The following is a 114,401-nucleotide window of genomic DNA, read 5'->3' as shown; positions in this document are numbered from 1 at the left end:
TGAGCCGGGTTTGCGAGCCCCACAGTCGCGAACGAAAGACGGCCTGGTGAGCGCGAGGAGTGAGCCGGGTTTGCGAGCCCCGCAGTCGCGAACGAAAGACGGCCTGGTGAGCGCGAGGAGTGAGCCGGGTTTGCGAGCCCCGCGGTCGCGAACGGAGGTGGCGGCGTGAGCGCGTTGACCGTACGTCAGGTTCGGCGTCGTTACCTCACGCTCTATGGTCTGCGCTGGCTGCCGACGGGTCTGATGATCCCCGTGATGATCCTGCTGATGCAGGAGCGCGGTCTGTCGCTGCCGCAGATCGGCCTGGTCGGCACGGCGCAGGGGCTGCTGGTGCTGGCGTTGGAGTTGCCCACTGGCGGGTTCGCCGACGCTCTCGGTCGTCGACCGGTGCTGCTCGCCGCCGGGGTGCTCAACCTTGTCTCCCTCGCGCTGTTCGCGGTGGCCGACTCGTTCGCGCTGTTCTTCGTGGTCTGGGCTCTGCAGGGCATCTACCGGGCGTTGGACAGCGGCCCGTTGGAGTCCTGGTACGTCGACGCCACCCTGGCCGCCGACCCGCAGGCCGAGTACGAGCGTGGCCTCGGCTACGCCGGCACCGTCATCGGCGGCGCCATCGGCGGAGGCGCGCTGCTCAGCGGTGGCCTCATCGCGCTCGGCCCGATCGGGCCGGTCAGCGCGCTCACGGTGCCCGTGTTGGCCGCCCTCGTGGCGCAGGTGGTGGCGCTCGTCGCGCTCGTGGTGCTGCTGGTCGAGGAGCGGCCGGCCACGGGGGTCGCGGCGCTGCGGGCCTCGGTGGTCCAGGCGCCCCGGATGATCGGTCAGGCCGTCGGGTTGCTGCGTCGTTCCCGGGTGTTGCTGGCGTTGGTGGCCGTCGAGCTGTTCTGGGGCTTCGGCATGGTCACCTTCGAGTCGCTGCTGCCGGTCCGGCTCGCCGAGGTGATCGGTGATCCGGAACGCGCCGCGGTGCTGCTGGGGCCGGCGAACTCGGCCGCCTGGCTCGCGTCGGCCGCCGGTGCGGCACTGACCCCACTGCTGCTGCGCTGGTTCGGCGCCGCTCCGGGTGCGGCCCTGCTGCGCGTCCTGCAGGGCGTGACCGTGGTCGGGATGGGGTTGTTCGCCGGGCCGGTCGGCGTGCTGGTGGCCTACCTGGCCTGCTACGCGGTGCACGGCGCGTCCAACCCGTTGCACAGTGGGCTGCTGCACCGGCAGGTCGACGGCCCGTACCGGACCAGCGTGCTCTCGCTGAACTCGATGATGGCGCAACCGGCCGGCGCGCTCGGCGGGGTGGTGCTCACCGCGCTCGCCGCCGCCACCAGCGTCGGCACCGCGATGGTGGTCGGCGCTGTGGTGTTGGCCGTCGCCGCCCCGCTCTACCTGCCCGCCTGGCTGGCCGGCCGTCGGGCCGCCCCGGCCGTCGAGCCGACCGCGGTCCCGGTGCCCGCCACCGACCGTTAGCGAAAACCCCTCGCCTGACCGGACGGCAGGCCGGTCAGGCGAGGCGGATCGAGCTGAGCGGGAGGGTGGAGGTGTAGCCGAGCCGACGGTAGAGCCGCGCCGCGCCGACGTTGTGCGTGTAGACGCCGAGCCCGACCAGGTCGTGACGTGCCAGCAGCGTCCGGGTCATCCCGGCGGTCAGGGACGCGCCGAGCCCTCGACCGCGTTGGTCGGGGGCGACGGTCAGGCCGGCCAGGAAGCCGATGTCACCCTGGCTGCGGTCCGCGCCGCACGCCACCAACCGGTTGCCGGCCCAGATGCCGTACCAGTCGACCACCCTTGGGTCGCCCGGCCGGGAGGTGCTGGTCGGGAACGATTCTTCGACAAGGGCCGCCAGCGCCGGCTGGTCGGCGGCGGTGAGGCGCACCACCGGCTGTTCGTCCGGCGGCGCCGGCGGCGCCGTGTCGGTCCAGTGGAAGTCCCAGTCGCTGTGCTCGGTCACCGCCAGCCGGTCGACCATCAGACCGCGATCGTGTCGGGGCAGGTGCAGGCGCTGTCCGGACTGGAACATCCCGTCGGCGGCCCGCGCGACGCAGATCTCCAGCACCGGTTCGGTCGGGCCGATCGCGCAGCCGGCCGGCCCGTGTTCCGGCGGCACCACCCACAGCACGGCACCATCACGCTGGTAGGCGCGCACCGGCCCGGCCCGGCCGAGCGCGTGCCGGGCGAACGGGTGGTGCCCGACGGCGGCCAGAACGGCGCTCCGGTCCTGGAGCACCTCGTCGTCGATGATCATGCGTTCAGCCTAGGAGTCGGGGGTCGAACGCCTCCGCCGGGCCGTCGCGGCGTAGCCACCTCCACGGTGGAGATTGGCGAGTCGACCGATTGGGTACATCACGCGCCGACCTACTGGGAACCCCCACCGGAGGAACGACATGCTCGCCATTCTCGCGGCCATCGTCTTTGGCTTCGCTCTCTTGCTTGACCTGCTCGGCACCGACTTCGGCGCGCCGGACCTGTTCAACTGGAACACCCTCGTACTCATCGGGCTGCTCCTGCTCTCGCTCTACCTGGCCGGCGTGGGCAGCGGCCCGCGCGGCGGTGGCGGCGGCCGCTGGTACCGGGGCCGTCGCCCCGGGCGTGGCTGACCGGAACCGATCACCGGTGGCGGGCCCGCGGCGCGATTCCGGCGTCGTGGGCCCGGCCCGGTACTGTCTTCGTGATGGAGTCCGACGCCCTCTTCTCCCTCGGTGAACCCGCCGGGTCGCGCAGCGCGCCCGACGGTCCCGCCGGTGTCGACGGCTTCACCGCGGTGGCCGACGATTCGCCCCTGCCCGTCCGGATGCGCCCGGTGACCCTCGACGAGCTCGTCGGGCAGGAGCATCTGCTCGCTCCCGGCGCACCCCTGCGGCAGCTGGTCTCCGGCGGGGCTCCGATGTCGGTGATCCTCTGGGGCCCGCCGGGCAGCGGCAAGACCACGATCGCGCACCTGGTGGCCGGGGCCACCGACCGCCGCTTCGTCGCCATGTCGGCGCTCTCCGCCGGCGTGAAGGACGTCCGGGCGGTGATCGAGGCGGCTCGCCGCCAGCGTCGCTCCGGTGGCCCGCAGACGGTGCTCTTCATCGACGAGGTGCACCGCTTCAGCAAGACCCAACAGGATTCGCTGCTGGCCGCCGTCGAGGACCGCACGGTCACCCTGCTGGCGGCGACCACCGAGAACCCGTACTTCTCGGTCATCTCCCCGCTGCTGTCGCGGTGCGTGCTGCTCACCCTGCAACCATTGGACGACGAGGCGGTGCGGGGCCTGCTGCGCCGCGCGGTCGCGGACAAGCGTGGCCTGGACGACGCGCTGGTCCTGACCACCGAGGCCGAGGATCACCTGGTCCGGTTGGCCGCCGGTGACGTCCGTAAGGCACTCACCGCCCTGGAGGCGGCGGCCGCCTCCGCGACGGCCCTCGGCGGCGGCCGGATCGACCTCGCCACCGCCGAGCAGGCCGTCGACGTGGCGGCGGTGCGCTACGACCGGGACGGCGACGCCCACTACGACGTGGTCAGCGCCTTCATCAAGAGCATGCGCGGCTCGGACGTGGACGCCGCGGTGCACTGGCTGGCCCGCATGCTGGTCGCCGGTGAGGACGCCCGGTTCATCGCCCGTCGTCTGGTCATCTTCGCCAGCGAGGACGTGGGCATGGCCGACCCCTCGGCGCTGAGCGTGGCGACCGCGGCGGCGCACGCGGTCGAGTACGTCGGGCTGCCCGAGGCGCAGCTCAACCTGGCCCAGGCGGTGATCCACCTGGCCACCGCGCCGAAGTCGAACTCGGCCACCACCGCCATCGGCGCCGCCATCGCCGACGTCCGGGCCGGTCGCGGTGGCCCGGTGCCGCGGGGGCTGCGCGACGCGCACTATGCCGGCGCCCGAGGGTTGGGCCACGGGACCGGCTACCGATACCCGCACGACGACCAGCGCGGCGTGGTCACCCAGCAGTACGTTCCGGACGACCTGGTGGGCACCGACTACTACCAGCCCAGCCCGCACGGCGCGGAGCGGTCGGTGGCCGGCAGGTTGCCGCTGCTGCGCCGGATCGTGCGTGGCCTGCCGGCTCCGGCCGCGCGCCCGCAGACGCCGACATCCGCGCCGTCCGTAACGGCGCAGACCGCGCCAGCGCTATCCCCGGGGGCCGCCCGTCCGACGACGGGCACGGATGCCCCCGGCACGATGCAGGACAGCGGCACCGACGCCGCAGGAGAGGGTCAACAGTGAGATCGCGTGGTGGGGACCGCCCGGACGAGGGCCCGGACGAGCGGCGCGATCCCCGCGCCAAGACCCGCCGTTGGGGTCGCGGCCGGGCGGCTGAGCCCGAGCCGGAGGAGCCGGTGGCCGGCGAGGAGTTCGGTTGGATCGACGATCTGCGCTCGGCCAAGCAGCAACGCACCGAGCTGGGCCCGGACGGCGCACCGGCGGAGCCGAACCGGCCCCGCGGGGGGATGCCGCCGGCAGACCCGGCGCCACCCACCCCGCGTACGGCGGGAGAGCCGGCCGGTGCGCGCGGCAGCGCGCCGGAGCCCTCGGCCCCGCCGGCTCCGCGTCAGAGTGAATCGGGCGGTGCCGCCGCCCGTCGGCCGGTCGACGGGCCCTGGCCCGGGGAGACGCCGCCGGCGGGTCGTCGCCCGGACAACCGGCCACCCGCGGCCCCTCCCGTACCCGGGCAGCCGCCGCGCCGCGGCGTTCAGCCGGTGCCCGGCGCCCGCGGTGCCGTACCACAGTCGCCGCCCCCCGCTCGCCCGGGCGGGGGTGACCCGGCCGGCCCTGCGGGGCCTCGTCCGGCACCCGACGCGCCCGGCGGCCTGGCCCGTCCGCGCGGTGCGGCCGCCCCTCCCGGCCCACCCGTGGGCCCACCGACCTCGGGCCCCCCGGCCGGTCGTCGCCCGGACGCCGCCGCTTCGCCGGCCCGCCGCCCGGACGCCGTTGTTCCGCCGGGCCGTCATCAGGACCCCGCCGCACCCGGCGGTCAACCCGACTCCATGCCGCGTCGGCCCGACGCCGGCCCGCCGGTCCGCCGACCCGGCCCGGAGCAACCGGTCGAACCCGGCCGTGCCCGGCCTCCCGCCGACGGCCCCCCGGCCGGTCGCCGCGCCGCCGGCTCGACACCCGATCCGCGGGCTGTCGGAGCACCCGCCGCCCCCGGCCCGGCCCGCTTCGACGGCGCGCCGGTTGGCGTCGTGCCGTCGGCAGCGGACGGCCCGCGGCCCGACCCCGCCATCGACCGTGACCCGCGTACGGCCCGGCGTCGTCCGGGCCCGGCCGACCCCGGAGCACCCGAACCCGCCGGGCGCGCGTCCGAGGGTCCCCGTCCGCCAGCCGGCGGGCGTCGCCGCGCCGCGGAACCCGACGAGCCGGTCGTGCCCCGCTCGGGTAACGCGCCAGCCGTGCCGCGCTCGGGTAACGCGCCAGCCGTGCCGCGCTCGGGCAACGCGTCGTCGGTGCCCGAGGCGACCGGCGCGCACAGTGGCGCCCTGCCCACCACCGGCCCCGCCGACGGCACCGGTCGCCGCCGGGTCGTCTCCGATGAAACGGAACGCCGAACGCCGCCCGGCGGCGAACCTCGGCCGGACCGGCCGGAGCGGCCAGCGGACTGGCTGCGCCAGGCCGGCCGCCTGCCACACACCGACCCCGGCCTGGCGGTGGTCAACCGTCGAGACGGCAGTCCGCCGGCCGGGAGTCGCCGCCCGGCGCCGCCCACCGGGCCGGTAGACCTGACCGACCAGGCGTCCGGTCGGCTCGCCGTGCCCGACCCGGCAGCGGAGCGCACCGCCGCCCGCCGGCCCGCCGGCCCGCCGGTCGACCCTGGCGCGGACGCGCCGCCCGGTCGTCGCGCCGCCCGGCCTGACGGGTCGGGATCCACCGGAGAGCAGCCCCTGACCTACCCCCCGCAGCCCGGTGACCGGCCCGCCCGTGGGCGGGGCGCCGCTGCGGTGCCCCCCACTCCGGACCCCACCGTTCGGCGCGGCCGTGCCGTGGCAGGGCCTGGCCCGGACGCACCGCCCGCCCCGGATCCGATCGGCCGACGACGGCGTGGACCGGCCGAGCCGGGCCCCGACGGTACGGCTGTCCCCGGTCGACCGGGGACAGCGGGCGACAACGGCGACGACCCCTACGCCGGCGGTCGACCCGGCGCAGGTCCCGCTGTTCGTGGCGCTGCCCGATCCGTCGCACCCGGGCGGGCCCGCCCCGTTCCGGGCGACGCGCCGGCGCCCGGCACCGGGCGACGTGGCGCTGACGGCCCACTGCGTCCCGGCCCGGGTGGCGATGCGGCACCCCCGGATGCGACCCGTCCGGATGGTCCGGCTCGTGGGGCCGTGCCGCCGGGTCCGGACGGTCCGCCGCGTACCCGTCCGGACGGTCCGGCCCGTGCCGCCGTGCCGCCGGGTGTCGACGGTCCGCCGCGCACCCGTCCGGACGGTCCGGCTCGTGCCGCTGTCCGCCCACCCGGTGGGCAACCGCCAGCCGACGACCGGACCGGTGAGCCCGGCCCGGCCCGTGGTGCGGTGCCGGCCGGACGACCACTGCCGGCCGACCGCGCCGCCGGCCGTGCCCTGCCGCCGAATCGGGAGCCCGGCCGTGCCGAGCCGAGCGGTGTCGCGCCCGTGCCGCCGTCCGGACGCGCCGGCGAGCCCGTCGGGGTGGCCCGCGCCGCCGCCGCGGTGCCCGCCGCGGCCGGTCCGGTGGACCGGCCGGAACCGGAGCCCGCCGACGGGCCGGCGCTGCGCTCGGCCGGTCAGGACGCGCCGGACGACGACGCCGCACCGGGTGCCCGTTCCGAGGAACGCCGGCAGACCCGGGAACGTCGTCGCCTGCGCGCGGCGGCGTTGGTGCTGGTCAGCGTCGTGCTGCTCGGCGCGGTTCCGCTCTTCTTCGGGCTCCGGACGCTGAGCCGTGACCCGGTCTTCGACAACCTGGACCAGCTCGGCGTGCCCGGCTGGGCGGCCGCGAAGACGGTCGACGACGTCAGCGGCAGCCGCTGGTGCCTGCTCGACTGCCGGCTGCGTGAGCGCACGGTGACCTCGGAGAAGGCGCCCAAGGAGACGGCACAGGTCTACGAGGACGCGCTGCGCCGGGACGGGTGGCAGCCGTGGAAGGTGACCCGCTGCCCAGAGCAGGAGACGAAGGGCAGCTACACCTGCTGGCGTCGCGACGAGTTGACCCTCGACCTGTGGGTACGCGAGCCGACCTGTGTGCCGCCGCCGGTGGACGGCGAGCCGGCGATCGTTCCGTCCGGCGACCCGTCGGCCGCTGCGACCGAGTGCACCGGCTCGTTGGTGTCGGTGAAGGTGCGCAATGCGATCGACGACGAGCGAACCAGGCCGCAGCCGACCACCGACCCGTCACTGACCGGTGAGGATCCGTTCCCGACGGTCAGTGCGGATCCGCTGGGTGAGCAGACACCCTCACCGTCCTGAGCCGGTCTCCATCACGGACGGTAGGGTCTGGGGCTGGCGGGCACGCCCGCTACCGGTGAGCGTCGACGGCTCGGCGGCCGGTACGGGTGGCATGGTTGTGCGTTCCGGGGACGTCGGGTCCTGCGGAACTCTGCTTGAGGAGGACAGGCGTGGGCGACATTGGAGCGATAGCGGCGCTGATCGCGGCATCCGCGTTCGCGGTGCTGGTGCTCATCCTGACGCTGCCCATCCTGCGGCTGCGGCACACGGTTGACGCCACCACCCGCATGATCAACGACCTGAACGACCGGACCGCACCGCTGCTCGGTGACGTGAATACCACGGTGAAGAACGTCAACACCGCGCTGGAGCAGGTGCAGATCTCGCTCGACGGCGTGAACCTCCAGCTGGCGAAGGTCGACACCATGACCAGCCACGCGCAGAACGTCACCGCCAACGTCGCGAACCTGGCCACCGTCGTCTCCGCCGCGGCCGCGAACCCCCTGGTCAAGGTGGCCGCCTTCGGCTACGGCGTGCGCAAGGCCGCCGCCGGCCGCCGGCATGCCGAGACCGAGCGCGAGGTGCGCGACACCATCAAGCAGCAGCGTCGGGCCGCGCGACGCGGCAACAGCTGACCGGCCCGGCGCACCAGGAGGTAGCGGGACATGAGGCGCTTGTTCTGGCTCGGCATCGGGGTGGCCGTCGGTGTGATCGTGGTCCGCAAGGCGACCCGGACCGCGCAGGCGTACACGCCGGCGGGCATCGCCAGCTCACTGACGGAATCCGCTGGCGGGCTCGTCGAGTCGCTGCGTAACTTCGTGGAGGACGTCCGGGTCGGGATGGCCGAACGCGAGCAGGAGATCCACCACGCGTTCGCCCAGGGCGAGGCGTTCGACGACAAGTTCGCCGACCTGCGGGAAGACCCGCGAATCGGCGATCGAGAAATCTTTCCGGAGGAACACGAGCGATGAAGACGGCGGAGATCAAGCGGCGGTACCTCGCGCATTTCGAGGCGAATGGGCACGCCGTGGTGCCGTCCGCTCCGCTGCCCGCCATCAGCGATCCGAACCTGCTGTTCGTCAACGCCGGCATGGTGCAGTTCGTGCCGTACTTCCTGGGTCAGCAGACGCCCGCGTACCAGCGGGCGGTGAGTGTGCAGAAGTGCATCCGTACCCCGGACATCGACGAGGTCGGCAAGACGAGCCGGCACGGCACGTTCTTCCAGATGAACGGCAACTTCTCCTTCGGTGACTACTTCAAGGCCGGTGCGATTCCGCTGGCGTGGGAGTTGTCCACGAAGCCGATCGCCGAGGGTGGTTACGGGCTCGATCCGGAGCGGATCTGGCCGACGATCTACCTCGACGACGACGAGGCGTACGAGATCTGGCGGTCGGTGGGTGTGCCGGCGGAGCGGATCGTGCGTCGGGGCAAGGCGGACAACTTCTGGTCGATGGGCATTCCCGGGCCGTGCGGTCCGTCGTCGGAGCTGTTCTACGACCGGGGCCCGGAGTACGGCCGCGAGGGCGGCCCGGCGGTCGACGAGGACCGGTACATGGAGTACTGGAACCTCGTGTTCATGCAGTTCGAGCGGGGGCCGGGCACCAACAAGGAGGACTACCCGATCCTGGGTGACCTGCCGGCGAAGAACATCGACACGGGCATGGGCCTGGAGCGGATGGCGTCGATCCTGCAGGGTGTCGACAACCTCTACGAGATCGACGAGGTCCGGCCGATCCTGGCCCGCGCGGCGGAGCTGACCGGTAAGCGCTACGGGGCGCACTCCGGGCACGTGGCGAGTGAGTCGCACCCGGACGACGTGCGGCTGCGGGTGATCGCGGACCACGTGCGCACGGCGTTGATGCTGATCGGTGACGGGGTCACCCCGTCGAACGAGGGCCGCGGGTACGTGCTGCGCCGGATCATGCGTCGGGCGATCCGGTCGATCCGGCTGCTGGGCTGGCAGGAGCGGGCGCTGCCCGAACTGCTGCCGGTGGCGCGGGACTGCATGGCCCCGTCGTACCCCGAGTTGGCGACCGACTTCGACCGGATCGCGGATTACGCGTACGCGGAGGAGGAGGCGTTCCTGTCCACGCTGCGGGCGGGGACGACGATCCTGGACACGGCGATCGCGGAGACCCGCACGGCGGGCGGCTCGGCGTTGTCCGGGGCGAAGGCGTTCCAGTTGCACGACACGTACGGTTTCCCGATCGACCTGACCCTGGAGATCGCCGCGGAGCAGGGCCTCAGCGTCGACGACGAGGGGTTCCGGCGGCTGATGGCCGATCAGCGCACCCGGGCGAAGGCCGACGCGCAGGCCCGCAAGACCGGCCACGTCGACCTGTCGGCGTACCGGTCGGTGCTCGACGCGGGTGGCCCCGTGACGTTCACCGGCTACGGCGAGGTGTCCCGCGAGTCGACGGTGCGGGCGCTGCTCGGCGCCGATGGCCCGCGTCAGGCGGCGACCGAGGGCGACACCATCGAGCTGGTCCTCGACACGACCCCGTTCTACGCCGAGGGCGGTGGTCAGCAGCCCGACCAGGGCATGATCACCGTTGGCGGCGGGCAGGTCGAGGTGCTCGACGTCCAGCAGCCGGTGCCCGGCCTGATCGTGCACCGCGCCCGGGTGATCCGGGGTGAGGTACGCGCCGGTGAGGCCGGCTTCGCCGAGATCGACACGACGCGGCGTCGGGCGATCTCCCGGTCGCACACCGCCACGCACCTGGTGCACCAGACCATGCGCAACTTCCTCGGAGAGTCGGCCACGCAGGCCGGGTCGCTGAACGCTCCGGGTCGGCTCCGGTTCGACTTCAACACCCCGACCGGGGTGTCGCCGAGCGTCCTGCGTGACGTGGAGCAGCAGGTCAACGAGGTGCTGCTGGCCGACCTGGAGGTGCACGCCTTCATCACCTCGTTGGAGGAGGCGCGGCGCATCGGCGCGATGGCGCTCTTCGGCGAGAAGTACGGCGAGGAGGTGCGGGTCGTCGAGGTGGGTGACTACGCCCGGGAGTTGTGCGGCGGCACGCACGTGGCCCGCTCGGCCCAACTCGGCCTCGTGAAGATCCTCTCCGAGTCGTCGATCGGCTCCGGTGTCCGCCGGGTGGAGGCGCTGGTCGGCATGGACGCCTTCGGCTTCCTGGCCAAGGAGCACCTGTTGGTCTCGCGGTTGGCCGAGCTGTACCGGGTGCCCAACGATCAGGTCGCCGACCGGGTGGAGCAGACCGTCACCCAGCTTCGGGACGCCGAGAAGGAGCTGGAGAAGCTGCGCGCCCAGTTGGTGCTGGGTGGCGCGGCGGCGCTCGCGGCGCAGGCCAAGGATGTGCGCGGGGTCGCGTACGTGGGCACCGAGGCGCCGGAGGGTGCGGCTGGTAACGATGTGCGCACCCTGGCCCAGGAGATTCGCGGCAAGATCGACCCGGCGCGGCCGGCGGTCGTCGCGGTGGCGGCGCGGTCGAACGGCAAGGCGTCCCTGGTGGTCGCGGTCAACGCGGCGGCGCGTAGCCGGGGCCTGGCCGCGTCGGATCTGGTGAAGGCGGCGTTCTCCGGGCGCGGCGGTGGCAGCCCCGATCTGGCCCAGGGCGGCGGTCTGCCTGCGGCCGAGGCGCCGAACCTGCTGCTCACCGTCGAGAAGGCGATCACCGAAGCGTGACGGATCATCACTGTGAGTCAGGGCGGGCCGATTGGTCCGCCCTGGTTCGTACCCGGCCGGTGGTGACCGTCGGTGGCTGAGTTGACGCGCGGTGTGCGGATCGGTGTGGATGTCGGTCAGGTGCGGGTGGGCGTGTCCCGCTCGGATCCGGACGGGATCTTGGCAACGCCGCTGGTCACGCTGGCCCGCGATCTCACAGCGGCGCCGGATGCGGTGCCGAGCGACCTCGCCGAGTTGGCCGCGTTGGTGGCCGAACATGAGGCGGTCGGGGTTGTCGTCGGTCTTCCGGTCAATCTCGCCGGCAAGCACGGTCCTGCGGCCGCCCATGTGAAGGCGTACGCTGACCGACTGGTCGATGTGATAGCGCCTGTCCCGGTAACGCTCACTGACGAGAGGATGTCGACCGTGGTCGCTTCTCGTAGGCTTGCCGAGCGTGGCGTCCGAGGTAAACGTCAACGTGCGGTTGTCGATCAGGCGGCCGCGGTGGAGATCCTGCAGAGCTGGCTGGACGCGCAGCGGAGGCGGACGTAATGATCGACGATCTGGATCTTGGGTTCGACGATGCGGAGCGGGGGGAGAAGGGTCGGCACCGGCGCGGCTTCCGCAAGCGCAAGAGCGGGTCCGGGGGCGGCCGGGGCAAGACCTTCCTGGCTCTGCTGATGGCCCTGCTCCTGTTGGGCGGCATCGGCGGTGGCGCGTTCTACGGCTTCGACCGTATCCAGAACTACTTCGTCACCCCCGACTACGACGGCAGCGGGGCCGGTGAGATCACCGTCGAGATCAAGGCCGGCGCGCTGCTCGCCGACATGGCCGACGCCCTCGTGGCGGCCGACGTGGTGAAGAGCCAGAAGGCGTTCATCGAGGCGGCCGAGGCCAACTCGCGCAGCAAGAACATCCAGCCGGGCACGTACAAGCTGCGCAAGCAGATGAGCGGCGCGAACGCGGTGACCGCGATGCTCGACCTGAAGAACAAGATCGTCAACGGGTTGACCATCCCCGAGGGCCGCACCAGCTTCAACATCTACAAGCTGCTCTCCGAGAAGACCAAGATCCCGGTCAAGAACTTCCAGGCCGCCGCGAAGGACCCGGAAGGGCTCGGCGTCCCGGACTGGTGGTACACGCGCGGCGACGGCAAGAAGAGCGTCAAGTCCATCGAGGGTTTCCTGTTCCCGGACACCTACGAGATCCCGCCGAAGTCCACCGCCGACAGCATCCTCAAGCTGATGGTGAACCGTTTCCTCTCGGTGACCGGTGAGATGAAGTTCGCCGACCGGGTGCAGGAGGAACGCAAGGTCAGCCCGTACGAGGCGCTGATCGTGGCATCGCTGGCGCAGGCCGAGGCGGGCAACAAGGACGACCTCGGGAAGGTCGCCCGGGTCGCCTACAACCGCGCGTACGGCGAGTTCCCGTGCAACTGCCTGGAGATGGACGTCACCGTCAACTACTACCTGGAGTCGATCGGCAAGCCGACCAAGTCGTCCAAGCAGATGACGGCGGCCGAGCTGGACGACCCGAAGAACCCGTACAACCGCAAGCTGCCGGGCATGATCCCCACCCCGATCAACAACCCGGGCAAGCAGGCCCTGGAAGGGGCGATGGACACGCCGACCGGCAAGTGGCTCTATTTCGTGGCCATCGACAGGGAAGGCCACTCGGAGTTCGCCGAGACGTACGAGCAGCACCGGCGCAACGAGAACAAGGCTCGGGAGGCCGGCATCATCTGACCGACCGGTTCACGCCGTAAAGGCTCCCTCCCCATTGCGCCCACAATTGTGGTCGCTGCCGGGAAGGGAGCCTTTACGCTTTTAGTTCTGACGTGCAATTACTGCGTCATTGTCAGTGACTGGTGCCGGTCCACGTGCCGGTGCGCGGGTTGAGGAACGTCCACACGCCGTTGCTGTTCTGCTTGCGCAGACCGAACGTGCGGTTGTAGCCGTAGTAGAAGTAACCGGTCTGGGTGCTCGTGTCGAACCCGGTGTTGCGGTTGACCGCGCCGTACGCCTTGCCCCAGGTCTGCGGCCCGACGGAGCCGTCGATGCCGATGTTCATCACGTCCTGCCAGGTCCTGGTCTTGGCAGCGGTGTTGGAGCCGAACTCCCCGTCGATGAAACTGGTGCCGACGGTGCCGCTCAGGTCGTCGGCCCAGATGATGGCCTGCCAGAGCCGCACGATGTTGCCGCCGCGCACGCAGGAGCTGGAATTGCACAGCTGGTGGTTGTCCGACCAGCTGCCCGCTGCGGCGTCCGCCCGCGCCGGTGCGGCGGCCATCAGCGAAAGGCTGAAAGCCGCAGCAATGGCGATGAGGGCGCGGAGAATGCTTTTGTTCAAGGTTTCCCCTTATTCGATCGGCGCTTGCCTCCTCGGGGATGCTTTCACCAACGTCGATGGGGGTCAAGTAATAACCCGGTCGTGCGGGGCGATCGGTGAGCCCGTTGCCTGGTGCCCGGGCGAGGGTGCTGGGTAGGGTCGATCCCGACGTGCGGCCGAGAGCGGGGAAGTGATGTCGACAGTGACCGGGCCATCGGCCGCGACCGGCGGTGACCGTGTCGACCCGTAGGGCCGCGGTGCTGGGCAAGCCGATCGCGCACTCCCTCTCCCCGGTGATCCACACCGCGGGTTACGTCGCCGCCGGGCTGACCGGGTGGTCGTACACCCGGATCGAGTGTGCGGCGGCGGAGCTGCCGGATCTGGTCGCCGGCCTGGGCCCGGAGTGGGCCGGGCTGTCGGTGACCATGCCGGGCAAGGAGGCGGCGCTCGCCGTGGCCGCCGCCGCGTCGCCGGTCGCCGCCGCCGTCGGCGCGGCCAACACGTTGGTACGCCGTCCGGACCGCTCCTGGTACGCGGACAACACCGACGTCGCCGGCATGGTGCGGGTGCTCACCGACGCCGGTGTGACGGCCGGTGCCGCGGTGACGGTGCTCGGCGCCGGCGGGACGGCCCGCGCCGCGCTCGCCGCTGCCGCTCAACTGGCCTGCTTGTCGGTGACGGTGGTGGCCCGCCGACCCGAGGCGGTCGACGAGTTGCGCCCGGTGGCGGACGCGGTGGGTGTCGCGCTGACGCCCGCTTCGTGGGCGGATGCGCCCCGGCGGCTGGGCACTGCCGACGTGGTCGTGTCCACGGTGCCGAAGGGGGTGGCCGACCCACTGGCCGCCATGGTGGCCTGGCGGTCGGGCGCGGTGGTCTTCGACGCGCTCTACGATCCGTGGCCGACGCCGTTGGCGACGGCCGCCGACGCGGCCGGTTGCCGGATCGTCTCCGGTCTGGATCTGCTGCTGGCTCAGGCGGTCGGGCAGTTCGAGCAGTTCACCGGCGTGACCGCGCCGACGGCGGCGATGGCCGCCGCGCTGACCGCCGCCCGCGCCGGCTGACGGCCCGGACAGGCAGCCCCGACGTCCCGGCGGCTGGTGGCTTCCCACGGATCCGTTGACTCCGCGCGTGCCACACGGGCAAGGTGTGGGGCGGGCTCCGGTCGCGCCTGTGGCGGTTTCTTAGCTGACGGTTAAGACGCGCTTACGGAAAACTGTCCTACCTGCCACATGTCCTGGTCATCGATACGCTGCTCACCGTTACGGACGCAGACACAGGGAGTTTCCTTGACCAGGCACGGACTGCACCGCATCACCCGGTTCCGCTCCGGGCCCCGGCGTAAGGCGATTGCCATCGGCGTGGTCGGCGGTTCGGTGGTGGCCGGCATCGTGGCGACGATGATGCCGCTGCTCGCCAGCGACGACCTGTCGATCCGGGCGGCGGCCGACACCACCGCCACCGCGGTGTCGCAGGACGGTGACAACGCGGCCAAGTCGACGCTGGCCACCTGCGCGGCACGCTGCGACGGCAACCCGCGCGGCGGCCGCGAGGCGGTCATCGAGTTCGCGGTGACCACCGTGCCGTCCACCGCGGTCAACATCCGGGCGACGCTGCGGGTGCACGCCTGGCAGCAGTTCGCCGCCACGGTGACGGCGCACGCCTCGCCGCTGAGCGCCCGCGAGTCGCGGCCGCCGCTGACGCCGGCCGGTGCCGCACTGGACAGCGTGACCAGCGTGTCCAAGGGCTTCAACGAGTGGGACGTCTCCAAACTGGTCACCGGCAACGGCACCTGGACGGTCTCGTTGGCGCAGAGCGGCCTGGAGAGCCGGATCTACTGGGCGTCGGTCGAGAACCGCAACCCGGACCTGCGACCCAGCCTGCTGATCAGTTACGACCTCGGGTCCCCACCGTCGCCGGTGACGCCCACCCGGCCGGCGCCGCCGCCGTCGCCGAGCGCGTCGCCGACCACCGCCGCGCCGAAGCCGTCGCCGACCATCGCGCCGACCCGGACGGCGACCCCGAGCGCCAGTGGCACCCTGCCGTCCGGCAAGTGTGGTTCCGTCTCGGACAAGCTCGTCCCGTCCTGTGGCGCCTGGTGGGGCATGTACTCGCCCGCCGGCGCGTCCGGCGGCTGGGACCACGGCAAGGCCGTCTCCGATGTGGAGGCTCAGGTCGGGCGCAAGTTCGACATCGTGCACCGCTACCACGACTTCTCCAACGCCGGCAGCAACGGCGCCTTCCCCGACATGTACGAGCAGCAGCAGATGCGCGAAGGCCGGTTGATGTTCTTCGCCTGGGAGTCCCGGGACTTCTCCGCCGGCACCACCCTGAAGTGGTCGGACGTCTACGGCGGCAAGCAGGACGGCACCATCGACGCGGTCGCGGGCCGGATCAAGGCCGCCGGTGTGCCGGTCTTTATCGGTTTCGACCACGAGCCGGAGGACGAGCCGAACAAGGGCAGCGACGCCGATTTCGTGCGGGCCTGGCGCTACGTCCACGAGCGGTTCGCCGACGCCGGCGCGACCAACGCGGTCTGGGTCTGGACGATGATGGGCTGGTCCGGGCACTACTCCCGGTACGCCGGCCTGTACCCGGGTGACCGGTACGTCGACTGGGTGGCGTACGACCCGTACAACTTCCACGTCTGCAACGGCAGCACGGTGTGGAAGAGCCCGAGCACGACGGTCGGTGGCTTCTACCGGTGGCTGGACGACAACGGCATCGGCGCGGGCAAGCCCCGGATGCTCGCCGAGTTCGGCACCAACTTCAACTCCGCCGACCTGGGCGCCAAGCAGCGCTGGTTCCAGGAGTTCCCGGCGGCGCTGAAGGAGCACCCGAAGATCAAGGCGGCCATCTACTTCAACTCGGCCGGCATGACCAGCCGCACGTCGACCTGCGACATGACGATGAACCACGACGCCGCGGCGGTGGCCGGTTTCGCGAAGGCCGGCCAGGACCCCTACCTGCGGCAACCCACCGGAGGTAACCGCTGACGTTCGAAACGGGCTGACCGGACGACGTTCGCCGGGGGTCGCGCAGCCGATCCTCCGGCGTTCTGTCGGCTTGCGGATTCATGCACCGCCCAATCGGCGGATTTTGTTTACCAGGCTGGACGAGGCACGCTACCTCGGGTTCTCATCCAATCTGGAGGCGCAGCGTGCCCAAACTCTCGCACTTGTGGCGTTTTGCAGGACGACGTCGTACTCGGGCGGGGATGGTCGCGTTGGCGATCATCGCCGCAGCTCTGGGCGTGCCCACGACCGCGTCGGCCGCGGTGGTGCCGGCCCCGGCCACGGCGACTCTGGTGTCGGCGAACCCCGCCGACGCGACCCCGCACGCCCGCGACGGTGAGACCCGTGCCTTCGCGCAGGTGGGCAACTCGGTCTTCGTCGGCGGCAGCTTCACCCAGCTCCGGCAGACCGCCAGTTCCGCGTGGGTGACGCAGCGCTACCTCTTCGCGTACGACCGGACCACCGGCACCATGTCGACCACCTTCCTGCCGGTGCTCGACGGCGCGGTCAACACCCTGCTCGCCGGCCCCGGCGGCACGCTGATCGTCGGCGGCGCCTTCAAGAACGTCAATGGCGTCTCCCGGAAGAACCTGGTGGCGCTCAACCCGTCCACCGGCGCGATCGTCGACAGCTGGGTCGGGCGCTCGGACGGCGGCACCGTCCGTGACCTGGCGCTGCACGGCAACTGGCTGTACGTGGCCGGCGCGTTCAACTGGCTCAACGGCACCGCGCACTCCGGGCTCGGCCGGCTCAACGCGACCACCGGCGCGATCGACCCGAGCTTCAGCATCGACGCCACCGTCGGGCGGCACGGCACCACGTCGTACGTCTGGACCATCGACGTCGCGCCCGACGGCGACACGCTCGTCGTCGGCGGTAACTTCACCCTCGTCAACGACCTGCCGCGCAACCAGATCGCGTTGGTGGACGTCTCCGCGACCCCCGCGCTGATCGACTGGAGCAGCGAGAAGTTCGTGGCGCCGTGCGCCTCGCCGACGACCTTCGTGCACTATGTGCAGGACGTGAAGTTCGGTGGCGACGGCAGCTGGTTCGTGATCGGCACCAACGGCGGCGCCGGCTGGCCGGCCGCGTACTGCGACGCCCTGGTGCGCTTCGAGACCGCCGCGCGGGGCAGCGGCCAGCTCGCCACCTGGGTCGACTACACCGGCAACGACACCATCACCTCGGTCGAGGTGGCGGACAACGTCATCTACCTGGGTGGGCACTTCCGTTGGCTGAACAACCCGAACGCCAGTGACAACGCGGGTTCGGGCGCGATCGACCGGCTCGGCATCGCCGCCGTCACTCCGGCGACCGGCATGCCGGTGAACTGGAACCCGCGCCGTAGCGGCAGCGCCTCGATGCCGTCGGGCACCAGCAACTGGGGTTCGTCGGTGCCGGTGCTCTGGCGCGGCTCGGACGGCCTCTACTTCGGGCACAACTCCGACGGCATGGGCGAGGAGTACCACGGCCGGCTCGGTATGTTCCCGCTCGCCGGCGGACGCACCTTCACCCCGAAGAACCCGCCGTCGGCCACCACCGGCAACCTCTACCTCGGCACCGCCTCCGGCACCCTGGCGAAGGTGCCGTTCAACGGCACCGAGCTGGGCACCGCGACCAGCGTCAGCCAGCCCGCGTACACGGCGGCCGGCGCGACGTGGCGGGTGGACGACCGGATCTACTGGTCGCACACGGTGGCCGGCACGCCCACCGGCAGTCGGATCGACATCTCGCTCTTCAACGGGGGCGCGATCGGCTCGCCGTGGGAGGCATCCGGCTACAACGACTGGTACAACCCGGCGTTGCTGACCGGTGCCTTCTTCCTCGACGGCCGGCTCTACTACACCCGTACCGGGGCGAACAACCTCTACTACCGCTACTTCGAGATCGACGGCAACTACCTGGGCGCCACCGAGTTCGCCCTGCCGACCACCGGTGTGACCTGGTCCACGGTGCGGGGGATGGCCTGGGTCGGCGGCCGGATCGTCTACGGCTCCACTGACGGCGCGCTGCGGAGCCTGCCGTTCGACCCGACGGCGGCGCCGAGCGCGGTGGTCAACGGCACCACGGCGACGGTCATCAGCAGCGCAACGCCCGAGTTGTCCTGGTCTACCCCATCGACATTCTTCTCCGTACAGTAAGGGTCAACCGTTCGTAACGGAGCATCGGTAGATTGTTCACGTTGGGCCGGTGGCGGGTACGCACCGCCGCCGGCCCGCGACGGTGGGGGAGGGTCGTTGCTCGGCGCCGGTGGCATCCGAACGAGACGCGCGGTGCGTCTGGTCTTCGCGGTCAAACGCGGCTGGTATCAGCTCCGTTACCGACGTTTGACGCTCGGTCGGGACGTGGAGATCCGCGGCCGCATCCGGCTGCGCCGCGGTGTGCGGGTGACCATCGGTGACCGCACCCGGTTGAACAAACTCGTCCGCTTCGCCGGCCCCGGCGAGGTACGCGTCGGCGCGGACTGTCTGCTCAACGCCACCTGGATCGGCACCTGGACGTCGGTGACCGTGGGGGACCGGTGCCTCCTGTCGGACTGCGAACTGCTCGACAACGACTTCCACAACCTGCCCCCCGAGCAGCGGCACGCGCCGCCCGGCCCGCTCACCCGTGCCCCGATCGTTCTCGAGGACAACGTCTGGGTCGGCGCGCACGCTCTGGTCCTGAAGGGCGTGCGGGTCGGCCGGGACAGCGTCGTCGGCGCGGCGACTGTGGTCCGCACGGACGTACCGCCCGGCGTCGTGGTCGTCGGCAATCCTCAACAGACGGTGAAGAAGTTCCATGACTGATGCAGCGCCCGCCCCCTGGACCACGGACGGCCCGTCCTCCGGCACCTCGCGTTCCGTGACACTGACCGACCTGCTGCGGGTGCCGATGCACCGGTTGCGGTTGGTCGGGGCGGTCGCCATGGTCGGTCTGCTCGCCGCGCTCGGCTACGTGCTGCTGGTGCCGGCGGCGCTGTCCGCGAGCGCGGTGGTCGCGGTCCGGCCGGTCGTGACAGACGCCTTCACCCCCAGCGGCGCGGGCGCCGACCGCGCGGTCAACATGAACGTGGAGAGCGGCATCGCCACCGGCACCGAGGTGGTGCAGCGCCTCGCCGAAACGGCCGGCGGCGACCCGCGTGACATCCGTAACGCGCTCGAGGTCGAGGTGCCCACCGGTGGGCAGATCCTGCGCTTCACCTACCAGGCGCGCGAGGCGCACCAGGCCGTGCAGAGCGCCAACAGGGCCGCCGAGGCGTACCTGAGCGTCCGCCGGAGCATGTACGAGCAGCAGCGCGCCGAGATGCTGCGCTCCTACGACGCCAGCATCACCAAGGTCGCCGCCCAGCAGACCGCTTTGCAGAAGCGGGCGAACACCGCCAAGGACACCGCCGCCGGTGACGCGTTGGTGGCCGAGCTGGCCGGGATCAACAACCAGCTCACCCAGCTCAACGCCGCCCGTACCGAGATCGCGGCGGTCGACGTCAACCCCGGATGGGTCACCCAGACCGCCGAGAAGGCGCTGGTCACCTCCGCCGGGCACCGGCCGCTCTACCTGGTCGCCGGCCTGCTCGGTGGCGCGCTGGTCGGCATCGTGCTGGCGTACCTCTGGGAGTCGACCGACCGGCGGGTCCGCTCGGTCGCCGACGGCCGGGAGGCCTCCGGCCTGCCGCTGCTCGGCACGGTGCGCCGGCCGGCGTTCCGGGGCAGCCCCCGGGCCGTCGACGCGGACATCCGGTACGTGGCGATGGCGGTCGCCGAGCGGGTCCGGCAGCCGGCCCGGGTGGCGCTGGTCACCGCCCGGGAGGACGCCACCGGGCTCACCGCCGGTCTCGCCGTGGCGCTGGCGGTGGACGGCCGGGAGGTCTTCGTCGCCGACGACAGCGGGCGGATCGAACGGCTACGAGCCAGCGTTCTCGCCGACCGGGGGCGGCTGCCCATCGACCCGTCCCGGCCGCTGGTGCCCAAGCCCCGGCCGGCCGGCAGCACACCGGCCGCCGCTGCCGCCACGGAGAGCACGCCGGCCCGTCGGCCCTCCCCGCACCCGCCCGGCGCCCGCCCGTCCACCGACCCCGACGCCACCCTGACGCTGCCGAGGGTGGCGTCCGCCCGCCCGGAGAACAGCCGCGTCGTCACTCCCGACGAGGTTGTCGTGGGTGTGGGCAGCGTCCGGTTCGGCACCTGGCGGCAGGGCGCGGACCACGGCCTGGTCCTGTTCAACGCCCCGCCGGCCGAATCCGACGAGCGTGGCGTGGCCGTGGCCCGGCAGGGCAGCGCGGTGGTGGTCGTGGAGCGTGACCGCACCCGGCAGGGCGACCTGCGGCGCCTGGTGGAGCGGCTGAGGGCCGCCGGGGTCACCCCGCTGGGCTTCGTGCTCACCAGAAACGGCCGGGCCTGAGCGTGTCGGTGACCCGCGCCCCGGCGACCGAACCACCACCCGGAGGCGCTCCGCGGGAGCCCGCGCCGGTGCCGCCGGCCGCGCCGCCGCTACTGCCGCTCTGGCCGCTGTCGATGATGTTCGGCCTGGTGCCGCTCTGGTGGCTGCTCGGCGCGTTCTACCTCGGCTGGCCGCTGCTGGGCGCGCTGCTGTTGGCGTTGCTGCTGACCCGGGGGCGCGTGCCGCTGCCGCCGGCGGTCGGCATCTGGCTGCTCTTCCTCGCCATCGTGGTGGTCAGCGCCACCCAGTTGTCGTCGCCCGCCTCGCTGCTCACGTTCGCCCTGCGGCTGGCCTTCTACCTGACCGCGCTGGTGGTCGGCGTCTACGTCTACGCTGCCGCCCGGGAACGCGCCAGCCTGGTGGCGGTGCTCACCCCGCTCTGCGCGTTCTGGTTCGGGCTGGTGGCGCTGGGCTGGCTCGGGGTGCTCGTGCCCCGGTTGGCCATGACGACCCCGATGGAGGTGCTGCTGCCCGGCGGGGTGGCCGGCACCCCGTTCATCCAGGACATGGTGCACCTCACCACCGCTGAATACAGCGCCCGTTCGCTCAACCCGATCTTTCGACCGGCCGCGCCGTTCGCGTACACCAACAACTACGGCAGCGCGTACGCGATGACCCTGCCCTGCGTGGTGGCCTTCGCGATGCTGCGCCGGCAGGGGCTGCTGCGCTGGGCGCTGCTGGCGTCGCTGCCGCTGTCGCTGGCGCCGGCGTTCCTCACCCTCAACCGGGCGATGTTCCTCAGCCTCGGCGCCGGGCTGGCGGTGCTCGGGGTGCGGGCCAGCCTGCGCGGCAACGTCCGGGTGGCCGCCTCCATCGTCGGGGTCGTGGTGATCGGTGGGTTGGCCACCCTGTTCATCCCGATCACCGAGCTGATCAGCAAGCGGGTCGACTCCAGCGACACGAACACCGACCGGCTCTCGCTCTACACCGAGGTGATCCGCCGGGTGCAGGAGTCGCCCTGGTTGGGTTACGGGGCTCCGGTGAACGTCGACACGGTGTCGGCGGCCGCGCCGATCGGCACCCAGGGGCAGTTGTGGATGGTGCTGTTCAGCCACGGCGTACCCGCGCTGATCTGCTTCCTGGCGTGGTTCGTCGCCGCGGCGGTGATCTGCGCGCGGGCGACGTCGGCGGCCGGGCAGTGGCTGGCGGTGGTGCCGGTGGTCTGCCTCGTGCAGGTCCCGTTCTACGGCATGGCGAACCAGAACCTGGCCGTCGCGTTCTTCGCCGTGGCCTTCGCGATGGCGCTGACCGAACGTGAACGGCTGATCCGGCCGTCCGGGCCGTCGCCGACGTCCGCGCGAACCGCGCCGGTGCCCGCGTGACCGCCGCGACCCGACCGTCGGCCGGTGCCGACGAGGGCCGGCCCACGCACACCCCGATCGAGGATCAGGCCGCTTCGCCCACCGGGGACACCGGCTCGGCCGAGACCCGCCGCAGCGCCCGTAGCGGAGTCGCGGGGTTGCTCGGCGCCGCCACCAGCGGCTTGTTCGGGTTCGTCCTGGCCGTCGTGATCACCCGGGGGTACGGCACGACCGGCTCGGGCGCGTTCTTCGCCGCGATCGGGGTCGTCACCGTGGCGACCGCGATCTGCACCCTCGGCGCGGAGACCGGCCTGATGTGGGCGCTGCCCCGGCGCACTGCGGGGGCACGCGGCGACGCGGCCCGGGTGCTCCCGGTGGCGCTGATCCCGCCGCTGCTGACCGCGCTCGTGGTCGCCGGCGCGGGTGTGCTCGCCGCCGACGCGCTCGCGCCCCGACTGCTCGGCGACTCCCTCACCAACGGCGAGGCGCTGCTCACCGCCACGTTCGCCGCGGTGCCGGTGGTGGTCGCGATGACCCTGCTGCTCGCCGCGCTGCGCTGCGTACGGCCCATCCGGGCGTACGTCGGGGTGCAGTTCCTGCTGCTGCCGGTCGCCCGCCCGGTGCTGGTCGGTGCCGCCGCCCTGGCCGGTGGTGGTCTGCTGGCCGGCATGACCGGCTGGTTGGTGCCGGCGGCGTTGGCGCTGCTGGCCTGTCTCACCCTGGTCGCCGGCCCGCTCGGGCTGGGCCGGGGTGCGGCGCTGCGACCGCACCGCGCCGACTGGTCCACGTTCTGGCGCTTCGCGCTGCCCCGGGCCGCCTCGGCGGCGATCGACGCCGGCAACATGTGGATCGGTGTGCTGCTCACCTCGGTGCTGGCCGGGCCGTCGGACGCCGGTGTCTTCGGCGCCGTCGGGCGGTACGTGCTGGCCGGTCAGTTGGCCATGCAGGGGCTGCGGGTGGCGGTGTCGCCGCAGCTGTCCCGGCTGCTCGGGCGGGGTGAGCGGGCCGCTGCGGCGGCCGTGCACCGGCAGTTGACCACCTGGGGCCTGGTGCTGTCCTGGCCGGTGTACCTGCTGCTGGCGGTCTTCGCGCTGGCCTTCCTTCAACTGTTCGGGCCGGAATTCACCGCCGGTGTGCCGGCGATGACGGTGCTCGCGCTGGCGATGCTGGTCAACACCGGAGTGGGCAACGTGCAGAGCCTGCTGCTGATGGGCGGGCGCAGCGGGCTGCACCTGGTCGCCACCGTCGCCGGGTTGACGGTGACCGTCTCGCTGGGCCTCTGGCTGATCCCCCGCTACGGCGCGACGGGCGCGGCCGTGGCCTGGGCGGCCGGCATCGCCACCGAGAACCTCACCGCCGCCGGGTTCGCCCGGTCGGTGGTTCGGGAGCCGCTGTTCGACGCCGCGATGGTGCGTGCCGCGGCGGCCACGATCGCCGGTGTGGGCCTGGCCGCCGGGGCCGGCGTGCTGGTGGGCGGTCGCGGCCTGCCCGGCCTCGCGGTGGCGTTGGCGGTGCTGCTGACCGGCTGCGTCGGCATGTTGACGTTGCCCCGGGTGCGCGCCGGCATCCGGGGGACCATGAGGCAGATCCGTGGAGGGGGCAACGCGGCCGCGGCCGCACCCACCTCGGCATCGACGAGAGGCAGGTGAGGTTCGTCGTGGTGTCCATCCGTGACCGGGTCAAGCAGTTGGTTCCGACCCAGGTGACCACCCGGGTGAAGGAGTCGCTCGTCGACTACGGCGTTCGCACCAGCGACCGCCGGCCGCTGCCGGACTTCCTGATCATCGGGACCAAACGGGGTGGCACCACCTCCCTGTGGAACTACCTCATCCAGCACCCGTTGGTGCCCCGGCTCTTCCCCGCGTGGAACACCAAGTCGGCGCACTACTTCGAGGAGCACTGGGGCCGCGGCGAAGCCTGGTACCGCTCGCACTTCCCGACCGAGCGGCAGCGCGAGGCCCTGGCCAAGCGGCACGGCGGGCCGGTCCGGGTCGGTGAGGCCGCCCCGCTGTACATGTTCCACCCGCTCGCCGCGCAGCGGGTCTCCGCGCTGATGCCGTCGGTGAAGCTCATCGTGCTGCTGCGGGACCCGGTGGAGCGGGCGTACTCGCACTGGAAGGAACGCCGCACCCACGGCATCGAACCCCTGGACTTCGCCGCCGCCCTCGCCGCCGAGCCGGAACGCACGGCGGGGGAGCGGGAACGGTTGATAGCCGAGCCGGAGTCGTTCAGCGAGCCGTACGACTGGTACACGTACCGGGCCCGGGGGCGTTACCTAGAGCACCTGGAGCCGTGGCTGGAGCGCTTCGACGCCGGGCAGATCCTCTTCCTGCCCAGCGAGGACCTGTACCGCGACTCGCGGGCGACCTACCGACGGACCCTGGACTTCCTCGGTCTGCCGGCGTACGACCTGCCCAACTTCAAGGTCTACAACGATCGGCGCTCGGCACCGCTGGAGCCGGACGTGCGCGCCGAGCTGACCGAGTACTACCGGCCGTACAACGACGCGTTGCGGCAACGGCTCGGGCTGGACCTCGACTGGGCGGACCGGGCGGCGTGACGACAGGAGTGGACCCGGCCACCGACCCGCGTTCGCGGGTGGACGGCCTGGGTTGGGTGAGCCGCGCGGTCTTCCCGGACGACCGGGTCGGCCTGACCGTGGCCGGTGTCCCGCCGGCCGGTCACCGGACGGTGGCCCGGTACGCGGTGGTGCCCTCGGTCGCCCGGGCCCGGTTCCTGGTGCCGTTGGGCGCGCCCCGGGCCGGGGCGGCGTCCCTGTTGGCCTACAACGCCCTGCGGCCACCGAAGGTGCGCGCGCTGCGGGCGGTGCTGGGTGGGCTGGCCCGGTTCGGTCGGGCGGGGCTCGCGCCCTTTCCCACGTTGACCGTCTCGGTGCCGGCCGGGGTGCCGGCCGCGGAGCTGCTGCTGAGCGAGCGGCTCTCCGCCGACCTGGGTGACACGCCGCTGCTGGCCGCGTTCGGGGTCCGCCCACCCGACCCGAACGGCAAGCCCACCCTGCAACTCTTCAGCGCCGACGGGCGGGCGCGCGGCTACGCGAAGATCGGTTGGAACGACGCGACCCGCGCGCTGGTCAGCGCGGAGGCGGCGGCGCTGCGGGCGCTCCGCGAGGTGGTCGGCGTCGCCGACCATCCGACGCCGCCGCGGCTGCTCACCGAGACGTCCTGGGCGGGTCAGGTGGTCGCGGTGATCGAACCGCTGCCTCCGGCGGTACGCGGGGTGCCGGTGGACGACCCGCCCCGGATCGCGGCGCTGCTCGCGGTCGCCCGGCGGGGTGGCCCGGCGGGCACACCTCGACCGCTGGTCGACTCGACCTTCCTGCGCCGGCTGGCCGATCAGGCCGGCCGGGCCGCCGCGACCGAGCCGGCCGGTGCGCGGGCGGTCGCCGCGGTCTCGGCGTTGGCCCGCCGGCACGGCGACACCAGCGTCGAGTTCGGTCACTGGCATGGTGACTGGGTGCCGTGGAACCTGGGCTGGCACGCCGGCCGGCTGGTCGCCTGGGACTGGGAGCACAGCGGGCCGGACGTGCCGGTCGGCTTCGACCTGGCGCACGACGCGTTCCAGCGGGCCCTCGTGCTGCGCGGGGAGCCGGCCGACGCCGCCGCCTCGGCCGTGGACGGACATTTGAGCCGGCACGGCGAGCGGCTCGGTCTCGACGCCGCGCAGCGCCGGCTCGTCGCCGACGCGTACCTGGTGGAGATGTGGTTGCGGACGTGGCGGCTGGCCGACGCGGGGGCGGGCTGGAACGCCGCTCTGCATCCCGCACTCCTGGACGTCATCGAGAAAAGACATAGCGGCTGATCTGGAGGAATCGCGGCGACGACGGTACGCCGCAGAGTGACGACATAATCGCAGGTGGTGATGACGATCGATGGACCTCGGACGTTCGGTGCACCGCACCGCCCGCTGTGGAGATCGCCATCTCGGCCGGTCGCGCTATTCAACGACCGGGAATCGTGTGATCTGCTTCTGCCTGGCGTGAACTGAAATTCCAAGCGAACTTGTGGGGAGTCGCGTGGACACGAACAACGACGACAGTGGGGCACCGGTGCTGCTGCTGGTCGGCTCCAGCGGTGGCCATCTGGCCCAACTACTGGCCCTGCGGCCCTGGTACGAACAGTGGCGACGCTGCTGGGTCACCTTCGACACCCCGGAGGCGGTGTCGCTGCTGGCCGGCGAGGACCTGGTGCCGGCGCACCACCCGACCACCCGCAACGTGCCGAACCTGCTGCGCAACGCGCTGCTGGCCTGGCGGGTGCTGCGGGCCCGGCGGGTCGCCGCCGTGGTCACCACCGGCGCCGGGGTCGCGGTGCCGTTCGTGGTGCTGGCCCGGCTGCGACGCATCCCGACCGTCTACATCGAGGTGTACGACCGGATCGACACCCCGACGTTGACCGCTCGGCTGTGCCGGCCGTTCCTGTCCGCGATGCTCGTGCAGTGGGACGAGCAGCGCCGGCAGTATCCCGAGGCGACAGTCGTCGGGACGCTGCTGTGACCGGGGAGACGGGCACCGCCCGGCGTTCGCAACCCCGCCCGGGCACCGAGGCGGCCCGCCTGCCGCGCCAGCGCGACAGCTCGGCGGTCGCCCAGCTCCGACTGCTGGTCGCGGTGGGCACCGACAAGCACCCCTTCGACCGGCTCGTCGACTGGTTGGCGCAGTGGCACGCGCAGGCCGCCGGCCCGATCGGGCTGACCATGCAGCACGGGCACACCACCGCGCCCCAGCTCAGCGGCGCGGTGCCGTTCCTCGGCCACGACGCGTTGCAACAGGCGATGATCGACGCGGATCTGGTGGTCTGCCACGGTGGCCCGGCGACCATCCTGGAGGCCCGCCGGCACGGCCACCTGCCCATCGTGGTGCCCCGCGACCCGGCTCGCGGTGAACACGTCGACAACCACCAGCTCCTCTTCGCCCGCCGGCTCGGCGCCGCCGGGCTGGTGGCGCTCTGCGAGACCCGGGAGGCCCTGCACGACGCGTTGGCCGCCGGGCTGGCCGACCCGTCCCGGTACGCGGTGGCCGCCGACCCGGAGGCACACGAGGCACGCCGGGCGGCGGTGGCCCGGGTCGGGCAGATCGTCGACGACCTGGTGGCCCGTTCGACCCCGCGCCCACCCCGGTGGCGGGCCTGGTCCCGGCCGCGCCCGGGTACGGAGGAGATTCGATGACCCAGCAGCCGACCGTCAGCGTCGTGGTGCCCACCCGGGACCGCCCCGAGCTGCTGCGGGCCGCGGTGCGCGCGATCCTGGCACAGGACCACCCGGCCCTGATCGAGGTCGTCGTGGTGTTCGACCAGTCCGCCCCGGACGAGTCGCTGACCGAGCTGGCGAGCGGCCCGGCCCGCGTGGTGCGGGTGATCGGCAACACCCGTACCCCCGGGTTGGCCGGTGCGCGCAACAGCGGCACCCTCGCCGCCGAGGGCGAGCTTGTCGCGTTCTGCGACGACGACGACGAGTGGCTGCCCGGCAAACTGGCCGCCCAGGTCGATGCCCTGGCCGGCGAGCCGGCCGCCGAGTTCGTCTGCTGCGGCATCCGGGTCAACTACGACGGGCACACCGTCGACCGGGTGCTCGACAAGGACCGGATCACCCTGGACGACCTGCTGCGCGATCGGATGACGGAGCTGCACCCGTCGACCTTTCTGATCCGCGCCAGCGCGCTACGCGACGGGTTCGGGCTGGTCGACGAGGAGATCCCGGGCAGCTACGCGGAGGACTACGAGTTCCTGCTGCGGGCCGCGCGCAGCGCGCCACTGATCAACCTGCGGACGCCGTCGGTGCTGGTCCGCTGGCACAAGCGCTCGTACTTCGCGCAGCGGTGGGACACCATCTCCGAGGCGTTGCAGTGGTTGCTCCAGCGCTACCCGGAGTTCGCCAGTCAACCGGCCGGCGAGGCCCGTGTCGCCGGGCAGATCGCGTTCGCCCAGGCCGCCTCCGGCGACCGCCGGGGCGCGCTGCGCTGGGCCCGGCGCACCCTGCGGAGCAACCCCCGCGAGCCACGCGCCTACCTGGCCCTCGCCGTCGCAGGTCGGGTGGTCCGGGCCGACGCGGTGCTGCGCACCCTGCACAAGCGCGGTCGGGGGATCTGAGCCAGCGTCGCCGCGCGTCGCGTCGCGTCGGCGGGTGCAGAGCAAAGGCCGTCCGGTGGTCGCCTTGCCTCGCGTCGCGTCGCGTTGGCGGGTGCAGAGCAAAGGCCGTCCGGTGGTCGCCTTGCCTCGCGTCGCGTCGCGTTGGCGGGTGCAGAGCAAAGGCCGTCCGGTGGTCGCGTCACTGGTTGTCGCGTGGGCGGGTGCAGAGCAAAGGACGTCCAGTTCAGCGGGCGGCGGCGTCCGCTGGGCGGGACGCCCCGGGGAGCGCGCCGTGTCGGTGGCCCGCCGTGACAGACTGACCGCTGTGTTGCGCTGGCTGACTGCAGGTGAATCGCACGGTCCCGCCCTCGTCGCGATGCTGGAGGGGGTGCCGGCCGGCATCGAGGTGACCACCACCGAGATCGCCGACGAACTGGCCCGTCGACGGCTGGGCTACGGGCGGGGTGCCCGTATGTCGTTCGAGCGGGACGAGGTCGAGCTACTCGGCGGCCTGCGGCACGGCGTGACCCTGGGCAGCCCGGTGGCGATCAGGGTCGGCAACTCCGAGTGGCCGAAGTGGCAGACCGTGATGGCCGCCGACCCGGTCGACCCCGACGAGCTGGCCCGGCAGGCCCGCAACGCCCCGCTGACCCGCCCCCGGCCGGGCCACGCCGACCTGGCCGGCATGCAGAAGTACGGCCACACCGACGCCCGGCCGATCCTGGAGCGCGCCAGCGCACGGGAGACCGCCGCCCGGGTGGCCGTCGGCACGGTGGCCAAGGCGCTGATCCGGCAGGCGCTCGGCATCGAGATCGTCTCGCACGTCGTCGAGCTGGGACCGGTGGCCGCGAAGCCCGGGCTGCGGCCCACGCCGTCCGACGCCGCGCGGATCGACGCCGACCCGCTGCGCTGCCTCGACCCGGAGGCCAGCGCCCTGATGGTCGCCGAGGTCGACGCCGCGAAGAAGGCCGCCGACACCCTCGGCGGCGTGGTCGAGGTGCTGGCGTACGGGGTGCCACCGGGGCTGGGCAGCCACGTGCAGTGGGACCGCAAGCTTGACGCCCGGCTGGCCACCGCGCTGATGTCCATTCAGGCGATCAAGGGCGTGGAGATCGGCGACGGCTGGCAGCAGGCCCGCTCCCGCGGCTCGGAGGCGCACGACGAGATCATTCCGTCGGCCACCGGCGTCCGGCGGGTCACCGATCGGGCCGGCGGGCTGGAGGGTGGCATCACCACCGGCGAGCCGCTGCGGGTCCGCGCCGCGATGAAGCCGATCTCCTCGCTGAACCGGGCCCTCTCCACGGTGGACGTCACCACCGGTGAGCCGGCCACCGCGATCAACCAGCGTTCCGACGTCTGTGCGGTGCCCGCTGCGGCGGTGGTCGCCGAGGCGATGGTGGCGCTGGTGCTGGCCGAGGCGGCCACCGAGAAGTTCGGCGGAGACTCGATCGCCGAGATCCGCCGCAACCTGGCCGGGTACCTCGACGCGCTGGTCATCCGCTGATGGCGCCGGTCGTCGTGCTGGTCGGTGCCCCCGGCTGCGGCAAGACCACGGTCGGCCGGGCGCTCGCCGCCACCCTCGGCGTGGAGTTCCGCGACACCGACACCGACATCGAGCAGATGGCCGGGAAGCCGATCCCGGAGATCTTCATCGACGAGGGTGAGGCGCACTTCCGTACTCTGGAACGGGCCGCCGTGGCCGCGGCGCTGGCCGGCGGCACCGGCGTGCTCGCGCTCGGTGGCGGCGCGGTGCTGGCCGAGGAGACCCGAGCGGCCCTGATCGGGCACCGGGTGGTGCACCTGTCGGTCGAGTTGCCCGACGCGGTCAAGCGGGTCGGGCTCGGTGCCGGCCGGCCGCTGCTGGCGATCAACCCGCGGGCCACCCTCAAGCACCTGCTGGACCAGCGTCGGCCGCTCTACGCCGAGGTCGCCACCGAGACGGTGGTCACCGACGGTCGAGCCCCGGCGCAGGTCGTCGCGGACGTCGCCGCCCTCCTCCCACGCTGACCCCAACCCCACCCCCACGCCCCTCGTCGCCCCCGCGCCGCCCCTCCTGCGCCGATCTTGCACTTGCTGCGGGGACGCAAGGGGCATTCACCGCATCTCGGCAACCGAAAGTGCAAGATCGGCGCAAGGAGGCCCGGGGTGGGCCGCGGAGGGCGGGGTCAGGTTCGGGCTATCAGGTCCAGGACGTCGGAGAGGGCCTTCGGCTCGCTGAGCATCGGCCAGTGGCCGGTGGGCAACTCGTGCAGTTGGCCGTCGGCCAGGCCGGTGAAGAACGGGTGCTCCTGTTGGATCATCTGACGCACCACACCGAGCGGGAAGGTGCTGGCGACCAGCGCGGTCGCGACGGGCTGCCCACCGGTGCGTCGGACCGGGTCGGTGGCGGCCCGCAGCGGGTGCGGGGTCGCCCGGGTACGCAGCAGCGCGAGCGTCGGCTCGTCCAGGCCGGCCAGGTTCGTCGGGTCGGCGGCCGGATCCCAGGCCGGCGGCGGCAGCAGGTGCCCGGTGCCGATCGCTTCGCGTAGCCGCTGCTGCTCCTCCGGCGGCAGCGTGTCGAACTGTGCCGTGCCATCCGGCAACGGCCCACTCTCCACGTAGACGACCCGGGCGATCCGGTCCGGGATGCGGTCCGCCGCCTGGGCGACCGGCATCCCGCCGCCGGAGTGCCCGACCAGCAGGACGTCGTGCAGGTCCTCGACCTCGATCAGTCGGACGATGTCGGTGGTGTGGGTGTCCAGGTTGACCTCCGGCCCGGCGAGGTGGTCGCGTTCGGCCACCCCGGTCAGCGTCATCGGATGGACCTCGTGCCCCTGCGACCGCAGCGCGGTGGTCACGTCCCGCCACGCCCAGGCACCCAACCAGAATCCCGGCACCAGCACGAATGTCGCCATCTGTGGCTCCTTCTCTCGGTTACCGACAGACCGTACGATCTATTCCGGACAGGATCCGCCCGGTTTGAAGGAGTGGCCCGTGTCACATCCCGCGGGGCGGGTGCTGACCCTGCTCGAACTGCTGCAGACCCGGCACCGGTCGACGGCCGCCGAACTCGCCGGCCACCTCGGGGTGGACGAGCGGACCGTGCGCCGGTACGCGGCCACCCTCGTCGAGCTGGGCATTCCCGTCACCGCCGACCGGGGCCGCCACGGCGGCTACCGGCTGCACCCCGGTTACAAGCTGCCGCCGCTGATGCTCACCGACGACGAGGCGGTGGCCGTGCTGCTCGGCCTCGTCGTCGCCGACCGGGTCGGGCTCGCCACCGAGCAGCCCGCCACCGCCGCCGCGCTGGCGAAGATCCGCCGGGTGTTGCCGGCCGCGCTCGCCGACCGGCTCGCCGCCGTCCAGGAGCACCTGGGCTTCACCCTGCGCCGTCCGGAGGCCGAGCGCGGGCCGGCGTCCGGCACCCTGCTCGCGCTGGCCTCGGCCGCCCGGCACCGGCAGCGGGTGGCGCTGGACTACCGCTCCTGGCGGGGCGAGCGGTCGCACCGCGAACTCGACCCGTACGGGCTCGTCTTCCACGCCGGCCGCTGGTATGTCACCGGCCACGACCACCGGCGCGGGGAGATCCGAACCTTCCGACTGGACCGGATCGGCGCGGTGACGCCCGGAGTGGCGACGTTCACGGTGCCCGACGGCTTCGAGGCGGTGGCCTGGGTGACCCGGTCGCTGGCCGGTGTGCCGTACCGGCACGAGGTGGAGGTCGTGCTGGAGACCGACCTGGTCGCCGCCCGCCGCCGCATCCCGCCCAGCGTGGCCGAGGTGACCGCCACCGCCGACGGGGTGCTGCTGCGGGCCCGAGCGGAGAGCCTGCCCGGGATGGCGGCGCTGCTCGCCGGGCTGGGCTGTCCGTTCACCGTGCGGCAGCCGGACGCGCTGCGCGCCGCGGTGGCCGAGCACGCCCGCCGGTTGGCGGACTGGGCCGCTCGGCCAGCAGGTGGACAGCCGCCCTCCCCGCGCCGCCCGCTGGACTAGGCTGCCGGCGATGGACGAGGTGACCCGAATTCCGGTCGGCGGCGAGCGGCCGTACGACGTCTTGGTGGGACGTGACCTGCTGGGCGCGCTGCCCGGCCTGCTGCCCGGCGCGACCCGGGTGGCGGTGTTGCACGCGCCTCCGCTCAAGGCCCTCGCGGACGCGCTGGGCGAGCGACTGCGCGCCGCCGGCGTCGAGCCACTGCCGATCGAGGTGCCCGACGCCGAGTCGGGAAAGCACATCGAGGTGGCCGCCGCCTGTTGGGACCGGCTCGGGGCGGCGGGCTTCACCCGTACCGACGCGGTGGTCGGGGTGGGCGGCGGCGCGGTGACCGACCTGGCCGGCTTCGTCGCGGCCTGCTGGTTGCGGGGAGTGCGCTGGGTGCCGGTGGCGACCTCGCTGCTGGGCATGGTGGATGCCGCGGTGGGCGGCAAGACGGGCATCAACACGGCTGCCGGCAAGAACCTGGTGGGCGCGTTCCACCCGCCGGTCGGGGTGTTGGCGGACCTGGCCACTCTGGACAGCCTGCCCGCGGTCGACCTGGTGGCCGGGTTGGCCGAGGTCGTCAAGTGCGGGTTCATCGCCGACCCGACGATCCTGGATCTCATCGAGAACGACCCGGAGGCCGCCACCGACCCCCGTGGCCCGGTGAGCCGGGAGCTGATCGAGCGGGCCATCCGGGTCAAGGCCGACGTGGTCGCCGGCGACCTGCGCGAGTCGGGCCTGCGAGAGGTGCTCAACTACGGTCACACCCTGGCCCACGCCATCGAGCAGAACGAGGGCTACCGCTGGCGGCACGGCCACGCCGTCGCCGTCGGCCTGGTGTACGCGGCCACCCTTGCCCGGCTCGCCGGGCGGTTGGACGCCCCGACCGCCGACCGGCACCGGGTCACGCTGAGCGCGCTGGGCCTGCCGGTGAGCTACCCGGCCGAGGCCTGGCCGAAGCTGTTGCCCACGATGCGGGTGGACAAGAAGGCCCGGGGCAGTCGACTGCGCTTCGTGGTGCTCGACGGGCTGGCCCGCCCGGCGATGTTGGAGGGCCCCGACGACGCGTTGCTGGAGGCCGCCTACCGGGAGGTGGCAACCCCGTGAGCGCGAGTGAGGCGGGCCGGCCAGCGCCGCAGACGCGAGCGACGGAGAAGGTCTACGTTCTGAACGGCCCGAACCTGGGCCGGCTGGGCACCCGCGAACCCGACGTGTACGGCGCGACCAGCTACGCGGACCTGGTGGCGCTCTGCGAGAGCACGGGTCGGGAGCTGGGGCTGGCGGTGACGGTCCGGCAGACCGACGCGGAGCACGAGCTGCTCGGCTGGCTGCACACGGCGGCCGACGAGGGCGCCGCGGTGGTGCTCAACCCGGCCGCCTGGTCGCACTACTCGTACGCGGTGCGGGACGCCTGCGCCATGCTGCGCGGGCCGCTGGTGGAGGTGCACATCTCCAACATCCACACCCGTGAGGAGTTCCGGCACCACTCGGTGGTCTCGGCGGTGGCGACCGGGGTGATCTGCGGTCTCGGGATCGACGGATATCGTCTGGCTCTGCACCATCTGGCCACCCGCTGAGGGCCCACCGACTGGGCGCTCCGAACGGGGGGCCGTCCGATTCGACGCAGCTTGTAGACTTGCCAGGTCTGTCCGCCAATTGATGATCAAGGCAGGAAATGGCCTCCACCAACGACCTCAAAAACGGCCTGGTACTCAACCTTGACGGCGAGCTCTGGGCCGTCGTCGAGTTCCAGCACGTCAAGCCCGGTAAGGGTGGTGCCTTCGTGCGCACCACGCTGAAGAACGTGCTGTCCGGGAAGGTGGTCGACAAGACCTTCAACGCGGGCACCAAGGTCGAAACCGCGACCGTTGACAAGCGCACGATGCAGTACCTGTACGCCGACGGTGAAGACTTCGTCTTCATGGATCTGGAGACCTTCGACCAGATCACCGTGCCCGGTGGCACCGTCGGTGAGGCAGCCAACTACCTGCTGCCCGAGGCGGAGGCGACCGTCGCCCAGCACGAGGGTGTGCCGCTCTACATCGAGCTGCCCACCAGCGTCGTGCTGGAGGTCACCTACACCGAGCCCGGCCTGCAGGGCGACCGTTCGACCGGCGGCACCAAGCCGGCGACCGTGGAGACCGGCGCCACCGTGCCGGTTCCGCTGTTCATCACCACCGGCGAGAAGATCAAGGTCGACACCCGCGACGGCCGTTACCTCGGCCGCGCCTGATGGCTGAGGGTTCCAAGCAGCAGATGCCGGCGCGCCGTAAGGCGCGCAAGCGGGCGCTGGATGTCCTCTACGAGGCCGACCTGCGGGACAAGCCGCCGGTGGAGGTGCTCGCCGGCTACGTGCAGCGGATCGAGCAGCCCCGGCCGGAGCATCTCGGCTACGCGGTGGGCCTGGTCGAGGGGGTTGCCGAGCACCTCAACCGGATCGACGAGCTGATCGCCAGCTACGCCGAGGGGTGGACGCTGGAGCGGATGCCGGTCGTCGACCGTAATCTGGCCCGGATCGCCGTCTACGAGTTGCTCTACGTCGACGAGATCGACGACGCGGTGGCGATCAGCGAGGCCGTCGAGCTGGCTCGGCAGATGTCGACGGACGATTCGCCGCGCTTCCTCAACGGGGTGCTCGGCCGGATCGCCGAGTACGCCACCCGCTGAGCGTCCGCACCGGACACCGCGAATCGGAAAGGGCCCGTGCCAACCGGCACGGGCCCTTTCGGTGGAGCGGCAGATCAGGTGGAGCGGCAGATCAGGAGGCGAAGAACGCCCGGGGGTCGGCCACCAGCACGCCGTGCTCGGTGAGCCGCTCGATCAGGCCCGACGGTGAGGCGTCGTAGACGATCGCGAGCGCCCGCAGGTCGTCGGCGCGGATGGAGAGCACCCGGCCGTTGTAGTCGCCGCGCTGCTGCTGGATGGCGCGGGCGTAGCGGGCGACGTAGGCCAGGTCCTCGGAGGCCTCGTCGTAGAGCCGCTCCAGGTCCAGGACAATCTTGCTGGTGGGCTCGTGACGGACGCCACTGCCGTCAGGCAGCAGCTCCGAGACGGGTACGCGGTAGAACTCGGCCAACTCGGCCAGACGGGATACCGTCACGGCCCGGTCGCCACGCTCGTAAGAGCCGACCACCACGGCCTTCCACCGCCCGTTCGACTTTTCCTCCACACCCTGCAGGGAGAGACCCTGCTGCTGGCGGATGGAGCGCAGGCGGGCGCCCAGCGACTTGGCGTATTCAGAGGGCATTCGGACACTCCCAGTGCTGCTCGGGGTTCTCCCGTCGATCGCTACGGAGCGTGACGGTACGGGGAATGCGACACGTGGTCAAGTGGTCGTGCCCCTACCGTTGCGGGCCGTCCGGGGAGTTTTCCCCTTTTCCGGTACCTGACCCGGTGGTCAGTGGCCGCCGGCCATCACCCCGGTGACCACTGGTAACGTGGCGGAAGCCCCGGCCCAGGTCCGCTGAGCGGTCCGGCCGGAGGTGCCCGACATCCTTTAACGACCCGTCCCGTGAGGCGGGGAAGGAGGTCCGCCGTGGCGTACCCACCGGCTGCCCGCTCGTCACCACCGCGACAACCCTCGGTGAAGGTGATCCTCGCCAGCGCCGACGTACAACGCGTGGTCGATCGCATCGCCCACCAGATCCTGGAGAAGACCCAGGGCGCCGCCAACACGGTGCTGCTCGGGATTCCCACCCGGGGCACCCCCCTCGCCCGGCGGCTCGCCGACCGGATCAGCACCTTCGAGGACGTCGCCGTCGGCGTCGGTGTGCTCGACATCACCCTGTACCGCGACGACCTCCGTCGGCACGCCACCCGCGCGGTGGGTCCGACCGAGCTGCCCCCCGGCGGGATCGACGGCAAGCGGGTCATCCTGGTCGACGACGTGCTCTTCTCCGGCCGCACCGTCCGGGCCGCGCTCGACGCGCTCAACGACGTGGGCCGCCCGGCCTCGGTCCAGCTCGCCGTCCTGGTCGACCGGGGCCACCGGGAGTTGCCGATCCGCGCCGACTACGTCGGCAAGAACATCCCGACCTCGCTCGCCGAGAGCGTCAAGGTGACGCTCGCCGAGATCGACGGGACGGACGAGGTCAAGCTGTACGGGGGAACCGCCTCATGATCAAGCACCTGCTCTCCGGCGGGGACCTGGACGCCGACACCGCCACCGAGATCCTGGACACCGCCGCCGAGATGGCCACCGTCGCCGGCCGGGAGATCAAGAAGCTTCCCGCGCTGCGCGGACGGACCGTGGTGAACCTCTTCTACGAGGACTCCACGCGTACCCGGATCTCCTTCGAGGCGGCGGCGAAGCGGCTCAGCGCCGACGTGATCAACTTTTCCGCGAAGGGATCCAGCGTCACCAAGGGTGAGAGCCTGAAGGACACCGCGTTGACCCTGCAGGCCATGGGCGCGGACGCCGTCGTCGTCCGACACCCCGCCTCCGGCGCGCCGCACCGCCTGGCCAACTGGGTGGACGGGTCGGTCGTCAACGCCGGCGACGGCACCCACGAGCACCCCACCCAGGCGCTGCTGGACGCGTACACCATGCGGGCCCGGCTGGGCCGACTCGCCGGCCTGTCGGTCGCGGTGGTCGGGGACGTGCTGCACTCCCGAGTGGCCCGCTCCAACGTGCTGCTGCTCTCCACCCTCGGCGCCAAGGTCACCCTGGTCGGTCCGCCGACCCTCATCCCGGTCGACATCGCGGGCGCCCTCGCGCCCGGCACCGACGTCTCCTACGACCTCGACTCCGTCCTGCCGAACGTGGACGTGGTGATGATGCTGCGCGTGCAGCGGGAGCGGATGAACGACTCCTACTTCCCCTCCGCGCGCGAGTACGCCCGCCGCTACGGCCTGGACGGGCCGCGAATGCGCCGGCTGCCCGAGCACGCGATCGTCATGCACCCCGGCCCGATGAACCGGGGGATGGAGATCACCCCCGAGGTCGCCGACTCACCCCGCTCCACCATCGTCGAACAGGTCACCAACGGGGTCTCCGTGCGGATGGCTGTCCTTTACCTGCTGCTCGGAGGGAACAACCGGTGAGCGCGTACCTGATCACCAGCGTGAGTGTCGTCGGCGCTGCGCCGACCGACCTGCTGATCCGCGACGGCGTGATCGCCGAGGTCGGCCCCGGCCTGACCGCGCCGGACGCCACAGTCGTCGACGGCACCGGCCTGGTGGCCCTGCCCGGCCTCGTCGACCTGCACACCCACCTGCGCGAGCCCGGCCGGGAGGACGCCGAGACCGTCGAGTCCGGTTCCCGGGCGGCCGCGCTGGGCGGCTACACGGCGGTCTGCGCGATGGCCAACACGTCCCCGGTGGCGGACACCGCCGGCGTGGTCGAGCAGGTCTGGCGCCTCGGCCGGGAGGCCGGCCTGGTCGACGTGCAGCCGATCGGCGCGGTCACCGTCGGGCTGGCCGGCGAGCGACTGGCCGAGCTGGGCGCGATGGCCGACTCGGCGGCCCGGGTGCGGATCTTCTCCGACGACGGGCACTGCGTCGCCGACCCGAAGTTGATGCGCCGAGCCCTGGAGTACGTCAAGGCGTTCGACGGGATCATCGCCCAGCACGCCGAGGAGCCCCGGCTCACCGAGGGCGCCCAGATGCACGAGGGCGAGGTCTCCACCCGGCTCGGCCTGATCGGCTGGCCGGCGGTCGCCGAGGAGGCGATCATCGCCCGGGACGTGCTGCTCGCCGAGCACGTGGGCAGCCGACTGCACGTCTGCCACGTCTCCACCGCCGGCAGCGTCGAGGTGCTGCGCCAGGCCAAGGCCCGCGGGGTACGCGTGACCGCCGAGGTGACCCCGCACCACCTGCTGCTCACCGACGAACGGGCGGAGACCTACGACCCGGTCTACAAGGTGAACCCGCCGCTGCGCACCGCCGCGGACATCGCCGCGCTGCGCGCCGCCCTCGCCGACGGGGTGATCGACGTGATCGCCACCGACCACGCCCCGCACGCCGTGGAGGACAAGGAGTGCGAGTGGGCGTACGCCCGACCGGGGATGCTCGGTCTGGAGACCGCCCTCTCCATCGCGCTGGACGTGCTCGGCCCCGAGTGGGACCTGATCGCCGAGCGGATGTCCCGCACCCCCGCACGGATCGCCGGCCTCACCGGGCACGGCGTCGACCCCGCGCCGGGTGCGCCGGCCAACCTGACCCTGATCGACCCGGCCGCCCACCGCACCATCGAGCCGGCGGAGCTGGCCAGTCGCAGTCGCAACACCCCGTACGCCCGCATGACGCTGCCAGGTCGCATCGTGGCGACCTTCCTGCGTGGCGAGCCGACGGTCCTGGACGGAAAGGCAGTCAAGTGACCCGTAGACGTTCCGCGATCCTCGTACTCGAGGACGGGCGCACGTTCCCCGGCGAGGCGTACGGCAGCGTCGGAGAGACCTTCGGCGAGGCGGTCTTCAACACCGGCATGACCGGTTACCAGGAGACTCTCACCGACCCGTCGTACCACCGTCAGGTGGTGGTGCAGACCGCGCCGCACATCGGCAACACCGGCGTCAACGGCGAGGACGACGAGTCCGGTCGGATCTGGGTGGCCGGCTACGTCGTGCGCGACCCGGCCCGGATCGGCTCGAACTGGCGGGCCACCGGTGGTCTCGAAGACCGTCTCGCCACCGAGGGTGTGGTGGGCATCAGTGGCGTGGACACCCGGGCACTGACCCGGCACCTGCGCGAGCGGGGCGCGATGCGGGTGGGTATCTCCAGCATCGACAGCGACCCGCAGAGCCTGCTGGCCCGGGTGCGTCAGGCGCCGCAGATGGTCGGCGCGGACCTGTCCGCCGAGGTGAGCACCGCCGAGCCGTACGTCGTCGAGGCCCTGGGCGAGCACCGGTTCACGGTGGCCGCGCTGGATCTGGGCATCAAGCGCAACGTGCCGCGGCGGCTGGCCACCCGGGGGGTGACCACCCACGTGCTGCCGGCGTCGTCGAGCATCGAGCAGATGCTCGCCACCGGCGCCGACGCGGTCTTCCTGTCGCCCGGTCCGGGCGACCCGGCCACCGCCGACGTCCCGGTGGAGCTGGCCCGGGAGGCGCTGCGCCGCGAGGTGCCGCTGTTCGGCATCTGCTTCGGCAGTCAGATCCTCGGTCGGGCGCTCGGCTTCGGCACCTACAAGCTGGGCTACGGCCACCGGGGGATCAACCAGCCGGTGCTCGACCGGGTCACCGGCAAGGTCGAGGTGACCAGCCACAACCACGGCTTCGCGGTCGACGTGTCGGGCCGCGAACAGCGGCTCGGCGCGGTCCAGGTGCCCGGCGTCGGCGTCGGCGCCGTCGTCCCCGACCAGGTGATCGACACCGACTTCGGGGGCGTCCAGGTGTCCCATGTCTGCCTCAATGACAACGTGGTCGAGGGGCTGCGGGCGATGGACGTGCCCGCGTTCACGGTGCAGTACCACCCGGAGGCGGCGGCCGGCCCGCACGACGCCGACTACCTCTTCGACCGTTTCGCCGACCTGATCGAAGGTCGGAACCACAGCAAGGGGCGCAGCAATGCCTAAGCGGACCGATCTCCAGCACATCCTCGTGATCGGCTCCGGGCCGATCGTCATCGGGCAGGCCTGCGAGTTCGACTACTCGGGCACCCAGGCGTGCCGGGTGCTGCGCAGCGAGGGGATCCGGGTCAGCCTGGTCAACTCCAACCCGGCGACGATCATGACGGACCCGGAGTTCGCCGACGCCACGTACGTCGAGCCGATCACCCCGGAGTTCGTCGAGCTGGTCATCGCCAAGGAGCGCCCCGACGCGATTCTCGCGACCCTGGGCGGGCAGACCGCGCTGAACACGGCCGTCGCCCTGCACGAGGCCGGCGTCCTGGACAAGTACGGCGTGGAGCTGATCGGCGCGAACATCGACGCCATCAACCGGGGCGAGGACCGGCAGCTGTTCAAGGAGATCGTGGCGAAGGCCGGCGTACGGCTGGGCGTCGACGACCCGACCGCCCTGGTGCCCCGCTCGCGGGTCTGCCACTCGATGGAAGAGGTCGAGGCGACCGTCGCCGAGCTGGGCCTGCCGGTGGTGATCCGGCCGTCGTTCACCATGGGTGGCCTGGGTTCCGGCATGGCGCACACCCCGGAGGACCTGGCCCGCATCGCCGGCGACGGCCTGTCCGCCAGCCCGGTGCACGAGGTGCTCATCGAGGAGAGCGTGCTCGGCTGGAAGGAGTACGAGCTCGAACTGATGCGCGACCGGCACGACAACGTGGTGGTGGTCTGCTCGATCGAGAACATCGACCCGATGGGCGTGCACACCGGCGACAGCGTCACGGTGGCCCCGGCCATGACGCTCACCGACCGGGAGTACCAGCACCTGCGCGACCTCGGCATCGCCGTGCTGCGCGAGGTCGGCGTGGACACCGGCGGCTGCAACATCCAGTTCGCGGTCAACCCGGTCGACGGCCGGATCGTCGTCATCGAGATGAACCCCCGGGTGTCCCGGTCCTCGGCGCTGGCCTCCAAGGCGACCGGTTTCCCCATCGCGAAGATCGCCGCGAAGCTGGCCATCGGCTACACCCTCGACGAGATCCCCAACGACATCACCCTGAAGACCCCGGCGGCGTTCGAGCCGACCCTGGACTACGTGGTGGTGAAGATCCCCCGGTTCGCGTTCGAGAAGTTCCCCGGCGCGGACCCGGAGCTGACCACCACGATGAAGTCGGTGGGCGAGGCGATGAGCCTCGGGCGCAACTTCACCGAGGCGCTGAACAAGGCGATGCGTTCGATGGAAACCAAGTCGGCCGGTTTCTGGAGCGTGCCGGATCCGGCCGGGGTCACCCTGGCCGACACCCTCGCGGCGCTGCGGATCCCGCACGACGGCCGGCTCTACACGGTGGAGCGGGCGCTGCGGCTCGGGGCGTCGATCGCCGAGGTGGCCGAGGCGTCCGGCGGGATCGACCCGTGGTTCCTGGACCAGATCGCCGCGCTGATCGAGCTGCGCGCCGAGATCGTCGACGCGCCGGTGCTCGACGCCGATCTGCTGCGCCGTGCCAAGCGGGCCGGTCTGTCCGACCGGCAGCTCGCCGCGCTGCGCCCGGAGCTGGCCGCCGAGGACGGCGTGCGGACCCTGCGCCACCGCCTGGACGTACGCCCGGTCTACAAGACCGTGGACACCTGTGCGGCCGAGTTCGAGGCGACCACGCCGTACCACTACTCGACGTACGACCTGGAGACCGAGGTCGTGCCGTCGGACCGGCCGAAGGTGCTGATCCTGGGCTCGGGCCCGAACCGGATCGGGCAGGGCATCGAGTTCGACTACTCCTGCGTGCACGCCGTCCAGGCTCTGCGGTCGGCCGGCTACGAGACGGTCATGGTCAACTGCAACCCGGAGACCGTCTCCACCGACTACGACACCGCCGACCGGCTTTACTTCGAGCCGTTGACCTTCGAGGACGTCCTGGAGGTCTGGCACGCCGAGGACTCGTCCGGCCGGGCGGCCGGCGGGCCGGGCGTGGTCGGGGTGGTCGTCCAGCTCGGTGGGCAGACCCCGCTGGGGCTGGCGCAGCGGCTCAAGAACGCCGGCGTGCCGATCGTCGGCACCTCCCCGGAGTCGATCCACCTGGCCGAGGAGCGGGGCGCGTTCGGTGCGGTGCTGGCCCGCGCCGGCCTGCGCGCCCCGGCGCACGGCATGGCCACCTCGTACGACGAGGCCAAGACGATCGCCGACGAGATCGGCTACCCGGTGCTGGTCCGGCCGTCGTACGTGCTGGGCGGGCGGGGCATGGAGATCGTCTACGACGACCCGACGCTGCGCGACTACATCGGCCGGGCCACCGACATCTCCCCGGACCACCCGGTGCTGGTGGACCGGTTCCTCGACGACGCCATCGAGATCGACGTGGACGCGCTGTGCGACGCCGACGGCGAGGTCTACATCGGCGGCGTGATGGAGCACATCGAGGAGGCGGGCATCCACTCCGGCGACTCGTCCTGCGCGCTCCCGCCGATCACCCTCGCGGGCTCGCACCTGGCCGAGGTCCGCCGCTACACCGAGGCCATCGCGCGTGGCGTCGGGGTCCGTGGCCTGCTCAACGTGCAGTACGCCCTCAAGGACGACGTGCTGTACGTGCTGGAGGCCAACCCGCGCGCGTCGCGGACCGTCCCGTTCGTCTCCAAGGCGACGGCGGTGCCGCTGGCCAAGGCGGCGGCCCGGATCGCGCTCGGCGCGAGCATCGCCGACCTGCGTGCCGAGGGCCTGCTGCCGGCGACGGGGGACGGGGGCACGATGCCGGCCGACGCGCCGGTCGCGGTCAAGGAGGCGGTGCTGCCGTTCAAGCGTTTCCGGACCCGCGCGGGCAAGGGGATCGACTCGCTGCTCGGGCCGGAGATGAAGTCGACCGGCGAGGTGATGGGCATCGACACCAACTTCGGGCACGCCTTCGCCAAGAGCCAGTCGGCCGCGTACGGGTCGCTGCCGACCGCTGGGAAGATCTTCGTCTCGGTGGCCAACCGGGACAAGCGCGGCATGATCTTCCCGATCAAGCGGCTGGCCGATCTGGGTTTCGAGATCGTCGCCACCGCCGGCACGGCCGAGGTGCTGCGCCGGCACGGCATCGCCTGTGAGCAGATCCGTAAGCACTACCAGGCCGGTGCGGGCGACGACGCGGTGTCGCTGATCGGCGGCGGCCACGTGGCGCTGGTGATCAACACGCCGCAGGGCTCGGGTGCCAGCGCCCGCTCCGACGGCTACGAGATCCGCAGCGCGGCCGTCACGGCGGACATCCCGTGCATCACCACGGTTCCCGGCGCCGCCGCGGCGGTGATGGGCATCGAGGCGCGGATTCGCGGCGACATGCAGGTCCGCCCCTTGCAGGACCTGCACGTCACCCTGCGGGCGGCCCAGTGACACTGTTCGAGCAGGTCGTACGACCTGGGTTGTTCCGGATCGGCGGCGGGGACGCCGAGGCGGCGCACGAGTGGACGCTGCGGCGGTTGGCGGCGCTGTCGCGGCGGCCTGCCGCGCTCGCCGCGCTGCGGGCCCGCTACGCGGTCGACGCGCCGCGCACCGTGTTCGGGGTGCGGTTCCCCAATCCGGTCGGGTTGGCCGCCGGGATGGACAAGGACGGCGCGGCGCTGCCGGCCTGGCCGGCGCTCGGCTTCGGTTTCGTGGAGGTCGGTACGGTCACCGCGCACGCCCAACCGGGCAATCCCCGGCCGCGGCTGTTCCGGCTGCCGGCCAGCGAGGCGGTGGTCAATCGGATGGGCTTCAACAACGCCGGGGCCGCCGCGCTGGCCGCCCGGCTGGCGGCACTGCCGCGCCCGCTCGGGGTGCCGTTGGGCATCTCGCTGGGCAAGTCCAAGGTGACAGCGTTGGACGAGGCGGTCGAGGACTACCTCGCCTCGTACCGGGCGCTGCGCGGGCACGGCGACTACTTCGCGGTGAACGTGTCCTCACCGAACACCCCGGGGCTGCGGTCGTTGCAGGACCGCGCCCACCTGGACGCGCTGCTCGGCGCGTTGGTGGGGGAGAAGCCGGTGCTGGTCAAGATCGCGCCCGACCTGACCGAGGCGGCGATCGCCGAGCTGTTGGAGGTGTGTCTGGCCCGGGGCGCCGCCGGGGTGATCGCCACCAACACCACGCTGTCCCGGGACGGGCTGGCCGGCGTCGACGTCGAGCGTGGCGGGCAGGCCGGCGGACTCTCCGGCCGGCCGCTCACCGGGCGGGCCCGCGACGTGGTCGCCTTCGTCCACTCCGAGACCGGCGGCCGGCTGCCGATCGTCGGCGTCGGGGGTGTGCTGGATCCGGACGACGCGGCGCGGATGTTCGATGCCGGTGCCGCCCTGGTGCAGCTCTACACCGGCTTCATCTACCGCGGACCGGCCCTGGTCCGCGCCGCCGCCCGCGCGGCGGCCGCGACGGCGGCACCGGGGGCGGTCGCCGGTCGGTGACCGCCCTGATGCGGTGCTGGCCCCGGCGGTGCCGGGCCCGCTCCGCGCCGAGGACCACACGCCCGTTGATGCCCCTTTGCTCTGCACCCGCGGGTGCGCCACCCGGTGGGCGCCATTCGGTGGGTGCCATTCGGTGGGTGCCATTCGGTGGGCGCCACCCGGCCACCGGGTGTCGCGTCCGCGGGTGCAGAGCAAAGGCGGCGGACATGGGAAGCGGCGGCGGGGGCGGCGGCGAGGCCCGACCCGGCCGCAGGACGCCCGCCGTCCGGACCGCTTGATGCGCAGAGGAGTACGCGTGACACCCGAGGAGATCCTGGCCGCTGACCGGGCGCACGTCTGGCACCCGTACGCCGCGCTGCCGCCGGCCAACCCGCCGTACGTGGTGCGCGCCGCCGAGGGGGTGCGGCTCAGCCTGGCCGACGGGCGGGAGCTGGTGGACGGGATGTCGTCCTGGTGGGCGGCGATCCACGGTTACCGGCACCCGGTGCTGGACGCGGCGGTGACCGACCAGCTCGGCCGGATGAGCCACGTGATGTTCGGCGGGCTCACCCACGAGCCGGCGGTGCGGCTGGCCCGAACCCTGGTCGAGCTGACCCCGGACGGCCTGGAGCACGTGTTCCTGGCCGACTCCGGCTCGGTCAGTGTCGAGGTGGCGGTGAAGATGTGCCTGCAGTACCAGCGGGCCGTCGGGCGGCCCCAGCGGCGCCGGCTGGCGACCTGGCGGGGTGGCTACCACGGCGACACCTTCCATCCGATGAGCGTCTGCGACCCGGAGGGCGGGATGCACCACCTGTGGGGCGACGTGCTGCCCCGGCAGGTGTTCGCCCCGGTGCCGCCGGGTGGGTTCACCGATCCGCCCGACGACGGGTACGTGGCGGCGCTGGTGGAGACGGTCGAGCGGCACGCCGACGAGTTGGCCGCCGTGATCGTCGAGCCCGTCGTCCAGGGCGCCGGCGGGATGCGTTTCCACCACCCGGGTTACCTGCGGGTGCTGCGCGAGGTGACCCGCGCGCACGGAATTCTGCTGATCTTCGACGAGATCGCCACCGGGTTCGGCCGTACCGGCGAGATGTTCGCCGCCGGGCACGCCGGGGTGACACCGGACGTGCTCTGTGTGGGCAAGGCCCTGACCGGCGGGTACCTCACGCTCGCGGCCACCCTGTGCACCGCGGAGGTCGCCCGGGGGATCTCGGCGACCGGTGTGCTGGCGCACGGGCCCACGTTCATGGGCAACCCGTTGGCCTGCGCGGTGGCGAACGCCTCCATCGGGCTGCTGCGGGCCGGAGACTGGGCCGGGCAGGTCGCCAGGGTCGGTGCCGGCCTGCGCGCCGGTCTGGAGCCCTTGCGCGCCATGCCGGGCGTGGCCGACGTACGGGTCCTCGGCGCGATCGGCGTGGTCCAGCTCGATCACGAGGTCGACCTCGGGGCGGCGACCGCCGCCGCGGTCGCGCAGGGGGTGTGGCTGCGCCCGTTCCGCGACCTGATCTACACGATGCCGCCGTACGTCACCGACGATGCCGACGTGGCCCGGATCGCGACCGGGGTGGCGGCGGCGGTGGCGGCTGGCTGAGTCGGCCCGGTGACCGGGTCGACGGGTTACCCGGGCGGGTCGACCGCCCGGACGAGAAGAGGGGAACACTCCGATGGAGAGCTTCGGTACCCGGCTGCACCGGGCGATCACCGAGCGGGGCCCACTCTGTGTGGGCATCGACCCGCATCCGGGTCTGCTGGCTCAGTGGGGCCTCCCGGACGACGTCGACGGGCTCGACCGGTTCAGCCGAACCGTGGTGGAAGCCCTCGGTGACCGGGTTGCGGTAGTCAAGCCTCAGTCGGCCTTTTTCGAGCGGTTCGGGTCCCGAGGTGTGGCGATTCTTGAGTCAACTATCCGACAGTTACGAGATGCCGGCTCGCTCGTTCTGCTCGACGTCAAGCGCGGCGACATCGGCTCGACGGTGAGCGCGTACGCCGCCGCGTACCTTGATCCATCCAGCCCTGTGTATGTCGACGCGGTCACCGCGAGCCCGTACCTCGGGGTCGGTTCGCTGGCGCCGATGTTCGAACTGGCCGCCCAGCACGGCGGCGGGGTTTTCGTGCTGGCCCTCACCTCCAACCCCGAGGGTGCCGCCGTGCAGCGGGCCGTCACGGCCGACGGTCGCACCGTGGCGCAAACCGTGATTGATGAGATTTCCCAGCTCAACAGGGGTGCGTCCCCGCTCGGGAGCTTCGGTCTGGTGGTCGGCGCGACCATCGGTGACACCGGTCACGACCTCTCCGGTGTGGGCGGCCCACTGCTCGCTCCGGGGCTCGGCGCGCAGGGTGCCGGTGCGGCCGATCTGCGGACCGTCTTCGGTTCGAGCCTCGCCTCGGTGCTCCCGTCGTACTCCCGGGAAGTGCTCTCGGCGGGCCCTGACGTGGCCGCGCTGCGGGCCGCCGCGGACCGTGTTCTGGTCGACTGCCGGGCCGTTCTGCCTGCCCGGTGACTGACTGACGGGTCGGTCACTCTACGGTGATCATGCGGCCCCCACGTTGCCGAAAGCTCCGTTGGCCGCTAGTTTTCCCCGCGCTGGGAACCATGGACCCCTTGGTTCACAGCGACACCACGTTTCACAGATGCGGCGGTGCGCCCCGCCCGCCGCGATAGGGACCTGAGGAGAACTGGTGCCGCTCCCGTCACTGACCCCCGAACAACGCGCTGCCGCGCTCGAGAAGGCCGCGGAGATCCGCAAGGCCCGTGCTCAGCTGAAGGAGCAGCTCAAGCAGGGCAAGACCACCCTCGGTGCTGTCCTCGAGCGGGCCGAGAGCGACGACGTCGTCGGCAAGCTCAAGGTGTCGGCCGTCCTGCAGGCCATGCCGGGTATCGGCAAGATCCGGGCGACCCAGATCATGGAGAAGCTCAAGATCGCCGACAGCCGTCGCCTGCGTGGCCTCGGCGAGCAGCAGCGCAAGGCACTGCTTGGAGAGTTCGCCGCCAACTGAACCTGGCAGCGTGTAGAAACAAGCAGTGAGCACGGATGACGAGGCGCGCCCGGCGGCTCGGCTCACTGTCCTGGCTGGACCTTCGGGCTCCGGCAGGGAGAGTGTCGTCGAGCTTGTCCGGGCGCGTTCTCCGTCCGTGTGGATCCCGGTCGCGGCAACCACCAGGCCGCGCCGGGAGTCGGAGATCGACGGGGTGGACCGCGTCTTCCTCGCCCCCGCCGAGTTCGATCGACGGATCGTCGACGGCGAGCTGCTGGAGTGGTCCCGGATCGGTCCGCACCGCCGGGGCACCCCCTTTCCACCGCTGCGCGCCCGGCTCGATGCCGGGCAGCCGGTGCTGCTCCCGCTCGACCTGCGGGGCGTCCCACTGGTCCGGGCGCGCCTGCCCGATGCCCGGCTGGTGTTGCTGAGCCCACCCGGGTACGCGCCCGACGTCACGGTGGCCGCCACCGTCGCGTACGCGCTGACTCACGACCACACCGAACGGGTGGTTGCGGAGCTGGTAGGCTTACTCGGTTCTTCTTATCCGGATCCGGCCTGGTCACGCGTGCGTGGCTGACGGTCGGCCGCCGTTGAGACTCAGCACCGCGTCCGCGCGGCTCGAAAGACGCAGAGGTTAATTCGTGGGATCCATCGCCAACCCCGAAGGCATCACCAACCCGCCGATCGACGAGCTCCTCGAGAAGACGACGTCGAAGTACGCGCTGGTCATCTTCGCCGCCAAGCGCGCGCGCCAGGTCAACGCCTACTACAGCCAGCTCGGTGAGGGTCTGCTGGAGTACGTCGGCCCGCTCGTCGAGACCACCCCGCAGGAGAAGCCCCTCTCCATCGCCATGCGCGAGATCAACTCGGGCCTGCTCACCGCCGAGCCGACCGACCAGCCGTAAGCCCCCGCTGGCCGATGTCCGCCTCGATCGTCCTCGGGGTCGGGGGCGGCATCGCCGCCTACAAGGCGTGCGAGCTGCTGCGACTCTTCACCGAATCGGGTCACCGGGTTCGGGTGGTGCCAACCGCGTCGGCGCTCCGCTTCGTTGGAGCGCCGACCTGGGCCGCGCTCTCCGGTCAACCGGTCGCCGACGACGTCTGGACCGACGTCCACGAGGTGCCGCACGTCCGGCTCGGTAAGCAGGCCGACCTGGTGGTCGTCGCGCCGACCACCACCGACCTGCTGGCCAAGGCCGCCCACGGTCTCGCCGACGACCTGCTGACCAACACCCTGCTGACCGCCCGCTGCCCGGTCCTGCTGGCCCCGGCCATGCACACCGAGATGTGGGAGCACCCCGCCACCGTGGCCAACGTGGCCACGCTGCGCTCCCGCGGGGTGCGGGTCATCGAGCCCGCCGTCGGCCGGCTCACCGGCGCCGACACCGGCAAGGGTCGACTGCCCGACCCGGCGGAGATCTTCGCCGTCGCCGGTCGGTTGCTGGCCCGCGGCGACTCCGCCCCCGCCGACCTGGCCGGTCGCCGGGTGGTGGTGACCGCCGGCGGCACCCGCGAGCCGCTCGACCCGGTGCGTTTCCTGGGCAACCGCTCGTCCGGCAAACAGGGGTACGCGTTCGCCCGCGCGGCCGTCGCCCGGGGTGCCCGGGTCACCCTGATCTCGGCCAACGTCGGCCTTGCCGACCCCGCCGGGGTCGACCTGATCCGGGTGGGCACCACCGCCGAGTTGCGGGAGGCGACCGTCAAGGCCGCCGTCGAGGCCGACGCGGTGGTGATGGCGGCGGCGCCGGCCGATTTCCGGCCCGCGACGTACGCGACTGGCAAAATCAAGAAGTCGGACGACGGTGTCGCACCCACCATCGAGCTCGTCACGAACCCGGACATCGCGGCGGAGCTCGGCCAGCGCAAACGGCCGGGGCAGGTGCTGGTGGTGTTCGCCGCCGAGACCGGCGACGCCGAGGCCAACGGTCGGGCGAAACTCGCCCGCAAGCGGGCCGACCTGATCGTGGTCAACGAGGTCGGTCCGGACCTGGTCTTCGGCGCCGACACCAACACGGTGACGGTCATCGGCGCGGACGGCTCGGTGAGCCGGCTGCCCGAGCAGGCCAAGGAAGCGGTGGCCGATTCCGTCTGGGATCTCGTCGTGGCGCGGCTGCCTGGCCGCTCCTGACGGGTGGAACAGAGCACAACCGAACCCGACAGCGGCCGCAGTGGTGATTAAACTTCCGCGGAACGACTTCATACGCTTAGGAGTGCCGTGACACGCCGTCTCTTCACGTCCGAATCGGTCACGGAAGGCCACCCGGACAAGATCGCTGACCAGATCAGCGATGGCATCCTCGACGCGCTGCTGACCGAGGACCCCCACAGCCGCGTGGCCGTGGAAACCATGATCACCACCGGTCAGGTGCACATCGCCGGTGAGGTGACCACCAAGGCGTACGCCGACATCCCGACGATCGTCCGCCGGACCATCCTCGACATCGGCTACGACTCGTCGAAGAAGGGCTTCGACGGGGCCTCCTGCGGGGTGAGCGTCTCCATCGGCGCGCAGTCCGAGGACATCGCGCAGGGTGTGGACAACGCTTTCGAGTTGCGCACCGGGGCGTCGGAGAGCGCGCTGGACGCGCAGGGCGCTGGCGACCAGGGCATGATGTTCGGCTTCGCCTGCTCGGAGACGCCCGAGCTGATGCCGCTGCCGATCGCGCTCGCGCACCGGCTGGCCCGCCGTCTCTCGGCGGTGCGCAAGGACGGCACGATCCCGTACCTGCGGCCGGACGGCAAGACCCAGGTCACCATCGAGTACGAGGGGCTGCGTCCGGTCCGGTTGAACACCGTCGTGGTGTCCAGCCAGCACGCCGCCGACATCTCGCTGGACTCGCTGCTCACCCCGGACGTGCGCGACCACGTGATCGCCCCGGAGCTGGAGAGCCTCGGTCTGGACACCGACGGCTACCGGCTGCTGGTCAACCCGACCGGCCGGTTCGAGATCGGCGGCCCGATGGGTGACGCCGGGCTGACCGGCCGCAAGATCATCGTCGACACCTACGGCGGGTACGCCCGTCACGGTGGCGGCGCGTTCTCCGGCAAGGACCCGTCCAAGGTGGACCGTTCGGCGGCGTACGCGATGCGCTGGGTGGCCAAGAACGTGGTAGCCGCCGGTCTGGCCGAGCGGTGCGAGGCGCAGGTGGCGTACGCCATCGGCAAGGCGCACCCGGTGAGCCTGTTCATCGAGACGTTCGGCACCGAGACCGTGCCCGTCTCGTCGATCGAGAAGGCCGTCACCGAGGTGTTCGACCTGCGTCCCGCCGCGATCATCCGGGACCTCAACCTGCTCCGCCCGATCTACCAGCAGACCGCCGCGTACGGCCACTTCGGCCGGGAGCTGCCGGACCTGACCTGGGAGAGCACCGACCGGGCCGCCGACCTCAAGTCGGCCGCGGGAGCCTGACCGCCACCAAGCGCAGCGACCGGCGACCCGCGGACGGGTCGCCGGTCGCACGCGTCTGCGTGGACGTCGGACTGGCGCACCTGGACCGGCCGTTCGACTACCTGGTGCCGGCGGAGCTGGACGAGGTGGCCGTGCCCGGTACCCGGGTCAAGGTGCGCTTCGCCGGGCAACTCGTCGACGGGTGGCTGCTGTCACGCGCCGACGACTCCGGGCACACCGGCCGTCTCGCGTACCTGGAGAAGGTGGTCTCCCCGGAGCCGGTGCTGGCCCCGGAGGTCGCCCGGTTGGCCCGGGCGGTCGCCGACCGGTACGCGGGCAGCCTCGCCGATGTGCTCCGGCTCGCCGTGCCGCCCCGGCACGCGCGGGTGGAGAAGGAGCCACACGACGAGCCGCCCACCCCGGCGGCCCCCACCGAGGCGGTCGACCCGCGCGGGTGGCGCGACTATCCGGCCGGGCCGGCTCTGCTGCGGGCGCTCACCGACGGCCGGACGCCCCGCGCGGTCTGGTCGGCGCTGCCCGGTGAGGACTGGGCGGCCCGGTACGCCGACGCGGTGGCGGCCACCGTCGCCGGTGGGCGCGGCGCGGTGGTCGTGGTGCCCGACGCGCGTGACCTCGACCGTCTCGACGCGGCGCTCACCGGCGTCCTCGGCCCGGGGCGGCACGTGAGCCTCTCCGCCGCGCTCGGCCCGGCCCGGCGGTACCGGGCGTTCCTCGCCGCTCGCCGCGGCCGGGTGCCGGTGGTGATCGGCACCCGGGCGGCGATGTTCGCCCCGGTGGCCCGGCTCGGCCTCGTCGCCGTCTGGGACGACGGTGACGACCTGCACTCCGAGCCCCGGGCGCCCTACCCGCACGCCCGCGACGTGCTGCTCACCCGCGCCCACCTCGCGGAGGCCGGCGCGCTGGTCGGCGGTTACGCCCGGACGGCCGAGGCGCAGTTGCTGGTGGAGACCGGTTGGGCCCCGGAGGTCATCGCCGACCGGGCCACCGTGCGGGCGCGGATCCCGGCCATCGCGCCGACCGGCGACGACCCGCAACTGGCCCGCGACCCCGGGGCCGCCACCGCCCGGCTGCCCAGCCTGGCCTGGACGGCTGCCCGCGACGCGCTCCGCCAGGACCTGCCGGTGCTGGTGCAGGTGCCCCGCCGCGGCTACGTCCCGTCGATCTCCTGCGCCGAGTGCCGCACCCCGGCCCGCTGCGCGCACTGCGCCGGCCCGCTCGCGCTGCCCTCGGCCGGTGGCACCCCGGCCTGCCGGTGGTGCGCACGGGTGGCGGCCGCGTACGCCTGCCCGGAGTGCGGTGGGCGGCGGCTGCGGGCCGCGGTGACCGGCGCCCGGCGGACCGCCGAGGAGCTGGGCCGGGCGTTCCCCGACGTGCCGGTGCGCACCTCGGGGCGCGAGGAGGTGCTGACCGACGTGCCGGGCGGCGCGGCCCTGGTGGTGGCCACCCCGGGCGCCGAGCCGGTCGCCGAGGGCGGCTACGGCGCGGTGCTGCTGCTCGACTCGTGGGCCCTGCTGACCCGGGCCGACCTGCGCGCCGGCGAGGAGTCGCTACGCCGCTGGTTGGCGGCGGCGGCGCTGGCCCGCCCGGCACCGGCCGGTCGGGTGGTGGTGGTCGCCGACGGTGCGCTCGCCCCCGTGCAGGCGCTGCTGCGCTGGGACGCCGGCTGGTTCGCCGGTCGGGAGCTTGCCGAGCGCCGCGAGCTGGGCTTCCCGCCGGCCGTGCGGATGGCGAGCGTCACCGGGGCGGCCGAGGCGGTGGCGGACCTGCTGGCGGCGGCCCGCCTGCCGCAGGACGCCGAGGTGCTCGGCCCGGTGCCGGCCGAGGAGGGCCGGGAGCGGATGTTGGTCCGGGTGCCCCGGGCTCGGGCCGCCGCGCTCGCCGAGGCGTTGCACTCGGCCGCCGGCGTCCGGGCCGCTCGCAAGGCCGCCGATCCGGTTCGTCTCCAGGTCGATCCGCTGAGCCTGTTCTGAGGTGTTTCGGCCGGTACTGACGGTCGCGGACCTCACCCGCTGCCGGTGGCTCTCGCACACCTCGTCCGGCAAAGCGATGGCGCCCGAGTGGTAGCATCGCCCGTCATGCCAAGGCGTTCGACGGGCTCCAGGTCGCGAGGGAGCGTCAGCCGCGCCCAGTTGGCGCCGTCGCGGGATGGCGCGACGATGGCGGGAACGCGTCGGTCGGGCGCGAGGTCGATGATGTCAATGAGCCGGTGATCAGGGGTGGACCAGTCGTGACCGTTGGACAATCGATCGTCTTCAACGGCGACCTCGGCAGCGGCAAGAGCACCGTGTCGGTCGAGATCGCCAAGCGGCTCGGCATGCGCCGGGTCAGCGTGGGGGACCTCTACCGGGAGATGGCGCAGCAGCGGCAGATGACCGCGCTGCAGCTCAATCTGCACGCTGAGCTGGATCAGGCCGTCGACGGCTACGTGGACCAGCTCCAGCGGGACATCGCCGCCTCCGGTGAGCGCCTCATCATGGACTCCCGGCTGGCGTGGCACTTCTTCACCGACGCGCTCAAGGTGCACATGATCACCGAGCCGGGTGAGGCGGCCCGCCGGGTGCTCGCCCGCCCCTCCGGGCCGGCCGAGAGCTACGCCTCGCTGGAGGAGGCCAAGGCCAAGCTCCGGGAGCGCAGCGCCAGCGAGCGCAGTCGGTTCATCATCCGTTACGGGGTCGACAAGGCCCGGCTGCGCAACTATGACCTGATCTGCGACACCACCCGGGCGTCCGCCGCCGAGGTGATCGAGCACATCGTGGCCGCGTACGAGGGGACGCTCGGCGCCGAGGTGCTGCGCGACGGGCCCCCATTGCTGCTGCTGGACCCGGCCCGGGTCTACCCGACCGAGGACATCGCCACCCTGCGTGGTCTGTGGGACACCGACTTCGTCGGTGGGGTGGCCGAGGCCGGCGACGAGGCCCTCGAACCGCTGAAGATCGGGTTCACCGGCGAGTACTTCTTCGTCGTCGACGGCCACCGCCGCCTCAGCGCCGCTCTGCAGAACGGCTTCTCCCTGGTCCCCGCACAGCTGGTCGCCGAGGTCGACGAGCCGGTGGTGGGCGGGATGACGGCGATCGACTACTTCGCCGCCCAGGTGCGCCCCGGCCTGATCTACGACTGGGAGGCGGCTCACAAGATCCAACTGCCGCTGCCCGAGCCGGCGCTGCTCCGCGGCGACGCGGTGCTCGCGGGGGACCCGGCCGCCGGCGTCTGAGCGAGGCCGGGCCGACGCGCGGGGTACGCGCGCCGGCCCGGCCACCGAGTCGTACGGCGGATAGCTGGTACGGCTCAGCCGAGGACGACACCCGTGGCGCCGACGCCGGCCATGCCGGAGAAGATGTCCTCGTAGTAGAAGCGCCAGGCGCAGATCCGCCCGGTGGGGCGGTAGCCGGTGCAGTCCGTCGACGTGAAGGTGTCGTCGATGGCGGTGTTGGTGCCGGTCGCCCAGACCTGGAGGGTGTTCGCCGCGTTCACGATCTCCACCGGGCCGCCGCTGTCGCCCTGACCGACGGCGTTGAGTTGGGCGGTGTGCTCCGCCTGGACCTGCCCGCAGACCTGGCCGAAGTCGCGCACGTTGATGCACAGGTTGCGGGCCTTCACCTGGATCGAGCAGCGGGTGCCGGAGTACGCGCCGGAGGTGCACACCCAGTTGCCGACCTGGCTGGCCGAAGCGCCGATCACCTGGTTGCTGAACTCACTGACCACGTTGCCGTTCGCGTCGGTGCTGTTGTTGAAGACCCGGCCGCCGGAGCCGGCCGACAACAGCAGGGTGTCGGTGCCGGTGTTGCGGGTGCTGACGGTGCCCATCGACTGCCCGGTCGGGTCGGTCGCGACGTTGTTGAGGTTGCCGCAGTGCGCGGCGGAGAGGATCCGCGCGTTCCCGTTCTTGAAGACCCCGAAGCCGGTCGAGCAGCCACCGCCGGTGGTGGCGTTGCGCCAGGCGGCACCACCCCACCACGGCGCGGTGTCGTCCCACCGGGTCGCGGGCGCGGCGGCGACCTTGGTCTGTACGGTCACCGGCACGCCGGCCATGGCCGACGCGCCGAGCAGCCCGTCCTGCGTGCCGACGAGCAGGCCGGCACCGTCGGCGCGCGGCCCGACAGTGGTGATCTCGTCGCCCGCCTTGGCGCGCAGGCGGTCGGCTGCGGCGAGCAGTTCCCGCTGCGAGTACGCGGCGGGCAGCACCTGGGTGGCGACGGTGGCCCGGGCGGTGGCCACCAGGCTCGCCGGCGGCTCGCCCTTCCAGTAGACCTGGAGGTGGCGGGTGGTGGGGTCGGCGACGATGCCGGCGAAGCCGGAGTTCGGGTTGCGCTCGGCCACCTTCGTGATCCGGTCGGCGGCGCTGTTCATGCGCTGCTGCAGCCGGAGCAGTTCCGACCAGGAGGCGAAGCCGCCGGGCACCGGCGTGCTGTCGACGAAGGATCCGGTGGCGGCGGCCGCCTTGCCGCCCAGTGCGGCGGTGGCGGGTGTGGCGGTCATGCCGGCGGCGAGCAGCGCGAGGCTGACCGCGGTGACGGCGACGCGACGCAGCATCGCCGCGGGGCGCCGGGTGGTCGGGTGTGGACGGATCATCGGGTACCTCTTCCCCCAGGGGTCGTGGAGCGGGCCGTGCCCGCACCAGGACGGTGGCAGGGGCGTCGACGCCATGGGGCGGATCCTGGACGGGACTGGACACCGCTGGACACCGTCGGACGGGATAACGGTCCGCAGTGGAACTGTCATACATTGGCAACCGTCTATCGAGCGGCGTGGAGCCGGAATTACCCTGCCCGTGCGCGTCCGGGGGGCCGGATGACCGGGGTGGGGGTCGCATGTCTGAGCAGTGGATACCGTCCGGCACTCATCAGACGTCACACGGGTCAGCCGAGCTGGTCCGCCTCGGCGCCGAGACGCAGACACTGCCCGAGCTGGCCGGATTGCTGCGCCAGCTGCGCCGCCGCGAAGCCCGGCAGCAGGGCGAGACGCTGCTGACGTACCGACAGTTGGCCGCGAAGACCGGCTGGTCGCGCGGGATCATCGGGGAGTACTTCGCCGGCAACATCCTGCCGCCACCGGAGCGGTTCGACGTCCTGATCCGACTGCTCGGGGCCAGCCCCGCCGAACAGGGGGTGCTGGCCACCGCACGGGACCGGGTCGAGGAGCGACGCCGACGCCCGAGCCGGGAGCACGCGAGCACCGGGCGGGCGGTCGCGCGGGCCGGGGTCGGCGGCCCGCGCGCCGGCGTCACGTCCCCCCGGTTCCCGACACCCCGCCAGCTGCCCCCGGCGCTGCCCGGGTTCGTCGGGCGGGCTACCCAACTCGCCACGCTCGAGGCCGACTGCGCCCGCGCCGTGGCACCCGGGAACGACGGCACGGCGGCGGTCACCGTCATGACGTTGTCCGGTACGGCCGGGGTCGGCAAGACGACCCTCGCCGTCCACTTCGCGCACCGGGTCGCCGACCGCTTCCCGGACGGCCAGCTCTACGTCGACCTGCGCGGGTTCGACGCCACCGGAACGGTGGTGACGGCCGTCGAGGCGGTCCGAGGTTTCCTGGAGGCCCTCGAGGTGCCGCCCGAACGCATCCCCACCCACCTGCCCGCCCAGGTGGGCCTCTACCGCAGCCTGCTCGCCGGCCGCCGGATGCTGGTGCTGCTGGACAACGCCCGCGACGCCGAGCAGATCCGACCACTGCTGGTCGGCAGCCCGACCTGCCTGGTCCTGGTGACAAGCCGCAACCGGCTCGCCGGGCTGATCGCGGCCGAGGGCGCAAGGCCGATCGGCGTCGACCTGCTCAGCACCGCCGAGGCCTGGCAACTGTTGGCCCGCCGGCTCGGCACGGACCGGTTGGCGGCCGAGCCGCAGGCGGTCGACGAGATCATCGAGCGGTGTGCCCGGCTGCCGCTGGCGCTGGCCGTGCTCGCCGCGAGAGGCGCGGAGAAGGCGACGTTCCCGCTGGCCACCCTCGCCGCCGAACTGCGGGCGGCGCCGCGACCACTCGACTCGTTCGACGGAGGGGACGCCGGCACCGACGTGCAGGCCGTCTTCTCCTGGTCGTACCGGAGCCTGACCCCGGCGGCGGCCCGCCTGTTCCGGCTCTTCGGCTGCCATCCCGGACCGGACATCGGGTTCGCCGCGGCGGCCAGTCTGGCCGGGCTGCCCCCGGCCCAGGTGCCCCGACTGCTGGCCGAACTGGCCCACGCGCACCTCGTCACCGAGCACGCCCCCGGTCGGTTCGGCGCGCACGACCTGCTCCGGGCGTACGCGGCCGAGCAGGTCGAACGGCTCGAACCGGAGCAGGCCCGGCGGGCCGCGATCCGTCGTGGGCTGGACCACTACCTGCACACCGCGCACGCGGCGGCACTGCTGCTGCAACCGGGTCGGGACCCGGTCACCCTCACCGCCGCCGCGCCGGGTGTGCTGCCCGAGGAGATCACCGACCTCGACCAGGCGCTGGCCTGGTTCACCGTCGAGTATCCGGTGCTGCTGGCGGCGGTCGCCCACGCGAGGCGGGCCGGGTTCGACGGTCACGCGTGGCAGCTGGCCTGGACGTTGGTGGACTTCCTGCAACGCCGGGGGCGGTGGCCGGACCTGGCCGTGGCCCAGCGCAACGCCCTGGCCGGGGCGCAGCGGGCCGGCGACCGACCCGGGCAGGCGAACGCCCACCGCGACCTCGCCAGGGTGCTGTACCGGCTGGGCCGGGTGAACGAGGCGGCGAGGAACTACCGGCAAGCCTTGGTGATCTTCGCGGAGCTGGCCGACCACACCGGGCAGGCGCGCACCCACCGGGCGTTCGGCGCGATGCTCGACGGGCTCGGCCGGCACGCCGAGTCCCTGGAACAGAGCGAGCGGGCCCTGGCGCTGTACCGGGCCGCCGGGCACGTCGCCGGGGAGGCCAGCGCCCGCAACGCGGTGGGGTGGGCGTACGCCCAGCTCGGCCGGTACGAGCCGGCGCTCGGGCACTGCCGGGAGGCGTTGGCGCTGCTGCGGACGACAGGGGACCGGCACGGCGAGGCCAACACCTGGGACAGCCTCGGCTTCATCCACGCCCGACTGGCCGACCACCCGGCGGCGATCCGCTGTTTCCAGCGGGCCATCGGGCTGTACCGGCGGGTCAGCGACCGTTACGACGAGGCGGACACTCTGACCCGGCTCGGCGAGAGCCGGCAGGCGGTGGGAGACGCGGCCGGCGCCGCGCGTACCTGGCGGCGGGCCCTGGTCATCCTCGACGATCTCGGTCATCCGGGCGCCGAGCGGGTCCGGGAGCTGTTGGCCGGGTAGCCCGCCGGTGACGCTGGGCACACCGGCGGTGGTGGAGCGAGGTGCGCCGCCCAGCGCCCGGCCGTGCACTCCGTAGACTGGTACGGCACCGCTCGTCCACCCGAAGAAGGAGCCGTCCCGCGTGACCGTCCAGCCCATCCGTCTGTTTGGGGATCCGGTGCTGCGCACGCCGGCCGATCCGGTGGTCGACTTCGACGCCGAGCTACGTCGGCTCGTCGCCGACCTCACCGACACGATGCGTGAGCAGAACGGCGCCGGCCTCGCCGCGCCGCAGCTCGGTGTGAGCCTGCGGGTGTTCACCTTCGACGTCGACGACGTCCTCGGGCACCTGATCAACCCGGTGCTGGAGTTCCCCGACGAGGAGGAGCAGGACGGCCCGGAGGGCTGCCTGTCCATCCCCGGGCTCTACTTCGACACCAAGCGTCGGCAGAACGTCATCGCCAAGGGTTTCAACTCGTTCGGCGACCCGATGCAGATCGTCGGCACCGGCCTGATGGCGCGCTGCGTGCAGCACGAGACCGACCACCTCGACGGGGTGCTGTTCCTGGACCGGCTGGACCCGGAGGGGCGCAAGGACGCCATGAAGGCGATCCGCCAGGCCGAGTGGTACGACGCGGCGGCCCCGCCCACGGTCAAGCTCAGCCCGCACGTCGGCAACCCCTTCGGTCTGGGGCGCTGACCCGGATGCGCGTGATCTTCGCCGGCACGCCGGCCGTCGCCGTTCCCGCCCTGGCCGCCGTCGCCGCCTCCCGACACGAGCTGGTGGCCGTTGTCACCCGGCCCGACGCGCCCGCCGGGCGTGGCCGGGGCCTGTCCCGCTCATCGGTGGGCGCGTGGGCCGACGAGCACGGGGTCGAGGTGCTCACCCCGGCCCGTCCCCGTGACCCGGAGTTCCTCGATCGCCTTCGCGAGCTGGAGCCGGCCTGCGTTCCGGTGGTCGCCTACGGCGCGCTGGTGCCCCCGGCGGCCCTGGAGATCCCCCGGCACGGCTGGATCAACCTGCACTTCTCCCTGTTGCCCGCCTGGCGTGGCGCCGCGCCCGTGCAGCACGCCGTGCTGCACGGTGACGAGCTGACCGGGGCCAGCGTCTTCCAGCTGGAGGAGGGCCTGGACACCGGCCCGGTCTACGGCACGCTGACCGACGAGATCCGCGCCACCGACACCTCCGGCGACCTGCTGGGACGGCTCGCCGACTCCGGCGCCGGGCTGCTGGTGGCGGTGCTCGACGCGATCGACGACGGCACCGCCCGCGCCGAGCCGCAGCCGGCCGACGGGGTGTCGCTGGCACCGAAGCTGACAGTGGACGACGCGCGGGTGCGCTGGGGCGACCCGGCCTTCGCCGTGGACCGGCGAATCCGGGCCTGCACACCCGCGCCGGGCGGCTGGACCACGTTCCGCGACGAGCGGGTGAAGCTCGGCCCGGTCGTCCCGGTGCCCGACGGCCCCGAGCTCAAGCCGGGGGAGTTGCTGGTGGAGAAGTCCCGGGTGCTGGCCGGCACGGCGACGGTGCCGGTACGTCTCGGTGAGGTCCGTGCCGCGGGAAAGCGGGCGATGAACGCGACCGACTGGGCGCGCGGCGTCCGGGTCGGCACTGGAGAGGACTTCGCGTGACGGCACCGGAGGGAACCCGACCGACGCGCTCCGGCCCGCCGACCGGCCGTGGCGGCGACCGCCGTCCGGTCCGGCCACCGATGGACCGACCGCGCCGCGCCGCGTACGAGGCGGTGGCGGCGGTGCACCGGGACGACGCGTTCGCCAACCTGGTGCTGCCCATCATCCTGCGGGAGGAGGGGCTGTTCGGTCGGGACGCGGCCTTCGCCACCGAGCTGACCTACGGCACCCTGCGCCACCTGGGCACGTTGGACGCGATCCTCACCGACGCGGCCGGCCGGGACGTGGCCCGGATCGACCCGCCGGTACGCGACGCGCTGCGGCTCGGGGCGTACCAGCTCCTGCACACCCGGGTGCCGCCGCACGCCGCGGTCTCGTCGACGGTGGACCTGGTCCGTTCGGTCGCGCCGGGCGCCACCGGTTTCGCCAACGCGGTGCTGCGCGAGGTGTCCAGTCGTGACGCGGACGCCTGGGTGGCGAAGCTCGCACCGTCCATGGAGACCGACCCGGTCGGGCACCTCGCGTTGGCGTACAGCCACCCGCAGTGGATCGTGCGGGCCTTCTCCGAGGCGCTCGGTGGCGATCTGGGTGAGACGGAGCGCCTCCTGATCGAGGACAATGAGCGCCCGCCGGTGCACCTGGCTGCCCGGCCCGGCCTGATCGACCCGATCGAGCTGGCCGACCAGGTCGACGGTGCGCCCGGTGCGTTCTCGCCGTACGCCGTCTATCTTCCCGGTGGCTCGCCGGGCGACATTCCGGCGGTGGTCGACGGCCGGGCCCACGTCCAGGACGAGGGCTCCCAATTGGTGGCCGCCGCGCTCGCCGCCGCACCGCTCGACGGCCCGGACGGACGGTGGCTGGACCTGTGCGCCGGCCCGGGTGGCAAGGCCGGGTTGCTCGGCGCGCTGGCCGCGCAGCGGGGTGCCCGGGTGACGGCTGTGGAGGTGGCCGAGCACCGCGCTCGGCTGGTCTCCCTGGCGACCCGGGACCTGCCGGTGGCCGTGCTGACCATGGACGGCCGTGACGTCGGCGGCGACCCGAAACTGCCGGAGCAGCACTTCGACCGGGTGCTGGTCGACGCACCGTGCACCGGGCTGGGATCGCTGCGTCGTCGGCCGGAGTCGCGCTGGCGTCGGCAACCGTCCGACCTGCCGCCGCTGACTAGGCTGCAACGGGAACTGCTCGGCGCGGCGCTGCGGGCGGTCCGCCCGGGTGGCCTGGTCGCCTATGTGACCTGCTCGCCGCACACGGTCGAGACGCACGTGACGGTGACCGAGGCGGCCCGCCGTAGCGGGGTTCCGGTGGACTTCGTGGACGCCCGCCCGTTGCTGCCGGCCGGCATGCCCGGTCTCGGTGACGGGCCGACAGTGCAGCTCTGGCCACACCGCCACGGCACCGACGCGATGTTCCTCGCTGTCCTGCGCCGGGGCTGATCCGTTCCCCGCGTCCGGCCGGTCAGCCGACCGGCCGGACGCGGGCGTTCACGCCCTGCCCGACCGCCGTTACGAAACGGGCCTCAGGTGACCGGGAGGCCCTTGGTGCCGGCGTTCTTCATCGAGCGGGTCAGGTTCCGGTCGGAGATCCAGAGGAAGCACTGCACGCCCCGGTTGCCGTTGCGCCACTCCTCCTCGTACGGCTGGTAGTAGATCGTGCCGGCGCGGAAGTCGAGCTGGGAGTTGTCCGGGACCTTGGCGTACTTGGCGATCATCGTCTGACAGGCCCGGTGGGTCCGCTTGGTGCCGCGGGTGAACTCGGCGTAGCTGGTGTCCGGCGCCTGCCACACCCCGACGAACTCGGCGTGGTGCTTGGCCGTGCAGGAGACCGGCACCATCTCGTCGATGTCGTCCTTGACCAGTTTCGGGTTGAAGCAGCGGTAGGCCAGCGGGGCCGCTCCGGACAGCGCGCCCCGCAGGCTGCCGGTGCGCAGGTCGACGGCGGTGTCGTCGATGCTGGCGATCTCGGTGACGTCGCAGCGGTACCAGCGGGCCCCGCCCGACCAGGCCTGCGGGGACGGCAGGACGACGGTCAGGCCGAGCCGCCCGGAACGCCAGTCGGCCCCCACCGCCTTGTTGACCGCCGTGTCGCACCCGGTCTGCGCGGCCCGCATGCCGGCCGAGCCGGGCTGCGGGGGCGTGCCGGCCTCGGCGCCCGGACCGGTGAGGGTGCCCACGTGCATGGTCTCCACCCGGTGCGCCTCGGTGCACGCCGTCGGGTTGTAGCCGGTCAGGAAGCCGACCTGCTGGGAGCTCTGGTGGCAGACGTCGGCGGCGGGGACGAACTGCTGCGCCGCGACGGGCGCGGGCCAGTCGTCGGTGAGGTCACGGTCGACTCCGGCGGGTGTGCCGCACCCGGCCAGCGCCAGGGCCAGCGCCCCACCGGCGAACGCCGCCAACCACCGTCGCATCCCGACCTCCCGCCGCTGCTGGCCCCCGACCGGACCCAGCCGGTCGATTGCGCCACGGCGCAGCAGCATACGGCACCGATGCTCAGATCGCGGGCAGTCCCTCCGGGCCGACGTCGCGCATCGAGCGGGTGAGTTTGCGGTCGTCGCTCCAGAGGAAACAGCGCACCCCACGGTCGCCCTCCTCCCACTCCCGCTCGGACGGCGGATAGTAGATGGACCCGGCCCGGTACGGCAGCTCGCTGTTGTTCGGTACCGCCGCGTACTCGGCGATCAGCGCCATGCAGCGCCGGTGCGCCTGCTCGGCGGACTTCGCGAACTCTGCCCAGCTGATGTCCCGCTCCTCGTAGACGCCCACGAACTCGGCGCGGTGCGGCTCGGTGCAGAGGACCGGCGCCATGTAGTTGAGGTTGTCGCCGATCAGTTTGGGATCGAAGCAGCGGTGCGTCAGGGGCGTGTCGCCGATCAACGCGCCGCGCAGGCTGCCGGTGCGGTTGACCGCGCGGGTGTTGTCGATGCTGCCGGTCTCGCTGAGGTCGCAGCGGAACCAGCGGGCGCCGCCGGCCCAGGCGGGCGCGGACGGCAACGCGAGGGACAGCGCGAGTCGGGCCGTGTGCCAGTCGCCGCCGAGCACCTCCCGGGCCCGCTGGTCACACTCGGCGCGAGCCGTGCGCAGCGCCGACGATCCGGGTTCGGGTCGGGCCTCGGTCAGCGCGTCGGGCCCGACGAAGGTGCCGACGTGGATGGTCTCGGCCAGGTGGTTGCGCGCGCAGTCCACAGTCTCGTACGTGCTGGCCTGCACCACCGTGGCGATCCGCGGCAGGCAGGTGTCGGTGGCGGGGGTGAAGGGCTTCGGAACTCGCAGCGTCGGCCAGTCGTCGGTGAGATCACCGTCCGCGCCTCGCGTCGGCGCGCAGCCGGCCAGCAGCATCGTCGTGACGCTGGCCAGCGCCAGCGCTGGAAGCCACCGTCGCATCGTCCGCCCTCCCGTGAGCTGGCGGCCGGTCGCCGCGCCCCGCGGCGAGACCCCGGCGGGCGTGCAGCTTACGGCACCGTCCCGGTTGGAGTGTCGTCGCGTTTCCGTCGATCGGCCAGTGGCTGATGTCTGTTCGTCCGAATTCGGGGGTCCAGCGCGTCCAATTCTGCACCAATGGTCACTGCTGGGTCACAGGGCGTCCCCGAAGGTGCCGCGATGCGGGTGGCGGGTGGCCACGTTCGTACACTGGCCCCGTGACCGTACCGCCGCCGATCGTCGCGCCGAGCATCCTGGCCGCCGATTTCGCCCGTCTCGCCGAAGAGGTCCGTGCCGTCGAGGACGCCGCGGACTGGTTGCACGTCGACGTGATGGACAACCATTTCGTGCCGAACCTGACCATTGGGCTGCCCGTGGTGCAGAGCCTGCGGGCTGTCACGGCGATGCCCTTCGACGTGCACCTGATGATCGAGGACCCGCGCCGGTGGGCCCCCGGGTACGCCGATGCCGGGGCGTACAACGTCACCTTCCACGCGGAGGCGTCCGACGACCCGGTGGCGCTCGCCAAGGACCTGCGCTCGGCAGGCGCGAAGGCGGGCCTGGCCATCGACCGGGACACCCCGATCGAGCCCTACCTGGACCTGCTGCCCAGCTTCGACACCCTGCTGATCATGACGATCAAGGCGGGCTTCGGTGGGCAGCGGTTCATTCCGCAGCTCCTGGAGAAGGTGCGGACGGCCCGGCGGCACGCGTCGGCCGGGCACCTGGAGCTGCGCATCGAGGTGGACGGCGGCATCGCGGCCGACACCATCGAGCAGGCGGCGGCGGCCGGCGCCGACGCGTTCGTGGCCGGCACCGCCGTGTACGGGGCCGCCGACCCGGCGGAGGCGGTACGGCACCTGCGGGCACTGGCGGAACGCGCGGCGCCCGGGGCCTGAGGTGGAGCCCGACGCCGACCGCAAGGACATCATTCTCGTCGTGGACGACGACGAGGACATCGCTCGGTTCGTCGAGTTCAACCTGCGGCTGCACGGCTTCGAGGTGATCCACGCCAGCGACGGCCAGGAGGCCCTGGAGGTCATCGAGCGCCAACGGCCGGACCTGGCGGTGGTCGACCTCATGATGCCCCGGATCGACGGGTTGGAGCTGACCCGCCGGTTGCGCGCCGACCCGATGACGTCCGCCCTTCCGGTGATCATGCTGACCGCCAAGGGGATGACCGTCGACAAGGTGCACGGGCTCAGCGCCGGCGCTGACGACTACCTGGTCAAGCCGTTCGACACCGCCGAGTTGGTGGCCCGGGTCTCGTCCACGCTGCGTCGCAACAAGGAGTTCCGGGAGGTTTCCCCGCTGACCGGGCTGCCCGGCAACAGCCGGATCCGTCGGGAGATCAGCGATCGGGTCCGCAACGGGGTCGACTACGCCGTCGGTTACGTCGACATCGACCGGTTCAAGAGCGTGAACGACAGGTACGGCTTCGTGCGCGGCGACGACTTCATCTCCGCGCTGGCCCGCAGCCTGCACCGGGCGGTGGTGGGCGTCGGCCTGCCACCGGCCTTCCTCGGTCACGTCGGCGGGGACGACTTCGTGATCGTCTGCGCGCCGGACCAGGTGCGCCCACTGACGTCCCGGGCGGTTGTCGACTTCGAGAACGCCGCCGACACGCTCTACGACCAGACCGACCGGGAGCGCGGCTTCGTCGAGTTGAAGGATCGACGCGGCAACATCCGGCGGGCGGCCCTGGTCACGCTCTCCATCGGGGTGTCCCTCTCCGACGCCGGCAAGCGGTTCACCGACCCGCTCGAGGCGATCGCGGTGGCCTCGGAGATGAAGACGGTGGCCAAGAGTCAACCGGGCTCGTACGTGGCGGTGGACCGGCGTCGCGGCGTCACCTGAGCGTGATACCGCTGTGAAGTAGCTCGCCTAGGAGGCGACGGAAGCGGATCGGCGTGTAAGACTTTCCGGGTACCCACCACGCGCTGGCGGGACTCGGTGAAATTCCGAACCGGCGGTGATCCACGGTCCGACCGTGGTCAGCCCGCGACCCGGACGGCTCTGCCGTCCGGTGGACCTGGTGAAAATCCGGGGCCGACGGTTGGGGGCGGTTCGTCCGCGCCCAGAAAGTCCGGATGGGAGACAGCGCGCGGGACGGACGGGTCCGAGCCGGCCGCTGGCTTCAGCGTGCCGTGCCGACCCCCCGGGGGCGGCTGTGCCGTTCCCGGAATCCGCCACCGCCTGCCCGTGGCCCCATGGCCACCGCCTCCCTGACCGCCAGCGCGCGGACGGCGAGTGAGAGGGCAGGGGCAGCGCGATGGCCAGCGTCTCCGTTGATGAGGCGATGCGGCGTGCGATCGAGTTGGCAGCGCGCGGGCTCGGCACCACCAGCCCCAACCCGGTGGTCGGGTGCGTGCTTCTCGACTCCGACGGCGAGGTCGTGGGCGAGGGCTTCCACGCGTACGCCGGGGGGCCGCACGCCGAGATCGTCGCCCTGGCGCAGGCCGGGCGGCGGGCCAAGGGCGGCACCGCGATCGTCACACTGGAGCCCTGCGACCACACCGGCCGCACCGGCCCCTGTAGTTCCGCGCTCGTCCAGGCCGGCGTGAGCCGGGTGGTCATCGCCGTGCCCGACCCGAACCCGGTCGCTTCCGGGGGCGGCGCCACGTTGCGCGCCGCCGGGGTCCGGGTCGATCTGGGGGTACGCGGCGAGGAGGCCGAGGCCGGCAACGTCGCGTGGTTGACCTCGATGCGTCGAGGCTGGCCGTACGTCATCTGGAAGTACGCCGCCACGCTCGACGGTCGCTCCGCCGCGGCGGACGGCACCAGCATGTGGATCACCTCGGAGGCGGCCCGGATCGACGTGCACGCGCTGCGCGGCACCGTCGACGCGGTCATCGCCGGGGTGGGCACCGTGCTCGCCGACGACCCCCGGTTGACCGCCCGCAACCTGCGCGACGGCAGCCTGGCCATCCGGCAGCCGCTGCGGGTGGTGGTGGACAGCTCGGGGCGTACCCCGGCTGACGCCAAGGTCCGCGACGGCGCGGCCCGCACCTGGATCGCGACCGCCGACGAGGTCGGCGCCGACCCGGACGGCCGGGTCGACCTGTCGGCGCTGCTGGCGGCGCTGCACCAGCGCGGGGTCCGCGCGGTGCTCCTGGAGGGCGGCCCCCGGCTGGCTGGCGCGTTCCTGGAGGCCGGCCTGGTCGACAAGATCGTCGGGTACGTCGCGCCGCGGTTGCTCGGCGCCGGCCCGACGGCTCTGGTCGACGCGGGAGTGACCACCATCGCTGAGGCCATCGATCTGGAGTTCGTCGACGTTACGCAGATCGGTCCGGATCTCCGGATCACTGCTTTGCCCCGGAAAAGGGAGGGCTGAGATGTTCACCGGCATTATTGAGGAATTGGGCGAGATCGTCCGGGTGGCGCCGACGGCAGGCGATTCGGCGCTGCTGGGCGTACGCGGCCCACTGGTCACGTCCGACGCCCGCCACGGCGACTCGATCGCCGTCAACGGTGTCTGCCTGACCGTCGTGGACGTGGCCGACGGTGTCTTCACCGCCGACGTGATGGGGGAGACGCTGCGTCGCTCCGCCCTGGGCGCGCTGCGCCCCGGCGACCCGGTCAACCTGGAGCGGGCCGCCGCCCTCGGTAGCCGGCTCGGCGGGCACCTCGTGCAGGGCCACGTCGACGGCGTCGGTGAACTGATCTCCCGGGAACCGGCCGAGCAGTGGGAGACGCTCCGGTTCCGGCTGCCCGCCGCCCTGTCCCGGTACGTGGTGGAGAAGGGCTCGATCACCATCGACGGTGTCTCGTTGACGGTCGCCGCCGTCGGCACGGACGAGTTCGCCGTCGGGCTGATCCCGACCACGCTCAAGCTGACCACGCTCGGCGCGAAGGGCGTCGGCGACCCGGTCAACCTGGAGGTCGACGTGGTGGCCAAGTACGTCGAGCGGCTGCTCGGCGACCGGCTCACCCACGCCGACGCCCGCGGGCTGGCCTCGTACCCGGGCGGGGTGGCCTGATGGGCCCGCTCAGCTGGCTGCTGGACGCCCAGGTGCACGTCGCCGGGTCGCCGGTGCTGGCCAGGGAGATCGTCGGCAACGCGTTCGGGCTGGTCTCGGCGTTGCTCGGGTTGCGCCGGCTGGTCTGGGCGTGGCCGGTCGGCATGATCGGCAACGCGCTCCTGCTCACCGTCTTCCTCGGCGGGGTGTTCGCCACCCCGCAGGAGCACGACCTGTACGGGCAGGCCGGCCGGCAGGTGTTCTTCTTCGCGGTCAGCGTCTACGGCTGGTGGCGCTGGCAGCGCAACCGCCGCGCCGACTCCGGGCAGGCCGCCGTCGTTCCGCGCTGGGCCACCGGACGGGAGCGACTGATGCTGCTGGTGGCCGCCGTGGTCGGCACCGCCGCGGCGTACCCGCTGCTCAAGGCCCTCGGCTCGTGGGGCCCGCTGCCCGACGCCTGGATCCTCACCGGCAGCCTGCTGGCCACGTACGGCATGGCCCGTGGCTGGGTCGAGTTCTGGCTGCTCTGGATCGCCGTGGACGCGGTCGGGGTGCCGCTGCTGCTGCGCGGCGGGTTCTACCCCTCGGCCGTCATGTACCTGATCTACGGCGCTCTCTGCGTCTGGGGCTTCGCCGCCTGGTGGCGCACCTCCCGCGCCACGGCCACCGTTCGTAAGCCCATCTACCGGGAGGCCGTCGCATGAGCGAGCGCGGCGAGCGAATCAGCAGGTTCAGGGCGAAGGTGCCTCGTGGCGTCATGGAGCGAAGCGGAGTGGCGGCATGAGCGAGCGCGGCGAGCGAATCAGCAGGTTCAGGGCGAAGGTGCCTCGTGGCGTCATGGAGCGAAGCGGAGTGGCGGCATGAGCGAGCGCGGCGAGCGAATCAGCAGGTTCAGCACCGTGGTGGGTCATGACGCCATGGAACGAAGTGGAGTGGCGGCATGACCAGCTTTGGGGATATTGGGCAGGCGATCGCGGACATCGCGGCCGGCCGGCCGGTCGTCGTGGTCGACGACGCCGACCGGGAGAACGAGGGCGACCTGATCTTCGCGGCCGAGTTGGCGACGCCGGAGCTGATGGCGTTCATGGTGCGCTACACCTCCGGCTACGTCTGCGTCGCGCTGACCGAGAGCGAAGCCGACCGGCTCGACCTGCCGCCGATGCACCACACCAACCAGGACCGGCGCGGCACCGCGTACACGGTGACAGTGGACGCCCGCGAGGGCGTCAGCACCGGTATCTCGGCGGCCGACCGCGCCCACACCACCCGGCTGCTGGCCGACGCGGCGACCGACCCGACCGACCTGGCCCGCCCCGGACACGTGGTGCCGCTGCGCGCTCGCGAGGGCGGGGTGCTGCGCCGGCCGGGGCACACCGAGGCGGGGATCGACCTGACCCGGCTGGCCGGGCTGCGTCCGGCCGGCGTGCTCTGCGAGCTGGTCAACGACGACGGCAGCATGATGCGCCTGCCGGACCTGGAGAAGTTCTCCGCCGAGCACGGCCTCACGCTCGTCACCATCGCCGACCTGATCGCCTACCGTCGGCGTACCGAAAAGCAGGTCGAGCTGGTCGCCGACGCCCGGATGCCGACGAAGCACGGGGTGTTCCGGGCGCTGGGCTACCGCGCCGAGCACGACCCGGCCGAACATGTCGCGATGGTGCTGGGTGACCTCGGTGACGGCCAGGACGTGCTGGTCCGGGTCCACTCCGAGTGCCTGACCGGGGACGTGTTCGGCTCGCTGCGCTGCGACTGTGGGCCGCAGCTGGACGCCGCACTGGCTCGGGTCGGGCGGGAGGGCCGGGGCGTGGTGCTCTACGTCCGCGGGCACGAGGGGCGCGGCATCGGGTTGCTGCACAAGCTGCAGGCGTACCAGTTGCAGGACCAGGGCCGCGACACCGTCGACGCCAACCTCGACCTGGGCCTGCCGGCCGACGCCCGCGACTACGGCACCGGCGCGCAGATCCTCTACGACCTGGGCGTGCGGTCGATGCGGCTGCTGACCAACAACCCGGCCAAGCGGGCCGGCCTGGAGGGGTACGGGTTGACCATCACCGGCCGCGAGGGACTGCCGGCCGGCGCGCACCCGGAGAACATGCGCTACCTGCGCACCAAGCGGGACCGGATGGGTCACCTGCTGGACGAGTTGGACGAGGTCTCCGAGGCGCCGCTGGGGCGTCCGGTCGCCGACGACGAGATCGGAGCATGACGATGGCGGGTTTCGGTGAGCCGGGAGTCGAGGCGGTCGACGCCGCGGGGCTGACCGTCGGGGTCGTTGCCGCCCGTTGGCACGGCGAGCTGACCGACCACATGTTGGAGCGTGCGGTGGCCGCCGCCGAGGCGTGCGGAGCGCGTTCCGTGGTCGCCCGGGTCGCCGGCTCGGTCGAGTTGCCGGTGGTCGCGCAGGCCCTCGCCCGCCGCTGTGACGTGGTGGTCGCCCTCGGCGTGGTGGTCCGTGGGGCCACCGCCCACTTCGACTACGTATGCCGTTCGGTCACCGACGGGCTGACCCGGGTGGCGCTGGACGAGGGCAAGCCGGTGGCGCACGGCGTGCTGACAGTGGAGACCATCGAGCAGGCCCGCGACCGTGCCGGTCTGCCCGGCTCGGCGGAGGACAAGGGCTGGGCCGCCACGGTGGCGGCGCTCGACGCGGCGCTGGCCGTGCGGACGGTGGCGGCGGGCAACGCCCAACGGGTCGGCTTCGGCGGCTGACGCCCCGGGCCGTCTCTGAAGGCCCGCCGTCAGAGACGGCCGGCCTCGATGATCCGGCGCAGGAACTGCCGGGTACGCGGCTGCGTCGGCTCGCCGAGCACCTGCTCGGGCGGGCCGCTCTCGACCACCCGGCCGGCGTCGAGGAAGCACACCTCGTCGGCGACCTCCCGGGCGAAGCCCATCTCGTGGGTGGCCAGCACCATCGTCATGCCGTCGGCCTTCAGGTCGCGGATCATGGTCAGCACCTCACCGACCAGCTCCGGGTCGAGCGCGGAGGTCACCTCGTCGAGCAGCATCAGTCGAGGTGCGTTGGCCAGCGCCCGGACGATCGCCACCCGCTGCTGCTGCCCGCCGGAGAGCCGGTCCGGGTAGGCGTCCGCCTTGGCGGCGAGCCCCACCCGGTCGAGCAGCTCCCGGGCCTGCGCCTCGGCCTCCGCCCGGCCCCGCCCGTGTACGCGACGCGGCGCGAGGGTGATGTTGTCCAACACGCTCAGGTGCGGAAAGAGGTTGTACGCCTGGAACACCATGCCGATCCGCCGCCGGACCCGGTCCGGGTCCACCCGGGGATCGGAGATGTCCTCCCCGTCCAACTCGATGGTGCCGTCGTCGAGTTCGTCGAGCAGGTTGACGCAGCGCAGCAGGGTCGATTTGCCGGACCCGGACGCGCCGATCAGGGCCACCACCTGATGCTCGGCGACGGTCAGGTCGAGGTGGTCGAGCACGGCGTGCCCGCCGAACTCCTTGCGCAGGCCGCGACAGCGCAGCAACGCCATGGATCAGCCTCCCGACTGTCGGCGGGCCGCGCGTAGCGTCACCCAGTCGGTGACGGCGATCAGTGGGATCGCCAGCAGCACGAAGAGCACCCCCGCCACGATGTACGGCGTGTAGTTGAAGGTCTGGGCGGTGGCGATCTGCGCGGCGCGGACCGCGTCGATCGGCCCGGCCAGCGAGACCAGCCCGACGTCCTTCTGCAACGCCACCACGTCGTTGAGCAGTGGTGGCGCCACCCGGCGGACGGCCTGCGGCAGGACCACGTGCCGCATCGTCTGCCGGTGGGTCAGGCCCAACGAGCGGGCCGCGGCGAGTTGGCTGGAGTGCACCGACTCGATGCCGGCCCGGAACACCTCGGCGAGGTATCCGCCGTAGGTGAGGACCAAGGCGATCCCACCCAGCACCAACACCGGCGGCATTCCCTGCAACCGCAGCCCCGGCACGCCGAGGGTGAGCAGGTACAGCACGATGATCAGCGGTAGGCCGCGGAAGGTGTAGGTGTAGCCGGCGGCCAGCGCGCGGACCGGGAAGAAGACCGGCCCGCGCAGCGTCCGCAGCACGGCGAGCACCAGCCCGAGCAGTAGCGCGCCGACCGCACAGCAGACCAGCAGCCGTACGTTGAGCCAGAGCCCGCTCAGCACCGTCGGCAGCGCGTCGCGGGCGATCTCCGGATCCAGGAACGAGCGCCGGACCCGGTCCCAGCCCGGCGCACCGGTCACCGCGAGCACCAGCAGCGTGCCGAGCGCCGCCGTCGAGGACGCCGCGACGAGCACGCTGTAGACGGTCTGCCGACGCCGGTACGCCGACCGCCGCAGCTGCGCCTCCGAGGGCACCCGATCCAGGAGGGTCACCGCAGCTCGGCCGCCCCCGCCACCTGGGCGAGCCACTTCTGTTCCAGCTCCTTCAACGTGCCCGCGGTGGTGAGTTGACCGACCGCCCCGCTCACGCAGGAGGTCAGCGGGGAGTTCTTGTCCAGCAGCAACCCGAACGCCTCGGGCGCACCGACCTGCGGCACCTGTCCGACGATCACGGCGTCGGTGATCTCCGCGCCGGTGATGTAGAAGGCGGTCGGAAGATCGACCACGAGACCGTCGAGCTGCCCGTTCTGAAGGGCCTTCTTGGCGTCGTCGTTGCTGTTGAAGACCTGCGGCTTGGCGGCCGGCTTGATCACGTCGGTGATCGCCTGGTAGCTGGTGGTGCCGACCTGCGCGCCGAGCCGAGCGTCCCGCAGTTCGGCCAGCGACGTCCGGCCGGCGATCTTCGAGGACTTCAACGCGATGACGGTCTGCCGCACCAGGTAGTACGGCGCGGAGAAATCGACAGCCTGCTTGCGTTCGTCGGTGATGGAGAACTGGTTGATGTCGAAGTCGAAGTCCTTCGGCCCCGGCGCGATGGCGGTGTCGAACTTGACCCGGGTCCAGGTGACGTCGGCGCGGGCGTAGCCGAGCTTCTCGGCCACCGCGTACGCGACAGCGGATTCGAAGCCCTCACCGCTGTCCGGCTTGTCCTTGGCGAACCACGGCTCGTACGCGGGCTGGTCGGTGGCGATGGTCAGCTTGCCCGGCGTACGCGTGGGCAGGCTGTCCTTCGCGCAGGACGGGCCTGCGGTGACAGTGGGGGTGGGTTCTTCGTCCTGTGGCGCGCATCCGGCGGTGGCTACGACGACGGCACCGGCGAGGGTGAGCGCGATAAGACGTGAGCGGCTGGCCATGGCGGACAGCGTAGAGCTCCATGGGCATCGATCGACAATTGTCCCACCATCTTGGTAGGGAATTGTCCGCTGGCTGGATTCCGGCAGACCCGGACGCGGGGTGCCGCCGGGGTGGCTGGAAGAATCGTTCCCCGTGAAGACGTTCGAGGAGTTGTTCGCCGAGCTGCAGGCCAAGGCCGCCGCCGGCACCCCGGGCTCGGGCACCGTCGCCGCGCTGGACAAGGGCGTGCACTTCATCGGCAAGAAGGTCGTCGAGGAGGCGGCCGAGTCGTGGATGGCCGCCGAGCACGAGGGGCCGGAGCGTACCGCCGAGGAGATTTCCCAGCTGCTCTACCAGGTCCAGGTGCTGATGCTTGCCAGCGGTCTCGAGCTCAAGGACGTCTACCGACATCTGTGAGTGCCCCCACCCCTGTTGATCGCCAACCGGATCGAAGGAGCACTCCGTCATGCTGCGTGTCGCCATTCCCAACAAGGGCACCCTGGCCGAACCGGCCGCCCAGATGCTGCGCGAGGCGGGCTACCGCCAGCGCACCGACCCCAAGGACCTCGTCTGCCGGGACGAGGCCAACGACGTCGAATTCTTCTACCTGCGCCCGAAGGACATCGCCACCTACGTCGGCTCCGGTGACCTCGACCTCGGGATCACCGGCCGGGACCTGCTGATCGACTCGGCCGCGCCGGCCGAGGAGGTCGTCGATCTCGCCTTCGGTCGGGCCACCTTCCGCTTCGCCGCCCGCCCCGACGACATCGCCTCCGTGCAGGAGCTGGGTGGTCACCGCATCGCCACCGCGTACCCGGGGCTGGTCGAGCGGCACCTCGGCGAGGTGGGCGTCAAGGCCGACGTGATCCGCCTCGACGGCGCGGTGGAGAACGCCGTACGCCTCGGCGTCGCCGACGTGATCGCGGACGTGGTGGAGACCGGCGCGACCCTGCGCCAGGCGGGCCTGGTGGTCTTCGGCGAGCCGCTGCTGCGCTCGTCGGCGGTGCTGGTCCGGCGTGCCGGCGCGCCCGCGCAACCGCAGGCCGAGCAGTTGCTGCGCCGCCTGCACGGTGTGCTGGTGGCCCGCCGCTACGTGATGCTCGCCTACGACGTGCCGGCCGGTCTGCTGGACCGGGCCAGCGGGCTCACCCCGGGCATCGAGTCGCCCACCGTGTCGCCGCTGCACCGCGAGGGCTGGGTGGCGGTGCAGGCGATGGTGCTCCGCGACGACGTGCACCGCATCATGGACGAGCTGTACGAGTTGGGCGCCCGCGCCATCCTCGTCACCAACATCCACGCCTGCCGCCTCTAACTCCCAACCCCACCCCACCCGCCCCACCCCCACCCGCCCACCCCCACCCGCCCACCCCCACCACCCCGCCCCCACCGCCCCGCCCCCGCCCCCGCCCCCGCCACCCCGCCCCACCCCACCCCGCCCGCGTCGATCATGGAGTGGTGGTGGCCGATTCAGCCGCATTTGCCCCTTACGTCCACCACCAAAACTCCATGATCGACGGGGCGGCGGGTGACCTGGTGGCTGCTGGGAGCGGAAGATCGTGCTCGATCATTGAAGTAGTGGCCTCGATCTCGACTGAGGCCACTGGATCCTGGATCTAGCACGATCTTGAGCGTGCTGGTCGCCCTCGGGTCGGGGTGGTGGCTCGGCGGGTGGTGCGTTCGATGACCGAGCGCGGATGGCAGACTGGTGGGGTGAGTGAAACCGAACTGGTCCGCCTGAAGCCCCGCCGCATCCGCGTGGTCTGCTGGTCTGCGGCGGTCGCCCTGGTGGTGGTGTTCGGTCTGGTCGCGACCTCGCTGAGTGGCCCGACCGGCGATGGTTACGGCAGCTTCCAGCGCGGTGACCAGATCGCCATGATCGGCCTGGGCGTCTTCGGTGCGCTCGGCTTCCTGCTGTTCACCCGTCCCCGGGTGGAGGCCGATGCCCGCAGCATCCGGGTCCGTAACGTCGTCAGCTCCTACGAGCTGCCCTGGGAGGTTGTCCGGGGCGTCCGCTTCGATCGGGGCGCGCCGTGGGCCAGCTTGGAGCTGCACGACGACGACCTGCTGCCGATGGTCGCGTTGCAGGCCGCCGACAAGGAATTGGCCGTCGACGGGGTCCGCGCGCTGCGCCGGCTGCACGAGGCCCACCAGGTCCGTCTCGCCGAACGCGCCGTCGGCCGCTGACCCGGCGGCGGCACCCGCCCACGTCGGTTCGCGGCGGCACCCGCCCACGTCGGTTCGCGGCGGCACCCGCCCACGTCGGTTCGCGGCGGCACCGCCCACGCCGGTTCGCGGCCGAACCGCCCACGCCGGTTCGCGGCCGAACCGCCCACGCCGGTTCGCGGCCGAACCGCCCACGCCGGTTCGCGGCCGAACCGCCCACGCCGGCTCGCGGCCGGAACCGTGCAGCGGCCGGGCCCGCCGTGCGCCCGGAACCCGCCTACCGTCGGCTCGCGGCCGGAACCGCGCAGCGGCCGGGCCCGCCGTGCGCCCCTCGCCAAGATCTGGACAACTTCCCTGAAACTGCTGCCTCAGGGCCGCCGGCAGGGAGCAGTTTCAGGGATAGTGCGCGGATCTTGAAGCGGGGTGCCAGGGCGCACCCAAGCGGGGCGGCGCGGAACGTACGGGCCGGTCCCCGGTTGTGCCTGGCCCAGGTCGTGCCCGGTTTGGGGGTCGTCGGGGCGCCGGTGTAGTGTTGTCGAGTCGACCAGGCTGTCTCCGCGTGCGAGCAGGCAGCCTTTTGAAGCGGAGCGCCTGCTCCCACCCGAGTCGCCGCTACGGTGGCCGGGTCCGGTCACCGGTTCCGGGCATGTCCTGGTGCTGGATGCGCGATCCTTGTGGTCGTGCTGACCGGTCGAGCGGGCCCTGGCATACGCCGGGGCCTTCTGCTTTTCGGGTCGGTTCCCTCCCGGGAGCCGCAGGGGTCGGCGACAGAGCAGAAACGACTCGAGGAGGCCCCATCAGCGTCGAACCACGCGTGAACGAGCAGATCCGGGCACGTGAGGTCCGACTGGTCGGCCCAGAGGGTGAGCAGGTGGGCATCGTCCCGCTGGAGCGCGCTCTTCAGCTGGCCGCGGACGTCGATCTGGACCTGGTCGAGGTTGCGCCGATGGCGCGCCCGCCGGTGTGCAAGCTCATGGACTTCGGCAAGTTCAAGTACGAGAGCGCACTCAAGGCGCGCGAAGCGCGGCGTAATCAGCAGCAGACCGTCATCAAGGAAATGAAGCTTCGGCCGAAGATCGACCCGCACGACTACGAGACCAAGAAGGGTCACGTGGTGCGGTTCCTCAAGGCGGGCGACAAGGTCAAGGTGACGATCATGTTCCGCGGTCGCGAGCAGAGCCGCCCGGAGCTGGGTTACCGGCTCCTGCGCCGGCTCGAATCCGAGATCACGGAACTGGGATACGTCGAGGCCGCTCCGAAGCAGGACGGCCGAAACATGATCATGGTTCTCGCTCCGCACCGGGCCGTCAAGGCTTCCGCGGTCGCCGCCACGGCGTCTCGCGGTGGCCCTCGGGACCGGGCCGCGGACGAGTCCGCCGCTCCGGCAGCCGATGACACCGCGGCGGTCGGCGAGACCGCAGCAGCCGGTGACACCGGCACCGCCGCCACCAGCGGCGAGTAACAGGGGAGAAGACGTTCCACATGCCGAAGATGAAGAGCCACACGGGTATGGGTAAGCGGGTCAGGGTGACCGGCAAGGGCAAGATCGTTGCCCAGCAGGCCGGCCTTCGCCACAACCTGGAGAAGAAGCCCTCCACCCAGACCCGCCGGCTGACCGGCACGGTCGTGCTGGCCAAGGCCGACGTCAAGCGCATCAAGAAGCTGCTCGGCCGCTGACGCGCGCCACCTAACGTAATTAGGAGTTGAGATGGCACGCGTCAAGCGGGCTGTAAACGCCCAGAAGAAGCGTCGTACCCTGCTGGAGACCGCGAGTGGTTACCGCGGTCAGCGCTCCCGCCTGTACCGCAAGGCCAAGGAGCAGGTGCTGCACTCGATGCAGTACGCCTACCGGGACCGTCGCGACCGCAAGGGCGACTTCCGGCAGCTGTGGATTCAGCGGATCAACGCGGGCGCCCGGGCCAACGGGATGACCTACAACCGTCTGATCCAGGGCCTGCGTCTGGCCGGCATCGAGGTCGACCGCAAGATCCTGGCCGACATGGCTGTCAACGACGCCGCCTCCTTCGCGGCGATCGTCGAGCTGGCCCGGGCCGCGGTCACGGCCGAGGGCACCGGCGGCGCGGCGGCTCAGGCCGCCTGATCCCCACGCACCAGAGCGAGGCGTCTCCCGTTTCGGCACCGCCGTTCGGGGGGCGCCTCAATCGTGCCCGAGGAGCGCACACCATGGCTTTCACCCCGCGTACCCCGAGGGTTGTCGCCGCCCGTCGCCTGCAACGCCGCCGGGACCGCGACGCCACCGGCCGTTTCCTGGCCGAGGGCCCGCAGGCGGTCCGCGAGGCCCTCGCGCGGCCGGAGGTGGTCACCGAACTGTTCGGTACGACCACCGCGCTCGACCGGTACCCGGAGTTGGCCGCCACGGCGGCCCGCGCCGACGTGCCGGTCTCCGAGGTGACCGACGATGCCCTCGCGGCGCTGACCGAGACCGTCGCCCCGCAGGGGCTGGTGGCCGTCTGCCGGCACCTGGACGTCTCACTGGAACAGGCCCTCGCGGGTGCGCCCCGGCTGGTGGCGGTGCTGGCCGATGTCCGTGACCCGGGCAACGCCGGCACGGTGCTGCGCACCGCTGACGCGGCCGGTGCGGGTGTGGTGGTCTTCGCCGGGGACGCCGTCGACCCGTACAACGGCAAGTGTGTGCGGGCCTCGGCCGGCAGCCTCTTCCACGTCGACGTGGTGCGCGCCCCCGACCCGGTCGCGGTGGTCGACGCGCTGCGTGCCGCCGGGCTGTCGATCTTCGCCACCACCGGGTACGGCGACAACGACCTGGATGACCTGACCGATTACGGTCGGCTCGTCGGGCCCACCGCCTGGCTGTTCGGTTCCGAGGCGCACGGGCTGCCCGAGGAGTTGACGACCGCTGCCGACACCACGGTGCGGGTGCCGCTGTACGGGCGCGCGGAGAGCCTCAACCTGGCTGCGGCCGCCGCGGTCTGCCTGTACGCTTCAGCGAGAGCACAGCGCTGAGGGTGAACGCCTCGGCGTGACTGACAGCAGGGGAGAGCGTCCGTCCATGAACGCGCCACGGCGTTCGTTTAGCCAGCCCGCCGGTGTCGGCGGGCGGCGGGCCTGACCTGCTCCCTGCGCAACTCCTACCGGCGGGCTGCGGCACAGCCGCGCGTCCGTAGACTCGCCTAGCCGCCCCGGTGAGGGCTGGCGCCGCCGTGAGGGAGTGCCCGTACGCCATGAGCTACCGCAACGATCCGTACGACCCGAAGCAGGTCGCCCTGCTCGACCCCGCCGCCCTGGACGAGGCCGTCGCGGACGCCACGAAGGCGTTCACGGCGGCGACCGACCCGGACGCGCTGACCGCGCTGCGCTCGGCGCACCTGGGTGACCGGTCACCGGTCTCCCTGGCCCGCCGGGAGATCGGCGCGTTGCCGCCGGCCGCGAAGTCCGACGCCGGCAAGCGGGTCAACGAGGCCCGCCGGGCGATCGAGACCGCCTACGCCGACCGTGCCGAGGTGGTGGAGCGCGAGCAGGCCGAGCGGGTGCTGGTCGAGGAGCGGGTGGACGTCACCCTGCCCTACGACCGGCGTCCGCGGGGTGCCCGGCACCCGTTGAGCACCCTGATGGAGTCGATCAGCGATCTCTTCGTCGGGATGGGCTACGAGGTGGCCGAGGGGCCCGAGGTCGACCTGGAGTGGGTCAACTTCGACGCGTTGAACATCCCCGCCGACCATCCGGCGCGCGGGTTGATGGACACCTTCCACATCGCACCGGAGGGCTCCGGCCTGGTGCTGCGTACGCACACCTCGACGGTGCAGACCCGCACGATGCTCAGTCGCAAGCCGCCGATCTACGTGATCGTGCCGGGTCGCGTCTACCGCACGGACGAGATCGACGCCACCCACAGCCCGGTGTTCCACCAGGCCGAGGGTCTGGTGGTCGACAAGGGCATCACGATGGCCCACCTGCGGGGCACGCTGGACCACTTCGCCCGGGCGATGTTCGGCCCGGAGGCGAAGACCCGGTGGCGGCCGCACTACTTCCCGTTCACGGAGCCGTCGGCGGAGTTCGACGTGTGGTTCCCGGAGCACCGCGACGGCCCGCAGTGGGTCGAGTGGGGTGGCTGCGGCATGGTCAACCCGCGGGTGCTGCGTGCCTGCGGCGTCGACCCGGAGGTCTACTCCGGATTCGCCTTCGGCATGGGCATCGACCGGACCCTGATGGTCCGGCACGGGGTCAGCGACATCCGCCATCTCTTCGAGGGCGACGTGCGGTTCAGCCGCGCGCTCGGGACCGGGGCGTAGGCGATGCGGGTACGAGACACGGGAACGGTGGTCTGAAGTCATGCGAGTTTCTGTCAGTTGGCTGCGGGAGTATGTCGACCTCCCCGCCGACCTGCCCACCGGTGATCTGGAGCAGGCCCTTGTCGACCTCGGTATCGAGGTCGAGTCCGTGGTGGACCTGCGCGAGAACGTCACCGGGCAGCTCGTCGTCGGCGAGGTGCGCGAGATCGAGGAGCTGACCGGCTTCAAGAAGCCGATCCGGTTCTGCCGGGTGGACGTGGGTGCCGCCAACGGCACCGGCGAGCCGCAGGAGATCGTCTGCGGGGCGCGGAACTTCGCCGTCGGTGACCGGGTGGTGGTGATCCTGCCCGGTGGTGTGCTGCCCGGCGGGTTCGCGATCGGCGCCCGTAAGACGTACGGGCACAACTCGGCCGGCATGATCTGCTCGGCGAAGGAGCTGGGCCTGGGCGACGACCACTCGGGCATCATCGTGCTGCGGCCGGACGGCGCGGCCAAGCCGGGTGACGACGCGCGGCCCGTCGTCGGCCTCGACGACGTCGTGTTCGAGCTGGAGATCACCCCGGACCGGGGGTACGCGCTGAGCCTGCGCGGCCTGGCCCGGGAGCTGTCGCACGCGTTCGACGTGCCGCTGCGCGATCCCGCCCTGGTGCCCGCCCCGACCGGCACCGAGACGCCGGCGTACCCGGTGGAGGTCCGCGACACGGTCGGCTGCGACCGGTTCACCGCCCGCCTGGTGCGGGGCGTCGACCCGGGCGCGCCCACGCCGTCGTGGATGGCCCAGCGGCTCGTCACGGCCGGCATCCGCAGCATCTCGCTGCCGGTCGACATCACCAACTACGTGATGTTGGAGCTGGGCCAGCCGATGCACGCCTTCGACGCCGACCGGATCGCCGGGCCGCTGGTGGTCCGTCGCGCCGAGGCGGGGGAGAAGCTGACCACCCTGGACGGCGTCAACCGGGTGCTCACCGCCGACGACATGGTCATCTGTGACGACACCGGCCCGATCTCGCTCGCCGCGGTGATGGGCGGCGAGACCAGCGAGGTCGACACCGGAACGACCACCAATGTGCTCTTCGAGGCCGCCCACTGGGACCCGGCGATGGTCGGGCGCACGGCTCGTCGGCACAAGCTGTTCAGCGAGGCCGCGAAGCGCTGGGAGCGGGGCGTCGACCCGGCCGTGCCGCTGGTCGCGCTGGAGCGTGCCGTGCGGCTGCTGACCGAGCACGGCGGTGGCACCCCGAGCGCGGAGATCCTCGACATCGACCACGTCCGGCCGCGTACCCCGATCAGTCTTCCGGCGGACCTGCCGACCCGGCGGGTCGGTGTCGAGTACCCGCCGGCGCGGGTGGTCGCCCTGCTGGAGCAGGTGGGCTGCACCGTCGCGCAGGGCGCTGACCGGTTGTCCGAGGACCCGGGCACGGTCGGCGTGGCCAGCGGCGTCGGGACGGTGCTGAGCGTCACCCCGCCGACCTGGCGGCCCGACCTGACCGACCCGGCCGACCTGGTCGAGGAGGTGGTCCGCCTCGACGGGTACGACCGGGTGCCGTCGGTGCTGCCGACCGCGCCCCCGGGGAGCGGATTGACCCCGCGGCAGCGTCGCCGCCGGGCGGTCGCGGGGTCGCTGGCCGAGCGGGGGTACGTGGAGGTGCTCGCGCACCCGTTCGTGTCGCCGGAGCTGGCCGACCAGCTCGGCCTGCCGGCCGACGACAGTCGTCGGCCCGCGGTGCGGTTGGCCAACCCGCTGTCCGAGGAGGAGCCGCTGCTGCGTACCACGCTGCTCGGCCCACTGCTCGGCATCCTCAAGCGCAACCTCGGCCGGGGTCACCGCGACCTGGCCCTCTACGAGATCGGTGCGGTCTTCCACCCGCGCGTCGGCGCCGGCAGCCCGCCGGCTATGGGCGTGGACCGTCGCCCCACCGACGAGGAGTTCGCCGCCGCCGACGCGGTGGTGCCGGCGCAACCGGTGCACGTCGCGGTGGTGCTCTCCGGTGACCTGGACCCGGCCGGCTGGTGGGGTGCGGGTCGACCGGCCGGCTGGGCGGACGCGATCGAGGCGGCCCGGGACGTGCTGGCCGCCGCCGGGATCCCCGACGAGCGGGTCGAGGTGCGTGCCGCCGAGTACGCGCCGTGGCACCCGGGTCGCTGCGCCGAACTGCGGGTCGACGGCTCGGTGGTCGGACACGCCGGGGAGTTGCACCCGGTGGTGGTGGCGACGCTGGAGCTGCCCCGCCGCACCAGCGCGATGGAGCTGAACCTCGACACGCTGCCGCCGACGCCGGTGACGCCGGCGCCGACGGTTTCCGGGTTCCCGCCGGCGTTGATCGACGTGGCTCTGGTGGTGGACGAGTCGGTGCCGGCGGAGCAGGTGCGCCGGGCGCTGGAGGCGGGTGCCGGTGAGCTGTTGGAGGACGTGCGGCTGTTCGACGTGTACTCGGGCGCGCAGCTCGGCGAGGGTCGCCGGTCGCTGGCGTACAAGCTGACGTTCCGGGCACCGGACCGGACGCTCACCGTCGAGGAGGCGGTCGCGGCACGGGACGCGGCGGTCGCCGTCGCGGCGGAGCGGCTCGGCGCTACCCTGCGCGGCGCCTGACGCGGCCACGACGGCCCCGGTACCCCGCAGCGGGTACCGGGGCCGTCGTCGTGTCGCCGCCGGCTCCGGCGTGTCGGGCTTCCGACAGGCAACGCCGACCTTCGTCGCCCGCCGCGGCGTCCCCCGGCAGGTCGCGATGGCCGGGCACCAGGCATCCGTCCTCACTGGCATGCTTCGACGTCGATGCGAGGTGGCGTTCGGGTGGCCGGGCGAGGGCTCGGCGTCGACGTCGCCGACCGTCTCACGAGCCTTTCCGAGATCGACACGAATCGGTAGCCTTGGCTGGCGAAGGGGTGAGCGCCGACGCCTGTCGCAGGCCTTCAGGTCAAGGAGCAGCGCATGATCGAGGCAATCGTCGCCGGAGCGCTCGTCAAGATCGCCGAGGGGTCCGGGGCGGCTCTCGTCGACATGATCCGGCGGCGGTTCGTCGGCAGGGACGAGCCGGCCGGAATGCTCGAATCCCTGGACCGGGTCGCGCGGGGCGACGCCTCGGCGGACGACGTGGCTCAACTCCGTACGCTTCTGGCCCGAGTCGCGGCCGAGGATCCCGAGTTCCTGCGGGAGCTCCGGCATCCGGCGACGCCGGCTGGCAGCACGAACGTGGTTGCCTCCAGCAACGTGGGCAAGCTGGTGCAGGCCCAGCGCGTCGGCGACATCACGATGTAGCCGGAAGGTGACCGACATGGAGCCCGCCTCCGGAAGCTCGTCGCGCAACGTCGCCGAGGGCCTGGTGGCGCACCAGGTCGTCCAGGTGGGCACCTCCGGCGCGATCTACGTCGAACAGCCGCGCACGGCCCCGCGCGCGCCCGAGCCACCGCACATGCTCCCGGGCGGCATCGGGAGGATCGTCGGCAGGCACCACCTGCTGCACGAGATGGACGAGGCGATGACCGCGCCGGGCTCGCGCTGCTGCATGCTCTGGGGGTTGGCCGGCTCGGGGAAGACCACCCTCGCGGTGGCCTGGGCCAGCTCGCGCATCGCCGAGTATCCCGACGGGCAGTTCTTCGTCGACATGCGCGCGTACTCCGGCACACCGCGCATCGAGGCCCGGGACGCCCTGCGGAGCTTCCTGGCCACGCTGGGGATCAACCGGTCCGACCTGCCGGACGACGAGGCGGAGTGGGGCGGCGTCTTCCGGGCCGTCACCGCCGGCCGGCGGTGCCTCGTCATCGTGGACAACGTGGGTTCCTACGAGCAGGTTCGGGACCTGGTGCCGGGCTTCGGGTCGGTGTTGGTCGTAACCAGCCGCCGGGCGATCCCCGAGATGAGCGTTCGTCACGACGCCCGGGTCATCAAACTTCCGTTGCTGACCCTCGACGAGGGGGTGGAGCTCATCGCCGAACGTGTCGGGTTCGTCCGCGTCGAACGGGAGCAGGCCGCCGCCCGGCGCATCGTGCGGCTTCTGGAGGGGCATCCGTTGGCGCTGGCCATCGTCTCGGCGAAGCTCGCCATCCAGACCACCTGGACGATCGACGACGCCGCGAGGGGGATCGAGGAGGAGCAGAGCCCACTTCGGTTCCTCGATGACGCCGGTCTGGGCATCGAGGTCGGACGCGTCATCTCCTGGTCACTGGACGACCTCGACGCGGCGACGACGAAGGTTCTGTACGTCGCATCCATGCTGCCCAGCAACGAATGCTCGGTCGCGGTGCTGTGCCTCGTCCTCGACCAGTCTCGGCGGGTGTGCGACCGCAGTCTCCAAGCCCTGTGCCTGGCCTCCCTCATCGACGAGATCAGCCCTGGCCGATACCGCTTCCACGACCTGATGAAGGCCTATCTCGCGGAGACCCTCGGGCAGGCGCTGGACCCCGCCGAACAGGAGCTGACCGCGCGCCGCATCCGCACCGTGTACCTGGCGTTGAGCTACGTCGCCGATCGCGCCATCGACCCACACCGGGATTCCCTGCCGGTGGACCGCGAGCTGCTGGCGGTCGTCGGGTCGGTCAGCTTCACCGTGGCGCAGGCCCTCTCCTGGTTCGAGTCGATCACCGCGTCCATGTCCTACCTCATCAAGGCGGCGCGCGCCGATGAGGACTTCGCCTTCATCACCCGGTTCGCGCGGGCGGTCAACACGTTCCTCTACTGGCGACAGGACGTCACCAGAACGGTGTCCGTCCAGCGGGAGGCGGTCGACGCGGCGGCCGCCGGTGACCCGGCGATGGAGGCGTTGTCCCGACGCGCGCTGGGACGGGCCCTCGCGGACATCGGCGAGCTTGAGCCGGCGAAGGAGCAGTTGCGCGCCTCCATGGCGCTGGACGCGGCGTCCGGCGACGACTCGGGTCGGGCGTCGTCGTACCACGCCATGGCCGAGCTCTGCCTCCGGTCGGGTGACCACCGGGAGGCGCTGCGCTGGGGGTTGCGGGCGGCCCGGGAATCCAGGAGCGGCAACAACGTCGTCCGTGAGGCCCGGGGTCTGTACGACGCGGCCCGAGCCCTGAACGAGACGGGTCACCATTCGTGGGCCCGGGGGCTCGGCCTGCGCAGTCTCGCCATGTGCGAGGAGCGCGGCAACGACTACGGCCGGGCTCTGGCCCTGCGTCTGCTCGGCGCGACCGGCCTGCGCTCGGGCGAGGTCGAGGAGGGCTGCACCTGGTTGGAGCGGGCCTGGCGGGTGGAGGAGTCCCTCGGCAACTTCCGTTCCGTGCGGACGATCCTGGGCCAGCTCGAGCAGGCGTACGGTCAGTGCGGGAACGTGAGCGCCGTGGAAGAGGTCCGACGGGCACTGGCCCGCCTGGAGCACTACCCGGATCTCACCCAGTCGACGTTGGTGGTCGGGAGTCCGGCGACATGAGCCCTCGGTACGCGCCGCTCGTCCCGGCTGATGAGCTGGCCAGCCCTGCGTCCTATCGACAACTGCGGCGGGAGCGGGAGGCCGCGAGGTTCCGCCGCGAGATCGAAGCGGTGGTCGACGGTGCCTGCCGGGCGGAGGCGGACGGCCCGCTTCTGCGGAGCACCTTCACGTCGCTGAGCGGGAACCTCGCGGCCGAGGGTGCTCTCAGCTTCGCCGGGCTCGTTCCACCGGAGCGTTTCGGCAGCGCGCGGCGGGCGTACGACTCGGCGATCGACACCAGGGGCAGCCGAGGCTCGCTGCACAGCTACCTGAACGTCGCCGACGCGGGCTCCCTGGTCGCGCACCCCGACTTCCGGGAGGCGTTCTCTCATCCCCTGCTGGTCGCGCTCGTCGCGCACGCCCTCGGCGGGCCCGTCAAGATCATCGACTTGCGGGCCAAGGACACGCAGCCACTGGACGTCGTGGCGCGGGACAACACCCTGCACGTCGACAACAGTCCCTTCATGGACGAGTTCAAGGTGATCGTCACCTGGACGACGGGCACCGGTCGAGGGCCCTCGGGGCAGGGGCTCACCTACCTGCCCCGCACCAATCGGCTCCTGCGGCAGTGCTTCGTGGACGACGACGGCACCGTGTGGAGCGACGAGGACAGCTGCATCTTTCCCTCTCGGGCCCGGGTGGACGAGGCGCTCGCCGCCCAGGCCCGTTTCTTCGACGACGGCCTTCCGCGGGTCGTCCATCTTCAGGACATCGCGGCACCGTGTCACACGATCTTCGCCGCGAGTCGGCTGGTCCACCACCGGTACCGTACGTCCGCCGGCGGGCCGCGCAGCGCAATCATGGCAGCGTTCCACCGGACCGACGAGGGCACCGGCTTCCTCGGCGCCGATGACCTTGCGGGGTCGGCTCTCGACCGGTTCCTGTTGGCGACCGGGGACGGGCGCCCCTTTCTGGAGCTTCTCGCCGACGAGATGCCGCGGATCGTCGCGGCGCTCGCGGCCGCCGCGTCCCGGCCCGGTTTCGTCGTCGAACCGGACCGGCATCTCCTGCGCGACGAGGGCTTCCGCGCCTGGTACGAGCGGCAGAGCGCCGGTGTCTCCCTCGACCGGCTGCGCCGCGCCACGCTGGCCTCGGCCGCCGCCGCCGACACGCCCATCGTGCAGCGCCTCGTTCTGCGCATGCAGTACGACCTGCAGGGCGCCCTCAACATGCCGCTCTACACCGACCTGCGGGAGGAGGTGCGGAAGCGGGCGCGGATCGTGATCCGGGAGATGACGCCGGAGCACATCCGCGACATCGTCATGCGGCACGACCTCGGTGCGGTCCTGCGCACGGAGTCCGTGGCGCCGCCCCGGCCGGTCAGCGAACTCGCCGAGGAGCTGCGCGGCGCGCTGGTCGCTCTGCGTCGGCTCCTGTCGACGGACCTCGCGTCCCGGCCCGCCGGCCCGGTCTGGGGTTCGACCGACGGGAGCGCGGCCGCGCTGTCCCTGCGGCGCTTCATCGTCGACCTGTGCGTCGCGGCCGCCGACATCGCCGACGACGCGTCGCTGGCCACCGGGTGTGTGTTCGGCGCCCTCGGCTCCGTGCTGGCCGACGACCTCTTCGACCTGGGCGCTGCGGGCCGCGAGGTCACCGCCGAGTTGTTCGGGATCTACCTTCGGTTGGCGGCCCCCTCACTGGGCGAACGGTGCCCGGCGCACCCGGAGAAGGACAAGCTGGACACCTATCTCAAATCCGTGAACGAGGAGAGGCAGACCGCCAAGCTGGCGTCCGAGGTCTGGTTTCAGGCCGCCTCCGCCGAGGTGACCGCGCGCAACGACGACTTCGTTCGCACGCTGCTGCGGCGTGTGCTGCCGCCGGGGCGACCGTCGCCGGAGTCCGGCGATCTCGGCGCGCTGCTGGCGGATCCCGCCGCGCTGGGCGCGTACTACTGGGAGCGGGTCCTGGCCGGGAAGTCGGTGGCCGTGCGCTTCGGCGCTGCCGATCTCGACACCCTCGACGGCTACTTCGGGCCGACGGCCGGCCGGAGCCTGCCGGACACTGTCGCTCGGCTACGCGAGGAGACCACCCCGGGCTCGCCGGCCGCGCACCTGCTCCGCGGCATCGAGCGGCTCGCGTCACGACGGGGCCAGTCACACGCCGAGGCGTGCCGGGACGTCATGAGCCGATTGTCGGCGCACTGGCCGGACCTCGCCCGACGGTGTCGGGGCGGCCCGGATGCCGCACCGCTGCCGGCCGAGGGCATCCTCGCGGCGCTTGACGATGCGATCGGCGTCGCCGGCCAGGAGGGCCGGCGCCCGCGGCGGTCGTCGCCGGGCGTCGGCGGGCCCGGGGCGGGGTCGGCCGAGGTGTTGTTGACGACCGCCGAGGCGCGGGAGTTGGCCCGCGTCTACATGCTCGCCCGGCTCTGCTTCAGCGCTGAGGAGTTCCGGGTCGCACAGCTGTTGGCCGGTGATCCACGGGTCCGGTACGCCGTCCTCGCCACCCATCTGTACCTGGTCTCCGAGGTGTCGCGGTCGGCGGCGGCACTCGTCGACGGCTGGGGCACCGCGAAGATCCTGCTGCCCTTCACCGAGGCCTTCGTCAACGTCTCCGGCTACTCGTCGTCCGTCGTCGATCTCGCGCCGAACCCGAAACTGATCACCGTCATCAGCAACAACCTGTTACCGGCCGTGGCCGGTGAGTTGCTGCGGCGGGACGTCGCCGTCGACGAGGTGGATGCGGACATCCTGGCGGCGGGTGTCCAGGCAGCCGTACAACGAGGCGTCTTCGACGTCACCATCGGCCTGTTCCACCAGGCCGACCGGGGGGACATGGTGTCCCTGTCCGGCCTGAGTCGGCGGGTCTGTCCGGCGGTCCGGCCGTTCGGGGCGTTCTGTCGGCGTTGGTTGCCGTACTTCTTCGACCGTCATCCCAGCGCTTCGAAGCGAGCGGGTACGCCGGGGGCGACCTGCTGGGCCTGATGGCCGTGCACCCGGAGTGTGACTTGTCGCCGCGACCGGACAGCCAGGCCGGGCATCGGACCGGGCGCTCACCGCCGAGGAGACGGTCGCGGTACGGAAACGCGTCGTTCGCTGTCGCGGCTGAGCGCCTCGGCGTCACCGGGTGCGACGCCTGACGGATTTCGACCGGTCTCCTCGTACGGGACGCCGGAGGAGACCCTCAATCGTCGCTGGATTCCAGGTTGCCGAGCTTCCGTAGGCTCGACAGATCGCGGACGGTGATCCGTCGGTAGTCGGTGTCGACCAACCCGTCGTTTCGCAGCTCGCGAAGCGCCTTCTGGATCGCCGTCTCGGACGCGCCACAGATGGTGGCGAGGTCGGGCTGGGTGAGTCGTACGTCGATGACGATGCCGTCCAGCCCCTGCCGGCCGTGGGTGCGGCACAGCTCGGCGATCACCCGGGCGACACGCAGTTTCACCGGGTAGGAGGTGAAGTCGATCCGGCGTCGGTTGGACCAGCGCAGCCGGTCGGACACCATCGCGGCGAGTTCGAGAGCGGCGTCGGGATGGTCGGTGAGGAACCGCTTGAACCGGTCCGGCTGGATCACGCTGTAGCGTGCTGGCCCACATGTCGTGACGGTCGCGGAGCGCGGTGCGTCGTTGAGCGCGGACATCTCGCCAACGAGATCACCCCCAACCCGGAGCGACAGCAGGGCCGGCCGACCGTCCGGCAACGTCGCGGTGACCTTGGTAAGGCCCTCTTCGAGGAGCACCAGGTGTGATTCGTGGGTGCCCTCGTGGATCACGATCTGCCCGGCGGGCACCTGACGGCGGACGCCCAACCCCAGGAGCGCCGTCCGCACCTGCGGTGTGAGCCGTTGCAGAAACGTGCCGTAGGGCCACTCGCCGCCGGATATCGCGCGTGGTCGTCGCATCTGTGGCATCAACCTCCTCGTCCACCGACAGGTGCCGTAGCGTAGCCGTTCCTGCGCGCAGCGCGATGCCCCCGTTTCGGTGGCGATGTCGACCAGGAGGCGGACGGCAATCAGCGCAAGCACGGCCAGCGGTGACCATTCGAGGGTAAGCAGCAGCTCGAAAACATCTGTCCTCATGCGACAAGGACACCGCCGCGGTGCACAGCCGACACCCGCACAGGATGGGATGACCGTTTTTCGACAGTCCCAGGCGATGCCGTACTTCTACGGGATCCCGACCGGTCCCCGACGGTTCGATGGCTCCTGCGGTGCTCGCCGCTGGGCGAGCCGGGTGATGAAGGGCGGGACGTTCGATGCGACATCCTGAGCGACGACTGTTGATTTCCGTCGATATGGAGCGCTACAGCCGACGCAGCAACCTGCAGCAGTACGAGGCGCAGCTGCACTTTCGGGAACTGCTGCACGAGGCGGCTGACGCGGTCGGCCTGGACCGCGTGGCCTGGGTCACGCAGCAGGCGGGCGACGGCGAGTTGGCGGTCGTGCCACGCGAGGTGTCCGAGTCCCGGGTCATCGGCCGGTTCGTGCCGGAGCTGAACCGGCGGCTGCGTAACCACAACAGCAGCCGCGTCCCGGCCGCCCGCATCCGGTTGCGGGTGGCTGTGCACCAGGGGCTCGTGCACCTCGACGGCGCGAACGGCTTCCCCGGCAACGCCGTCGTCTTCGTGTGTCGGCTGTGCGAGGCCGACCCCGTCAAGAAGGCCCTGGCTGCCTTTCCCGGGGCCGGGGTGGCGCTTGTCGTCTCGACCGAGATCTTCCGGGACGTGGTCAGCGAGTATCCGGAGGAGATGCGACCCGAGCGTTTCGTGCGGATCGAGGTGGACCATCCGGACAAGGAGTTCCGTGAGTACGCCTGGCTCTGTGTGGTGGACGAGGATCTCACCGCGGCAGCGGTCCCCGGCGTTGCGGCCGCCGCGGGGGAGCGTGCCGACCCGGCCACGGAACGGCAGGTGGAGCCCGCCGAGGAGAAGACCGGCGACGGCGCGACGGAGCACGGGCCCCGGTCAGCCGGCCCGGCCGACGCATCTGGACAGAGCATTCGTACCGGGGACGTCCACGTGCGGGGGCAGAACGCGATAGGCCAGGGTGCGACGGCGATCGGCTCGGTTGGCCGCGACGTGAACTCCGCCCCGAGGCGGGGCGGGTCCCGATGATCGGGCGACACCCCTCCACGGCCCCCGGCACCGATCGGGACCTGGACGACCTCTGGCACGACGGGCCGGAGGAGCCGCCCGGCGGCGACCCGCTCGGTGACGCCGTGGCCGACGGGACGCCGAACGGATCGACAGTCCCGGCATCGTCTGATGGTGTGCAGGAGCCGGGCTCGGCCGAGACGCAGCCGGAGGAGCCACCAGAGGGGGAGGAGGCGGACGAGCCCGAGGACATTCCTGACCCCAGGGACGTGCTGCGTCGGCTCGCCGGTCTGCTGGGCGCACCAAGCATCGATGTCGGCCACGTCCGGGTCCAGGGGCAGAACGCCACAGGCCAGGGCGCGGTCGCCATCGGCACGGTGAACGTCACCACCGCGCGGTCCGACGGCGCCGGGCGCGTCTGGTTCGAACCGATCGCCGGCGACACCGTGCGCGAGATCGCCAACGGGTACGCCCACGCAGCGAGTGACCAGCGACTCGACCACCACCTCCAGCGCCACCACCTGGTCTGCCTGTCCGGCACGGTCGGGAGTGGACTGTCCACCTCGGCGACCCTGGCCGTTGCCCGCAAGCACGGATCCGGCCGGGTGTGCGCCCTCGGTGTCGAGCAGTTGTCCGACCTCCTCGGGGCGGGGGAGTCGTTGCCCGGCGGGCACGGCTACGTGCTCCGCCTGAGCGAGGTGGTTCTCCGCGAGGTCGACGGTTTCACACTCGTCGCACTCGCCGCCAAGGCCGCGACGGCGGGCATGACGGTGGTCCTGGTCGGGGACTTCTTCCAGCGGAGGCACGACTTCGTGGGTCACGTCGTGGAGCACCGGCCGGCCTCGTCCGTCGAGGTGTTCCGGGCGCAACTCCGCCACCAACTCCGCGGGCGGTGTGTCGGGTGGTGCGAGGCCGCCTGCGACGGGAGTTGTCTGGAGCGGTACGTGGATGTGGACTGCGTCGGACATCCACTGCTCTCGGCGTACCTGGCCGGTGAGCCTCGACCCGGCGAGGTCCTGAAGATCGTCGAGATGATCGCTCGCACCGTTCCCAGGGCTGTCACCCTGACCGAGCGGTTGGAGCAGTTGTTGCCACTCCAGCTTCGCGAGCGGGCCGTCGAGATCCTCGACGTGCAGTCCAACGGCGAGGAGGTCGACGGCTTCACGCACGAGGAGGTGCGCGCGTTCCGCCTCTCGTGTGCCGTACTCGCCGGACAGCCCGTGGCAGAGATGCACCAGGCTGCCCAACGTCTGGCCCGCCTGGGCTTCGACGACGTGACGTCCACTGATGCACCACTTCGTGGGTCGGCGATCGACGCCCTTCTGGGGTCGACACTGAGCCAGGCCGTCACCCGGCTGTACGAGGTACGCGTGCCGGGCGGGTGCCGGATCGAGTTCCCGGCGGGCACCGAGCCCCTCAGGTCCGCGTTGCTGGAGGTCGCCTGGACCGATTGGTGGGCTCCCGAACAACTCCTCCACTGGCTGGCGGATCTGATCCGCGGTGACGTTCCGGCGGTCCGACAGGCCGCCGCCGGGGCGATCGGGTGGTCGGCGACCCGCGACGTGCAGGCAGCCCTCGACACGGTGGGAGTGCTGGCCCGGGAACGGCGGGCCGGGGTCCGGCAGGCCGCCGCGATCGTGCTCGTGGCCATGGCGATGCAGCCGACGCTGCACCATCGGGTCCGCACCGAGGTCGACCGGTGGGCCGCCGGTCCGGCAGCTCACCTACGCGACACCGTGGCACGCGCTTACAGCCTCGGGCTGGCCCAGCTCTGGCCGGACGCGGCGCTGGTGCAGTTGCGCCAGGTGGCGCACGCGCGGATGCAGCGATGGAACAACTCGGTCGTCCGCGGGCTCGTCGAGGTGTACCGCAACGGGCACGCGGCGAGCGTCGTACCGGCGCTCGTGGACTGGACCGCGTCCGCCGACCCCGAGGTGCGGCTGCACGCCGCGCGGACCCTACGGGTGCTCGCGGACCGCTGGACGGAGCCGCCGAGAGAGCACTGGCCCGAACTGCTGCACCTGGTCGACCAGGGCACGATCCGGCTGGCCGACCTGGCCGTGCTCTGGGCGACCGCCCTGAGCCTGCCGTGGACCGCGTACCGCTCGTGGCGGACCCTCGGATTCTGGCTGGACCGGGCGGACCGGCAGCCGGCCGTCGCCGTCCACTGCCTCGAACTGGTGCGTCACGTGATCGCTGGGCAGCCGGCGTTGCGTCATCGCCTGGACCATCAGCTCCGCCACGTGTGGCGTCCCGTGCTGCCCCACAACGACCTGCTCGACGAGGTACGACGACTTATCGATGAGGAGATCCGATGACGATGAATCCGCCTGGCGGCCCGGGCACGAGGCCACCCATCCCGACGCAGGTGCAGGGTCGCCGGTGGTGGCACGCGTTCTTTCCGCCAGCCGAGCTTCCGGTGCCGCCGCCTCCGCTGCCGCCGGTCGTGCCCACCACCGCGACGTTTCGGCAGGACGTCCCGGGGCCGATCCTGGTACCGGCGAAGGGGGACGCGTTCGACTTCCGGCTGCACGTGGTCTACACCTGGACCGCGCAGAACATGGCGTCCGAGGAGCTTCGGCTCCGCGCCGAGCGTTACCTGGGTTGGGCCGCCGGGATCGTCCGGGAACAGGCGGTCGATCTGGCGCGTGCACACGAGCCGCACCGTTCGCATGATCTGGAACGCGTCCTGAACGGCCATTTCGCCGGTCAGCGCTGGCCGCGTGAGGGTGTGACGCCGCACTTCGGCGTGCTCGTCCGCGTCAGCCCGGACGAGCGGGTCCGGGAGAGGCTCCGGCCGTACTGGGAGGATCGGATCAGGCTCGAGTGTGATCATGAGTTGCAGAAGATCAGGGCGACCCAGGCGGACGAGCTGACTCGCCGCTGGTGTGCGGTGTTGCAGAATCTTGAGGACGATCCGGTGACCTCGCATGCGGCGCGGTTGACCGGGGAGCAGTTCGCCGAGGTGTTCCGCCGATATGTGGAGGAACGTCGAGAGACTGTTCCCGAGCTCGTCAAACTGCTCCGTGAGGCGGTGCGTGGACATGGTGATCTCGGCATGGGACCGAGCGAGTACACGGAAGCATGGGATGCGGCCCTGAGGACGTACGAGCGTCAGCACGGGCTGTCCGAGCGGGTGAACTGACACGCGGTGTCCTCTGCCAGGATCGTCTGGCAGAGGACGCCCAGGGCGTTGATCGGCGTGATTCATCTGTTCATTACCATGCACTGCACTGCATGAACTTGCACTCGTGAGTCGTCCTTGTTAATCTTCGCTGCATAGTCATGCGGAGGTGGGTATGGGGATTCGAGTCGCGGTTGCCGGAGCGAGCGGGTACGCCGGGGGCGAACTGCTGCGCCTGATCGCCGGGCACCCGGAGTTCGACCTGGTCGCCGCCACCGCGCACAGCCAGGCCGGGCACCGCGTCGACGTGGTGCACCCGCAGCTCACCGGGCTCGACCTGGTGCTCGGCGAGACCGAGCCGGCGGTCCTGGCCGATGCGGACCTGGTCTTCCTGGCCCTGCCGCACGGCCAGTCGGCGGCTCTCGCGGCCCAGCTCCCGGCCGAGGTACGCATCGTCGACCTGGGTGCCGACCACCGGCTGGCCGACCCGTACGCCTGGGCGCAGTACTACGGTGGCACGCACGCCGGGCAGTGGACCTACGGCCTGCCCGAGTTGCCCGGTCAGCGGGAGCTGATCGCCGGCTCCACCCGGGTGGCCAACACCGGCTGCTACGCCGCCGCGATCACCCTGGCGCTCGCGCCGCTGATCGCCGACGGCGCGGCCAATCCCGCCGACGTGGTGGTGGTCGCCGCCTCCGGCACCTCCGGCGCCGGCCGGGCGGCCAAGGCGCACCTGTTGGCCAGTGAGGTGATGGGCGACCTGTCGCCGTACCGGGTGGGCACCCACCAGCACGTCCCGGAGATCAAGCAGGCCACCGGCGCGACCGGGCTGTCGTTCACCCCGGTTCTGGCGCCGATGCCGCGCGGCATCCTGGCCACCGTCACCGCGGTGCCGGCGCGGGGCGTCGACCCGCAGGAGGTGCTGGCCCGGGCGTACGCGGACGCGTCGTTCGTGCACGTGCTGCCGGAGGGCCGCTGGCCGCACACGGCCGCGACCCTCGGCTCCAACTCGTGTCACCTGCAGGCCACCGTCGACGTCGACTCGGGTCGTCTGATCGTGCTCAGCGCGTTGGACAACCTGGGCAAGGGTGCGGCCGGTCAGGCCGTGCAGAACGCCAACCTGATGCTCGGCCTGCCGGAGACGACGGGCCTGTCGGTCTGGGGGGTCACCCCTTGAGCGTCACCGCCCCCCGGGGGTTCCGGGCGGCCGGTGTGGCCGCCGGGCTCAAGACCGGCGGCGGCGCGGACGTGGCCCTGGTGGTCAACGACGGCCCGGACGCCGGTGTCGCCGGTGTCTTCACCACCAACCGGGTCAGGGCCGCGCCGGTGCGCTGGACCCAGCAGGTCGTGCAGGGCGGTGTGGTCCGCGCCGTGGTGCTCAACTCCGGTGGCGCCAACGCCTGCACCGGTCCGGCCGGCTTCCAGGACACGCACGCCACCGCCGAGCACACCGCCGCCGCGCTGACCTCGGTCAGCCCCCGGTTGATTCTCGGCGCGGGTGATGTCGCGGTCTGCTCGACCGGCCTCATCGGTGAGCGGCTGCCGATGTCGAAGCTGCTGCCGGGTGTGCGCTCGGCGATCCGAGGGCTGTCCCGCGACGGTGGCCCGGCCGCCGCCGAGGCGATCATGACCACGGACACCCGGCCGAAGACCACTGTGGCGCGGGGGAGCGGCTGGACGGTCGGCGGCATGGCCAAGGGCGCTGGGATGCTCGCGCCCGGGATGGCCACCATGCTCTGCGTGTTGACCACCGACGCGGTGGCCGGACCGGCGACGCTGGACACCGCGTTGCGGGCGGCCACCCGGGTCAGCTTCGACCGGGTCGACTCCGACGGCTGCATGTCCACGAACGACACGGTGCTGTTGCTGGCCAGCGGCGCCAGCGGCATCGAGCCGACGCCGGCCGAGCTGGCCGCCGCCGTCACCGCGGCCTGTCACGACCTGGCCCAGCAGTTGGTGGCCGACGCCGAGGGCGCCACCAAGCAGGTCGCCATCGACGTGGTCGGCGCGGCGGACGAGGACGAGGCGGTCGAGGTGGGCCGTGCGGTGGCCCGCAACAACCTGGTCAAGACGGCGCTGTTCGGCAACGACCCGAACTGGGGCCGGATCCTCGCCGCCGTCGGCACCACCACTGCCGCGTTCGAGCCGGACGAGGTGGACGTGGCGGTGAACGGGGTGTGGGTGTGCCGGGGCGGCGCCGCCGCCGAGGGCCGCTCGAAGGTCGACCTGACCGGGCGGGACGTGACCATCCGGATCGACCTGCACGCGGGTACGTCGGCCGCCACGATCTGGACCAACGACCTGTCCCACGCGTACGTGCACGAGAACTCGGCGTACTCGACGTGAGCGCGAGGAACGCAGCGCAGCGGAGTCCCGCAGTCGCGAACGGAAGGCGGGCGCGGTGAGCGCGAGGAACGCAGCGCAGCGGAGTCCCGCAGTCGTGAACGGAGGGCCGGTGCGGTGAGTCTCAGCAGCGATTTGGCTCGTGCCCAGGTCAAGGCCGAGACGTTGATCGAGGCGTTGCCCTGGTTGGCGCGCTTCACCGGCTCGACTGTCGTGGTCAAGTACGGCGGCAACGCGATGACGGAGCCGGAGTTGCAGCGGGCGTTCGCGGCCGACATGGTCTTCCTGCGCTACGCCGGCCTGAAGCCCGTGGTGGTGCACGGCGGCGGTCCGCAGATCTCCGCCATGCTGGGTCGCCTCGGCATCGCCAGCGAGTTCCGGGGTGGTCTGCGGGTGACCACCGCCGAGGCGATGGACGTGGTCCGGATGGTGCTGGTCGGTCAGGTGGGCCGGGAGCTGGTAGGTCTGATCAACTCGCACGGCCCGTACGCCGTCGGACTCTCCGGCGAGGACGCCCGGCTGTTCACCGCGGTGCGGCGTCCGGCGTACGTGGACGGCGTGCCGGTCGACGTCGGTCAGGTCGGGGACGTCGAGTCGGTCGACGTGTCCGCGGTGACCGACCTGATCGAGGCGGGTCGGATTCCGGTGATCTCCACGGTGGCGCCGGACGTGGAGGGGGTGCTGCACAACCTCAACGCGGACACCGCGGCCGCCGCGCTGGCCATCGCGTTGCGGGCCCGCAAGCTGGTCGTGCTTACCGACGTGGCCGGTCTGTACGCGGACTGGCCGGACACCAGCAGCCTGGTCTCCGAGATCGCCGCGGACGATCTGGCGAAGCTGCTGCCCAGCCTGGAGTCGGGCATGGTGCCGAAGATGGAGGCGTGCCTGCGGGCGGTGCGTGGGGGAGTGCCCGCCGCGCACGTCGTCGACGGCCGGGTGGCGCACTCCACGTTGCTTGAGGTGTTCACCTCGGAAGGGTTCGGAACGATGGTGGTGCCGGGAGACGGGACGGACGCGACATGAGCACGTTGGCGCAGCGGTGGAAGCAGTCCATGATGGACAACTACGGCACACCGCCGATGGCGTTGGTCTCCGGTCACGGCGCGGTCGTGGTCGACGACGCCGGCCGGGAGTACCTGGACCTGGTGGGTGGCATAGCGGTCAACGCCCTCGGTCACGCCCACCCGGCGGTGGTGGCGGCGGTGTCGAAGCAGGTCGCGACCCTCGGGCATGTCTCCAACCTCTATGTGGCCGAGCCGCCGGTGGCCCTCGCCGAACTGCTGTTGGCGCTCGCCGGTCGACCGGGTCGGGTGTTCTTCGCCAACTCGGGCGCGGAGGCGAACGAGGCGGCGTTCAAGCTCTCCCGGCGCACCGGCCGCACCCAGGTGGTGGCCACCAGGGGCGGCTTCCACGGCCGCACGATGGGCGCCCTCGCGCTGACCGGTCAACCGGCCAAGGCCGACCCGTTCCGGCCGCTGCCGGGCGAGGTGACGCACGTCGACTACGGCGATGTCGCCGCTCTCGAAGCGGCCGTCTCCGAGGCGACCGCCATGGTGATCCTGGAGCCCGTCCAGGGGGAGAACGGCGTGCTGGTCCCGCCGGCCGGTTACCTCGTCGAGGCCCGGCGGATCACCGCCCGGCACGGCGCCCTGCTGGTCCTCGACGAGGTGCAGACGGGTGTCGGGCGTACCGGGCACTGGTTCGCGCACCAGGCCGAGGGTGTGGAGCCGGACGTGGTCACCCTGGCCAAGGGGCTGGGTGGCGGTCTGCCCATCGGTGCGACGCTGGCCTTCGGCCCCGCCGCGGACCTGCTCACGCCCGGCTCGCACGGCACCACGTTCGGCGGCAACCCGGTCAGTTGCGCGGCGGCGCTCGCCGTGGTGGCGACCATCGCCAACGAGGGCCTGCTCGACAACGTCAAGCGGGTCGGCGAGCGGTTGCGGCGCGGCATCGAGGCGCTGGGCCACCCGCTGATCGGCGAGGTACGCGGGTCGGGGCTGCTGCTCGGTGTGGCGCTCACCGCGCCGGTGTCGTCGGTGTTGGCCGAGGCGCTGCGGGAAGCCGGCTTCCTGGTCAACCCGGTGCAGCCGGGTGTGATCCGGCTGGCCCCACCGCTGATCCTCACCGCCGCCCAGGCGGACACCTTCCTCGCGGCGCTGCCCGCCGCACTGGACGCGACCGCCCCGGCCGCTGCCGGCGCGCAGACCGCACCAGCCACGCTGACCACCACGACGGGGACGACTCGATGACCCGGCACTTCCTGCGCGACGACGACCTCTCGCCGGCCGAACAGTCCGCTGTCCTCGACCTGGCGGCCGGCATGAAGACGGACCGGTTCGGCCACCGGCCGCTGGTCGGCCCCCGCTCGGTGGCTGTGCTCTTCGACAAGCAGAGCCTGCGGACCAGGATCTCGTTCGATGCCGGGATCGCCGAGCTGGGCGGGCACCCCCTGGTGGTGGACACCCAGGTCACCCACTTCGGTCGCGGTGAGTCGCTCGCCGACGCCGGGCGGGTGCTGTCCCGCTACGTCGCGGCGATCGTGCTGCGGACCCATGGTGACGAGCGGATCGCCGAGGTGGCGGCGGGCGCGACGGTGCCGGTGGTCAACGCGCTCACCGACGGTTTCCACCCGTGCCAGCTGCTGGCCGACCTGCTCACCATCCGGGAGCGGTGCGGTGGCACGGCCGGGCGAACCCTGGCGTACGTGGGGGACGGCGCGAACAACATGGCGCAGTCGTACCTGCTGGCCGGTGCGACGGCGGGGATGCACGTGCGGATCGCCGGCCCGGTCGGGTTCGCGCCGGACGAGGCGGTGGTGCGACGGGCCGCTGAGATCGCCGCGGAGACCGGCGGGTCGGTGCGGGTGCTGACCGACCCGGCCCAGGCGGTACGCGACGCCGACGTGCTGGCCACCGACACCTGGACGTCGATGGGGCAGGAGTCCGACGGGTTGGACCGGATCACCCCGTTCCTGCCGTACCAGGTGAACAAGGAGTTGCTCGGTCACGCCGCACCGGACGCGATCGTGCTGCACTGCCTGCCCGCGCACCGCGGTGAGGAGATCACCGACGAGGTGCTCGACGGCCCGCAGAGCGCGGTCTTCGACCAGGCGGAGAACCGGTTGCACGCCCAGAAGGCGCTGCTGACGTTCCTGCTGGAAGCCGCGACCGGCGATGCCGCCGCCGGAGGGCCGCGATGACCGCGCCGCTGACCCGCGCGGCCCGGCACGCCCGGATCGTGGAGCTGATCCGCGATCGGTCGATCCGGTCGCAGACCGAGCTGGCGGATCTGCTGGCCGCCGACGGCGTCGGCGTCACCCAGGCCACCCTCTCGCGGGACCTGGAGGAGTTGGGCGCGGTCAAGGTGCGCGGGGGCGACGGTCCGGCCGTCTACCTGATCCCGGAGGACGGGCAGCGGCCGCTGCGCGACGCCGAGGCCGCGCCGGCCCGGTTGGTACGGCTGCTGCGCGAACTGCTCAACGGGGTCGACTCCAGCGGCAACATCGCCGTGCTGCGGACACCGCCGGGCGCAGCCCAGTACCTGGCCAGCGCGTTGGACCGGGCGGGGTTGCCCGAGATCGTGGGCACCATCGCCGGGGACGACACCATCCTCGTCGTGGCCCGGGAGTCCGTCGGTGGGGCCGCGCTCGGCGACAAGCTCGCCGGTTGGGCCCGCCGGGATGACACCGTGGAAGGGACCACCACGTCATGACCGAGCGGGTCGTGCTCGCGTACTCCGGTGGGTTGGACACCTCCGTGGCCATTCCGTACCTGTCGGAGCAGACCGGCGCCGAGGTGATCGCGGTCGCGGTCGACGTCGGTCAGGGCGGTGAGGATCTCGACGCCATCCGGCAGCGTGCCCTGGACTGCGGCGCCGTCGAGTCCGAGGTGGTGGACGCGCGTGACGAGTTCGCCGCCGACTACTGTCTGCCGGCGATCCGGGCCAACGCGCTCTACATGGACCGTTATCCCCTGGTGTCGGCGCTGTCCCGGCCGCTGATCGTCCGGCACCTGGTGGCGGCGGCACGCGCGCACGGCGGCACGATCGTGTCGCACGGCTGCACCGGCAAGGGCAACGACCAGGTCCGGTTCGAGGTGGGCCTGAACGCGCTCGCCCCCGACCTGAAGATCATCGCGCCGGCCCGGGACTTCGCCTGGACCCGGGACAAGGCGATCGCCTTCGCCGAGGAGAAGGGGCTGCCGATCGACGTGTCGGCCAGGTCGCCGTACTCGATCGACCAGAACCTGTGGGGTCGCGCGGTGGAGACCGGCTTCCTGGAGGACATCTGGAACGCCCCCGTCGAGGACCTCTACTCGTACACCTCCGACCCGACGCAGGAGCGCGACCCCGACGAGGTCGTGATCACCTTCGACGGCGGCGTGCCGGTGGCGATCGACGGTGAGACGGTCACCCCGTACCAGGCGATCCTGGAGCTCAACCGGCGCGCCGGCGCTCAGGGCGTGGGCCGCCTCGACATGGTCGAGGATCGCCTGGTCGGCATCAAGAGCCGCGAGGTGTACGAGGCACCCGGCGCGATCGCCCTGATCACCGCCCATCAGGAGCTGGAGGCGGTGACCGTCGAGCGGGACCTGGCCCGGTTCAAGAAGGGCGTCGACCAGCGCTGGGGCGAACTCGTCTACGACGGGCTGTGGTTCTCGCCGCTGAAGGCGTCGCTGGACGCGTTCATCGACGACGCGCAGCGGTACGTGAGCGGCGAGGTGCGGATGGTCCTGCACGGCGGCCGGGCCACGGTGACCGGCCGGCGCTCCGAGGCGAGCCTCTACGACTTCCGGATGGCCACCTACGACACCGGCGACACCTTCGACCAGTCCCTGGCGAAGGGCTTCGTGCAGTTGTGGGGGCTGCCGAGCCGGATGGCCGCGGCGCGCGACGCGCGCTTGGGCGGTGGCGGACAGTGACACGTGTGAGCGCGAAGACTGATCAAGCGCGGCAAGCGGGCCCCGCGGTCGCGAGCGAAAGGCAACCAACGCGATGATGGGCGACGTGGACGACAAGAGCCTGACCGAGAACAGCGCCGCCACCAACCGGACGAGCCTCTGGGGTGGCCGGTTCGCGGGCGGCCCCGCCGAGGCGCTCGCCCGACTGTCGGTGAGCGTGCAGTTCGACTGGCGCCTGGCCCCGTACGACATCGCCGGTTCCCGGGCGCACGCCCGGGTCCTGGCCGGCGCCGGCCTGCTCGATCCGGAGGAGCTGGGCCGGATGCTGGCGGCGCTGGACGACCTGGAGGCCGCCTGCGCCTCCGGAACGTTCCGCCCCACCATCGACGACGAGGACGTGCACACCGCGCTCGAGCGCGGTCTGCTGGAGCGTCTCGGCAGCCTCGGTGGCAAGCTGCGCGCCGGCCGGTCCCGCAACGACCAGGTCGCCACCGACCTGCGGCTCTACCTGCGCGACCACGCCCGGGGCGTGGCCAGCCGCCTGGTCGAGTTGGCGGAGGCGCTGGTCGAGCAGGCCGAGCGGCACATCGACACCGCCGCGCCGGGCATGACTCACCTCCAGCACGCCCAGCCGGTCACCTTCGGGCACTGGCTGCTCGCCCACGTGCAGCCGCTGCTGCGCGACCTCGAACGGTTGCGCGACTGGGACCACCGCGCGGCGATCAGCCCGCTCGGCGCGGGCGCCCTGGCCGGTTCCGGGCTCCCGCTGGACCCGGTGGCGGTGGCCAAGGAGCTGGGTTTCCGGACCTCGTTCGCCAACTCGATGGACGCCGTCGCCGACCGGGACTTCGTGGCCGAGTTCCTCTTCACCACCGCCCTGATCGGGGTGCACCTGTCCCGGCTCGGCGAGGAGGTGGTGCTCTGGACCTCGCACGAGTTCGGCTGGGTGGAGCTGGACGACTCCTTCGCCACCGGCTCGTCGATCATGCCGCAGAAGAAGAACGCGGACATCGCCGAGCTGGCCCGGGGCAAGTCCGGGCGGCTGGTCGGCGGCCTGATGACAGTGCTCACCATGCTCAAGGGCCTGCCGATGACCTACGACCGGGACATGCAGGAGGACAAGGAGCCGGCCTTCGACGCGGTCGACACCCTGGAGCTGCTGCTGCCGGCCCTGGCGGGAATGATCTCCACGATGACGGTCCGGGTGGACCGACTCGTCGCCGCCGCCCCGGTCGGCTTCTCCCTCGCCACCGAGGTCGCCGACTGGCTGGTCCGACGCAATGTGCCGTTCCGCGACGCGCACGAGATCACCGGCCAGTTGGTGGCGCTGTGCGCTGCTCGGGAGTGCGAGCTCAACGACGTCTCCGACGAGGACCTGGCCGCGATCAGCGGGCACCTCGACCCGTCGGTGCGCGACGTGCTCTCGGTCCGGTCGGCGCTCGCGGCCCGGACCACCCCCGGGTCCACCGGCCCCGGCCCGGTCGCCGACCAGCTCGCCGCCGCGGCGGACCGGCTGGCCGGTTGGCGGGAGTGGGCCACCGAGCGGGTCGTCCCGCGCTGAGCCGTGCCGTGGCGTCGGCGCCTGCCGCCGGCGCCGCGGCGGTTCAGGCCGTCGGACGCTCCCGCTTGGGGAGCTTGGCCACCACCATGTCGTACGACGAGTCGACAGCCTCGGTCAGCTCGTCGTCGTCGATCCCGCCGTCCAGGCGCAGAGTGTTCCACCCGGACCGGCCGATGTAGGCCATCACGGCGGCGTCGTCGGGGTGCCGGTGCAGCCACTCGTCGGCCACCTCCCGGGTAGCTCCGCACTTGATGCCGATCGTCGGCTTGCCGCTGTCGCTGCCGAGGAACGCGAAGATCCGGCTGCCCACCTTCACCACCTCGTCGCCCTCCCACGGCTGGTCCAGCCACGCTCCCGGCTTGGCCAGGCAGTACGTGAGCATCTCCGCGCGCTCCATGGGTGCCTCCTCGTCGCGCACAGTCTGCCCGTCCGACTGCTGTCACACACGTGCCGTGCCGGTCCGATGCGACCGCGCCCGATCCGGGATCCAGTGGCCTGCGCCGAGGAGGGGTCCACTGTTTCCAGGTCGGCCCCCGGTCGTGCGCGTCCGGGCGCGCTCGTCAGGAGGTCTGCTCGGCCGAGCGGGCGGCGACCCGCTCGTAGCGCTGCCGGGCCGCCTGCGCGCTGCCCAGGCCCAGCCCGTACGCGATCGCCTGCCAGGTCAGCCCCCGGTCGCGGGCCAGCGTCAGCAGGCCGGCCTCCAGTGCGTCCAGTTCGGCGCGGACGTGGGGGAGCAGGGTCAGCGCGGCGGTCAGGTCGGCGGCGTCGATCGGCTCTTCGCTGGGTTCGCGCTCGGCCCCGCCGGCGGCCAGCGCGGTGACCAGGGCGACCGCCTCCCACGGGTCGAGCACGTACGGGTGCGCCCAGCGGCCGCGCCGCGTGTCGGTGCCGGCGTGCCGCTCGCTGATCCGCTGTAACGCCTCGTGGGTGCGGTGGGCGCGGGCCCGACCCGGGTGCGGCGCGGTGAAGATGTCCTCGGTCGTCATACCCCGAGCACACCGTATGAACGCATGATTGTCAACAGATTGTTGAAGCCGGGCGGCACGCCTGGCGTGCCCGTGCCGCCCGGCGACGCCTCAGCGCACCAGGTTGAACTGGCGCTCGCCGAAGATGGGTGTGCAGTACGGGTCACAGGGGCTCGCGGTCACCACACCGAACGCGACGCCCGCTGCGAACGGACGCTCGACCGGGATCACCGCGACCCGCACCTCCTGGGTGCCCTCCGCGCAGGTGACCCTGCGAACCGTCGTGCCCGCTCGCATCGTCTGGCCGACGGCCTGCGCGACCTTGACCGTGACGTCGAACTCGAAGGCCTTCGAGCAGGTCACGGTGACCGGCACGATCGCCGCCGCGCCGTTCGCCTCGATCGTGCCCGTTGCGCCGACCGCGATCGTGGGCAGCGCCGCGTTGTCGGCCTGCGCCGCGGCCCGCAGCGGGACGCTCGCGCTGGCCGACGGGGTGAAGGCCAGGGTCGCGGCTGCCGCGATCAGGCCGGTGGCGATCAGTGGTAGCCGGATGCTCCGTACGGTCATGGTGAATTCCTCCCGTGATGCCGTCGCTCCCTGCGACGACATCCGGAACACTCCCGAGCCGACGGTCCGGTTTCGCTGTTCGGCCGACTGTCTGGTTTGCGACCGGAGTCTTGCGCGGGCCGGCGCGCAGCGGCCCGCGTCCCCGGCCCGGTGCCGGGGAAACCGGGATGGGTACCGTCGGAGACATGGCCCTGTCGTCCGGTGACCGCAGCACCCACACCGACCTGGCGGCGCTGGCGGACCTGCTCGCCGGTCCGGTGCTGCCGGCGGCGCGTGGGCTGCTGGGCTGCCGCCTGTACGCCGGCGGGGTCACCGTCCGGATCACCGAGGTCGAGGCGTACGCGGGCAGTGGCGGCGATCCCGCCTCGCACGCCCATCGGGGCCGCACCCCGCGCAACGCCGTGATGTTCGGCCCCGCCGGACACGCCTACGTCTACTTCACCTACGGGATGCACTGGTGCGTGAACGTGGTCACCGGGGTCGAGGGGGAGGCCGCCGCCGTGCTGCTGCGCGCCGGCGAGGTGGTCGACGGGCTGGCCACGGCACGGGAGCGCCGACCGGCCGTCCGCCGGGACGTGGACCTCGCCCGCGGGCCCGCCCGGCTGTGCTCCGCGCTCGGCATCGACCGCGAGGCGTACGGGGCGGACCTGCTCGGCGACGGCCCGGTCCGGCTGCGTCCGCCGACCGAACCGGTGCCGCCGGAGACGGTCGTGGCGGGTCCCCGGGTCGGAGTGACCGGCGCGCACGACCTGCCCTGGCGGTTCTGGCTGGACGGCGACCCGACGGTCAGCGCGTACCGCCGGCACGTGCCGCGGGTCCGACGGTGAGTGACCTGCGGCGTGTGGTCGGCCGGGGTTGTCGGAGGGTGTGGCCATAATCACCGGACCTGCTCACCGACGGTTCGGAGGACGTCATGGCGACACTGCTCGCGATCGGCACAGCCAAGGGATTGTTTCTCGCCACCAGCACCGATGAGCGACGCCGGTGGGAGATCACCGGTCCGCACTTTCCGATGACGGGTGTCTACGCGGTCGCCGTGGACACCCGTCGGTCCACCCCGCGGCTGCTGGCCGGCATCACCAGCTCCCACTTCGGCCCCAGCGTCGCCACCAGCGACGACCTCGGCGCTTCCTGGGACGAGCCCGACCAGGCGCCGGTCGCCTTTCCGGCCGACACCGAGGTCTCCCTCGGGCGGGTCTGGCAGTTGATGCCGGCCGGCCCCGACGAGCCGGACGTGGTCTGGGCCGGCACCGAGCCCTCGGCGTTGTTCAGGTCCACCGACGGGGGCCGCAGCTTCGAGCTGGTCCGTTCCCTCTGGGACCACCCGCACCGTCCCCAGTGGGAGGCCGGCTTCGGTGGCCAGGCCGTGCACACCGTGCTGCCGCACCCACGTGACCCCGCTCGGCTGCTGGTCGCCATGTCCACCGGTGGGGTCTACCGCTCGGAGGACGCCGGCGCGAGCTGGGCGCCGGGCAACACCGGCATCCGCGCCTATTTCATGCCCGACGAGTGGCCGGAGTTCGGCCAGTGCGTGCACAAGGTCGCCCGGGACGCGGCCAACCCCGAGCGGCTGTACGCGCAGAACCACCACGGCGTCTACCGTTCCGACGACGACGGGCGCACCTGGTCCTCCATCGCCGACGGGCTGCCCAGCGACTTCGGCTTCCCGATGGTGGCCCACCCGGGGCGCGGCGACACGGTGTGGACCTTCCCCTTGGTGGCCGACGGCGAGCGGTTCCCGACCGACCACCGCTGTCGGGTGTTCCGTTCCGTCGACGCCGGCGGCAAGTGGGAGCCGCTGTCGGTGGGGCTGCCCGAGGGGCCGTTCTATCCGGCGGTGCTGCGCGACGCGATGTGCGCCGACGACGCCAGCCCCGGTGGGGTCTACTTCGGCACCCGCTCCGGCTCGGTCTTCGCCAGCCGCGACGAGGGCGACTCCTGGTCCCTGATCGCGGCGCACCTGCCCGACGTGCTCTGCGTCCGCGCCGCGGAGGTCTGAGCGTGGTCACCGTGTTGCTGCCCGGCCCGCTGCGCGGCGAGGCCGGGGGCGCGAGTCGGCTCACCGTCACCGCCGCCGGGACGTTGCGGGCGGTCCTGGACGAGATGGCCGTCGCGCACCCCCGGCTGGCCCGGCGCATCCGCGACGAGCGTGGCGAGCTGCGCCGCTACGTCAACGTCTTCGTCGACGGGGAGGACTGCCGGCACTCCGGTGGCCTGGCCGCCCCGGTCAGCGACGGCGCGGAGGTGCAGGTGCTGCCGTCGGTGGCGGGCGGCTGACCGGGCCGGCGCCGGGGGAGGGTCTTCGACCCGATGTCCGGTCACGGGCGTGACCGGCGCCACTGCGGGGTGCACCGCCGACGGAATAGTTGCGTCGTCAAATAAGTTGTGAGCTGCGTCCGGGTACCACGACGGCACCCGGTTGACACGCGAGGAGCTGGTCATGCAGTTCGGAATCTTCACCGTCGGTGACGTCACGGTCGATCCGACCACCGGTCGGGAGCCGACCGAGCGTGAGCGGATCAAGGCGATGGTCGCCATCGCGTTGAAGGCCGAGGAGGTCGGCCTGGACGTCTTCGCCACCGGCGAGCACCACAACCCGCCGTTCGTGCCGTCGTCGCCGACCACCATGCTCGGCTACATCGCGGCGCGTACCGAGCGGCTGCTGCTGTCCACCTCCACCACGCTGATCACCACCAACGACCCGGTGAAGATCGCCGAGGACTACGCGATGCTCCAGCACCTCGCCGACGGTCGGGTGGACCTCATGATGGGCCGCGGCAACACCGGCCCGGTCTATCCCTGGTTCGGCAAGGACATCCGCGCCGGCATCCCCCTGGCCATCGAGAACTACGACCTGCTGCACCGGCTCTGGCGCGAGGACGTGGTCGACTGGAAGGGCAAGTACCGCACCCCGCTGCAGTCGTTCACCTCGACGCCGCGCCCGCTCGACGGCGTGCCCCCGTTCGTCTGGCACGGCTCGATCCGCAGCCCGGAGATCGCCGAGCAGGCCGCCTACTACGGTGACGGCTTCTTCGCCAACCACATCTTCTGGCCCAAGGAGCACACCCAGCGGATGATCGGGCTCTACCGCCAGCGGTACGCGCACTACGGCCACGGCTCCGCCGACCAGGCCATCGTCGGCCTCGGTGGGCAGGTGTTCATGCGCCGCAACTCGCAGGACGCGGTGCGGGAGTTCCGGCCCTACTTCGACAACGCCCCGGTCTACGGGCACGGGCCGTCGTTGGAGGAGTTCACCCGGGAGACCCCGCTGACCGTCGGCAGCCCGCAGCAGGTCATCGACCGCACGCTCGGCTTCCGGGAGTACGTCGGTGACTACCAGCGGCAGCTGTTCCTGATGGACCACGCGGGGTTGCCGCTGAAGACCGTACTGGAGCAGCTCGACCTGCTCGGCGAGGAGGTCGTGCCGGTGCTGCGCAAGGAGTTCGACGCGCTGCGCCCCGCGCACCTCCCGGCGGCGCCGACGCACGCCTCGCTGGTCGCCGCGGCGGGCGGCGCCAAGGACAGCACCGTGCACGCCGTCGACGACGTGACGGGCAAGGCTCCGGAGGGGGCGACCCGATGACCCGCCGCACCCTGGCCGTGATCTCGGCGGGGCTGAGTCAGCCCTCGTCGACCCGGCTGCTCGCCGATCAGCTCGCCGCGGCCACCCGCGACGAGTTGGTCCGGCGCGGCCACGAGGTGGAGCTGCACGTCGTCGACCTGCGGGAGTACGCGCACGACGTGGTGAACAACATGCTCACCGGGTTCGCGCCGGCAGCACTGCGCGAGGTCGTCGACACGGTGACCGGAGCGGACGGGCTCATCGCCGTCACCCCGATCTTCAGCGCCTCGTACAACGGGCTGTTCAAGTCCTTCTTCGACGTGTTGGATTCCGAGTCGCTGGTCGATCGGCCGGTGCTGATCGGCGCGACCGGCGGCACCGCCCGGCACTCGCTGGCGTTGGAGCACGCCGTCCGCCCGATGTTCGCCTACCTTCGGTCGGTGGTCGTCCCGACGGCGGTCTTCGCGGCCCCGGAGGACTGGTCCGACGGCACCGCCGACGGCGCGTTGCGGGCCCGGATCCGCCGCGCCGCCGGGGAGTTGGCCGACCAGATCGAGCGGCGGCCGCCGGCCACCGGGCCGGCCGACCCGTTCGCCCTCACCACCGACTTCCTGCAGATGCTCGGCCGAGGCGACGGCGCGCCGGTCAGCTGACCGGGTGGGCGACCAGCACCGGGCAATGCGCGTGCTGGATCGCCGCCTGACTGACCGACCCGAGCAGCAGACCGGTGAAACCGGCCCGGCCCCGGGTGCCCACGACCAGTAGCGACGCCGTGCCGCTGGCCTCGATGAGCCCCTGGGCCGCGCCGGCCGCCCGGACCGGATGCTCGCGCACCACCAGGTCGGGGTGCTCGGCGCGCACCACGGCGGAGGCGTCGGCCAGGAGTCGCACCACGTCGGCCTGGTACGCGGCCTGCGACTCCTCGATCTCCTCCGGCACCGTCCGGTCCCCGTCCGGAGGGCCGACGTGCACCAGCACCAGCGGCACGTCCCGCAGCGCCGCCTCGTCGGCCCCCAGGCCGACCGCGAGCCGGGACGACTCGGACCCGTCCACGCCGACCAGCACCGGGCCGTCCACCGGGATCGGCTGCTCGTCCGGGCGGATCACCAGCACTGGGCAGTGGGCGTGCGCGGTCACCTGCGCGCCGACCGAGCCGAGCAGCAGCCCGGTGAACCCGCCCAGACCACGGCTGCCCACCACGACCAGGTCCGCCCGGCGGGACTCCTCGATCATGGTGGCCCCCGGGCCGCCGAGGACCTGACGCACCTCGGTGGCGAGGCCGGGCCACCGGTCGGTCAGCTCGGCCGCCGTGCGCTCCAGCATCCGCTGCGCCTGGGCGGAGGGCGCGGGCACCCCGATGTCGTACGGGTTGAGCGGCACGCCGTAGCCGGACGGGTGCAGGTATCCGTGCACCAGGAGCAGCGGTCGAGACCGGAGCACGGCGGCCCGCGCCGCGTGTTCGGCGGCGACGAGGCTGGACGGCGATCCGTCCACGCCCACCACGACAGGTCGGTTCATCGGCGCTCCCTGGGTCGGTCTGGTCATTGTCGACCGATCGGCCGCGCCGCACGGTACGGACGCGCCGGTTGCGGACTCGCGCCGATCCAAGCTTGCACGTAATTACGTATGTTCGTAGTATCGACGCATGGACTCCGTGGAAGATCGGCTCGCCGCGCTGGAGGCACAGGTTGCGGCGTTGAGCGAGCGACACACCGCCGCACCACCGCCCGCGCCGGAGGGCACCTTCTGGGCGCTCGACGGCCTCAAGCAGCGCCTGCCACCCGACGGGTCGGGCGCGGTGCTCTACACCGGCACCGTCCGCGTCGCCGGGCAGCACTACGACTGGCAGTACGGCCGCACCGTCGACGACCTGCTCGCGGCCGACTGGACGGAGCTGCCCAGCATCCTCTCCGCGTTGGCCCACCCGGTACGGCTGCGGCTGCTGCGGGAGATCCTCGGCGGCCGGCAGAGCACCAGCGAACTGGCCGAGATCGAGGAGTTGGGCACCACCGGACAACTGCACCACCACCTGCGCCAGATCACCGCCGCCGGTTGGCTGCGCAGCGCCGGTCGCGGCCGGTACACGGTCCCCGCCGAACGCATGGTGCCGCTGTTGGCCATCCTCACCGCCGCCGGCCGCTGACCAGACGCGGCTCGACCGCCCATCCGACGACCCCCACGGAGGAACCACCATGCGCCGTACGACCGTGACCGTCCTCGCCGTCGCGCTGATCGCCGGCCTGGTCGGGGTGGCGTTGATGCCCCGAGCGCCCCGACTCGGCGGGCAGAGCACCGGCGACCGCGACCTGGCCGCCGCCGTCCGTTCGGCCACGCCCGACCCGTCGGGGCTGCGCGGGCTCGCCGTCGCCCTGGTCGAGAACGGCCGGATCCGCACCGCCGGCCTCGGTGACCGGGACCGCACCGGTCGACCCGTGGAACCAGGCACCCCGTTCGAGATCGGCTCGGTCACCAAGGCGTTCACCGGCATGCTCCTCGCCGACCAGGTCGCCGCCGGTGTCGTCGGCCCGGACGACCAGCTCGGCGCCACCTGGCCCGAGATCACCGGCCCCGCCCGCGACGCCACGCTCGCCGAACTCGCCAGCCACCGCGCCGGCCTGCCCCGGCTCGCCCCCGGCTCCCCACTGGGCTGGGCCCGCATCCTCTGGTCCAACGTCTCCGGCGCCAACCCCTACGCCGGGCAGGGCGTCGACGCCGTCCGCGGCGCCACCGACCGGGTCGACCCCGACGACGACGAGCGCGGCGAGGTCCACTACTCCAACCTCGGGCCGTCCGTGCTCGGCCACGCGCTCGCCGCGAAGGCCGGCGTCACGTACCCGGAACTGCTGCACGACCGGCTGCTGCGGCCGCTCGACATGATGGCCACCACTGTCGCCACCCGCATCGACGATCTGCCCGCCGATCGCGCCCACGGCGGCCGGGCCGGCGGCCGGCCGCTCGACCCGTGGGCAGGAGCCGGCTACGCCCCGGCCGGCGCCGGCCCCTGGTCGACGGCCGAGGATCTGGGCAGGTTGCTCACCGCGATCCTCGCCGGCACCGCACCCGGTGCCGACGCCACCACCGCCCGTTTCCGCGAGGACGACGACACCCGCATCGGGTACGGCTGGTTCACCACCCGGCACGGCGACCGCGAGATCGTCTGGCACAACGGCGCCACCGGTGGGTTCCGGTCCTATGTCGGCCTCGAACGGGCGACCGGGAGGGCGGTGGTGGTCCTCGGCAACACCGACAAGGGCGTCGAGCCGATCGGGCTGCGACTGCTCGGGGTGCCACCGAAGCAGGCCGACTCGGCGACGTCGATGGTGCTGCCGTGGATCGGCGCCGGCCTCGCGGTCGCCTTCACCTTCCTCGGCGGCCTCTCCCTGCTCGGCACCGCCCGCCGTCGCCAACTGGACCAGGTGACGCTGCTGGCGGCGGCGGTCTGGGCGTTCGCCTATCTCGGCCTGGGGCACCGGATGGGGGACTGGTCGATGGTGCCGGCCTGGCTGTGGCCGCTCGGCGCGGGCCTGTCGGCAGGGGCGGTGGCCCTGGCGGCGACCCGGTGGCGCACACTGCCGGTGGTCGACGCGCGGGTGCCGTGGCGTCGACTGCTGTCGGTGGCGAGTTCCCTGGGCGCCGCCGTGCTGGCGGTCGTGGCCGTCGTCGGCTGACGCCGCGCCGCGGTGCGTCGTCACCGGCGGTGCGTACCCTCGGCCGATGACCTCCGATCTGCTGATCCGCCCGGTCCGTGAGGACGACCTCGTCGAGTTCTTCCTGCACCAGCAGGACCCGGAGGCCAACCGGATGGCCGCGTTCGGGCCGAAGGACCCGTCGGACCGTCGGGAGTTCGCCGCGCACTGGGCCCGGGTGCTCACCAACCCGCAGAACCTGGTCCGCACCGCCGAAGTCGACGGCGAGGTGGTCGGCTACGTCAGCGCCTTCCCGGTCGGCGACCAGACCGAGGTCAGCTACTGGATCGACCCGGCCCGTTGGGGTCGGGGCCACGCCACGTCCGCCCTGGCCGCCCTGCTGCGCGAGCTGCCCCGGCCGGTGCACGCACGCGCCGCCAAGGACAACGCCGCCTCCCTCGCGGTGCTGCGCAAGTGCGGGTTCGTGGTGGTCGGTGACGACTCGGGGTACGCCAACGGCCGCGGCGAAGACGTCGAGGAGTGGCTGTTGGAGCTGCCCGCCGACGCCTCTGACCTGGGCGGGCACTAGTCTCGCAGCGTGAACTGGTTGGATCTCGTCGGCTGGGCCGGCTCCGCGGTGCTGGTCTGGTCGCTGCTGCAGTCGCGCATCCTGCGGCTGCGGGCGCTCAACCTCGTCGGCTGCTTCGTGCTGATCGGCTACAACGCCGCGATCGAGGTCTGGCCCGGCGTCGGGCTCAACGTCGTACTCGCGGTGATCAACATCTGGTATCTGCGCGGGATGCTCGCCACCCGGCACGACGAGAAGACCTACCAGGTGGTGGAGGTCGGCGTCGGCGACCAGTTCCTCGCGCACACGCTGCGGGTGCACGCCGCCGACATCACCCGGTTCAACCCCGGCTTCCACTGGGACCCGGACGCGTCGGGGCGCTCGGCGTTCCTCGTGGTCACCGCCGACGAGGTGGTCGGCGTGGTGCTGTTGCACGCCGAGACGCCCGGTGTCGCCCAGATCGACCTGGACTACGTGACCCCGAAATTCCGGGACTTCACCCCGGGCGAGTTCGTCTACCGGCGCAGCCACCTCTTCACCGAACGGGGCTTCCACCGGGTGGTCAGCCCGCCCCGGATGGTCGCCCCCTACTACCACCGGCTCGGGTTCCGCCCCGAGGGCGACTCGTACGTCCTCGACCTGCCGACGTCGCCGACGCCCCAGTCGGCCTGACTCACCGATGCCCCAGTCGGCGTAGCGTCACCGCCGTCCGATTCGGCGTAGCCTCGCCGGAGCAGGATTCGGCCGGCGCGGGACGGGGCAAAGACACGCCTACGCCGGGCGGGCTCGCCGACCGGCGGGCACCGCCACCGGCCGGTGCCATCACCGTAGAGGGAGCGAACCGGGCGTGCAGAGCTACGGGAGCCAACTGGCCCTGGTCGGAGTCCTGATCGTGATCAACGCGCTCTTCGCCGGCAGCGAGATGGCGTTGGTGTCACTGCGGGACAGCCAGATCCAGCGGCTGGAGCGCACCAGCCGCGCAGGGCGGGTGCTGGCCCGGCTCGCCAAGGACCCGAACCGCTTCCTCGCCACCATCCAGATCGGCATCACCCTCGCCGGCTTCCTGGCCTCCGCCGCCGCGGCGGTCTCGCTGGCCAAGCCCCTGGTGCCGCTGCTCGGGGTGTTCGGCGGCGCCGCCGAGACGGTGGCGATCGTGGCGGTCACCCTCGTGCTGACCTTCGTCACCCTGGTCTTCGGCGAGCTGGCGCCCAAGCGGATCGCCATGCAGTCCGCCGAACGGTGGGCGCTGCTGGTGGCCCGCCCGCTCGACCTGCTTGCCTCCTTCACCCGCCCCGCCGTCTGGGCGCTCGGCGCCACCAGCGACGTGGTGGTCCGGCTCGTCGGGCTCAACCCCAAACACGAGCCGGAGGAGATCGGCCCGGACGAGCTGCGCGACATCGTCGCCGGCAACCACGGCTTCACCAAGGAGCAGCGCACCATCATCGCCGGTGCCGTGGAGATCGCCGACCGGCGGTTGCGGGCTGTCCTCGTACCCCGGTTGCAGGTCTTCACGCTCGACAGCGGGACCACGGCGGAGGCCGCGCGGCTCGTGCTGGCCGCCACCGGGCACTCCCGGGCTCCGGTCGTGCGCCACGGTGGCCTGGACGACACGGCCGGAGTGATCCACCTGCGTGACCTGGTGGGGGTGCCCGACGACCGCCCGGTCGACGAGATCGCCCGACCGCCGATGCTGCTGCCCGACTCGCTGCCGGTGGTGGACGCCCTTCGCCAGTTCAAGGCCGAGCGTCAGCACATCGCGCTCGTCGTGGACGAGCGCGGCGCGGTCGACGGCATCGTGACGCTGGAGGACATCCTGGAGGAGATCGTCGGCGAGATCTACGACGAGACCGACCGGGACGTGCGCTCGGTGCGGCGTGACCCCGACGGTGCGCTGCTGCTGCCCGGCACCTTCCCGGTGCACGACCTGCCGGACATCGGCGTGGAGCTGCCGTCGCGCCCGGCCGGTGACTACACGACAGTCGCCGGGCTGGTGCTGGCCCGGCTCGGGCACATCCCCACCGTCGCCGGGGAGGACGTCACGCTGGACGGTTGGGTGCTGGTGGTGGCCGGCATCGACCACCGGGCGATCACCGAGGTACGGCTCAGCCGCGTACCCGATGACGCCGACGGCGACGCCGACACCGACCAGCCCGCGGAGCCGGTGCTGGACGAGGCCCGTAGTTGACCCGTGCGGTGAAGGCCCTCGCTCAGGCGGGCGAGAGGTTCTGCAGCCGGACCTGACCGCGGGCGACCAGCTGCTCGTCGGCGTCGGTGATCTCCACCTGCCAGAGCTGCTGGCTGCGGCCCCGGTGCACCGGGGTGCCGATCGCCCTCAGCTCGCCGTCCCGGACGGCCCGCAGGAAGTCGGTCTGGTTCGACACCCCGACCACGGTGCCGCGGCCGGCCAGCCAGAGGGCGCCACCCACGCTGGCCGCGGTCTCCACGACCGAGCAGTACACCCCGCCATGCTGGATGCCGAACGGCTGGTGCAGCTGCGGGCCGACCTGCCAGCTGATGACCACCCGGTCGGCGCTGGCCTCCTCGAACTTGAGGCCGAGCAGGGCGACGAAACCGCCCGTCAGGTCCGGAATCTCCATGTCAAGGCCCTCCTCGATCAACGGGCGCAAGCCTAGCCGGGGCGGGTCGCGCCAAACCCGGTACGGGTTGGTGCCGGCGATGGGGGAGAATCGGTGACCGTGACCGACAGCAGCCCTCCGCCGCCCGGGCGGGACTCCCTGACCGACGACCTGCTCTGGCGTGGCCTGATACAGGACTCGACCGGCCTCGACGAGCTGCGCGAGCTGCTCGACGGTGGGAGCGCCGCCACGTACTACGTGGGCTTCGACCCCACCGCGCCGAGCCTGCACGTCGGCAACCTCATGCAGGTCCTCATGGCCCGCCGGCTGCAACTCGCCGGCCATCGCCCGTTGCTGCTGGTCGGCGGCGCTACCGGGCAGATCGGTGACCCGAAGGAAAGCGCCGAGCGGGCGCTCAACCCGACCGAGGTGATCGCCGGCTGGGTCGAGCGGATCCGCGACCAGCTCGCGCCGTTCGTGTCGTACTCCGGCGAGAACGCGGCACAGCTGGTCAACAACCTGGACTGGACCGGCGAGATGTCGATCGTCGAGTTCCTGCGCGACGTGGGCAAGCACTTCCCGGTGAACAAGATGCTGGCGCGGGAGGTGGTGCGGGCCCGGCTGGAGACCGGCATCAGCTACACCGAGTTCAGCTATCAACTGCTCCAGGCCAACGACTTCTTCGAGCTGCACCGCCGGCACGGCTGTCAGCTCCAGTTCGGTGGCTCCGACCAGTGGGGCAACATCACCGCTGGCGTCGACTACGTACGCCGGCGGGGGGCGGGGCCGGTGCAGGCCTTCACCACACCGTTGGTCACCAAGTCCGACGGCACGAAGTTCGGTAAGAGCGAGGGCGGTGCCGTCTGGCTCGACCCGACGATGACCAGCCCGTACTCCTTCTACCAGTTCTGGCTCAACGTGGAGGACCAGGAGGTCGACCGCTACCTGCGGTACTTCAGCTTCCGTAACCGCGACGAGCTGGAGGAGCTGGCCAAGGCGACCGCCGAGCGGCCGGCGGCCCGCCTGGCGCAGCGGGCGCTCGCCGAGGAGCTGACCACCCTGGTGCACGGTGCCGACGAGACCCGACAGGCGATCGCCGCCAGTCAGGCGCTCTTCGGCCGCGGCTCGTTGGACGAGCTGTCGCCGGAGACCCTGCGCGCGGCCCTGACCGAGGCGGGCCTCGTACGCCTCAGCGGCGAATTGCCGGATGTGGCGGGTCTGCTGCGGGACTCCGGTCTGGTCAGTGGCCTCAAGGAGGCTCGACGGGTGATCGCCGAGGGCGGCGCCTACGTCAACAACAACCGGGTGACCGCTGTGGACGCCGGGGTGTCGCCGGGCGACCTGCTGCATGGGCGATACCTGGTGCTGCGCCGGGGAAAGCGTTCGTTCGCGGGCGTTGAGCTGGGTGAATAGCCACCTGTCGACGGTGTGACGGGGGACGCGTCCGGCGGATTTGACGATCATCCCGCCGGACGCGTAACTTTCTCTCTGTCAGCGCGGAACGGACGAAACAGGCGAAAGCCTGAAGCGGCCGGAGCGCAGGCCAACGGCCTGGGGGTCGGGTGGGCACGCCCACCGGAGTCCCAACCGGGAGGTGCCGCCAGAAACGCCGCGAGGTGGATTTGGCGCTGCGAAACCGACCGGGTATGGTTACCAACCGGCAGGGCACCGGGCGGGTCGCGAGAGATCGCGACGGCCGGCCTGCCGAACCCATGACAAGAGCGGCGCAAGCCGGTCGCGACATGGTGCCCGCGTTATCGGATGAAGCATGACGAACCGCGAAATATCGGTTTGACAGGGTGGAAACGAGCGGGTAACGTAGTAAAAGTGCCTGGCGCTGAAAGCGCGGGGTGCGGAACGGTAAGGAAGCCCCGTGATGGGTGCCATTGAGTGTGGTGCTTTGATCGGTGTGTGGTTGTTCTTTGAGAACTCAACAGGGTGCTTGTAAAGCCAGTGCCAATTATGATTTA

At 72.2% G+C, this 114,401-nt stretch carries 104 protein-coding genes and 1 riboswitch; of the genes, 88 read left to right on the top strand and 16 right to left on the bottom strand.

What is annotated here, in order from left to right; all coding sequences use genetic code 11:
- Positions 1-165 precede the first annotated feature (165 nt).
- The gene (locus ACZ6NZ_RS09955) at positions 166-1,452 is read left to right on the top strand and encodes an MFS transporter (RefSeq protein WP_465857556.1); all 1,287 of its coding nucleotides are present in this window, start codon (positions 166-168) and stop codon (positions 1,450-1,452) included.
- A 34-nt stretch (positions 1,453-1,486) separates the two neighbouring features.
- Here the strand turns inward: ACZ6NZ_RS09955 and ACZ6NZ_RS09950 are convergent, their stop codons facing one another.
- Positions 1,487-2,227, bottom strand: a complete 741-nt coding sequence (locus ACZ6NZ_RS09950; protein ID WP_465857554.1) for a GNAT family N-acetyltransferase — start codon at positions 2,225-2,227, stop codon at positions 1,487-1,489.
- A 139-nt stretch (positions 2,228-2,366) separates the two neighbouring features.
- On the opposite strand from ACZ6NZ_RS09950, the gene ACZ6NZ_RS09945 reads away from it, so the two are divergent.
- The 8 genes from ACZ6NZ_RS09945 (at position 2,367) to mltG (ending at position 12,738) form a co-directional block, all read left to right on the top strand.
- Positions 2,367-2,579, top strand: a complete 213-nt coding sequence (locus tag ACZ6NZ_RS09945) for a hypothetical protein (RefSeq protein WP_124855015.1) — start codon at positions 2,367-2,369, stop codon at positions 2,577-2,579.
- A gap of 74 nt (positions 2,580-2,653) precedes the next feature.
- Positions 2,654-4,192 (top strand): replication-associated recombination protein A, encoded by a 1,539-nt coding sequence (locus ACZ6NZ_RS09940; RefSeq protein WP_465857552.1) that lies wholly within the window; start codon positions 2,654-2,656, stop codon positions 4,190-4,192.
- A 2,501-nt stretch (positions 4,193-6,693) separates the two neighbouring features.
- On the top strand, positions 6,694-7,389 hold the full coding sequence (locus tag ACZ6NZ_RS09935) for a hypothetical protein (protein ID WP_366611858.1): 696 nt from the start codon (positions 6,694-6,696) through the stop codon (positions 7,387-7,389).
- 149 nt (positions 7,390-7,538) lie between these two features.
- Positions 7,539-8,003: a DUF948 domain-containing protein gene (locus tag ACZ6NZ_RS09930; protein ID WP_124823092.1), complete on the top strand. Its 465-nt coding sequence runs from the start codon at positions 7,539-7,541 to the stop codon at positions 8,001-8,003.
- Positions 8,004-8,033: 30 nt separating this feature from the next.
- On the top strand, positions 8,034-8,339 hold the full coding sequence (locus tag ACZ6NZ_RS09925; RefSeq protein ID WP_366611752.1) for a hypothetical protein: 306 nt from the start codon (positions 8,034-8,036) through the stop codon (positions 8,337-8,339).
- Positions 8,336-11,014 carry an alanine--tRNA ligase gene (gene alaS / locus ACZ6NZ_RS09920; protein WP_396794548.1) on the top strand — a complete coding sequence of 893 codons (2,679 nt, stop codon included), beginning with the start codon at positions 8,336-8,338 and terminating at the stop codon, positions 11,012-11,014. Before ACZ6NZ_RS09925 ends, alaS begins: the two co-directional genes overlap by 4 nt.
- Before the next feature lie 72 nt (positions 11,015-11,086).
- Positions 11,087-11,545 (top strand): Holliday junction resolvase RuvX, encoded by a 459-nt coding sequence (gene ruvX / locus ACZ6NZ_RS09915; RefSeq protein WP_124857577.1) that lies wholly within the window; start codon positions 11,087-11,089, stop codon positions 11,543-11,545.
- On the top strand, positions 11,545-12,738 hold the full coding sequence (gene mltG / locus ACZ6NZ_RS09910) for an endolytic transglycosylase MltG (RefSeq protein ID WP_465857548.1): 1,194 nt from the start codon (positions 11,545-11,547) through the stop codon (positions 12,736-12,738). Before ruvX ends, mltG begins: the two co-directional genes overlap by 1 nt.
- A 112-nt stretch (positions 12,739-12,850) precedes the next feature.
- On the opposite strand, the gene ACZ6NZ_RS09905 is transcribed toward mltG, so the two are convergent.
- Positions 12,851-13,282 (bottom strand): peptidoglycan-binding domain-containing protein, encoded by a 432-nt coding sequence (locus tag ACZ6NZ_RS09905; RefSeq protein WP_366611748.1) that lies wholly within the window; start codon positions 13,280-13,282, stop codon positions 12,851-12,853.
- Positions 13,283-13,551: 269 nt separating this feature from the next.
- Between ACZ6NZ_RS09905 and ACZ6NZ_RS09900 the strand changes: the two genes are divergently transcribed.
- The 14 genes from ACZ6NZ_RS09900 (at position 13,552) to ACZ6NZ_RS09835 (ending at position 30,142) form a co-directional block, all read left to right on the top strand.
- Positions 13,552-14,382, top strand: coding sequence for a shikimate dehydrogenase (locus ACZ6NZ_RS09900; protein ID WP_465857546.1), 831 nt, complete (start codon positions 13,552-13,554; stop codon positions 14,380-14,382).
- A 225-nt stretch (positions 14,383-14,607) separates the two neighbouring features.
- Positions 14,608-16,314, top strand: a complete 1,707-nt coding sequence (locus ACZ6NZ_RS09895) for a glycosyl hydrolase (protein WP_366611745.1) — start codon at positions 14,608-14,610, stop codon at positions 16,312-16,314.
- A 221-nt stretch (positions 16,315-16,535) separates the two neighbouring features.
- Positions 16,536-18,473 (top strand): hypothetical protein, encoded by a 1,938-nt coding sequence (locus ACZ6NZ_RS09890; protein ID WP_465857544.1) that lies wholly within the window; start codon positions 16,536-16,538, stop codon positions 18,471-18,473.
- 132 nt (positions 18,474-18,605) lie between these two features.
- The gene (locus tag ACZ6NZ_RS09885; RefSeq protein ID WP_355009213.1) at positions 18,606-19,121 is read left to right on the top strand and encodes an acyltransferase; all 516 of its coding nucleotides are present in this window, start codon (positions 18,606-18,608) and stop codon (positions 19,119-19,121) included.
- Positions 19,114-20,712, top strand: coding sequence for a lipopolysaccharide biosynthesis protein (locus ACZ6NZ_RS09880; RefSeq protein WP_465857542.1), 1,599 nt, complete (start codon positions 19,114-19,116; stop codon positions 20,710-20,712). Before ACZ6NZ_RS09885 ends, ACZ6NZ_RS09880 begins: the two co-directional genes overlap by 8 nt.
- Before the next feature lie 68 nt (positions 20,713-20,780).
- Complete coding sequence (locus ACZ6NZ_RS09875) at positions 20,781-22,073, top strand: O-antigen ligase family protein (RefSeq protein WP_465857540.1); 1,293 nt, start codon at positions 20,781-20,783, stop codon at positions 22,071-22,073.
- Between the two features lie 56 nt (positions 22,074-22,129).
- On the top strand, positions 22,130-23,701 hold the full coding sequence (locus ACZ6NZ_RS09870) for a lipopolysaccharide biosynthesis protein (protein WP_465858401.1): 1,572 nt from the start codon (positions 22,130-22,132) through the stop codon (positions 23,699-23,701).
- An 8-nt stretch (positions 23,702-23,709) separates the two neighbouring features.
- Complete coding sequence (locus tag ACZ6NZ_RS09865) at positions 23,710-24,612, top strand: sulfotransferase domain-containing protein (RefSeq protein WP_366611856.1); 903 nt, start codon at positions 23,710-23,712, stop codon at positions 24,610-24,612.
- Positions 24,609-25,871: a hypothetical protein gene (locus tag ACZ6NZ_RS09860; RefSeq protein ID WP_465857538.1), complete on the top strand. Its 1,263-nt coding sequence runs from the start codon at positions 24,609-24,611 to the stop codon at positions 25,869-25,871. Before ACZ6NZ_RS09865 ends, ACZ6NZ_RS09860 begins: the two co-directional genes overlap by 4 nt.
- Positions 25,872-26,085: 214 nt before the next feature.
- Complete coding sequence (locus ACZ6NZ_RS09855) at positions 26,086-26,565, top strand: glycosyltransferase family 28 protein (protein ID WP_124821238.1); 480 nt, start codon at positions 26,086-26,088, stop codon at positions 26,563-26,565.
- Positions 26,562-27,236 carry a glycosyltransferase gene (locus ACZ6NZ_RS09850; RefSeq protein WP_465857536.1) on the top strand — a complete coding sequence of 225 codons (675 nt, stop codon included), beginning with the start codon at positions 26,562-26,564 and terminating at the stop codon, positions 27,234-27,236. Before ACZ6NZ_RS09855 ends, ACZ6NZ_RS09850 begins: the two co-directional genes overlap by 4 nt.
- The gene (locus tag ACZ6NZ_RS09845) at positions 27,233-28,156 is read left to right on the top strand and encodes a glycosyltransferase family 2 protein (protein ID WP_465857534.1); all 924 of its coding nucleotides are present in this window, start codon (positions 27,233-27,235) and stop codon (positions 28,154-28,156) included. Before ACZ6NZ_RS09850 ends, ACZ6NZ_RS09845 begins: the two co-directional genes overlap by 4 nt.
- A 304-nt stretch (positions 28,157-28,460) precedes the next feature.
- The gene (gene aroC, locus ACZ6NZ_RS09840) at positions 28,461-29,639 is read left to right on the top strand and encodes a chorismate synthase (RefSeq protein ID WP_357196238.1); all 1,179 of its coding nucleotides are present in this window, start codon (positions 28,461-28,463) and stop codon (positions 29,637-29,639) included.
- Positions 29,639-30,142, top strand: coding sequence for a shikimate kinase (locus tag ACZ6NZ_RS09835; protein ID WP_355009205.1), 504 nt, complete (start codon positions 29,639-29,641; stop codon positions 30,140-30,142). The genes aroC and ACZ6NZ_RS09835 overlap by 1 nt, the downstream gene beginning before the upstream one ends.
- Before the next feature lie 158 nt (positions 30,143-30,300).
- Here ACZ6NZ_RS09835 and ACZ6NZ_RS09830 read toward each other — a convergent pair whose 3' ends face one another.
- Positions 30,301-31,029, bottom strand: coding sequence for an alpha/beta fold hydrolase (locus ACZ6NZ_RS09830; protein ID WP_465857531.1), 729 nt, complete (start codon positions 31,027-31,029; stop codon positions 30,301-30,303).
- A 79-nt stretch (positions 31,030-31,108) separates the two neighbouring features.
- Between ACZ6NZ_RS09830 and ACZ6NZ_RS09825 the strand changes: the two genes are divergently transcribed.
- The 5 genes from ACZ6NZ_RS09825 (at position 31,109) to nusB (ending at position 34,757) form a co-directional block, all read left to right on the top strand.
- Positions 31,109-32,107: a helix-turn-helix transcriptional regulator gene (locus tag ACZ6NZ_RS09825; protein ID WP_465857529.1), complete on the top strand. Its 999-nt coding sequence runs from the start codon at positions 31,109-31,111 to the stop codon at positions 32,105-32,107.
- 10 nt (positions 32,108-32,117) lie between these two features.
- On the top strand, positions 32,118-33,197 hold the full coding sequence (gene aroB / locus ACZ6NZ_RS09820; RefSeq protein WP_465857527.1) for a 3-dehydroquinate synthase: 1,080 nt from the start codon (positions 32,118-32,120) through the stop codon (positions 33,195-33,197).
- Positions 33,194-33,667, top strand: coding sequence for a type II 3-dehydroquinate dehydratase (gene aroQ, locus ACZ6NZ_RS09815; protein WP_465857525.1), 474 nt, complete (start codon positions 33,194-33,196; stop codon positions 33,665-33,667). The genes aroB and aroQ overlap by 4 nt, the downstream gene beginning before the upstream one ends.
- Positions 33,668-33,765: 98 nt before the next feature.
- Complete coding sequence (efp, locus tag ACZ6NZ_RS09810; protein ID WP_007458344.1) at positions 33,766-34,323, top strand: elongation factor P; 558 nt, start codon at positions 33,766-33,768, stop codon at positions 34,321-34,323.
- 23 nt (positions 34,324-34,346) lie between these two features.
- Positions 34,347-34,757 (top strand): transcription antitermination factor NusB, encoded by a 411-nt coding sequence (gene nusB, locus ACZ6NZ_RS09805; protein WP_184188983.1) that lies wholly within the window; start codon positions 34,347-34,349, stop codon positions 34,755-34,757.
- 91 nt (positions 34,758-34,848) lie between these two features.
- Here the strand turns inward: nusB and bldD are convergent, their stop codons facing one another.
- A complete protein-coding gene (gene bldD, locus ACZ6NZ_RS09800) occupies positions 34,849-35,337 on the bottom strand; it encodes a transcriptional regulator BldD (protein ID WP_007458348.1) in 489 nt (162 codons plus the stop codon).
- A gap of 288 nt (positions 35,338-35,625) precedes the next feature.
- On the opposite strand from bldD, the gene pyrR reads away from it, so the two are divergent.
- The 15 genes from pyrR to ACZ6NZ_RS09725 all read left to right on the top strand — a co-directional run bounded on the left by pyrR (position 35,626) and on the right by ACZ6NZ_RS09725 (position 53,564).
- On the top strand, positions 35,626-36,210 hold the full coding sequence (gene pyrR, locus ACZ6NZ_RS09795) for a bifunctional pyr operon transcriptional regulator/uracil phosphoribosyltransferase PyrR (protein WP_465857521.1): 585 nt from the start codon (positions 35,626-35,628) through the stop codon (positions 36,208-36,210).
- A complete protein-coding gene (locus tag ACZ6NZ_RS09790) occupies positions 36,207-37,133 on the top strand; it encodes an aspartate carbamoyltransferase catalytic subunit (RefSeq protein ID WP_030335650.1) in 927 nt (308 codons plus the stop codon). Before pyrR ends, ACZ6NZ_RS09790 begins: the two co-directional genes overlap by 4 nt.
- On the top strand, positions 37,130-38,407 hold the full coding sequence (locus ACZ6NZ_RS09785; protein WP_465857519.1) for a dihydroorotase: 1,278 nt from the start codon (positions 37,130-37,132) through the stop codon (positions 38,405-38,407). Before ACZ6NZ_RS09790 ends, ACZ6NZ_RS09785 begins: the two co-directional genes overlap by 4 nt.
- Positions 38,404-39,603 (top strand): glutamine-hydrolyzing carbamoyl-phosphate synthase small subunit, encoded by a 1,200-nt coding sequence (gene carA, locus ACZ6NZ_RS09780; protein WP_465857517.1) that lies wholly within the window; start codon positions 38,404-38,406, stop codon positions 39,601-39,603. Before ACZ6NZ_RS09785 ends, carA begins: the two co-directional genes overlap by 4 nt.
- Positions 39,596-42,943, top strand: a complete 3,348-nt coding sequence (gene carB / locus ACZ6NZ_RS09775) for a carbamoyl-phosphate synthase large subunit (protein WP_465857515.1) — start codon at positions 39,596-39,598, stop codon at positions 42,941-42,943. Before carA ends, carB begins: the two co-directional genes overlap by 8 nt.
- Positions 42,940-43,986: a quinone-dependent dihydroorotate dehydrogenase gene (locus ACZ6NZ_RS09770; protein WP_465857513.1), complete on the top strand. Its 1,047-nt coding sequence runs from the start codon at positions 42,940-42,942 to the stop codon at positions 43,984-43,986. Before carB ends, ACZ6NZ_RS09770 begins: the two co-directional genes overlap by 4 nt.
- Before the next feature lie 295 nt (positions 43,987-44,281).
- On the top strand, positions 44,282-45,556 hold the full coding sequence (locus ACZ6NZ_RS09765; RefSeq protein WP_465857511.1) for an adenosylmethionine--8-amino-7-oxononanoate transaminase: 1,275 nt from the start codon (positions 44,282-44,284) through the stop codon (positions 45,554-45,556).
- 73 nt (positions 45,557-45,629) lie between these two features.
- Positions 45,630-46,466 (top strand): orotidine-5'-phosphate decarboxylase, encoded by an 837-nt coding sequence (gene pyrF, locus ACZ6NZ_RS09760; protein WP_465857509.1) that lies wholly within the window; start codon positions 45,630-45,632, stop codon positions 46,464-46,466.
- A 178-nt stretch (positions 46,467-46,644) separates the two neighbouring features.
- Positions 46,645-46,962: an integration host factor, actinobacterial type gene (gene mihF, locus ACZ6NZ_RS09755; RefSeq protein WP_030335662.1), complete on the top strand. Its 318-nt coding sequence runs from the start codon at positions 46,645-46,647 to the stop codon at positions 46,960-46,962.
- Positions 46,963-46,987: 25 nt separating this feature from the next.
- Positions 46,988-47,521 (top strand): nucleoside/nucleotide kinase family protein, encoded by a 534-nt coding sequence (locus ACZ6NZ_RS09750; protein WP_465857507.1) that lies wholly within the window; start codon positions 46,988-46,990, stop codon positions 47,519-47,521.
- 64 nt (positions 47,522-47,585) lie between these two features.
- Positions 47,586-47,849, top strand: a complete 264-nt coding sequence (gene rpoZ, locus ACZ6NZ_RS09745) for a DNA-directed RNA polymerase subunit omega (protein WP_030335666.1) — start codon at positions 47,586-47,588, stop codon at positions 47,847-47,849.
- Positions 47,850-47,863: 14 nt separating this feature from the next.
- Positions 47,864-49,072 carry a bifunctional phosphopantothenoylcysteine decarboxylase/phosphopantothenate--cysteine ligase CoaBC gene (gene coaBC, locus ACZ6NZ_RS09740; RefSeq protein WP_366611721.1) on the top strand — a complete coding sequence of 403 codons (1,209 nt, stop codon included), beginning with the start codon at positions 47,864-47,866 and terminating at the stop codon, positions 49,070-49,072.
- Between the two features lie 87 nt (positions 49,073-49,159).
- Positions 49,160-50,353: a methionine adenosyltransferase gene (metK, locus tag ACZ6NZ_RS09735; protein ID WP_091401916.1), complete on the top strand. Its 1,194-nt coding sequence runs from the start codon at positions 49,160-49,162 to the stop codon at positions 50,351-50,353.
- Positions 50,350-52,323: a primosomal protein N' gene (locus ACZ6NZ_RS09730; protein WP_465858400.1), complete on the top strand. Its 1,974-nt coding sequence runs from the start codon at positions 50,350-50,352 to the stop codon at positions 52,321-52,323. Before metK ends, ACZ6NZ_RS09730 begins: the two co-directional genes overlap by 4 nt.
- Before the next feature lie 257 nt (positions 52,324-52,580).
- Positions 52,581-53,564 (top strand): AAA family ATPase, encoded by a 984-nt coding sequence (locus tag ACZ6NZ_RS09725; protein WP_357233877.1) that lies wholly within the window; start codon positions 52,581-52,583, stop codon positions 53,562-53,564.
- 74 nt (positions 53,565-53,638) lie between these two features.
- Here the strand turns inward: ACZ6NZ_RS09725 and ACZ6NZ_RS09720 are convergent, their stop codons facing one another.
- A complete protein-coding gene (locus ACZ6NZ_RS09720; protein WP_465857503.1) occupies positions 53,639-54,922 on the bottom strand; it encodes a chymotrypsin family serine protease in 1,284 nt (427 codons plus the stop codon).
- Positions 54,923-55,161: 239 nt separating this feature from the next.
- Between ACZ6NZ_RS09720 and ACZ6NZ_RS09715 the strand changes: the two genes are divergently transcribed.
- From ACZ6NZ_RS09715 to ACZ6NZ_RS09700, 4 genes are all read left to right on the top strand, one after another.
- Positions 55,162-57,609: an ATP-binding protein gene (locus tag ACZ6NZ_RS09715; RefSeq protein ID WP_465857501.1), complete on the top strand. Its 2,448-nt coding sequence runs from the start codon at positions 55,162-55,164 to the stop codon at positions 57,607-57,609.
- 121 nt (positions 57,610-57,730) lie between these two features.
- Positions 57,731-58,288, top strand: a complete 558-nt coding sequence (gene def, locus ACZ6NZ_RS09710; protein WP_366611711.1) for a peptide deformylase — start codon at positions 57,731-57,733, stop codon at positions 58,286-58,288.
- 5 nt (positions 58,289-58,293) lie between these two features.
- Positions 58,294-59,220: a methionyl-tRNA formyltransferase gene (gene fmt / locus ACZ6NZ_RS09705; RefSeq protein WP_465857499.1), complete on the top strand. Its 927-nt coding sequence runs from the start codon at positions 58,294-58,296 to the stop codon at positions 59,218-59,220.
- Positions 59,175-60,653: an RsmB/NOP family class I SAM-dependent RNA methyltransferase gene (locus ACZ6NZ_RS09700; protein WP_465858399.1), complete on the top strand. Its 1,479-nt coding sequence runs from the start codon at positions 59,175-59,177 to the stop codon at positions 60,651-60,653. The genes fmt and ACZ6NZ_RS09700 overlap by 46 nt, the downstream gene beginning before the upstream one ends.
- 83 nt (positions 60,654-60,736) lie before the next feature.
- Here ACZ6NZ_RS09700 and ACZ6NZ_RS09695 read toward each other — a convergent pair whose 3' ends face one another.
- Both ACZ6NZ_RS09695 and ACZ6NZ_RS09690 read right to left on the bottom strand, forming a co-directional pair.
- Entirely contained in the window at positions 60,737-61,624 is an 888-nt protein-coding gene (locus ACZ6NZ_RS09695; RefSeq protein ID WP_465858398.1) for a septum formation family protein, read from the bottom strand.
- A gap of 82 nt (positions 61,625-61,706) precedes the next feature.
- Positions 61,707-62,597, bottom strand: coding sequence for a septum formation family protein (locus tag ACZ6NZ_RS09690; RefSeq protein WP_465857497.1), 891 nt, complete (start codon positions 62,595-62,597; stop codon positions 61,707-61,709).
- 254 nt (positions 62,598-62,851) lie between these two features.
- Between ACZ6NZ_RS09690 and rpe the strand changes: the two genes are divergently transcribed.
- From rpe to ribH, 7 genes are all read left to right on the top strand, one after another.
- Complete coding sequence (rpe, locus tag ACZ6NZ_RS09685) at positions 62,852-63,532, top strand: ribulose-phosphate 3-epimerase (protein WP_238671589.1); 681 nt, start codon at positions 62,852-62,854, stop codon at positions 63,530-63,532.
- Between the two features lies 1 nt (position 63,533).
- Positions 63,534-64,490, top strand: coding sequence for a response regulator (locus tag ACZ6NZ_RS09680; protein ID WP_366611705.1), 957 nt, complete (start codon positions 63,534-63,536; stop codon positions 64,488-64,490).
- 78 nt (positions 64,491-64,568) lie between these two features.
- Positions 64,569-64,739: riboswitch (FMN riboswitch) on the top strand.
- Positions 64,740-64,905: 166 nt separating this feature from the next.
- On the top strand, positions 64,906-65,967 hold the full coding sequence (ribD, locus tag ACZ6NZ_RS09675) for a bifunctional diaminohydroxyphosphoribosylaminopyrimidine deaminase/5-amino-6-(5-phosphoribosylamino)uracil reductase RibD (protein ID WP_465857494.1): 1,062 nt from the start codon (positions 64,906-64,908) through the stop codon (positions 65,965-65,967).
- A gap of 1 nt (position 65,968) precedes the next feature.
- A complete protein-coding gene (locus ACZ6NZ_RS09670; protein WP_465857492.1) occupies positions 65,969-66,613 on the top strand; it encodes a riboflavin synthase in 645 nt (214 codons plus the stop codon).
- A complete protein-coding gene (pnuC, locus tag ACZ6NZ_RS09665) occupies positions 66,613-67,296 on the top strand; it encodes a nicotinamide riboside transporter PnuC (RefSeq protein ID WP_465857490.1) in 684 nt (227 codons plus the stop codon). Before ACZ6NZ_RS09670 ends, pnuC begins: the two co-directional genes overlap by 1 nt.
- 236 nt (positions 67,297-67,532) lie before the next feature.
- Complete coding sequence (locus ACZ6NZ_RS09660; protein ID WP_465857488.1) at positions 67,533-68,798, top strand: bifunctional 3,4-dihydroxy-2-butanone-4-phosphate synthase/GTP cyclohydrolase II; 1,266 nt, start codon at positions 67,533-67,535, stop codon at positions 68,796-68,798.
- 2 nt (positions 68,799-68,800) lie between these two features.
- Positions 68,801-69,301 (top strand): 6,7-dimethyl-8-ribityllumazine synthase, encoded by a 501-nt coding sequence (gene ribH, locus ACZ6NZ_RS09655; RefSeq protein ID WP_030335701.1) that lies wholly within the window; start codon positions 68,801-68,803, stop codon positions 69,299-69,301.
- A 29-nt stretch (positions 69,302-69,330) separates the two neighbouring features.
- Here ribH and ACZ6NZ_RS09650 read toward each other — a convergent pair whose 3' ends face one another.
- The 3 genes from ACZ6NZ_RS09650 to ACZ6NZ_RS09640 are packed head-to-tail and all read right to left on the bottom strand — an operon-like array spanning position 69,331 to position 71,783.
- On the bottom strand, positions 69,331-70,074 hold the full coding sequence (locus ACZ6NZ_RS09650) for an amino acid ABC transporter ATP-binding protein (RefSeq protein ID WP_465857486.1): 744 nt from the start codon (positions 70,072-70,074) through the stop codon (positions 69,331-69,333).
- 3 nt (positions 70,075-70,077) lie between these two features.
- The gene (locus tag ACZ6NZ_RS09645; protein ID WP_465857484.1) at positions 70,078-70,923 is read right to left on the bottom strand and encodes an amino acid ABC transporter permease; all 846 of its coding nucleotides are present in this window, start codon (positions 70,921-70,923) and stop codon (positions 70,078-70,080) included.
- On the bottom strand, positions 70,920-71,783 hold the full coding sequence (locus tag ACZ6NZ_RS09640) for an ABC transporter substrate-binding protein (RefSeq protein WP_465857482.1): 864 nt from the start codon (positions 71,781-71,783) through the stop codon (positions 70,920-70,922). Before ACZ6NZ_RS09640 ends, ACZ6NZ_RS09645 begins: the two co-directional genes overlap by 4 nt.
- Before the next feature lie 133 nt (positions 71,784-71,916).
- On the opposite strand from ACZ6NZ_RS09640, the gene ACZ6NZ_RS09635 reads away from it, so the two are divergent.
- From ACZ6NZ_RS09635 to ACZ6NZ_RS09580, 12 genes are all read left to right on the top strand, one after another.
- Positions 71,917-72,180, top strand: coding sequence for a phosphoribosyl-ATP diphosphatase (locus ACZ6NZ_RS09635; protein WP_030335709.1), 264 nt, complete (start codon positions 71,917-71,919; stop codon positions 72,178-72,180).
- Between the two features lie 49 nt (positions 72,181-72,229).
- Positions 72,230-73,075 (top strand): ATP phosphoribosyltransferase, encoded by an 846-nt coding sequence (hisG, locus tag ACZ6NZ_RS09630; RefSeq protein WP_030488425.1) that lies wholly within the window; start codon positions 72,230-72,232, stop codon positions 73,073-73,075.
- A gap of 398 nt (positions 73,076-73,473) precedes the next feature.
- Positions 73,474-73,947 carry a PH domain-containing protein gene (locus tag ACZ6NZ_RS09625; RefSeq protein WP_366611695.1) on the top strand — a complete coding sequence of 158 codons (474 nt, stop codon included), beginning with the start codon at positions 73,474-73,476 and terminating at the stop codon, positions 73,945-73,947.
- 793 nt (positions 73,948-74,740) lie between these two features.
- Positions 74,741-75,388 (top strand): translation initiation factor IF-3, encoded by a 648-nt coding sequence (gene infC, locus ACZ6NZ_RS09620; RefSeq protein WP_357355251.1) that lies wholly within the window; start codon positions 74,741-74,743, stop codon positions 75,386-75,388.
- 20 nt (positions 75,389-75,408) lie between these two features.
- Entirely contained in the window at positions 75,409-75,603 is a 195-nt protein-coding gene (gene rpmI / locus ACZ6NZ_RS09615; protein ID WP_030488428.1) for a 50S ribosomal protein L35, read from the top strand.
- Between the two features lie 31 nt (positions 75,604-75,634).
- Positions 75,635-76,027 carry a 50S ribosomal protein L20 gene (gene rplT / locus ACZ6NZ_RS09610; protein ID WP_007458417.1) on the top strand — a complete coding sequence of 131 codons (393 nt, stop codon included), beginning with the start codon at positions 75,635-75,637 and terminating at the stop codon, positions 76,025-76,027.
- 83 nt (positions 76,028-76,110) lie between these two features.
- Complete coding sequence (locus ACZ6NZ_RS09605; RefSeq protein ID WP_366611692.1) at positions 76,111-76,908, top strand: TrmH family RNA methyltransferase; 798 nt, start codon at positions 76,111-76,113, stop codon at positions 76,906-76,908.
- A gap of 218 nt (positions 76,909-77,126) precedes the next feature.
- A complete protein-coding gene (pheS, locus tag ACZ6NZ_RS09600; RefSeq protein ID WP_366611691.1) occupies positions 77,127-78,194 on the top strand; it encodes a phenylalanine--tRNA ligase subunit alpha in 1,068 nt (355 codons plus the stop codon).
- A gap of 40 nt (positions 78,195-78,234) precedes the next feature.
- Positions 78,235-80,784 (top strand): phenylalanine--tRNA ligase subunit beta, encoded by a 2,550-nt coding sequence (gene pheT, locus ACZ6NZ_RS09595; RefSeq protein ID WP_465857476.1) that lies wholly within the window; start codon positions 78,235-78,237, stop codon positions 80,782-80,784.
- Between the two features lie 339 nt (positions 80,785-81,123).
- The gene (locus ACZ6NZ_RS09590; RefSeq protein WP_465857474.1) at positions 81,124-81,450 is read left to right on the top strand and encodes a hypothetical protein; all 327 of its coding nucleotides are present in this window, start codon (positions 81,124-81,126) and stop codon (positions 81,448-81,450) included.
- A 16-nt stretch (positions 81,451-81,466) separates the two neighbouring features.
- Entirely contained in the window at positions 81,467-83,575 is a 2,109-nt protein-coding gene (locus tag ACZ6NZ_RS09585; RefSeq protein ID WP_465857472.1) for a hypothetical protein, read from the top strand.
- Positions 83,572-86,538 (top strand): hypothetical protein, encoded by a 2,967-nt coding sequence (locus ACZ6NZ_RS09580; RefSeq protein ID WP_465857470.1) that lies wholly within the window; start codon positions 83,572-83,574, stop codon positions 86,536-86,538. The genes ACZ6NZ_RS09585 and ACZ6NZ_RS09580 overlap by 4 nt, the downstream gene beginning before the upstream one ends.
- A gap of 199 nt (positions 86,539-86,737) precedes the next feature.
- On the opposite strand, the gene ACZ6NZ_RS09575 is transcribed toward ACZ6NZ_RS09580, so the two are convergent.
- On the bottom strand, positions 86,738-87,451 hold the full coding sequence (locus tag ACZ6NZ_RS09575; RefSeq protein WP_465857468.1) for a Crp/Fnr family transcriptional regulator: 714 nt from the start codon (positions 87,449-87,451) through the stop codon (positions 86,738-86,740).
- Positions 87,452-87,804: 353 nt separating this feature from the next.
- On the opposite strand from ACZ6NZ_RS09575, the gene ACZ6NZ_RS09570 reads away from it, so the two are divergent.
- The 11 genes from ACZ6NZ_RS09570 (at position 87,805) to argH (ending at position 100,567) form a co-directional block, all read left to right on the top strand.
- On the top strand, positions 87,805-88,662 hold the full coding sequence (locus ACZ6NZ_RS09570) for a hypothetical protein (RefSeq protein ID WP_465857466.1): 858 nt from the start codon (positions 87,805-87,807) through the stop codon (positions 88,660-88,662).
- Positions 88,659-90,959 (top strand): HEAT repeat domain-containing protein, encoded by a 2,301-nt coding sequence (locus ACZ6NZ_RS09565; RefSeq protein ID WP_465857464.1) that lies wholly within the window; start codon positions 88,659-88,661, stop codon positions 90,957-90,959. Before ACZ6NZ_RS09570 ends, ACZ6NZ_RS09565 begins: the two co-directional genes overlap by 4 nt.
- Positions 90,956-91,786, top strand: coding sequence for a hypothetical protein (locus ACZ6NZ_RS09560; RefSeq protein ID WP_465857462.1), 831 nt, complete (start codon positions 90,956-90,958; stop codon positions 91,784-91,786). Before ACZ6NZ_RS09565 ends, ACZ6NZ_RS09560 begins: the two co-directional genes overlap by 4 nt.
- Positions 91,787-91,940: 154 nt before the next feature.
- Positions 91,941-92,942 (top strand): N-acetyl-gamma-glutamyl-phosphate reductase, encoded by a 1,002-nt coding sequence (gene argC, locus ACZ6NZ_RS09555; protein ID WP_465857460.1) that lies wholly within the window; start codon positions 91,941-91,943, stop codon positions 92,940-92,942.
- Positions 92,939-94,111, top strand: a complete 1,173-nt coding sequence (gene argJ, locus ACZ6NZ_RS09550; RefSeq protein ID WP_465857458.1) for a bifunctional glutamate N-acetyltransferase/amino-acid acetyltransferase ArgJ — start codon at positions 92,939-92,941, stop codon at positions 94,109-94,111. The genes argC and argJ overlap by 4 nt, the downstream gene beginning before the upstream one ends.
- Before the next feature lie 114 nt (positions 94,112-94,225).
- A complete protein-coding gene (gene argB / locus ACZ6NZ_RS09545) occupies positions 94,226-95,131 on the top strand; it encodes an acetylglutamate kinase (protein ID WP_366611675.1) in 906 nt (301 codons plus the stop codon).
- Positions 95,128-96,357, top strand: coding sequence for an acetylornithine transaminase (locus tag ACZ6NZ_RS09540; protein WP_465857456.1), 1,230 nt, complete (start codon positions 95,128-95,130; stop codon positions 96,355-96,357). The genes argB and ACZ6NZ_RS09540 overlap by 4 nt, the downstream gene beginning before the upstream one ends.
- Positions 96,354-97,307, top strand: a complete 954-nt coding sequence (argF, locus tag ACZ6NZ_RS09535; protein WP_465857454.1) for an ornithine carbamoyltransferase — start codon at positions 96,354-96,356, stop codon at positions 97,305-97,307. The genes ACZ6NZ_RS09540 and argF overlap by 4 nt, the downstream gene beginning before the upstream one ends.
- On the top strand, positions 97,304-97,819 hold the full coding sequence (locus ACZ6NZ_RS09530) for an arginine repressor (protein WP_465857452.1): 516 nt from the start codon (positions 97,304-97,306) through the stop codon (positions 97,817-97,819). Before argF ends, ACZ6NZ_RS09530 begins: the two co-directional genes overlap by 4 nt.
- Positions 97,816-99,027, top strand: coding sequence for an argininosuccinate synthase (locus ACZ6NZ_RS09525; RefSeq protein ID WP_366611669.1), 1,212 nt, complete (start codon positions 97,816-97,818; stop codon positions 99,025-99,027). The genes ACZ6NZ_RS09530 and ACZ6NZ_RS09525 overlap by 4 nt, the downstream gene beginning before the upstream one ends.
- Before the next feature lie 76 nt (positions 99,028-99,103).
- Positions 99,104-100,567, top strand: coding sequence for an argininosuccinate lyase (gene argH / locus ACZ6NZ_RS09520; protein WP_366611667.1), 1,464 nt, complete (start codon positions 99,104-99,106; stop codon positions 100,565-100,567).
- A 43-nt stretch (positions 100,568-100,610) separates the two neighbouring features.
- Here the strand turns inward: argH and ACZ6NZ_RS09515 are convergent, their stop codons facing one another.
- The 3 genes from ACZ6NZ_RS09515 to ACZ6NZ_RS09505 all read right to left on the bottom strand — a co-directional run bounded on the left by ACZ6NZ_RS09515 (position 100,611) and on the right by ACZ6NZ_RS09505 (position 102,099).
- The gene (locus ACZ6NZ_RS09515) at positions 100,611-100,964 is read right to left on the bottom strand and encodes an MmcQ/YjbR family DNA-binding protein (protein WP_366611666.1); all 354 of its coding nucleotides are present in this window, start codon (positions 100,962-100,964) and stop codon (positions 100,611-100,613) included.
- Between the two features lie 163 nt (positions 100,965-101,127).
- On the bottom strand, positions 101,128-101,553 hold the full coding sequence (locus ACZ6NZ_RS09510; protein WP_465857449.1) for a DNA-binding protein: 426 nt from the start codon (positions 101,551-101,553) through the stop codon (positions 101,128-101,130).
- Between the two features lie 90 nt (positions 101,554-101,643).
- A complete protein-coding gene (locus ACZ6NZ_RS09505) occupies positions 101,644-102,099 on the bottom strand; it encodes a hypothetical protein (RefSeq protein ID WP_465857447.1) in 456 nt (151 codons plus the stop codon).
- Between the two features lie 185 nt (positions 102,100-102,284).
- Here ACZ6NZ_RS09505 and ACZ6NZ_RS09500 point away from each other — a divergent pair, with 185 nt between their 5' ends.
- The 5 genes from ACZ6NZ_RS09500 to ACZ6NZ_RS09480 all read left to right on the top strand — a co-directional run bounded on the left by ACZ6NZ_RS09500 (position 102,285) and on the right by ACZ6NZ_RS09480 (position 106,314).
- Complete coding sequence (locus ACZ6NZ_RS09500; protein WP_465857445.1) at positions 102,285-102,926, top strand: DNA-3-methyladenine glycosylase; 642 nt, start codon at positions 102,285-102,287, stop codon at positions 102,924-102,926.
- A gap of 86 nt (positions 102,927-103,012) precedes the next feature.
- Positions 103,013-104,098 (top strand): WD40/YVTN/BNR-like repeat-containing protein, encoded by a 1,086-nt coding sequence (locus tag ACZ6NZ_RS09495; protein WP_465857443.1) that lies wholly within the window; start codon positions 103,013-103,015, stop codon positions 104,096-104,098.
- Between the two features lie 2 nt (positions 104,099-104,100).
- Positions 104,101-104,376: a ubiquitin-like small modifier protein 1 gene (locus ACZ6NZ_RS09490; RefSeq protein ID WP_465857441.1), complete on the top strand. Its 276-nt coding sequence runs from the start codon at positions 104,101-104,103 to the stop codon at positions 104,374-104,376.
- Between the two features lie 163 nt (positions 104,377-104,539).
- Positions 104,540-105,682, top strand: coding sequence for an LLM class flavin-dependent oxidoreductase (locus ACZ6NZ_RS09485; protein ID WP_465857439.1), 1,143 nt, complete (start codon positions 104,540-104,542; stop codon positions 105,680-105,682).
- The gene (locus ACZ6NZ_RS09480; RefSeq protein WP_465857437.1) at positions 105,679-106,314 is read left to right on the top strand and encodes an FMN reductase; all 636 of its coding nucleotides are present in this window, start codon (positions 105,679-105,681) and stop codon (positions 106,312-106,314) included. The genes ACZ6NZ_RS09485 and ACZ6NZ_RS09480 overlap by 4 nt, the downstream gene beginning before the upstream one ends.
- Here the strand turns inward: ACZ6NZ_RS09480 and ACZ6NZ_RS09475 are convergent.
- Positions 106,307-107,179, bottom strand: coding sequence for a universal stress protein (locus tag ACZ6NZ_RS09475; RefSeq protein WP_465857435.1), 873 nt, complete (start codon positions 107,177-107,179; stop codon positions 106,307-106,309). The two genes, ACZ6NZ_RS09480 and ACZ6NZ_RS09475, sit on opposite strands and share 8 nt — an antisense overlap.
- Before the next feature lie 127 nt (positions 107,180-107,306).
- Here ACZ6NZ_RS09475 and ACZ6NZ_RS09470 point away from each other — a divergent pair, with 127 nt between their 5' ends.
- The 5 genes from ACZ6NZ_RS09470 to ACZ6NZ_RS09450 all read left to right on the top strand — a co-directional run bounded on the left by ACZ6NZ_RS09470 (position 107,307) and on the right by ACZ6NZ_RS09450 (position 112,040).
- On the top strand, positions 107,307-107,804 hold the full coding sequence (locus ACZ6NZ_RS09470) for an ArsR/SmtB family transcription factor (protein ID WP_465857433.1): 498 nt from the start codon (positions 107,307-107,309) through the stop codon (positions 107,802-107,804).
- Positions 107,805-107,853: 49 nt separating this feature from the next.
- Positions 107,854-109,329 (top strand): serine hydrolase domain-containing protein, encoded by a 1,476-nt coding sequence (locus ACZ6NZ_RS09465; RefSeq protein ID WP_465857431.1) that lies wholly within the window; start codon positions 107,854-107,856, stop codon positions 109,327-109,329.
- A 46-nt stretch (positions 109,330-109,375) separates the two neighbouring features.
- The gene (locus tag ACZ6NZ_RS09460; protein ID WP_465857429.1) at positions 109,376-109,876 is read left to right on the top strand and encodes a GNAT family N-acetyltransferase; all 501 of its coding nucleotides are present in this window, start codon (positions 109,376-109,378) and stop codon (positions 109,874-109,876) included.
- A gap of 9 nt (positions 109,877-109,885) precedes the next feature.
- Positions 109,886-110,527 carry a hypothetical protein gene (locus ACZ6NZ_RS09455; protein ID WP_465857428.1) on the top strand — a complete coding sequence of 214 codons (642 nt, stop codon included), beginning with the start codon at positions 109,886-109,888 and terminating at the stop codon, positions 110,525-110,527.
- A gap of 175 nt (positions 110,528-110,702) precedes the next feature.
- Positions 110,703-112,040, top strand: a complete 1,338-nt coding sequence (locus tag ACZ6NZ_RS09450; RefSeq protein WP_465857426.1) for a hemolysin family protein — start codon at positions 110,703-110,705, stop codon at positions 112,038-112,040.
- A 22-nt stretch (positions 112,041-112,062) separates the two neighbouring features.
- On the opposite strand, the gene ACZ6NZ_RS09445 is transcribed toward ACZ6NZ_RS09450, so the two are convergent.
- Positions 112,063-112,452, bottom strand: coding sequence for a PaaI family thioesterase (locus tag ACZ6NZ_RS09445; RefSeq protein ID WP_465857424.1), 390 nt, complete (start codon positions 112,450-112,452; stop codon positions 112,063-112,065).
- 99 nt (positions 112,453-112,551) lie between these two features.
- On the opposite strand from ACZ6NZ_RS09445, the gene tyrS reads away from it, so the two are divergent.
- Positions 112,552-113,844: a tyrosine--tRNA ligase gene (gene tyrS / locus ACZ6NZ_RS09440; protein ID WP_465858397.1), complete on the top strand. Its 1,293-nt coding sequence runs from the start codon at positions 112,552-112,554 to the stop codon at positions 113,842-113,844.
- Positions 113,845-114,401: the final 557 nt, after the last annotated feature.

This window comes from Micromonospora sp. NPDC047756 (genome assembly GCF_055587245.1).
Note: the sequence above shows the minus strand (reverse complement) of the source record. Positions and strands in the feature narration are given on the sequence as shown.

Excerpts from the sequence above, each read along its gene's own strand:
- ACZ6NZ_RS09950 (WP_465857554.1), bottom strand. The coding sequence starts at position 2,227 with ATGATCATCGACGACGAGGTGCTCCAGGACCGGAGCGCCGTTCTGGCC.
- ACZ6NZ_RS09945 (WP_124855015.1), top strand. The coding sequence starts at position 2,367 with ATGCTCGCCATTCTCGCGGCCATCGTCTTTGGCTTCGCTCTCTTGCTT.
- ACZ6NZ_RS09940 (WP_465857552.1), top strand. The coding sequence starts at position 2,654 with ATGGAGTCCGACGCCCTCTTCTCCCTCGGTGAACCCGCCGGGTCGCGC.
- ACZ6NZ_RS09925 (WP_366611752.1), top strand. The coding sequence starts at position 8,034 with ATGAGGCGCTTGTTCTGGCTCGGCATCGGGGTGGCCGTCGGTGTGATC.
- alaS (WP_396794548.1), top strand. The coding sequence starts at position 8,336 with ATGAAGACGGCGGAGATCAAGCGGCGGTACCTCGCGCATTTCGAGGCG.
- mltG (WP_465857548.1), top strand. The coding sequence starts at position 11,545 with ATGATCGACGATCTGGATCTTGGGTTCGACGATGCGGAGCGGGGGGAG.
- ACZ6NZ_RS09905 (WP_366611748.1), bottom strand. The coding sequence starts at position 13,282 with ATGGCCGCCGCACCGGCGCGGGCGGACGCCGCAGCGGGCAGCTGGTCG.
- ACZ6NZ_RS09890 (WP_465857544.1), top strand. The coding sequence starts at position 16,536 with ATGGTCGCGTTGGCGATCATCGCCGCAGCTCTGGGCGTGCCCACGACC.
- ACZ6NZ_RS09880 (WP_465857542.1), top strand. The coding sequence starts at position 19,114 with ATGACTGATGCAGCGCCCGCCCCCTGGACCACGGACGGCCCGTCCTCC.
- ACZ6NZ_RS09845 (WP_465857534.1), top strand. The coding sequence starts at position 27,233 with ATGACCCAGCAGCCGACCGTCAGCGTCGTGGTGCCCACCCGGGACCGC.
- ACZ6NZ_RS09835 (WP_355009205.1), top strand. The coding sequence starts at position 29,639 with ATGGCGCCGGTCGTCGTGCTGGTCGGTGCCCCCGGCTGCGGCAAGACC.
- ACZ6NZ_RS09830 (WP_465857531.1), bottom strand. The coding sequence starts at position 31,029 with ATGGCGACATTCGTGCTGGTGCCGGGATTCTGGTTGGGTGCCTGGGCG.
- aroB (WP_465857527.1), top strand. The coding sequence starts at position 32,118 with ATGGACGAGGTGACCCGAATTCCGGTCGGCGGCGAGCGGCCGTACGAC.
- efp (WP_007458344.1), top strand. The coding sequence starts at position 33,766 with ATGGCCTCCACCAACGACCTCAAAAACGGCCTGGTACTCAACCTTGAC.
- nusB (WP_184188983.1), top strand. The coding sequence starts at position 34,347 with ATGCCGGCGCGCCGTAAGGCGCGCAAGCGGGCGCTGGATGTCCTCTAC.
- bldD (WP_007458348.1), bottom strand. The coding sequence starts at position 35,337 with ATGCCCTCTGAATACGCCAAGTCGCTGGGCGCCCGCCTGCGCTCCATC.
- ACZ6NZ_RS09790 (WP_030335650.1), top strand. The coding sequence starts at position 36,207 with ATGATCAAGCACCTGCTCTCCGGCGGGGACCTGGACGCCGACACCGCC.
- carB (WP_465857515.1), top strand. The coding sequence starts at position 39,596 with ATGCCTAAGCGGACCGATCTCCAGCACATCCTCGTGATCGGCTCCGGG.
- pyrF (WP_465857509.1), top strand. The coding sequence starts at position 45,630 with ATGGAGAGCTTCGGTACCCGGCTGCACCGGGCGATCACCGAGCGGGGC.
- coaBC (WP_366611721.1), top strand. The coding sequence starts at position 47,864 with ATGTCCGCCTCGATCGTCCTCGGGGTCGGGGGCGGCATCGCCGCCTAC.
- ACZ6NZ_RS09720 (WP_465857503.1), bottom strand. The coding sequence starts at position 54,922 with ATGATCCGTCCACACCCGACCACCCGGCGCCCCGCGGCGATGCTGCGT.
- ACZ6NZ_RS09715 (WP_465857501.1), top strand. The coding sequence starts at position 55,162 with ATGTCTGAGCAGTGGATACCGTCCGGCACTCATCAGACGTCACACGGG.
- fmt (WP_465857499.1), top strand. The coding sequence starts at position 58,294 with ATGCGCGTGATCTTCGCCGGCACGCCGGCCGTCGCCGTTCCCGCCCTG.
- ACZ6NZ_RS09695 (WP_465858398.1), bottom strand. The coding sequence starts at position 61,624 with ATGCGACGGTGGTTGGCGGCGTTCGCCGGTGGGGCGCTGGCCCTGGCG.
- ACZ6NZ_RS09690 (WP_465857497.1), bottom strand. The coding sequence starts at position 62,597 with ATGCGACGGTGGCTTCCAGCGCTGGCGCTGGCCAGCGTCACGACGATG.
- ribD (WP_465857494.1), top strand. The coding sequence starts at position 64,906 with ATGGCCAGCGTCTCCGTTGATGAGGCGATGCGGCGTGCGATCGAGTTG.
- ACZ6NZ_RS09670 (WP_465857492.1), top strand. The coding sequence starts at position 65,969 with ATGTTCACCGGCATTATTGAGGAATTGGGCGAGATCGTCCGGGTGGCG.
- pnuC (WP_465857490.1), top strand. The coding sequence starts at position 66,613 with ATGGGCCCGCTCAGCTGGCTGCTGGACGCCCAGGTGCACGTCGCCGGG.
- ACZ6NZ_RS09660 (WP_465857488.1), top strand. The coding sequence starts at position 67,533 with ATGACCAGCTTTGGGGATATTGGGCAGGCGATCGCGGACATCGCGGCC.
- ribH (WP_030335701.1), top strand. The coding sequence starts at position 68,801 with ATGGCGGGTTTCGGTGAGCCGGGAGTCGAGGCGGTCGACGCCGCGGGG.
- ACZ6NZ_RS09650 (WP_465857486.1), bottom strand. The coding sequence starts at position 70,074 with ATGGCGTTGCTGCGCTGTCGCGGCCTGCGCAAGGAGTTCGGCGGGCAC.
- ACZ6NZ_RS09640 (WP_465857482.1), bottom strand. The coding sequence starts at position 71,783 with ATGGCCAGCCGCTCACGTCTTATCGCGCTCACCCTCGCCGGTGCCGTC.
- hisG (WP_030488425.1), top strand. The coding sequence starts at position 72,230 with ATGCTGCGTGTCGCCATTCCCAACAAGGGCACCCTGGCCGAACCGGCC.
- rpmI (WP_030488428.1), top strand. The coding sequence starts at position 75,409 with ATGCCGAAGATGAAGAGCCACACGGGTATGGGTAAGCGGGTCAGGGTG.
- rplT (WP_007458417.1), top strand. The coding sequence starts at position 75,635 with ATGGCACGCGTCAAGCGGGCTGTAAACGCCCAGAAGAAGCGTCGTACC.
- ACZ6NZ_RS09605 (WP_366611692.1), top strand. The coding sequence starts at position 76,111 with ATGGCTTTCACCCCGCGTACCCCGAGGGTTGTCGCCGCCCGTCGCCTG.
- pheS (WP_366611691.1), top strand. The coding sequence starts at position 77,127 with ATGAGCTACCGCAACGATCCGTACGACCCGAAGCAGGTCGCCCTGCTC.
- pheT (WP_465857476.1), top strand. The coding sequence starts at position 78,235 with ATGCGAGTTTCTGTCAGTTGGCTGCGGGAGTATGTCGACCTCCCCGCC.
- ACZ6NZ_RS09590 (WP_465857474.1), top strand. The coding sequence starts at position 81,124 with ATGATCGAGGCAATCGTCGCCGGAGCGCTCGTCAAGATCGCCGAGGGG.
- ACZ6NZ_RS09585 (WP_465857472.1), top strand. The coding sequence starts at position 81,467 with ATGGAGCCCGCCTCCGGAAGCTCGTCGCGCAACGTCGCCGAGGGCCTG.
- ACZ6NZ_RS09580 (WP_465857470.1), top strand. The coding sequence starts at position 83,572 with ATGAGCCCTCGGTACGCGCCGCTCGTCCCGGCTGATGAGCTGGCCAGC.
- ACZ6NZ_RS09575 (WP_465857468.1), bottom strand. The coding sequence starts at position 87,451 with ATGCGACGACCACGCGCGATATCCGGCGGCGAGTGGCCCTACGGCACG.
- ACZ6NZ_RS09570 (WP_465857466.1), top strand. The coding sequence starts at position 87,805 with ATGCGACATCCTGAGCGACGACTGTTGATTTCCGTCGATATGGAGCGC.
- ACZ6NZ_RS09565 (WP_465857464.1), top strand. The coding sequence starts at position 88,659 with ATGATCGGGCGACACCCCTCCACGGCCCCCGGCACCGATCGGGACCTG.
- ACZ6NZ_RS09560 (WP_465857462.1), top strand. The coding sequence starts at position 90,956 with ATGACGATGAATCCGCCTGGCGGCCCGGGCACGAGGCCACCCATCCCG.
- argC (WP_465857460.1), top strand. The coding sequence starts at position 91,941 with ATGGGGATTCGAGTCGCGGTTGCCGGAGCGAGCGGGTACGCCGGGGGC.
- ACZ6NZ_RS09540 (WP_465857456.1), top strand. The coding sequence starts at position 95,128 with ATGAGCACGTTGGCGCAGCGGTGGAAGCAGTCCATGATGGACAACTAC.
- argF (WP_465857454.1), top strand. The coding sequence starts at position 96,354 with ATGACCCGGCACTTCCTGCGCGACGACGACCTCTCGCCGGCCGAACAG.
- ACZ6NZ_RS09530 (WP_465857452.1), top strand. The coding sequence starts at position 97,304 with ATGACCGCGCCGCTGACCCGCGCGGCCCGGCACGCCCGGATCGTGGAG.
- ACZ6NZ_RS09525 (WP_366611669.1), top strand. The coding sequence starts at position 97,816 with ATGACCGAGCGGGTCGTGCTCGCGTACTCCGGTGGGTTGGACACCTCC.
- argH (WP_366611667.1), top strand. The coding sequence starts at position 99,104 with ATGGGCGACGTGGACGACAAGAGCCTGACCGAGAACAGCGCCGCCACC.
- ACZ6NZ_RS09515 (WP_366611666.1), bottom strand. The coding sequence starts at position 100,964 with ATGGAGCGCGCGGAGATGCTCACGTACTGCCTGGCCAAGCCGGGAGCG.
- ACZ6NZ_RS09510 (WP_465857449.1), bottom strand. The coding sequence starts at position 101,553 with ATGACGACCGAGGACATCTTCACCGCGCCGCACCCGGGTCGGGCCCGC.
- ACZ6NZ_RS09505 (WP_465857447.1), bottom strand. The coding sequence starts at position 102,099 with ATGACCGTACGGAGCATCCGGCTACCACTGATCGCCACCGGCCTGATC.
- ACZ6NZ_RS09500 (WP_465857445.1), top strand. The coding sequence starts at position 102,285 with ATGGCCCTGTCGTCCGGTGACCGCAGCACCCACACCGACCTGGCGGCG.
- ACZ6NZ_RS09495 (WP_465857443.1), top strand. The coding sequence starts at position 103,013 with ATGGCGACACTGCTCGCGATCGGCACAGCCAAGGGATTGTTTCTCGCC.
- ACZ6NZ_RS09485 (WP_465857439.1), top strand. The coding sequence starts at position 104,540 with ATGCAGTTCGGAATCTTCACCGTCGGTGACGTCACGGTCGATCCGACC.
- ACZ6NZ_RS09480 (WP_465857437.1), top strand. The coding sequence starts at position 105,679 with ATGACCCGCCGCACCCTGGCCGTGATCTCGGCGGGGCTGAGTCAGCCC.
- ACZ6NZ_RS09475 (WP_465857435.1), bottom strand. The coding sequence starts at position 107,179 with ATGAACCGACCTGTCGTGGTGGGCGTGGACGGATCGCCGTCCAGCCTC.
- ACZ6NZ_RS09470 (WP_465857433.1), top strand. The coding sequence starts at position 107,307 with ATGGACTCCGTGGAAGATCGGCTCGCCGCGCTGGAGGCACAGGTTGCG.
- ACZ6NZ_RS09465 (WP_465857431.1), top strand. The coding sequence starts at position 107,854 with ATGCGCCGTACGACCGTGACCGTCCTCGCCGTCGCGCTGATCGCCGGC.
- ACZ6NZ_RS09460 (WP_465857429.1), top strand. The coding sequence starts at position 109,376 with ATGACCTCCGATCTGCTGATCCGCCCGGTCCGTGAGGACGACCTCGTC.
- ACZ6NZ_RS09445 (WP_465857424.1), bottom strand. The coding sequence starts at position 112,452 with ATGGAGATTCCGGACCTGACGGGCGGTTTCGTCGCCCTGCTCGGCCTC.